Below are 115,343 nucleotides of genomic sequence, written 5' to 3' on the forward strand. Positions count from 1 at the left end.
GTACACCTTCGCGGCACCCTGGTCGAGCAGCGCCTGCGTGAAGGCATAGCCGATACCGCGGTTCGCGCCGGTGACCAACGCTACGGCTCCGTTGATACGCATCCTCATGCTCCATTCCCGTAGACCGGACTCGGTCTTCTTCTGCAACCTAGCTCTTGGTAGGAAAAGTCAAGTCAGGGCTGAGCTATTCCCCTGGCTCGGTGGCGATCCGACGCATGGACATCGGGATGGCGGATCCGCGCCGACACCAGATGCGAGCCGGACGCACCAGCTACTTGCTCGGGCCCTCGTCCGGGCTCATCCAGCCGAAGCTCAGCTCGACCGCGCGCTGCCAGTTGCGGTACTCGGCGGCCCGGTGCGTCGGGTCCATCCTGGGCAGCCACTGCGCGGCCCGGTGCCAGTTGCGCCGCAGCCCCTCCAGGTCCGGCCAGTAGCCGACGGCAAGCCCGGCGGCGTACGCGGCGCCCAGCGACACGGTCTCGAGCATCATGGCCCGCACCACCGGCACGTCGAGCACGTCGGCCACGGTCTGCATGAGCAGGTTGTCCGAGGTCATGCCGCCGTCGACCTTCAGGGTGGACAGGGTCAGCCCGGAGTCGGCGTTCATCGCGTCCACCACCTCGCGGGTCTGCCAGCCGGTGGCCTCCAGCACCGCGCGGGCCAGGTGCCCCTTGGTGATGTACGAGGTCAGCCCGACGATCATGCCGCGCGCCTCGCTGTGCCAGTGCGGCGCGAACAGCCCGGAGAAGGCCGGCACGATGTAGCAACCGCCGTTGTCGGTCACCGTGCGGGCCAACGTCTCGATCTCGGGCGCACTGGAGATCAACCCCAGGTTGTCCCGGAACCACTGCACCAGCGAGCCGGTGACCGCGATCGAGCCCTCCAGCGCATAGACCGCCGGCTCGTCGCCGATCTGGTAGCCGACCGTGGTGAGCAGGCCGTTCTTGGAGCGGACCGGCACCGTGCCGGTGTTCATCAGCAGGAAGCTGCCGGTGCCGTAGGTGCACTTGGCCTCGCCGGGCAGGAAGCACATCTGGCCGAACAGCGCGGCGTGCTGGTCACCGAGCGCCGCGCCGATCCGGATCCCCGGCACGATGCGGCTGGACGTGCCGTACGCCGAGGCCGACGAGGTGATGGTGGGCAGCATCGCGCGCGGGATGTCGAAGAAGGACAGCAGCTTGTCGTCCCAGGCCAGCGAGTGCAGGTTCATCATCAGGGTGCGGCTGGCGTTGGTGGGGTCGGTGACGTGCACCCCGCCGTCCGGACCGCCGGTCAGGTTCCAGATCAGCCAGCTCTCCATGGTGCCGAACAGCACGTCGCCGCGTTCCGCCCGTTCCCGCAGCGCCGGCTTGCGGTCCAGCAGCCAGCGGATCCGGGGCGCGGAGAAGTAGGTGGCCAGCGGCAGCCCGCAGTGCTCGAGCACCTGGTCCGCGCCGGGTTTCCGGGACAGCTCGGTGACCAGCGAATCGGTGCGGGTGTCCTGCCAGACGATGGCCCTGCTGACCGGGACGCCGGTGTGGCGGTCCCACAGCACGGTGGTCTCACGCTGGTTGGCGATGCCCACCGCGACGACGTCCTGGCTGTCCACGCCGGCGTCGCGCAGCGCCTGCGGCATGATCTTGGACAGGTTGCGCCAGATCTCGACCGGATCGTGCTCGACCCAGCCCGGCCGGGGGAAGTGCTGCTGGTGCTCCCGCTGGGTGACCGACAGCAGCTGACCGCGCCGGTCGAACAGCATGCACCGGGTCGAGGTGGTGCCTTGGTCGATCGACATCACGCAGCGTTGCGCCATCGAACCCTTCTTCCGCACCGGCCCCACTCACCACCTGGCGGCCCCCAGGTCCCGGGACACCGCGCGAGCAGCGTCCCGAACATAGTTGACGAGCCGAGGGTCTGGGTGACCCTTTCCATCCAGAATCCGCTCGGTGGCACCGGCGATGCCGATCGCGCCCACCACCAGGCCACCATGACCCCGGATCGGTGCGGCAACACTGGCCTGGCCGGCTATGTACTCCTGGATCTCGTCCGCCCAGCCGGCCTCGCGCACTCCGGTCAGCACGCGGGCGAGCCCGGTGCCCGTCACCACGGTGCGCCTGGTGAACGGCTCCAGCTCGGACCGCCGCAGCGCGGTCGCCAGGTCGGCGTCGTAACTCAGCAGCACCTTGCCCATCGCGGTGGCGTGCAGCGGCAGCAGCGAGCCGACGTCCAGGGTCTGCAGCGTGTCGTCCGGGCGGAAGACGTGGTGCACCACCAGCACCTTGCCGTCCAATGGGGTACCGATCCGGACCGCCTCACCGCTGCGCGCGGCCAGCGCGTCCGCCCAGTTGATCGCCCGCGAGCGCAGCTCGTTGACGTCCAGGTAGCTGGTGCCCAGGTGCAGCAGCGCCGCGCCGAGCTGGTACTTGCCGGTCGCGGTGTCCTGCTCGATGAAGCCGACACCCTGCAATGTGCGCAAAATGCCGTGCGCGGTGCCCTTCGCCAGCTCCAGCGAACTGGCGATCTCGCCGACCCCGAGCCGCCCGGAACCACGGGCGAGCAGCCGCAGGATCGCCGCCGCCCGCTCGATCGACTGCACCGGACCAGGCACGGGGGAACCGTAACCACGGCGGCCAGCGTTCGACAATGCCGAACTACCGCCGCTCACTCTCCCGTGTCACACTCGCCCTCAACGGCCGGAGCACAGTACGGGCCGGAGCTAGATCTGCATAGCGTTCGACATTGTCGACTCAGGTTTGTTGTATGCGTGTGACCCCTCTCATAGCGTTCATGGCATCGCACGGTGTGAGAACAAGTCAAGGAGCTTCCAATGACGGAACGGCTCAGAGCGAAAGGACTGCTCGGAGAGCTACTCGCCGAGTTCGCCGGCACCATGATCCTGATCTTGTTCGGGGTCGGCGTCGTCGCCCAGGTGGTCGCCGGCAAACTCGGGGACCACGACAGCATCGCCTGGGCCTGGGGTCTCGGCGTGGTGCTGGGCGTGTACGTGTCTGCCGCGATCAGCGGTGGGCACATCAATCCGGCGGTGACCTTCGCGCTGGCGGTGTTCGGCGACTTCCCGTGGCGGAAGGTGCTGCCGTACTCGCTGGCACAGACCGCCGGCGCGTTCGTGGCCGCGCTGCTGGTGCGGTGGAACTACTCCGAGGTGCTGGCCGCCGCGGACCCGGGGCACACGGTCAAGACCCAGGGGGTGTTCTCCACGCTGCCGGGCAACGGGACGCTCCCGGTCGGTGACCTCGGCGCGCTGCGCGACCAGATCATCGGCACCGCGATCCTGTTGTTCATGGTCGCCGCGCTCACCGACGCGCGCAACAAGGCAGCGGCGGCGGCCAACATGGTGCCGGTCGTGATCGGTCTGCTCGTCGTCGGCATCGGTATGGCGTGGGGCACCGACGCCGGTTATGCGATCAACCCGGCCCGTGACTTCGGCCCCAGGCTCGCGTCGTTCATCACCGGTTACAGCACGGCCTGGCTCGACCAGAACGGCGATCCGTACTTCTGGGTACCGATCGTCGGACCACTGGTCGGCGGCGTCATCGGCCTGGGACTGTACAAGCTGCTCGTCGGTCGCTTCATGCCGCCGGCGGAGCCGGTCGCGACCACGCCCAAAGCCCACCTCGAGAACGCCTGAGCGAATAGGAAACCCACGGACATGGCTGATTTCATCGGGGCAATCGACCAGGGCACCACGAGCACCCGTTTCATGGTGTTCGACCACAGCGGCAACGAGGTGGTCCGCCACCAGCTGGAGCACGAGCAGATCCTGCCCCAGGCGGGTTGGGTGGAGCACAATCCGACGGAGATCTGGGAGCGCACCAGGGCCGTCGTGGAGACCGCGCTGAGCAAGGGCAAGCTGGGCGCCTCCGACCTGGCCGCGGTGGGCATCACGAACCAGCGCGAGACAACCATGGTCTGGGACCGCAAGACCGGTCGGCCGTACTACAACGCCATCGTCTGGCAGGACACCCGCACCGACCGGATCGCCACCGCGCTGGACCGGGACGGCCGGGGTGACGTGATCCGCCGCAAGGCCGGGCTGCCGCCGGCCACGTACTTCTCCGGCGGCAAGCTGCAGTGGATCCTGGAGAACGTCGACGGCGTGCGCGAGGCGGCCGAGCGCGGCGACGCGGTCTTCGGCAACTCGGACACCTGGCTGCTGTGGCACCTGACCGGCGGGGTCGACGGCGGCGTGCACGTCACCGACCCGACCAACGCCAGCCGGACGATGCTGATGGATCTGGAGACGCTGGACTGGGACGACGAGCTGCTGTCGTTCTTCAACGTGCCCCGGCAGATGTTGCCGGCCATCAAGCCGTCCTCGTGCCCCGAGTGCTACGGCAAGACCACGAAGAACGGCCCGTTCGCCGGCGAGGTCGCGCTGACCGGTGACCTCGGCGACCAGCAGGCGGCCACCGTCGGTCAGGTCTGCTTCAAGCCCGGCGAGGCCAAGAACACCTACGGCACCGGCAACTTCCTGCTGCTGAACACGGGCACCGAGCTGGTCCGCTCGAAGCAGGGCCTGCTCACCACGGTGTGCTACCAGTTCGGCAAGGAGGCTCCGGTCTACGCGCTGGAGGGTTCGATCGCGGTGACCGGGTCGGCCGTGCAGTGGCTGCGCGACCAGCTGGGCATCATCTCCGGCGCCGCGCAGTCCGAGACCCTGGCGCGTCAGGTCGAGGACAACGGCGGGGTGTACTTCGTCCCGGCGTTCTCCGGGCTGTTCGCCCCGTACTGGCGCTCCGACGCGCGCGGGGCGATCGTCGGGCTGTCCCGGTTCAACACCAACGCCCACCTGGCCAGGGCCACCCTGGAGTCCATCTGCTACCAGAGCCGGGACGTGGTGGAGGCCATGGCGGCCGACTCCGGAGTCACCCTGGACGTGCTGCGGGTGGACGGCGGGGTGACCGCCAACGAGCTGTGCATGCAGATCCAGGCGGACATCCTGGGTGTGCCGGTGTCGAAGCCGGTGGTCGCCGAGACCACCGCGCTCGGTGCCGCGTACGCGGCCGGGCTGGCCACCGGGTTCTGGAAGACCACCGAGGACCTGGTGCAGAACTGGAACGAGGACAAGCGCTGGAACCCGACCTGGAGCGAGGACCAGCGCCAGGAGGGCTACGCGAACTGGAAGAAGGCGGTCACCCGCACCCTGGACTGGGTGGACGTCGGCTGATCGGGGGCGGTGGCGCGGGGCCGGCGGGTGTGCCGGCCCCGCGTCGCGAACTCATCCCGCGAAGAATTCCGGTGCTCGGGCCGGACGGCGGACCGTAGCCTCCGCCCATGCGTCTCGGACTCACCGCGGGTAGCCCGCTGGAATGGCTGGCCCTGCGGCTCAACCTGGTGCCCCGGCCGGTGATGGACACCCAGCTGGCGTTCACCCTGGCCCAGGTCGTGATGGTGGCCAGCAAGGTCGGTCTTTTTGATGCGCTGGAGCCGGGCCCGGCCACCGCCGAGGAGATCGCCAGCCGCTGTGACATCAGCCCGTTCGGCACCGCCAAGCTGATGCCCACGCTGGTCAGCTCGGGTTACCTGAAGGCCCGCGGGGAGACGTTCTCGCTGACCAGGATGGCCCGCAAGTGGCTGCCCTCGAGCAGCCCGAACTCGCTCGCGGACAAGCTGGCCTTCCAGTTCCGCGAGTGGACCTACCTGGAGCGGTCCGAGGAGTTCGTCCGTACCGGCAAGCAGCAGGACTTCCACAACTCGATGGACGACCACGACTGGGGGCTCTACCAGCGCGGCATGAAGTCGATCTCCGCCGCGAGCGCCGGCCCGGTCGCGGCCAGGATCCCGATTCCGGACGGCGCCACCGACCTGCTGGACATCGGCGGTTCGCACGGCACGTACTCGGTCGCGCTGTGTCGCCGGCACGCCGGGCTCAACGCCGTCGTGCTGGACCTGCCGGACGCCGTGCGCCACTCCGCCCCGCTGCTGGCCGCCGAGGGCCTCGGCGACCGGGTCCGCCACCAGGTGGGCAACGCGCTGACCGACGACCTGGGCACCGAGGCTTACGACGCGGTGATCATCGTGGGCGTGGTCCACCACTTCACCGAGGACCAGAACCGCGAACTGGCCGCCAAGGTCGCCCGCGCGCTGCGCCCGGGCGGCACCTACACGATCGCCGACTTCTTCCGCCTGCCGCACCCGAGCCAGGCCGAGCAGCCCGCCGCCCTGATGGACTTCTACTTCGCCCTGACCAGCGAGTCGGGCACCTGGTCCCCCGCCCAGATGGCCAGCTGGCAACGCCAAGCCAACCTGACCCCCGCCAAACCGACCCACCTCCCCGGCGGCTACCTGGGCCTGCAGTCAGCCACCAAACCGAGGTAGTTGCGCGCTGAGCAGCGAGCGGGCGGCCACGCGGTTGTGGAAGTTGGCCGGCTCACGTGGCGTCATGAGTTCGAGTCCGTAGCGGGCGTCCTCGGTGGCTCCCACCGCCAACTCCCCGGGGCCGGCACTGACTCGTTCCGCTGGTGAGGTCAGGTGCTCCAACCTATACGACGTACAGGCGCCAGCTTGAAATATGGCTATACACCGTACAGCTGTCAAGCAAGGTCGCGCACCGCACGAGCCAACCGACACCAAGCAGCGAACCAGAGCCGCGGCAGCGAAGCGGCACAAAGCAGCGAACCCGCACAGGGGGGCAAGGGGCGCAGCCCCAATACACGAACCAGAGCCGCGGGAGCGAGAAGGTGGCGCCGCGCGGTCAGGAACCCGCCGCACCGTGGGGGGTATGGGGGGCTCGGCCCCCCAACTGATGGCCGGAGCGAGCCAAGCCCGCGTTGTCCGCGGGCATGGCTCGCCCATCTCGTGGAGGTGCCGGGAATCGAACCCGGGTCCTTCGGCGCTTCACAAGGGCTTCTCCGTGCGCAGTCAGCGTTGCCTCTACTCGGATCCACCGGTCCTGCTGACAAGCCGGTGTGACGATCCCAGTCGCTGTTTGATGTCCCGCCCGACCCCGCGACCGGGTCGGACGGTGAGTCCCCTAACTGGTGCCGGACTCCGGAGCGGGAACGCCCCCGGGCCGACAGACGCTAGTCCTCGCTCAGGCGGCGAGGGCGAAAGCGTCGCGCTTAACCTGTTGGTTGGCGCTTAATTGGTGTGCGACGCGTGTGGTTAACGAGTTCATCGTCGCCTTCCTCGACACGCTTCCCCTTGATCGACGTCCGAAGTCGAAACCGTTCACCCCCTGGGTGCTGCTGTGTGACTGCAACCGCTCCAGGGTAACGCGTCCGGCAACCCAGATCTTCCCGCCGGGCCGCGGCTCGCCCCGACAGGGCCAGATCCGCCCGGCCGGGACCCACTCGGCTGGACGCTCAGTCCGCGCTCAACTGGTCGAGCCGGAGCAGTCGGGCCGGGGTGTTGTGCAGTACCGCGCGCAGGAAGTCGGCGCCGAGTCGGTCGTCGGCCGCCGCCCAACCGTGGATCGCGCGGAGCTGCTCGGCGTACGGGTACGGGATCTGTGGGAAGTCGGTGCCGAGCACCACCCGGTCGGCCACCTGCGCCAACCGCGCCGGCCAGTCGGGCGGCAGCGCCATGGTGGGCTCCATGAACGGGGTGCCGACCATCGTGGTGTCCACGTACACGTGCTCGTAGCGCTTCACCAGCTCCAGCGCGCCCGCGTAGTCCGGCATGCCGGCGTGCGCCAGCACCGTGACCAGCTCGGGGTGCGCGCTGAGTACCTGTTCGAACACGTCGAGCCCGGTGAAGTTGCCGGACAGCGGACCGTGCCCACAGTGCACCACCACCGGCACGCCGGCCTCGGCGAGCAGCCGCCAGGCCGGGTCGAGCAGCGGGTCCCTCGGGTCGAAGCCGCCGACCTGCACGTGCACCTTGACGCACCGCGCCCCGGCGTCCACGGCGGCGCCGAGATAGTCGGTGACCTCAGGTTCGGGGTACAGCGTCGCGGTGCGCACGGCGGCCGGCGTGCGGGCGGCGAAGTCCCGCAGCCACCCGGTGAGCCAGGCCGCCATGCCGGGCTTGTGCGGGTACGCCAGCGGGGCGAACCGCTGCACGCCCAGCTCGCCCAGCACGGCCACCCTGGTCGGCTCGTCGAACCGGTACTCGATCGGCCACGGGTAACCGTAGTGCTCCTGGGCCTGGTCGAAGTACGCCCACACCTTGCGCGTGACCGACTCGGGCAGGAAGTGCACGTGCATGTCGATGAGGCCGGGCAGCCCCAGCTCAGCGGTCCAGCGGGGCACGTCGGCGTCGTCCGCCGGCGGCTCGGGCAGCCTGGCGGCCGTCACTCCGTGCCCCTCACTCCATGCCCTTGGCGCGCCGCCCCACTGCTCGGCTGATCTCGCGCTGGGCGTCCCGCTTGGCCAGGTCGTTGCGCTTGTCGTAGCTCTTCTTGCCCTTGGCCAGCGCGAGCTCGACCTTGACCTTGCCGTCGGAGAAGTACATCCGCAGCGGTACCAGGGTGAGGCCGCCCTCGCGGGTCTTGCCGATCAGTCGCTCGATCTCGGCCTTGTGCAGCAGCAGCTTGCGGGTGCGCCTCGGCTCATGGTTGGTCCAGCTGCCCTGGGTGTACTCCGGGATGTGCAGGTTGCGCAGGAAGATCTCGCCGTCGTCCACCGTGGCGAACGAGTCGACCAGCGAGGCCCGGCCAAGGCGCAAGCTCTTCACCTCGGTGCCCTGCAGCATGATGCCGGCCTCGTAGGTGTCCAAGATCGCGTAGTCGTGCCGTGCCTTGCGATTCGACACGATCACCTTCTGCCCCCGTTCCTGCATAGCTCCACCCTACGACCTACCGCCGCCGAGTTCCGCTCACACAGCCCGTCTACCGCCGACACAGCCGCTCGAGCCGCTGTGTCGAGCCACTGGAGCTGTGTGAGCGCAATGAGCTACGGGGTCAGCGCGGCGTGGAGGCGGGTGGCGATGGGGGCGAAGGTGTCGAGGTCTGGCCAGGTCCAGCGGACTACGTGCAAGCCTGAGGCGCGCAGGTTGTCCTCTCTGACCTTCTCCTCGAACACCGCGTCGCCGGGCTCTTGGCCAGGTCGCAGCAGGCGACCATATTTGATCTTGCCGTCGAACTCGGCGACGGTGCGCCGGTCCGGCCAGGCGAAGTCGACACGGCCGACCAGTTTGCCGCCGTGCCAGACCTCCCACTGAAGCGTCGGTGCTGGCAACCCGGCGTGGAGCAGCGCCACCCGGCTCCGTGACTCACCAACACTCTCCGAGCCCCCATTGGCGAAGGCGACCGCTCGGCGGGCGGCCGGCACACCCCGCCACCCGGTGGCCCGCTGGATCGCGGCGGCCAACGACTCCGCCGTCACCAGCCCGCGCCGGAGCGCGGCGTCGATGGTCACCACGGCGGAGCCGAAGGGCGAGGTGCGGGCCAGGTCTACGGCCGTGCGGGCCGGACTGGTCACCCACGCATCCCCGACGCGGACGATCTCCTCCGGGGCCAGCGGCGCCGAGTGCACGACCACGGAGCGGCCGGCCCGCGCCCCGGTCGGGCGCGCACGCGTCACGTGGACCCGCTCGAGCGGCACCCGCCACACCGGCAGCCCGTACAGGACAGCGGCGGAGACGTGGCTGACCACAGCACCGGGCGCAACTCGCCGAATCTCCGCGGCGACGGACAGTGTGTGGCGCTGCACCGGATCGGCAAGTCGCTGATCGTCGGCGGAGACGTACGCCCCTCGACGCACGACGGCCAACTCGCCCGCACGGCGGCCCCGCTGTAGCTCACTGTCGGCGAACCCGCCCGCAATCAGAGTCGGCCGGAAGAGCAGAAGAGGCAACGAATCGTCCACCCCACAACCCTGCCCACCGCGAGCCGAGCCCACAGCGAGCACACTCTCCCCTGTGCACAACGGGTTAGGGGATAAGGCTTGATCAAATGAGCCCAACCCGGACACCGTCACGTTGCGTAGCACAGGCGCGCGTAGGCACGCTGGGTAGCGGGCGAGACCGGGGCGCGGCGGGCGAGTACAGAGCGTGACAACGACCTCTGCCGCCGGTTGGCTGTCACCGTGTGTAGCGGGATGGGGAGGCCTGCCAGGTGCGCGAATGCGGCTCGGTGTGAGCGCTGGCTACGGTGACGGTGTGTAGCCAGGCAGGGCATTGTTGGCCCGCCGGGTGAGGGCCAGCCTCGGTGACGGTGTGTCAGCACTTGGTTGGTGGCGTCGCGGCGCAGCCTTTTGCCCCGTTGTGGCTCTGGGGGTGCGATGGTCGTGTCGAGCGCTCCGCACTAATCAGCACGACCCCGTCCGCGACCCGCGAGACTTGGCCGCTGTGATCCCACCACTCGCCCACGACCCCGAGCCCGCGTTCCTGGGATGGTCGCTGAGGCTGAGGTGTCCTCGTCCGTGCGCCGGTGTGCGCCCGGTTCGACCGGATGTTCGCTAGGCTCCGGGCGTGGGCTCGGATGCGGAGCAAAGGCTCCAAGCAGCACGCGATGTTGCTTCTGAACGGGAATCCACGCGCAAAAGAGTGCTCGGAAGGCCCTCCCAAGGGTCGCTCGCCGGGCTCCGTCCTGAAATCGCCGCTCAGTGGGATCCGGAGCGCAACGGTAATCTCGCTCCGGACCACGTGACCTCGGGTTCTGATCGCCGAGTCTGGTGGCGTTGCCCTCAAGGCCCCGATCACGTGTGGGAAGCGACTGTTAGCAACCGCACCACACTCGGTACGGGTTGCCCATGCTGCGCCGGCTTCAAGGTCTCGGTCACGAACTCGCTCGCTGCGAACTATATCGACCTGGCGGCGCAGTGGGACATCGAGCGCAACGGGACGTTGAAACCCGAGGGCGTCGCGGCTGGGTCTAATCGCAAGGTGTGGTGGCGCTGCCCCGCAGGACCGGATCATGTCTGGGAAGCAAAGATCGCCCATCGAACCAAGTCCAGGAGCGGCTGTCCATTCTGCGCTGGGCAGCGGCCGTCGGTCACCAACTCACTCGGGGCGGTTCGGCCGGATCTGGCCGTGGAATGGCATCCGACCCGCAACGGCGAAACCAGCCCCAGCGATGTGGTCGCAGGGACAACACGCAAAGTGTGGTGGCAGTGCCGACGAGATCCGGCACATGAATGGGACGCCAAGGTTGTCTCCCGAACCAAGGGCCGTGGCTGTCCTTATTGCTCCAACAAGAAGGTGGGCGAGGGAAATCGACTGACCAAAACCCATCCGAATCTCGCGGCTCAGTGGCATCCAGCTAAGAACGGGGACGTCACGCCGCAGGACGTCGTGGCTGGGTCAAACAAGCAGGTCTGGTGGCGATGTTCGACCGACCCAACACACGAGTGGAACGCCACGGTTGCGTCCCGAACCAAAGGCGGAGGCTGCCCGTACTGCGCGAATAAACGAGTGTCAGGATCCAAATCTAATTCGCTCGCGGTAGTTCGCGCAGACCTTGCCCGGGAGTGGCATCCGACTAAGAACGGGGACGTCACGCCGCAGGACGTCGTGGCTGGGTCAAACAAGCGGGCATGGTGGCAGTGTTCGATCGACCCAACACACGAATGGGCCACAGCAATCTCGAATCGCTCCCACTCCGGTACGGGATGCCCGGACTGCGCCGGACAGCGCGTCACCGACGCGAACTCCCTGGCAAGTCGCTTCCCCGAGTTGATCGTGGAGTGGCACCCAACCAAGAACGGCGACTTGAATCCCACCCAGATCGCTGCGACGTCGCACAAGAAGGTGTGGTGGGTCTGCCCGACTGACCCGACACACGAGTGGCAGGCCGGTTCCGCGAGTCGTACCCGCGAACGCGCCCGCTCTGGCTGTCCCATCTGCGCGAATCGAGTCGTGACGGGCACGAACTCGTTGGCCGCAGTGCGTCCTGACATCGCGGCCGAATGGCATCCGACGAAGAACGGACCGTTGGGACCCGGAGACGTGGTGGTGGGCGCAGGCCGCAAGGTTCGGTGGCGATGCTCGACGGATCCCTCACATCAGTGGGCTTCAACCGTGGTCAGCCGTACCAGCGGTGGCACTGGATGCCCCGCGTGCGGCCCACGATGGTCGGTCCACGCCGTGCGCACTTTGGTCGCATCTTTACGCGAGCACTTGGACAGCTTCACCCCCGCGGAACTGTACGTCCTGTTCCAACAGAGCGGCATGGCACAAACAAGGCGGAAGTCCAGTGCCTTCGTTCGCGCTCTCACCACTGGGCGCTTCCCAGCGGAGGAGCTGGAGAAGTTCATTGAGGGTGACGCGTCCATCGTCGACGAGTTCCTCACGGAACCATCACAGACGCTTGAAGCCATCGAGGACTCAAAGTTCCGTACGCTACCGGACGAGTTCGCCGAACCGGCTGTCATCACCACCGAAGCGTTCTCGGACGACGACAGCGATCTGCCGGTCGTCCACACCGGCCAAGTCCTCGGCGCGCTGGATCTGCCGATAATCTCAACCGCCGATGAGGAGGCGATCGAGTTCCTCCTAACCTCGGCCATTGCAAAAATCTGGAAGCACGCCTTCCTCAATGAGGTTGAGGCAGTCGCCGAGGCGGAGGAATACGAAGGCAGCACCTACGCCGAGACGGTACGAGCACGGTTCTTGGACGAGTATCGGTCAGCTCGTGATCTTCCGACTCCGAGCGGCTACACCTTCATGGTCGACGGCGTAGACCAACCCCCAAACCTCATGCAGCGCCTCGTTGCTGTCCGCATGCGAGATCGTCGCCGAGTCGGCAACTGGTCGGGAACCGGCGCCGGAAAGACCCTGTCCGCCGTACTCGCGAGTCGCGTGATCGATGCCCGCCTCACCGTGGTGTGTTGTCCCAACAGTGTAGTCAAGGGGTGGCAAGAAGCCATCCTCAGCGCCTTTCCCGACAGTGTGGTCACAACGAAAACGTTCGACGCAACCTCGTTCACCGGCGCCGATGAATTGGGGTTTAGTCGAGCCTCCGAATGCGGGGGTCGCCGCTATCTCGTCCTCAACTACGAAGCGTTCCAGCAACGAAACTCCGCAGCCAGGATCCGCGCCTTCGTTGAACGCGAGCAGATCGACTTCGTCATCATTGATGAGATTCACTACGCCAAACAGCGCCAGGTCGAGAACATGTCGCTGCGCCGGAGGCTCGTGGCCGCCCTGGTATCCGCCGCTGGCGAGCGCAACCCAGACCTGCGCGTTCTCGGCATGTCAGCCACGCCGGTCATCAACAACCTCCAAGAAGGCAAAAGCATGGTGGAACTCGTCACCGGCGTTGCCCACGACGAGCTAGAGACAAGGCCGACGCTGCCCAACTGCATGGCGCTTCATCAGCGGTTGTCTACGCTTGGCATCCGGTGGCTTCCCGCCTACGAGATGGCTTTTGATCAGGTCGAGGTCCCCATCGACTGCGGCGACCTACTGGAAGAGATCCGGGCTCTCGGCAACGGGGGTTCACCGCTTGCTCTAGAACAGCTCCTCACCCGCGCTCGGTTGCCTGTCATACGTGAGCACGTGCAGCCGAAGACCCTCATCTACACGCATTACTTGGAGGGAATCGAGAGGCCCCTGCGGCAGGAACTGGAGCAGGACGGCTGGAAGGTCGGCTCGTTCACCGGCGAGGACAAGTCCGGCCTCGACGCCTTCATCAACGGCGACCTTGACGTGCTCGTGGGCTCACCCGCCATCGGCACAGGGGTAGACGGACTCCAGCAGGTTTGTAACCGCCTAATCGTCAACGTCTTGCCCTGGACCCACGCCGAGTTCGACCAGCTCAAGGGCCGGGTCTACCGCCAGGGCCAGCGCAAGGGCCGGGTCACGATGGTACTGCCGCTGACCTTCGCCCAGGTCGGTGGCGAGCGGTGGTCATGGTGCGAGTCGAAGATGTCCCGTTTGCGCTTCAAGAAGTCAATCGCAGACGCAGCCGTCGACGGTGTCGTCCCCGAGGGCCAGATTCGGACTCCGGCGCAGGCCTACCAGGACCTACTTGCCTGGCTTGAGCGCCTCGCCACCGGTGAGGTGCAAGAGGTTGCTCGGACCCCTATGCGCGTCCCGCTGCCCGACACCGACCCCACCGATATCCAGCGGCGACAGCGCCGCTACGGCGACTTCTCGGCCATGAATCAACGGTGGAACCGGACTACCAGTGACACCACTCACCAGCGACTCCAATCCAATCCTGAGGAGTGGGCGCAATACCACACGCTCTACCGACAGGCTCGTCGAGACTGGGTCGTCGTGCCGTATGAAGAGATGATCCAGTGGTGTACCGAGCGAGAGGGCTTGACCATCGGTGACTTCGGTTGCGGCGAGGCCCTGCTTGCCGAGGCGATCTCGGACCGTCACACCGTGTACAACTTCGACCACGTCGCCGCAAACGACCGAGTGACCGCGTGCAACATGGCGCACGTGCCGCTGGAGAGTCAGAGCCTTGACGTGGCGATTTTCTCCCTGTCATTGATGGGCGCCGACGTCACCGAGTACCTAGTCGAAGCCCATCGCACGCTCAAGCTCGACGGACACCTGCACATCTTCGAGGCCACCTCACGGTTCGCCGATCGAGACGGCTTCTTAAGGAACTTGCAGCAGCTCGGCTTCGATGTGCGGAGAGTGGAAGACAGGTGGAAGTTCACCCATTATTGGCTGCTCAAAAACGAACGGATGCCGAAGGTGGGAGTGGAGCTCCACTTCTGATCGGAAAATGCCAAGCCGGCCTGGGCGCGGGAGTGGGCGGACTGAAGGTCCCCATGGCCCGGGCCGGGATTGAGGGTACCGCTGGGGTGGGCGACGAGCACCACGATCTCTCGGTTACTGCCGGTCCGCCGGATGACGTCCCGGACCCGACTTGGCTCACACATTGGTGCGCACCGTCGGGCTCGGCGATGTGCACGAGTGCGTTGCGTAGGTCAGAGTCATGGGGAATCGGGTCTTCGGCGTTCAGCAAGCCTGTCGCCGGCGTGGTCACGGGTCCTGGAGCCCGTCCTGTGGTGAGCCAGCCGAGCGCGTGATCACCGGAGGTGATGCTGTGGCTCGCGGCATCCTGGAAGCCGGCCGAGGTGAGCAACACACGGACGTCGCCCTCGGCCTCGTAAAGCCGATGTTCTCGCGCGGGAAGTCGCGCTGTGCCGGCGGTGGTATGTCCGCTCGACAGCGGTAGCCCAGAGCGAGAACGGCGCCGGAGGGCAAGGTTGCGCGCATGCCGCTTGAGCACGGCTGCATAGTGCACCTACCAGGGGCCGGTGGTGCGCGATCCTTGACGATCGGTACATAGCAGACTTGGAAAGCGTGGTGGCTGTTACAGCCCCCCGCTGGCTGGCAGTACCCGACCGGCCGCTGGTCAACGTCGATAGCAACGTCGAGGATCTACCGGACCATTCGCCCATCTTGGGGGTCCGTGCCATGAGGTTCCGGATCGGCAACAAGCGTGGTGCCGTTACGCGGGCGTGTGTCGGCGATGACTTGGCGGTCACAGCCGAGACTGAAACGCCGCCTGAAGAAGACCGCACGGCCAGTGCTGAGTCGCAGGTCGCGCGGGAGTTGATGGATGCGGTCAGCCAGTGGCGAGATGGCGGCGGTCGGCTGCTCTTGGACGAGATCGATGCTGCCTTTGTCGACGCGGCGGATGCCTTCCGACGGCGGCACCGGCGCGATTTTCACGGTGCCTGCTTGAGGCTCCGCACCGTCGCAGAGGCCGCGCAGCGCTACGACCCTGTCCCCGACAGAGCGGGCCAGCGATACTGGGAGCAATTTTTATACCACCGCGTCCGTGCGGCCAGCGTTGGAGAATTTGGTAGTCGCGCGGTAGCTCCAGATGAGGCCCTTATCCGTCGCGTGGACGAAGAAGCGATACCTTCCGGAACTTTTCGTGCACACTTCATCGACCGGTTGTGCAAGATCGCACCAGATCCACCCACACTGGTTTTGGCATGCGATAGTTGGTGGAATAGGGGAGCTTCTCGCTTCAACGATGAAATAGTGGCAAGCATGCAGGCAATCACTCACGCATCACAGCGAAATGACCTGCCAGCCCTTCGCGCAGCGTACGTTCAGCTTCGCTTAAGCACGCAAGCCGCACAACAGTATGCGTTGCCGCCAGGCGAGGAACATCAGAAACTCTGGATTCAGTTCCTACAGCACAATCTGCGCTCGGCCAATTTCGGAGAGCTGGCTGCGTGCGACAATGACGCAGCACTCATGGACCGTGCGTCTTATGAGATTCAGCAGGCAGGAATAGTAGCTGAGAAAATGGCAGATGAGGTTAATCTAATCACCGAGTCGAATAGAGTCTTCAAAAACAAAGCGAGTCCAATTGACAGTAGACCTACTCCACTATCGGGCCATATCCCATGGGACGCTTCACTCGGGGAGGAGGCTATCGTAGGTAGCGGCTTGCCGGCCGCCAAGTCGCCTCAGCCGTCCGGGCTCGCCGGCGCGGTGGCTGACTGGCGAGATCGCGGCGGCGGAGGATTTATCGAAGAGCTTGGCGCGGGCGCCCATGAAGTGAACGTGGCGCATAATCGACGAGACTTACAGGGCTGCCGCCGCGCCTTTCTAAACCTCCGTTCCACTGCCAAGAGTGCTCAGCGCCACGCGCCGGTCCCGGACGAAGAGGCTCAGCGATACTGGACTGGGGTGCTGCAACTAATCATCCGTACCGCAAACTCCATAGATCTCAGTACCCGTGGGGCGCCGAACCCCGAACTCCTCGCCCTGTTGCCCGGGAAAACGGACGAGATCGCGGTTCACTTCAGGCAATTCGCCGCTCGCCTAAACGCTATAGGGGGCGAAGCGACCGCCGCCCAGGAAACTCAGGCAAAGCTAGTTCCTGCTACCACTTCGGAGAGCGATCCCGCTCTCCAGCCGCTGATGGCGGAGTGGCGGGAACGAGGCGGCTTGCGACTCCACCGTGATCTCGCAACTGCTATCCGAGAGCTGAGCGTTGCACTAGAACAACGGGACGTGCGTGCCGTTGGCGCGTGCGTAAAACTCCGTGGCGCAGTCGGGGAGGCCCACCGACACGCTTCTTTCCCTGACGATGAGGCGCAAGCGTACTGGGCGGCTGCGCTGCGGCTTTGCACCGATGCGTCCAACTCAGGAGAACAAGGCACACGCGAGAGCAAGATAGATCTTCTTGATCATGCATCGATTGAACTGCAAGCCGCTAAATCGTCATTGCGGCAGTTTACTGCACGACTTGATGTGATTAAGAAGGCGATTATCTCGCGGCAAGAGTCCTTGGCAATGGAGACTCCTCAGACTAACAGCGATGTTGCGGCAGTGAAGGGTGATGGAACAGTGCCATGCTCACATTGCCGCCAGCAGATAAACGCCAGCTCAAATTTCTGCAACCATTGCGGCGACAAAGTAGAGCGATGATCTCGACCTACGATCCGACTTGGCTCAAATTAGTGCGCAGTTCGGGGCTCGCGGATGCGCGTGAGCGCTTCGTGTAGGTCTTCGAGCTCGCCCTGCCCCGGCCAACCCGGCGGGAGACCGCCTTGAGCGCTTCGATCGCCTGCTCGTCGTGCGCCGAGCCCAGGTGCCCTCCATATCGCGGGCACCGCGTCGGGAACCGTGCGCGATCTGCACCGCGCGGTCGCCCCCGAGCGGGTCCGCACGGTGCGCACGCACGCCACCAGCGCAGACTACGAGATACATTTTAGTGCGCAGAATCAGCCAATTCCGCACGCCAACCCGCATGTCAACGCCCCGCGACCCGCCTCAAGATCCAGACATGAGCCAAGTCAGGTTACTGGCGGTCCGCCGGATGACGTCCCGGACGGACTGCGGATCCCGCGCGGTGGCCGTGTGGCGGACTCGCCGAGCCCAGGACGGCCATCAACCGGGGGGTTGACGCGATTACCGCGCGGCTGATCGGCATCGACGTGGCAGACTACCCGTCGTGCCATACCGTTCCGGGCTTCGATGCTGACCAACTGCGAATTGGAGCGTCTAGGAGTGTTGGTCGCTCAGATTGACTGGGGGACCGCCCCGGCGTGGGGCTCGGTCGTGGTTGCACTTGTCGCGGTCCTGTTCGCCGGTCTCGGCGCGAGAGCCGCCATTCGTGGAAATCGGAACCAGCAACGGCAAATCGAGATCCAGTCGGTCCAGTTGCGGAACCAGCAGAAGCAGCTAGCAGCTGTCGAGCAACGAGAACATCGCGAACACGCTTCTCGAATATCAGCCTGGCCAAGCGATATCACGCCGGGCGTTCGAGGTTCAAACATCACCATTCGCATTCGGAACACGGCCAGCGAGCCCATTACCAGCGTAGTTCTCTTCTATGTATTTATCCAAGGAGCGGCCCCCCGGACCGGCGAGGACCACGTCAGACTGATAGAGCCCGCGGGCCAGTGGCTGCCGGCGTACGTACCATTCGGCGCGATCCTTCCAGGGCAGTCGGAATTTACCTTTCAAGATGTCGAAACTGGCATCATGCAAGGGCGAGTGGGAGCCGAAATCGCATTCACCGATCGGGCTGGAACCTCGTGGATTAAGCGGGCCAACGGCACAATTCAGGAGATTAGCGACAATCCAGCTAAGCACTACGGGCTAGAGCTGCCCCTCGACTATAAGACGGCAAAGATACTCGACTGAGCTTCGTGCCCTCGCCCTAGCGGAGCCGCCGTACCAGCACGACACCCGCTAACGCCGGATCGTGACGTCCTTGGCGTTGAACGCCACCGAACGGCTCCGGTAATCCCAATCGGAGTCGAACAGCGTGTCCTACTCGAACTTGGACGTTCGCTCGACCTCGTACTCGTAGGCGGGGGAAACTCTCGACTTGGTGATTCGCGTCGGTGTAGTCGAAGTACCGGAGGATCACGATGGGGTCGAGCGTCCAGTGCCGGACTGACTCGTCCTGGCAGGCCTCCTCCCCCAACAGGTACGTATGCGCCGATAGAGGAACCATCACGGGCGTTCGTCATGCCATCGCTCGGGAGGCAGTTCTGGATCATGGTTGGACCGACCACATCGGTAAGCAATCGCGGCTCGCACGTCACTGGAGTACCGCTGCCGGTGTGGAGGATGCTGTGGTGGCCAGCTCTCGAATGTGGTCGCTGGTGTTCAGTACCCGGCGCACGGCCGCCCAAGCACCGTCGGTCCGCCACACGTCCAACCGGGATTTGCAGGTGTAGCGGGAGATGTCCAGGGTGGGTGGGATTTTGGCCCAGGAGCAGCCGAGCAGCTCGACACAGACGATTCCGGCCAGCACGGTTCTGTTGTCGCGGAACGCGCGTCCGCCACGGCGGTGGACACGATTGGGCGGCAGCATCGGGGCGAGGGTGTCCCACAGCTCGTCGGGGATGATCCGCTCGACGGTGACCGGTCCGGGCAGCCGCAGCGGCTTGGCGGTTGTGGTCTTGGCACTTCCGATGATGGTCTTGTTTGTGGTGAGCGGACGGGCTGGACGGATCTCGCCTCGCCCGAGGTTGGCCAGCATCCGGGCGACGTGTTCGACGTGCGGCGCGATCAACCTTGCCCAGGCCAGGGATTGTTCCGCGATCAGGTGTGTGATCGGAGGAACCAGCCGGCAGCCGCCGTCGCGGGATTCTGCGAACAGTTTCGCCGAGACGTAGCGCATCGGGCTGTTATTCGATAACAGCTCCAGCACAAACCGGTCCACGTCCGGACGCAGGATTTCCATCAGGTCCAGCGCGAGGGAATCCCTGTTCTGCGCGTCGGCGTGCAGGAACCCCATGGCGGGGTCAAGCCCTACTGTGAGGCACGCCAGTCGGCATTCGATCTCCGCGAGCCGGTAGGCGTAGTTCAGCAGGGCATTGATCGGATCGGCGGCGTGGCGGGCGTTGCCGGATGCAGTGTCAATAGGTGAGCTTCGCACCACGAACGTCGTCCAGTGCGCGGGCACGTCGGAGGCTTCGCGGGGGATGAATGGGACTATGACCCGCCCGATCCAGGCCTTCCAGTAGAGGGCGGCCGCCGGGCCTTCCTGTCCGCTGGCTGCCTGGACGGTGGCAGAGTCGGCTATCTGGCGGGCGTGGTCGCGGATCGCGGTGGCCGCGGCGTGGTTGCTCAGCAACCGGTCAGCTATGTCTGCCTGTCCGTTGAGCTTGCGGGCCAGCACGTACTTGATGATGTCCAGCCCTGTCCCCGCGTTCGGTCCGCCTTCGGCCGCGAATGCCTGCGCCCGGCGAAGGCGTGCGTCGTCGGGTTCGGGTGCTCCGGTGATGGTGACGAGCCGCCCGGTCTGGTCGACCTGTACCACGGTGATTCCAACGTCGGTGCACCAGCGGGCCGCATCCCAGGACAGGTAGCCGGTGTTGGCCAACACGATGATCCTGCGCACGGTCCGTTCTATGCGCGGGAGGATGCGGGTCCGGCGGTGCTGGCCAATGCCGTCCTCAATGGATAGGTGGCCGCGTTGCACGCGGAGGGTGACACCGTAGCCGTCGGCGACGAGGACGCGTGGGTCGCCGCTGACGCGGTTGTAGACGGTTGCTGTTGCCGAAGTAGTCTTATCTGGCACTAGGAACGCTCCTTAGTCGTTGGGTTCCTGGTGTGGCCCTGACCGGTGTCACAGCACCGGTCAGGGCGCATCTGTGTGATTCAGCCAAGTTCTCCGGTTTATGCGTTTGGTTGGTCTCGAATAAGTTCACCCAGCTTGGTCAGTAAGTCCTGCGCGCATTTATTCAGGTTCCATTCTACTATTTCTAAGCCGGCCAGGTTACGTGTTACCGGTAGCACGAGACCGGATGGTGCGTAGATTCCGAGACTACGGCGGGCCTCTTCCAGTAATCCAATACTAATTCGATCTTGTTTGATTCGTTGAGCGGCGATCAATCGGACGTTGATGGTATCGACCATCCTCTCGACGGTGAGAGAGGCCTCCGGTGGCCCGAGTACTCGTTCTATTCGGCTCAGGTCGGGCTCAAATACAGCCCGGATAGCCATTTCAAGGCCGGGGTCGGTATTGCCGGTGTTGGCGATCCTGGCGACGACATCGACCAACTCACGGCGTGCCGCGGCCGTCGCGTGGGGATGGTTGAGCGGAGGCAGCCAGGTGCGAGCGGTCGCGCGAGACGCGGCCAGGCCGGCACGGATATTGACCTGACCGGTCTTGTGGTCGCGGCCGAACCAGGTGCCCACTGCCCGGCGCGCCTGCCGCGTAGGTACGTAGTCGTCTCCCCAGTACAGCCAGAGATAGATCGGTACTTGCGCGAGCGCTCGCACCGATGCCGCCCGAGTGCGATGGTGTAGCAGCGTCAGGAACAGCCCTCGTTGGTTGGCCGAGTACAGCGCCTTGCGGGAGCCGTGCCGACCGGCCGGGCGTCTCGACGGCCGGTCGAGCAGTCCGAGATGGCCCCAGTCTCGTACTAGCCGCAGGCTCACGCTGTGCCCGGCGCCGCTCGCATCGGCGAGCAGGTCGTCGACGGTGCCCGGTTGGCCTTGGTGGCTGCTCATCGTGCTTCCTGCGGGGTTCGAAGGATCGTTCGGGCTTAGACGATACACCGGTTTGACCATCACCGATAGGTGTCCGCCGCCGGCCTATCCGCGCATACTGGGCACATGGATGAGAAAACGCCATCTGAAGGAACACCGCTGACCCGAAACCAGGTGGCGCGACGCTTGGGCCTCTCACCGGAACGGATCCGCCAGCTCAGCAACGCCGGGCGACTGCAGTGCACCCGCACACCGCTGGGTCGGCTCTACGACGAGGCCGAGGTGGAGCGTTTCGCGGCGTGCCGAGGACACACCACCACCGGCTCATCCACCGGCTAACCAACTGGCCAAGATCCACCAGAGCACACCGTTTACCCGCGCTGTGCGGGTCATTTCGATGTAAAGGAGCAACATCATGTCCGGTGATCCAATGCTGACGTTGATCGGGAATCTGACTGATGACCCCGAGACGCGGTACCTGTCGAGCGGTGCAGCGGTCGCGGTGTTCACCGTCGCGTCTACCCCGCGGCTGTTCGATCGGGAGTCTGGTGAATGGCGAGATGGGGAAACACTGTTCCAGTCCTGCCAGGTGTGGCGGGACCACGCCGAGAACGTCGTTCAATCGCTCACCAAGGGGACGCGGGTGATCGTGCATGGCCGGCTGCGGCAACGCTCGTTCGAGACCGACGAGGGCGAGCGGCGTCGGGTAACCGAGTTGGACGTCGACGAGGTCGGGCCGGCTTTACGGTTCGCCACGGTGAGCGTGCACCGCATCAGCCGCGAACGCACCAGCGCCCAGCCTGAAAGTGCCGGGGCACCGAGTGACCAGGCTATACAGCCGGGCAAGTCCAGTGATCGGAACGGCAAAGCTGGCAACAGGGCGGGCTCGGCCCGTCGGGTGCCGGCTGGGCGGAAGTGACGACCGATGTCCACTCAGCTGACCTTGATGCGGCAGATGAGTAGCGCGCTGGCTGCCGCACTGGCCGACCCCAACGCAGGCACGGATACCGAGCTGCACCATGTCTGGCTGTGGTTGGAGTGGCTGAGCGCGACGCTCACCGAATTAGAGCAATCCCACCAATCACCCGCAAGCGTGCGGTAGGCGTGAGGCGGGGGCACCCGCCACGCTGATGCGGGTGCCCCCGTTAGGAATAGCTGAAACATGTCTAGCATAGCACGTCGGTTTACGTCTGCGGCTCCATTCTCCGGTCCGGTCGCGGTGCTTATCCAGGCGCCGATTCGGGCGTCTTCCGGTCGCCCGTAATGGCTTCCATGCGGGTGATCATCACCAACGATGTGCTCTCAGTGGACGGCTTGCGCTGGAGTGACCGGTCCATGGTTGGTAGCCACTGGAACGCTGTAGGCCGTTACCTCGACACCGGTGATGCTGGTGCGTTGCAGGGCTTCGAAGGCGCCACGGTGGGCGGATACGACGGGATACCCGTGTTAGAGCTGGAAACCCGTCGCGATCCTATCGACGACTATGCACTCATTGGCGTATTCAATGTCGATTCAATTTACGAGAAGGAATGATACTGATGGACCGTATAAGGGCCCTCACATCTGACGGATTGGTCATAGTGCAGGGGTTGCACCCAGAAGAGCGGGTGACCGTGGCGCGGTATTGGAACGCGATCCGGTGCTATCTCAATGCTGGAGATGCTTGGGAGCTGAGCGGCTTCGTCGGCCTAGCGATCGGCGGATACGGCAGTGTGCCGTGCCTGGCGCTGGTCACCGACACCGACACCATTGATCACCTCGCGTTGGTCGGCGAGATCGACGTCGATCAGCTCGTCGACCACAACGGGCCGGACTTGGCAAGTGGGGTGGCGTCGTGAAAGGCACTTGTGTCGCCTGCGCGCGCCAGGACGCGCTGGAGGACCACCACGTGGCTGGGCGGGCCAACGACCCGCTCTCCGTGGACGCGTGTCTGGAGTGTCACCGCGACTACCTCACACCATGGCAGCGTGCGTCTGGCGTCGCGCTGCAGCACGGATCCGTGCGCACCGACGTCGACCGGCTCCGGGCGCTGGCGGTTGGGCTGTTCGACGTACTGGCGCTGTTCGCTCAACGCCACGCGTCGAGCATCCCTCGGGCGGCCGCCGACTCGGCCACACTGGCGGGTCGGGGCTGGTCCCGGTTGCTGGACCTGAGAGCACCGCCCGACCGGCCGGGCCGCTGGACCCCCAACCCTGGTGTGCCCCAATCACGTGCCGACGCGCTTCCAGCGAAGGCCTCGGGCGAGAAGGATCAGCTAGCCGCCGTGGGCGGGTTGACCCGCATGGCCGCGCAGGTCAACCCGCTCGACCAGACCGGGGCGGTCGAGGACGGCCCGCTCCATTCCCTGGTCACCGCCATCTCCGCTGACCCGACAGCATGCTTGGCCGGCATCGAGGCAGTGCTGACCGACCACCACACGTACGAGCGGGCCGACACGCTGCTCACCGCCGCCTTGGCCTCCATCGTCGACGCGGCCGACACGCTGCTCACGCTCGACGATCCAGTCACCGTGTCAGCCGACCCAGAGGGCGCGCTGGCCGAGGCCACGCGGGAACTACTGGGCTGTTCGGTCGCGCTGGCCGAGCTGCTGAGTGGCTGCCTGCCTCTCCTGAGCGAGGGGGCCGGGGCATGAGTACCGGGGATTGGCTGGCCGTGGCGGTGCGCGCCTGGACCGACACTCCACGCAAGAAGAGGAAGGGCGGCGCCGGCCGTCGGGGCACGGCGCACATCTTGGTCATCGATACAGAAACCAAGACCGATCTCAGCCAGGCCATGACGTTCGGCTGTTATCGCTACTGCCGAGTCGATATCGGGCCAGACGGGCAGGTCACGGTCACCACCGCCGCTGAGGGCTTGATCTATGCCGACGACCTGCCCCTGACCGACCCAGTCGGCTACGCGCTGCTGGTGGACTACGTGCGCACGGCGCGCGCCGATGTCGACCTGGGCTACCTGGGGTGCCAGCCGGACTGGCGGTTGGGGTTGTGCTCGCGTTCGGAGTTCGTCGAGGACTGGTTGCACCGGTGGGCCTACCGCGACTACGCCGGTCGGGGGTCGCGGAGAGAACCGGCCACTGTCGTGATGTTCAACACCCCGTTCGACCTGTCGCGGCTGGCCGGGCATGCCGGCCTGGCGCGTGGCACACAGTTCGCGGGCGGGTTCTCCTTCGCCCTGTGGACCGACGCCGAAGGCCAGCCGCTTGACTGGCGGCCAGCGGTGCGGGTGAAGCCGATCGACCCGAAACGCGCCTTCAAGGGTTTCTCGGCCATCGAATCACGCGCGCAGCAGCGTAAGAGAAAGAAGGGAACAGCGTTTCGCGGGCATTTTCTGGACTTACGTCAAATGGTCTTCGGGCTGACCAGCGAGGGACACCGTCTGGCGTCGGCGTGTAAGACCTTCGGCGTCACCGACGGCAAGGTGGCCGCAGAGGGGGGGCACGGCCGCATCACGAGGGAATATATTGATTACTGTCGGCGCGATGTGCAGGCAACTACCGAACTCTACGAAAAAGTTGCTCGCGAGTACCAGCGACATCCGATCGAATTGCAGGACACGAAGGTGTTTTCGCCCGCGTCCATCGCCAAGGCCTACTACCACGCGATGGGCATTACCCCGATCCTGGACCGCATACCGGAGTTTTCACCCGAGGTGCTTGGCCAAGCCATGTCAGCGTTTTATGGCGGCCGCGCCGAAGACCGTATCCGGCAGACCCCTATGCCGGTGGTGTTGTGTGATTGCACCAGCATGTATCCTACCGTCGACGCGCTCATGGGAATGTCGGAGCTGCTCATCGCTGAGACGATCGAGGTCGTCGACGCCACCGACGAGCTCGAAGCGTTGCTCGACCGGATCCGTCTCGACGACTGCTTTGACCCGGACGCGTGGCGCCAGTTCGTCGGCATCGTTCAAATCATGCCCGACGGCGACATTCTGCCGGTGCGCGCCCAATACGGCCCGCAGCCGGGTTGGAACATCGGGATCAACCCGCTGTTTGCGACCCAGCCGCTGTGGTACACGATCCCCGACGCGGTGGCCTCCACACTACTGACCCGACGAGCACCGCAGGTGTTGCGCGCGATTCGGTTCGTCCCATCCGGCGGGAAGCTGTCTTCTCTGAAGCCGACCCGGCTGCGGGGGCAAGTACGGGTCGATCCAAACAGTGACGATTTCTTCTCGGTTGTGGTATCCCAGCGCCAAAGCCTCAAGACCAGCGACTCAACGTTGGCCGCGTTTTTGAAGGTGCTCGCCAATGCCGGAAGCTATGGGGTGTTCGCTGAGATAATCCGGGAAGAACTCGGACGCGGCCGACACCAGGCTGCCACGGTCTACGGCGCACACAGTCACCGATGGACCAAGCGAGTCAATGCACCGGAACGCCCCGGTGAGTACTGCTTTCCCCCAATCGCCGCATGTATCACCGGGGCCGCCCGGCTGATGCTGGCCATGCTCGAACGCTGCGTCACCGACGCCGGTGGCTCGTGGGTGTTCGCCGATACCGACAGCATGGCCATCGTCGCCAACCGAGGGGGCACGCTGGTGCCCTGCCCCGGCGGACCGTACAAGCTGCCGGATGGCCGCGCCGCCGTACGCGCACTGACCTTCGAGCAGGTCGACGCCATCCGTGCGCGGTTTCAGGCGCTCAACCCCTACCAGCCAGGCGCCGTAGCCGACATTCTCAAGGAAGAATTTCGGGGTCACTGTTATGCGATCTCGGCGAAACGCTACGCCCTCTACCAACTGGACAACACCGGAACGCCGGTCATCGTCTCAACCGGCGACGACACCGACATCCCCGACGAACCGTTTATTGAGATCGACCGGGACAAGCACTCCCAGCACGGGCTCGGTCACCTACTCAACCCCACCAACCCGAGGTCGGATGATCAGGAGTGGATTCGCCAATTCTGGCACCTCATCGTCTCCCATGCCCACGGGGTCGAAGTCGACGAGCCAGAATGGCTCGACCGTCCCGCGCTAACCCAAATCAACGTGTCCTCACCCACCCTCTGGGCACCCTTCGCCGAATGGAACCAAGGCAAGACCTTCGCCCAGCAGATCAAACCCGCCAACTTCCTGCTGGTCGGCCACGTCGCCAAGCTCGGTCACCCACCCGGAGTCGACCCCCGCCGATTCCACTTGATCACCGCCTACGAGTCCGATCCCACCAAATGGGCTGACCTGCCCTGGCGCAACCTCTACGACCCCCACGGACCCACCTACCGTGCGACCACAGCCAGATGGAACTACCTAAACGACGATGGTGACGGTCTGGACCAGCCCGCTGATCTGGTCCAACTCAAAACCTATCGACAGGTGCTACACGACTACCTGCGCCACCCAGAGCACAAAGCGAACGGACCTGACGGCAGACCCTGCCGCTCCGACACCGTCGGCCTGCTCCAAAGGCGCGACGTGCATCTTGCCGTGTTGCACCACATCGGCAAAGAAGCCAACCGGCTCGACGACATCACCGCCGGGATCATCGGCAGCCAAGACCAAATCCTGACCGACTACACCAACGCCACCGACACAATCACCAGTCTGATCCTTCCTCCCCTGAGCGCCTACACCATAGGGGAACTGGCTGAACACACTGGCCTCAGTAAATCCCAAATCAAGAAAATTCGCACTGGAAAGACAGCACCGCGACCGCAGCCATTGCGCGCGCTTACGGAGCTAGCCGTTGATACCGTCCTCGCCGACCTCAACCAGCGGGGAGTTGATAATCCATACCAAAACATATGGCGTACCAACCTGTACGATGACTTCGAGTCGGTTCTCGGGTATTGGCGTGACCATCGCAACCACCGCCAACGAACGTGCCTGTGCGGCTGCGGAGTACCCATCGGGCGGCGACGAAAGTACGCCAGCGAAGCGTGCAGAAAACGCCACGCTCGCCGGATGACCACTCGCCGGAGCCGAACGCCAGCGGTATTCTCGTCACGTTAGCTCACTTTCGAAAATTTGACAGGAACAAGAAACACAAATGAATATTCCGAGTGTTCCCCCAATGGATGCACCACCACCGGAAGCACCAAAACCACGCGGTGAGACCTCACCACTAACCCTACTCCACGTGTCATCGATCTGGGGCATTGGACCGAAGCGTGCAAAAGCGTTGGAGGCTGCCGGGTACACACAATGCGAGCAACTCGTCGCCGAGGACGCACGCACGATCCTCGCCAACCTGCGTGGGGCCACACCAGACGCTTCTCACCGACTCAGCGTCTCCCAGGTAAGGCGCTGGCAAGAACACGCACACGCGCAGATTACCGGCAGCCCTGTAAACTTATCAGGGGCGACAGCATTTCCGGTACAAGAAGGCTACATCGCCCTTGACGCTGAATACACGCCGTCCCACATCTGGCTCATCGGCGCCAGAGTAGTCCGCCCTAATGGAGACCTGCGGTGCTTTTGGTGGAGCAACCCCGCCGGAGAAGCTGCGGTGCTCAAGGATTTGGCTAATTTTCTCGCCGCTCACTCCGACTTACCTATTATCACCTGGAACGGCCTGGGCGCAGACCTCCCCGCCCTGAGAAAGGCTGCCAACAGAGCGGGAGATCTACAAATCATCGCACAAGTCGAAGCGCGCCACATCGACCTCTTCCATTGGGCACAACAGAATCTGAGGCTCCCCATCCCAACGCTGAGCCTGAAAGAGGTAAGCCAATACTACGGCATGGTAGGTACCTCCAGCCTGACCGACGGCTTTGCGGCGGAGACTATCCACCTTCGCTACGAGCAAACCGGCGACCAACGATTGAAAGCCCAGCTTATCGTCTACAATAGCGACGACATCAATAAGCTATGCGCAACGGTCAATTATCTACGCGCAGCCGCGAGCGGACACCGCTACGGGCACTCCGAGGCTCCCCACGATGTCATCGAAAGCGTCTTAATCGAATGTGAGCCATCGAATCGCCCATGCATCCCCGATTACTTTGAACGCGCGTACAAGCGGATATTGACCAAGTTTGGGGCGCTACTACATACAGCAAGTAAAGCCCTCTAACGTGGGAGAAGCGGCCCGCTGGCTGCGCGCGCACATCCGAAGGAAGCGCGACCCGGACTGGTTACGGTCGAGGACAAGATCGTTCCCTGTCCGAGGTCGTGCGGGTCGCCTATGACCTACATCGGCGGGGGCATCATGGTGCGCTCGATCAAGGAGAGCATCCCGACCAGCGTCCGGCCGGATGCTGGCGGGCATCTTCGGCTCCCTGACAGCCTACGAGCGCCAACTGGTCCCGCCTACTCCGCCGGGGAGTCCGTGGCCGATCTGGCCCGCTCGTTCAAGCTCAGCCGGGCCACCGCCTACCGAGTGATCGGGTCAGCCGCCTGACCGTCACACCGGCGGGACGAGCCCCGCCAGCCACTCTTGGCCCTCACAGACCGGGCACCATCGGGTCTCCCACCCCCGTGCCTCACGGCCGTCGTGCGCGACAGCGGCCCGTGAGTGGGCGATCGCACCGTCACTGCAGCACAGCGGGCACACCGAGCGACAGCCGGTTGTGGTGGGCGGAAGGGGCACGCCTCGACTCTGCCCGTCGCGGACCGGAAGTGCCAGTGTTCCGCAGGCGTCAGAACTCCCTCAGCACCTCGAACCGCACCGTCCTCGGGAAGGTGCTTTCGGGCTCGACGTCGTCGCCCTGGTGGCGTAGTACCCACACGCCGCCGCTGTAGGACTTGAGGATGCCGCCCTCACCGGTGGTGAGATGGCCGACGATGGCCTGGTACTCGTTGGGGGTGTCGCACAGGATCGTCAGGTGGCCGGTCTCACCGTGCGCGGGTTCGCTGTAGTCGACCACGCTGAGGTGCAGCGGTGGCCTCTCGTCGGACGCGCTCAGCAGGAGCATCAGCTCGCGGGGTGAGCCTGGCGGAATCGGTGTCTCGGTCACCTCGAACGTGACAGTCGCGGGGAATGTTGTCGGTGGCGCCGGGTCCGGGTCGGTGAGCTGAAGCTTGTGGGGCTTGCCGTCCGTCGGGGTGTAGAGCAACGCGTCGGAGTTCAAATACGCGACGACGCCCTTGAAGTCGGACAGCGACGGGATGGTGGCCCGGAAGTGCCCGTGCCCATCGGGTCCGATGTCGAGGTGACCGCCGCTCAGGCTGATGCCGCTGCTCATGGCGACTCATTGTTACCGAGTACGGACCGCATGACTGCGCGGGTCAATGGAACGGCGCCCGGTTACCGACGACGCGCGGCCTGACGGCCACGGACCGCGACCGCGACTGCGGACCGACAACCCACTCGGTTTACCGTGATCGTTCATGACCACGAGTCAACCGGCCCAACCCGCCCCACAGCCCCTCTCCCCGCCTCACGGAGAGTGGCTGAGCCTGATCAGATACCAGGCGCGGCACGCGGAGGAGCAGAGCCGGGCGCCGCTACCGCTGGCGACGCTGGCGCTCAACGGCTTCCAGGACGCGGTGGAGTCGGTGCTCAACCTCACCGCCGAGCACAACAACATCACGCGGAGAAACAAGTCCGACTTCGACAAGCTGTTCGACGACGTGGCGGGCAAATTCCCTGACCTCGCGCAGTACCGGGCTCCCCTGCTCGCGCTGAACTCCGCACGGGTCGGCTTCAAGCATTACGGCAACGAGACGGGCAAGAACACCATCGAGAGGCACCGTGGCACGGCAATGGGCTTCCTGGCCGACGCTTCGCGCATCGGGCTCGATCAGGACTTCGAGTCGATCAGCATGACGGCTTTCGTGCGCGACGGCGAGGCCCGCGAGCACCTGGAGGCGGCGTCCGCGAGGTGGCGCGAGGGCAATGCCGACAAGGCGGCGGAGGAGCTACGCCTCGCCTTCGATCGGCTGATCCGCGACTACGAGCAGCGCAAGGTCAAGTACGAGGGCACGAGCCTGTTCAGGACGGAGCCGCCGTCCCGGCCGAGCGAGCTCGACCCCAGCAGGAGCACGGCCGGCAAGTACCTGGTCGAGTGGCTCACTGCACTCGATGAGCGACAGAAGCTGCTCGCCTTCGGCGTCGACCTTCGCGCATACGCGCTTTTCGACGCACACACCCCCACCCCCTACTACCCAATCACCCTCGACGGGCGGCCACCCCAGGTGAACTTCTCTCGGGGACCGAACACGGACACCCTGACCGAAGAGACGTTCAGGCGCTGCTATCGGTTCGTGCTGGAAACCGCGCTCGTCCTCGGCGCCGAGGACTACGACTTCGATGGGAACGCGCATCGTCGCGGCGGATCACCGTCCGTCTGAGTGCACCAACCACAGTGCTACACACCGTCACCGAGGCTGGCCCTCACCCGGCGGGCCAACAATGCCCTGCCTGGCTACACACCGTCACCGTAGCCAGCGCTCACACCGAGCCGCATTCGCGCACCTGGCAGGCCTCCCCATCCCGCTACACACGGTGACAGCCAACCGGCGGCAGAGGTCGTTGTCACGCTCTGTACTCGCCCGCCGCGCCCCGGTCTCGCCCGCTACCCAGCGTGCCTACGCGCGCCTGTGCTACGCAACGTGACGGTGTCCGGGTTGGGCTCATTTGATCAAGCCTTATCCCCTAACCCCCCCTGTGCACAACCCGCCCCCCTGTGCACAAGTCCTCCTCACACAGCCCGTCTGTCGCTCACACAGCGGCCCAGGCCGCTGTGTCGAGCCGCTGGAGCTGTGTGGGCTGCGGGAACCCGCGGGCTAGAGGCGGACGTAGAGGCGGAGGGTTACGTAGCCGGTGATGGACGCGATGCCGATGCCCAGCAGGAACAGCCACGGGGACACCGACAGGATGTCCCCGTACTGGATCACCGGGATGACACCGTCGCCGAAGCCGTTGCTGATCGCCGAGTCCAGGAACAGCGCCTTGCCGACCAGCAGGCTGCCGACCGCCAGCGCGGTACCGACCACGCCGGTCACCGCCGCCTCCAGCAGGAACGGCAGCTGGGTGTACCACCGGGTCGCGCCGACCAGCCGCATCACGCCGACCTCGGTACGCCGGTTGTACGCCGACAGCTGCACCATGTTCGAGATCAGCAGGGCGGCGGCCAGCACCTCGATCAGGGCCAGCGTGAACACCACGTCCCGGATCGTGCGCAGGAAGCTGAACAGTCGCTCCACCACGTCGCGCTGATCGGTGATCCTGGCGACACCGACCTTGCCCTGCAGCAGGGCGCGCAGCGCGTCGGTCTGGTTCGGGTCCACCAGCTTGACCCGCAGCGACGCGGGCAGCCCCTGCGGGCGGGCCAGGCCGGCCAGCGTCTGTCCCTGGAACAGCCGCTCGAAGCGGGCGTAGGCCTGCTGCTGGTTCTCGAAGTTCACCGACTGCACCAGCGGCGAGCCCTTGAGCTGGTCGCGCAACCCGGCACAGATGGGCTGCGAGCAGTCCTGGTCGCGGGTGGAGACGTCCAGGGTCATCGACACGACCACCTCGAGCCGGTCGCCGTAGAGCTGCTCGGTCTGGTCGATGGTGTGCACCGCCAGCAACCCGGTACCGAGCAGGCCCAGCGAGATCGCGGTCGTCAGGATCATCGCCACGGTCATCGTCACGTTGCGGCGCAGGCCGGTGACGACCTCACGGAACACGAAGTTGAAGCGCATCAGGCCTTCTCGGGGAGCGGGCGGGGAGCGGGCTGGGCGCAGGTCGGGCCGGGTTCAGCGGCCGACGCCGTAGACACCCCTGGTCTCGTCGCGGATCACTCGGCCGAGGTCCAGCTCGACCACCCGGCGGCGCATCGAGTCGACGATCGAGTGGTCGTGGGTAGCCATCAGGACGGTGGTCCCGGTGCGGTTGATCCGTTCCAGCAGCAACATGATGTCCTGGCTGGTGTCCGGGTCCAGGTTGCCGGTGGGCTCATCGGCCAGCAGCACCAGCGGCCGGTTCACGAACGCCCTGGCCACCGCGACGCGCTGCTGCTCGCCACCGGACAGCTCGTTCGGCATCCGGTTGGCCTTGCCCTGCAGCCCCACCAGCTCGAGCACCTCCGGCACCACCTTCTGGATGGTGCGCGGCTGCTTGCCGATCACTTCCAGGGCGAAGGCCACGTTCTCCGCGACCGACTTGTTCTGCAGCAGCCGGAAGTCCTGGAACACGCAGCCCACCCGCTGGCGCAGCCGGGGCACCTTGCGCCGGGGCAGCTTGGCCACATTCCAGTCCGCGACGAAGACATCGCCCTTGGTGGGCACGTCCTCGCGCAGCAGCAGGCGCAGGAACGTCGACTTGCCAGAACCGGACGGCCCGATCAGGAAGACGAACTCGCCCTTGCCGACGTCCACCGTGACCTGATCCAACGCTGGGCGGGTCGACGTCCGGTAGGACTTGGACACTTTCTCCAGCCGAATCACGGGGCCAGAGGTTACTCGCCCCGGGTGGGCCGACCGGCCGCCGACCCGCCGCGCAACGGTGTAGTGCGCTCAGACGCGCTGGGTTTGCTGCTGGCGGCGCCACCGGATGCCGGCCTCGATGAAGCCGTCGATCTCGCCGTCCAGCACCGCGGCCGGGTTGCCCACCTCGAAGTCCGTGCGCAGGTCCTTGACCATCTGGTAGGGATGCAGCACGTAGGAGCGCATCTGGTTGCCCCAGCTGGAGCCGGTGTCCTTGAGCGCGTCCATCTTGGCCTGCTCCTCGTGCCGGCGCCGCTCCAGCAGCTTGGCCTGCAGCACCATCATCGCGCTGGCCTTGTTCTGCAGCTGGGAGCGCTCGTTCTGGCACGACACCACGATGCCGGTCGGCAGGTGGGTCAGCCGGACCGCCGAGTCGGTGGTGTTCACGCCCTGGCCGCCGGGGCCCGAGGAGCGGTAGACGTCGACCCGCAGCTCCTTCTCGTCGATCTCCACGTGGTCGGTGGACTCCACCACGGGCACCACCTCGACCCCGGCGAACGAGGTCTGGCGACGCCCCTGGTTGTCGAACGGGGAGATGCGGACCAGCCGGTGGGTGCCCTGCTCGACGGACAGCGTGCCGTAGCCGAACGGGGCGTGTACCGCGAAGGTGGCCGACTTGATGCCCGCCTCCTCGGCGTAGGAGGTGTCGTAGACGTCGACCGCGTACTCGTGGCGCTCCGCCCAGCGCAGGTACATCCGCATCAGCATCTCGGCGAAGTCGGCCGCGTCCACCCCGCCCGCCTCGGAACGGATGGTGACCAGCGCGTCCCGGGGGTCGTACTCGCCGGAGAGCAGGGTGCGGACCTCCAGCGAGCCGATGTCCTTACGCAGCCGCATGCGCTCGGCGTCGGCGTCGGCCAGTGCCTGCTCGCCCTCGGCGCCATCGGTCTCGGCCGCCAGCTCGTAGAGCACCGGCAGGTCGTCCAGGCGGTGCCGGATGTCGTCGAGCTGGCGCAGCTGGGCCTGTGCGCGGGACAGCTTGCTGGTGACCGCCTGGGCCCGTTCCTGGTCGTTCCACAGGTCGGGCTGGCCGGCCTCCTCGGAGAGCTCCTCGACGACGGCCCGCAGCTTGGGCAGGTCCAGCACCGCCTCGATACTTTCGAGGGTGCCGTCCAAATTCTTGATCTCTGCCGGAATGTCGAGGTTCACAACGACCCAGGGTACGACCCCCGGCGCCCCCACTGTCGACCCCGTCGGCCCATCCCGCTACCCGATCGGCCCATTCGGCCGCTCTCAGCCTGCCGGCACAGCGTCGATCAGCCGGTCGGCACGGTGTCCAGCAGCGCCAGTACGGCCCGGTTGTGCGCGACCGCGAAGTCGGCGACGGCCCGCGCGTACGGCGTCGCGGTCGGCGACGAGTCAGCGGACTTGACGGCCTCCTCGGCGCGCACCAGCCGTTCGGCGTAGACCAGCCGCCCCCGGTCCACCAGCGCGCCCCGCTGCCGCACGGTGAGCGAACCGGCGTGCAGGATCCGCAGGATCAGCGGGCTGCGGAGCTGGTCGGAGCCCTCGCCGGTGGTCAGCCAGGACTTGAACGCGCGCCGCCCGGCCGGCGTGAGCACGTACTGCTGCGACGCCCTCGGACCGCGCACACCCAGGCGCAGCAGCCCGGACTCGGCCAACCCCGGCAGCTCCCGGTACACCTGGCTGCGGGTCACCGAGAAGAACGCTCCGTAGCGCTCCTCGGCAGCCGCAACCAACTGGCCCCCGGTCATCGGTCCGGCGTGCAGCAGGCCCAGCAGTGCGGCGGCCGTGGCGTTCACAGCATTCACCTCGGTCACACCGCCACCGTGCCACGGTGCGTCCGCGGCTGTCCACAGTGCCCCGGACGAGCCGCCACCCGCTCAGATGAGTGGTATGCACCGCGTTTTATACTCCGGCACAGCGCGGGGGCGTGACGCTGGACGGACGCCGGACGGACGAGGAGCGGATCGCCCATGGCCGGATTCCTGGCCCGCAGGTTGGTGAACTACCTCGCGCTCTTGCTGATCGCCACCTTCTTCGCGTTCGCGCTCGCCTCCGCCACCTTCCGGCCACTGGATGCGCTCGCCCAACGCCAGCCGCCGCCGCCGGCCAGCACCATCGAGGCCAAGCGGGTCGAGCTGCACCTGGACAAGCCCATCCCGCAGCGGTTCGCCATCTGGGCCGAGGGGGTGGTGCTGCACGGCGACTTCGGCAAGACCGTGGCCGACGCGCCGATCAACGACGAGCTGTGGCGCCGGGCCGGGATCAGCCTGCGGCTCTTCCTGGCCGGCACGGTGATCGGGGTGATCGCCGGTGTGCTGCTCGGGGTGACCGCGGCGATCAAGCAGTACAAGATCTTCGACCACGTCACCACGCTGTTCTCCTTCCTGATCCTGTCCACCCCGGTCTTCGTCATCGGCACCCTGCTGAAGGTGCTGTGGCTCCCGGTGAACCAGGCCGCCGGCACCCAGATCCTCTACTTCAACGGTGAGTCCACCGCGGGTTTCTCCGGCGGCACCTGGGACCTGCTGGTGGACCGGCTGCAACACCTGGTGCTGCCGACCGTGGCGATCGCCATCGGGCTGGCCGCCGTCTACAGCCGCTACCAGCGCAGCGCGATGCTCGACGTGCTGGGCAGCGACTTCCTGCGTACCGCGCAGGCCAAGGGGTTGACCAGGAGAAAGGCCCTGTTCACCCACGGGCTGCGGACCGCGCTGATCCCGATGGCGACCCTGTTCGCGTTCGGCTTCGGGCTGCTGATCACCGGCGGGGTGTTCACCGAGCGGATCTTCGGCTGGTTCGGCATGGGCGACTGGCTGATCGTCGGTGTGCAGAACCAGGACGCCAACATCATCGCCACCGTGACGCTGTTCATCGCGGTACTGGTGCTGTTCTCCGGATGGCTCTCCGACGTGGTCTACGCCGCGTTGGACCCACGAGTGCGGGTCGGGTGATCGCGTGACACAGCTGCCCGTGGAGCGGGACGACAGCAGCGCGCTGACCGTGCCGGAGCCCGGCGCCGGCCCGGTACCGGTTGCCGAGGTGGCGGCCGGGCGGTCGGCGACCCGGGGGCGGCTGGTGCTGCGCAGGCTGCTGCGCAACCGGCTGGGCCTGATCGGCGCGGTGGTGGTGGCGCTGCTGTTCGTCGGCGCGTTCGTCTCACCGTTCCTCTATCCGTGGGACTACCGCACCCAGGACGACGCCGCGCTGCTGATGGCACCGTCCCCGCAGCACTGGTTCGGTACCACCAAGCTCGGCGAGGACCTGTTCGCCCAGTGCATGCGCGGGCTGCAGAAGTCGCTGCTGATCGGCCTGCTGGTGGGGGTGATCTCGACCGCGGTGGCCTCGGTGGTCGGGGCCACCGCCGGCTACTTCGGCCGGGCCGCCGACAAGGGCCTGATGTGGCTGGTCGACCTGCTGCTGGTGCTGCCGTCGTTCCTGGTGGTGGCGATCCTGAGCCCGTGGTTCCGGGGCAAGTCCTGGCTGCTGCTGGTGCTGCTGCTGTCCGCGTTCAGCTGGATGATCACGTCCCGGATCGTGCGCGGCATGACACTGACCCTGCGCGAGCGGGACTACGTGCTGGCCGCGCGGTTCATGGGCATGCCGGCCTGGCGGATCATTGCCCGGCACATCATCCCGAACATGGCATCGCTGCTGATCATCGATGCGACCATCGGCGTCGGCGGCGCGATCCTCGGCGAGACCGCACTGAGCTACTTCGGGTTCGGCATCCAGCCGCCGGACGTCTCGCTGGGCACCCTGATCGCCTCGGGCACCGACTCCGCGCTCACCTTCACCTGGCTGTTCCTGTTCCCGGCCGGGCTGTTGGTGGCCACCGTGCTCTCGGTGAACTTCTTCGGTGACGGGCTGCGGGACGCGCTGGACCCGACGTCCACCCGGGCCCGCGGTAGACGACCCGGTAAACGACCCGGCACACGCGCGAAGCGGGCGGGAGCCCGATGACCCCGTCCCGCGAGGCCGCCGGCGAACCGATCCTGCGGGTCGACGGCCTTGAGGTGTCCTTCCCCAGCGAGGCCGGCCCGGTGCGGGCGGTGCGCGGGGTGAGCTTCGAGGTGGGTGCCGGCGAGGTGCTGGGTATCGTCGGCGAGTCCGGCTCCGGCAAGTCGGTGTCCGCGCTGGCCACCATGGGCCTGCTGCCGCCGCAGGCACAGGTGTCCGGGTCGATCCGGTTCCGCGGCGAGGAGCTGCTCGGGCGCTCCGACACCGAGCTGGCCCGGATCCGGGGCCGGCGGATCGCGATGGTGTTCCAGGACCCGCTCTCCGCGCTCACCCCGATCTTCACCGTCGGCAACCAGGTGGCCGAGGCGCTGCTGATCCACAACAAGGACCTGACCAAGGACCAGGCCGCGCGGCGCGCGGTCGAGCTGCTGGACGTGGTGGGCATCCCGCGCGCCGCGGAGCGGGCCAGGGCGTTCCCGCACGAGTTCTCCGGCGGCATGCGGCAGCGCGTGGTGATCGCGATGGCCATCGCCAACGACCCGGACCTGATCATCGCCGACGAGCCGACCACCGCGCTGGACGTCACCGTGCAGGCGCAGGTGCTGGACGTGTTGCGGACCGCGCGCGAGCTGACCGGCGCCGGGCTGGTCCTGATCACCCACGACCTGGGGGTGGTCGCCGGCGTGGCGGACCGGGTTCAGGTGATGTACGCCGGGCGGGTCGTGGAGACCGCGCCGGTCGACGAGCTGTTCGCCGGCCCCCGGATGCCGTACACGCTCGGTCTGCTCGGCTCCATCCCCCGCCTCGACGCCGACCGGCGCCAGCCGCTGGTGCCGATCGAGGGGCAGCCGCCGTCCATGGTCGACCTGGATCCCGGCTGCCCGTTCGTGCCGCGCTGCCCGCTGGCCGAGGACCAGTGCCGCGCCGACGAGCCGCCGCTGACGCCCATCGAGGGGACCGGGTCCGACGGCCCCGTCCCCGCCGAGCACGGCACCGCCTGCTGGCGCGCCGGCGAGCTGGTCGCGAAGGCGCCGGACGCGGCGGAGCTGTTCGGGGTCACCGCGATCCCCCAGGCGCCGTCGGCGAACGGCACCGAGCCGGACGTGGTGCTCAAGGTGACCGACCTGGCCAGGCACTACCCGCTCACCCGGGGCGCGGTGTTCCGCCGCCGGGTCGGCACCGTGCGCGCGGTCGACGGGGTGTCCTTCGAGCTGCGGGCCGGCGAGGTACTGGCGCTGGTCGGTGAGTCGGGCTGCGGCAAGACGTCGACCCTGATGGAGATCCTCGGGCTGACCAAGCCGACCGAGGGCACCGTCGAGGTGCTCGGGCAGGACGTGACCCGGCTGGACCGGGCCGGCCGCAAGGCGATCCGGCGCGACCTGCAGGTGGTCTTCCAGGACCCGATCGCCTCGCTGGATCCCCGGCTGCCGGTCGGCGACGTGATCGCCGAGCCGCTGATGGTGCACGGCATGGCGGTGCAGCGGCGCAACGAGCGGGTGCGGGAGCTGCTGCGGCTGGTCGGGCTGCGCCCGGAGCACGCCGAACGCTATCCGGCGGAGTTCTCCGGCGGTCAGCGCCAGCGCATCGGCATCGCCAGGGCACTGGCACTCGAGCCGAAGGTGCTGGTTCTCGACGAGCCGGTGTCCGCGCTGGACGTGTCTATCCAGGCCGGCGTGATCAACCTGCTCGACGAGCTCAAGGTGCGGCTGGGGCTGGCGTACCTGTTCGTGGCGCACGACCTGTCCGTGGTGCGCCACCTCGCCGACCGGGTTGCGGTGATGTACCTGGGCAAACTCGTCGAGGTCGGCGCGGTGGACTCGGTATTCAGTGCCCCGTACCACCCGTACACCCAGGCACTGCTCTCCGCGATCCCGGTGCCGGACCCGACGGTGGAGCGCCGCCGCGAGCGCATCCTGCTGCACGGCGACCTGCCCAACCCGGCGGACCCGCCCTCGGGCTGCCGGTTCCGTACCCGCTGCCCGCTGTTCCCCACACTCGGCCCGCTGGCCCAGCAGCTGTGCCTGGAGCGGGATCCGCCGCTGGAGGCGACGCCGGACGGCACGGCGGGCCCCGCCCACAACGTGGCCTGTCACCACGCTCGCGTTCGGGAGGTCGTGTGAAGGTCCGCTCGCGGAGTGGATCGTGGGTGGCCGCGTTGTTGTGCGTGCTGACAACCGGTCTGACGGTCACGCTGGCAGGTTGCTCGAGCAGCGGCGGCGGCCCCGCACCGACACCGGCCGCGACCGGCGCGAACGACGTCAACCCCAGGCCGGCGGACCAGCTGCGCGACGGCGGCGACCTGCGCTGGCCGATCGACTCGCTGCCGGACAACTTCAACCGCAACCAGTTCTCCGGCAGCCAGGTGCAGACGAAGCAGATCACCGACGCGGTGCTGCCGGTGCTGTACACCGACACCGCGGACGGCGGCACGGCCCGGAATGCCGACTTCCTCACCGCGGCGGACCTCACCTCGGCCGTACCGCAGGTCGTCACCTACGCGCTCAACCCGAAGGCAACCTGGAGTGACGGCAAACCGATCACCTGGCGCGACTTCGAAGCCCAGTGGAAGGCGCTCAACGCCACCAACCCGGCCTACCTGATCTCCAGCCGCACCGGCTACGAGGACATCGCCTCGGTCGCGCCCGGTACCGACGACCACCACGTCGTGGTCACCTTCGCCCGCATGTTCGCGGAGTGGGAGTCCCTGTTCAGCCCGCTGTACCCGGCCTCGACCAACGCCGACCCGACGCTGTTCAACACGGGCTGGATCAACAAGATCCCGGTCACCGCCGGTCCGTTCGCACTCGACGCGATCGACCCGACCGCGAAGACCGTGACGCTGCGCCGGAACCCGAAGTGGTGGGGTCGGCCGGCCAAACTGGACCGGATCATCTTCAAGGTCTTCGAGCGCACCGCGACGGCCGACGCGCTGGCCAACAACGAGATCGACTTCTACCCCATCGGGTCCAGCGTGGACCTGCTCAAGCGCGCCCAGTCGGTGCCCGGGGCGGCGATCCGGCAGTCCGCCGAACGGCAGTACAACCAGATCACCTTCAACGGCGCGCCCGGCGCGGTCCTGTCCGACCTGAAGCTGCGCCAGGCCATCGCCAAGGGCATCGACCGCACCGCGATCGCCCGCCGGATGGTCGGTGCGATCGTGCCCAACGTGACCCAGCTGGGCAACCACATCTACGCCTACGGCTCCAAGGACTACCGGGACAACTCCGGCGAGCTGCCCTACGACCGGGGCGCGGCCAACCGCGAGCTGGACACGCTCGGCTGGGTGCGGGCCTCCCCCGACGCGATGCGCAGCCGCAACGGCCAGCCGCTGCGGCTGCGGCTGTTGGAAGCGACGCCCAACCCGATCGGGCAGCAGATCGACCGGACCGTGCTCGACCAACTGGCCCAGCTCGGGGTCACCGTGATCATCCAGCCGGTGCCGATCCAGCAGGCCAGCAGCCAGTACAAGACCGGCAACTTCGACCTGGTCACGTTCGCCTGGCAGAACACCAGCACCCCGTTCAGCGGCACCCAGGGGCTCTACGCCGAGCCGAGGGGCGACGACGTGCAGCAGAACTACGGGCGGATCTACGACCCGCAGGTCAGCGCGCTGTTCGAGCAGGGGCTACGGGAGCTGAACGACACCAGGCGCGCCGACCTCGGCAACCAGGCCGACCGGCTCATCTGGCAGGAGGTGCACCACCTGCCGCTCTACCCGGCCACCGGCGCGTACGCGGTGCGGTCCACGCTGGCGAACTTCGGCGCACCCGGGTTCGCCGACATCGACTACATCGACGCGGGGTACCTGAAGTGAGCGAGCTCCTCAGCCGCCGGCACCTGCTGCAGGGCAGCGCCCTGCTCGCCGGTGCCGCCCTGCTGGCCGCCTGCGGCGGCGGTTCGGGAGGGCAGCTGCAGAACCCGGGGGCGGGCGCCGGGCACAACGACATCAACCCGAAGCCTCGCGACCAGATCCGCGACGGCGGCAACCTGCGCTGGCCGATCGACTACGTGCCGTCGAACTTCAACAACAACCAGTTCGACGGCGCCGACATCATCGGCCTCAACATGCTGTCGGCAGTGCTGCCTTCCCTGTTCACCGGCACGGCCGACGGCGGCATCGGAGTGAATCCCGACTTCCTCACCTCGGCAGTGCTCACCTCGTCCGCGCCGCAGATCGTCACGTTCGCGATCAACCCGAAGGCGACCTGGAGCGACGGCTCGCCGATCACCTGGCGCGACTTCGAGGCCCAGTGGAAGGCCCTCAACGGAACGAACCCCGCGTTCCAGATCGCCAGCAAGACCGGCTACGAAGACATCGCCTCGGTGGCAAGGGGGACCGACGACAGACAGGTCGTCGTCACCTTCGCGCGGATCTTCGCGGAGTGGCAGGGCCTGTTCAGCCCGCTCTACCCGATCTCCACCAACACCGACCCCGGGATGTTCAACAGCGGCTGGATCAACAAGATCCCGATCACCGCGGGCCCGTTCGCGCTGGGGTCGATCGACCTCACCGGCAAGACGGTGACACTGCGCCGCGACCCGAAGTGGTGGGGCACGCCGGCGAAGCTGGACCAGATCATCTTCCGGGTCTACGAACGCAACGCGCTGGCCGACGGCCTGGCCAACAACGAGATCGACTTCTATCAGATCGGCTCCAGTGTCGACCTGCTGCGCCGCGCCCAGTCGGTGCCCGGCGCGTCGGTTCGGGAGTCGCCGGAGCGGCCGTACAACCACATCACGTTCAACGGTGCACCCGGCGCCGTCCTGGCCGACGTACGGCTGCGCCAGGCCGTCGCCAAGGGCATCGACAGGCTGGCCCTCGCCCGGCGGCTGATCGGGCAGATCGTGCCGAAGGTGACCACGCTGGACAACCACATCTACCCCTACGGCTCCATGTACTACCGGCCGAACGCCGGCGTCGTCGCCTTCGACCAGGCGGCGGCGAACCGCGAGCTCGATGCGCTCGGCTGGGTGCGACCGAGCCCGAACGCGGTACGGGTCAAGGACGGCAAGCCGCTGCAGCTGCGCCAGGTCGGCGACGCCTCCAACCCGATCGGCGACCTGATCGACCGCACCGTGGCGGACCAGCTCGGCCAGATCGGCGTCGGCACGAACCCGTCCCGGCTCGACCTGCGGCAGAAGAACGATGCGATCAAGTCCGGGGACTTCGACCTGATCGGCTTCGTCTGGCAGACCACCGCCAGCCCGTTCAGCGCCAGTCAGAGCCTTTACGCCCAGCCACGGGGCAACGACGTGCAGCAGAACTACGGGCGGATCTACGACCCCCGGATCAGTGCACTGTTCGACCAGGGCATCCGGGAGCTGGACGACGCCAAGCGCGCGGACCTCGGCAACCAGATCGACCAGCTGATCTGGCAGGAGGTGCACCACCTGCCGCTCTACCCCAGCACCGGCGCCTACGCCGTCCGCTCGACGCTGGCCAATTTCGGCGCGCCGGGTTTCGCCGACATCGACTACATCAACGCGGGGTTCGTGAAGTGAGAGTTCGTGCCGTGGCACTGCTGGCCGTCGGAGCGCTCGCGCTCACCGCATGTGGCGGTGGCGGGGGTGCCCCGCCGACCAAGGCGCTGGGCAGTACCGACATCAACCCACAACCCCGCGACAACGTGCGGGACGGCGGCGACCTGCGGATCCCGATGCAGACGCTGCCGAGCAACTTCAACTACAACGAGGTGGACGGACCGGGCGTCGACCTTGGCGCCATCGACGAAGCGGTACTGCCCAGGACGTTCAACGGCACCGCCGACGGTGGTACCGCTCTGAACAGCGACTACCTGACCTCGGCGGACGTCACCTCGACCGCGCCGCAGGTGATCACCTACACGATCAACCCGAAGGCCGTCTGGAGTGACGGCAGCCCCATCACCTGGCGGGACTTCCAGGTGTACTGGCAGGCATTGAACGGGACGAACCCGGCCTACCAGGTCGCCGGCACGAACGGTTACTCCGACATCAGGTCGGTGTCCCGGGGTACCGACGACAAACAGGCCGTGGTGACCTTCGACAAACCCTACGGCGAGTGGAAGACCCTGTTCACGCCGCTCACCCCGGCCTCGTTGAACGCCAGCCCGGCGACGTTCAACACGTCGTGGAGGACCACGATGCCGGTGACCGCCGGTCCGTTCAGCGTGCAGTCCATCGACCAGACCCACAAGACCGTGACGCTGGCCCGCAACCCGAAGTGGTGGGGCACCCCGGCCAAGCTCGACCGCGTCATCTTCCAGTACTACGACACGTCGGCACTGGCCGACGCTCTGGCCAACAACGAGCTGGACATCATCGGGGCGAGCCAGCTCGACCTGCTGCGCCGGGCCCAGCAGACACCGGGCGTGGTGATCCGCAGCGCGCCCGGGCGCACCTCGTTCAACGTCACGCTCAACGGGGGCGCCGGGTCGCCGCTGGCCGACCTCCGGCTGCGCCAGGCCGTCGCCCAAAGCATCAACCGGCAGGAGATCACCCAGCGCCAGCTCGGGCAGGTCGTGCCCAACGCCCAGCCGGACGGCAACCATTTCTACGCCCCCGGAGAGAAGGAGTACGAGGACAACTCTGCCGCCCTGCCCTACGACCCCGCGCACGCCCAGCAGGTGCTCGACTCGCTGGGCTGGACCCGCCCTGGTCCGAACGCACCCCGCGCCAAGGCCGGCAAGCCGCTGAGCCTGCGCCTGATGTACGCGCAGGACCCGTCGAACACCGAGATGGCCAAGACCGTGCAGAACGAACTGGCCCAGATCGGCGTCACCGTCGAGCTCAACCAGGTCGACCCGAGCCAGTTCTTCCCCACCTATGTCAACCGGGGCAACTTCGACCTGGCGCTGCTCGGTTGGGGATCGACACCCAGCCCGCTCAGCGACGGGGCGGGAATCTATGAGCAACCCTTGGGCAACAACGTCCAGCAGAACTACGGCCGCATCGGCAGCCCACAGATCGATGCCCTGATCGCCCAGGGCCTGGGTGAGCTGGACGACACGAAACGTGCGGCCCTCGGCAACGAGATCGACCGGTTGATCTGGCAGGAAGGGCACAGCGCGGTCCTGTTCGCCGTCCCGGGCGTCGTCGCGGTCCGGTCCAATCTGGCCAACTTCGGCGCCCGCGGCTTCGCCGACCGCGACTACATCGACGCGGGGTTCGTGAAGTGAGAGTTCGTCTCATCGCACTGCTGGCCGTCGGAGCGATCGTGCTGACCGGATGTGGCGGCGGCGGCGGGACCGTGAGTTCCCAGAGCCAGGCACTGGGCAGCATCGACATCAACGCGCAGCCTCGGGACAACGTGCGCGACGGCGGAAACCTGCGGCTGCCGATGTCGCTGTTCCCGAGCAACTTCAACATCAACGAGGTGGACGGGTCCAACGTCGACATGGGCAACATCGTCGGGGCGATCCTGCCGTCGATGTTCGTCGGTACCGCGGACGGCGGGTCGCGGGTCAACACCGACTACCTCACCTCGGCGGTCGTCACCTCCACCTCGCCACAGGTGGTCACGTACACCATCAATCCGAAGGCGGCCTGGACCGACGGCACACCGATCACCTGGCGGGACTTCCAGGCGTACTGGCAGGCACAGAACGGCACCAATCCGGCCTACCAGGTGGCCGGTACGACGGGCTACGACTCGATTGGCTCAGTGACAAGGGGAATTGACGACAAGCAGGTCGTCGTGACCTTCGCCAAGCCCTACGGGGAGTGGAAGAACCTGTTCACCCCGCTCGAGCCGACGTCGCTCACCTCGACCCCCACGGCGTTCAACACCGGTTGGAAGACCAGCATCCCCGTCACCGCCGGGCCGTTCACCGTGCAGTCCATCGACCAGACAAGCCAGACGATCACCCTTGCCAGGGACCCGAAATGGTGGGGCACCCCCGCCAAGCTGGACCGCATCATCTTCCGGGTCTACGACTCGGCCGCCGAGGCGGATGCGCTGGCCAACAACGAGCTCGACTACTACGAGATCGGCGGCAACCTCGACCTGTTCCGCCGGGCGCAGCGCACCCCGGGCGGAGTGGTGCGCAACGCCCCGAGCCGGCAGTCGTTCAACGTCACCTTCAACGGGGGTACCGGCTCACCGCTGGCGGACCTGCCGCTGCGGCAGGCGATCGCGCAGGGCATCAACCGGCAGGAGATCGTCCGCCAGATCATCGGGCAGATCGTGCCCAACGCCCAACCGGACGGCAGCCACCTGTATGCGCCAGGATCCAAGGAGTACCGGGACAACTCCGGCGTACTGCCCTACGATCCCGCGCACGCCCAGCAGGTTCTGGACTCACTCGGCTGGGTACGCCAGGGCACCGGCCCAACCGCTACCCGGGTCAAGAACGGCAAGCCGCTGAGCCTGCGCCTGGTGTACGGGCAGGATCCCGCCGTTCAGGACCTCGCCGTCACCGTGCAGAACGAGCTGGCCCAGATCGGCGTCACCGTCGTGCTCAACGGGGTGGACGGCAACCAGTTCTTCCCCACCTACATCACGCCGGGCAACTTCGACATGGCGCTGTTCGGCTGGCAGAGCACGTCCAGCCCGTTCAGCTCGTCATTCGGCATCTACGGACTTCCGCTGGGCTCCAACGTCCGGCAGAACTACGGCCGGATCGGCAGCCCGGAGATCGACAAGCTGTTCGCCCAGGGCACCGCGGAGCTGGACGACACCAAGCGCGCGGCGATCGGCGACCAGGTAGACCGGCTCATCTGGCAGGAGGCCCACAGCGTGATCCTCTACCCCCGCCCCGGCGCGGTCGCGGTGCGGAGCAACCTGGCCAACTTCGGCGCCTTCGGCTTCGCCGACTGGGACTACATCAACGCGGGGTTCGTGAAGTGAGGGGCCGGCGTCTGGCGCTGCTGGCGGTCGCGGTCGCCGTGGTGGTCGCCGGTTGCGGCGGGGGTGGCGGCGCGGCGAATCCCCAGAACAAGGCCATCGGCAATATCGACGTCAACCCGCAGCCCCGGGACCGGGTGCGCGACGGCGGCGACCTGCGGCTGCCCTTGGACATCTTCCCGAACAACTACAACTACAACCAGGTCGACGGCACCAACAGCGACATCGTGACCCTGTCCGGCGCGATGCTGCCCGCCCCGTTCACCGGCACCGCGGACGGCGGGCTCACGCTGAACACGGACTACTTCACCTCCGCCGCGATCACCTCCACGTCGCCGCAGGTCGTCACCTACACGATCAACCCGAAGGCCACCTGGAGCGACGGCACCCCGTTCTCCTGGCGGGACTTCGAGGCCTACTGGCACTCCTCCAACGGCAGCGACCCGGCGTACCAGACCTCCGGCACCACCGGCTACGACGACATCTCCTCGGTCACCCGCGGCGTCGACGACAAGCAGGCCGTGATCACGTACCGCAAGCCGTACGCGGAGTGGCAGAACCTGTTCAACCCGTTCTTCCCCGCCTCGCTGACCTCGACACCGGCGGCGTTCAACTCGGCCTGGAAGACGTCCATGGCGGTCACCGCCGGCCCGTTCACCATCGACTCGATCGACCCGACCGCGAAGACGATCACGCTCAAGCGCGACCCGAAGTGGTGGGGCACGCCGGCGAAGCTGGACCGGGTCATCCTCAAGCAGTACGACCCGGCGGCGCTGCCGGACGCCCTGGCCAACAACGAGATCGACTACTACGAGATCGGCTCGGACGTGAACCTGCTCCGGCGGGCCCAGTCCACGCCGGGCGCCGCGGTCCGCGACGCGCCGTCCCGCTACTACACCCAGATCACCCTGAACGGAGCGACCGGCTCGCCGCTGGCCGAGCTGGCGCTGCGTCAGGCGATCGCTCAGGGCATCGACCGCGCGGCCGTCACCCGGCAGATGCTGGGCCCGATCGAGCCGTCCGCGCGGCCGAACGGCAACCACCTCTACCCGCCCGGCACCAAGGACTACCGGGACAACTCCGGGGCGTTGCCCTACGACCCGGCACATGCGCAGCAGGTCCTCGACTCACTCGGCTGGGCCCGGAACGGCGCCACCCGCCAGAAGAGCGGGCGACCGCTGAGCCTGCGGCTGGTCTACGGCGGCGCCGTGCCCACCAACCAGGACATCGCCAAGTCGGTGCAGAACCAGTTGGCCCAGCTCGGCGTTTCGGTCGTACTGCAACCACTGCCGCCGGCTGAGCTGTTCCCGAACATCACCGCGGGCAACTTCGACCTGGCGCTGTTCTCCTGGGGTGGTACCGCCAGCCCGCTGAGCAGCTCGACGGAGATCTACGGCAGCCCGGTCGGCGACACCGTGCGGGAGAACTACGGGCGGGTCGGCACGCCGGAGATCGACGCGCTCTACCTCCAGGGCAACGCCGAGCTGGACGACGCCAAACGGGCCGAGATCGGCAACCGGATCGATCAGGAGATCTGGCGGGAGGCGCACAGCGTGGTGTTCTACGCCCGACCCGGCGCGGTCGCCGTGCGCTCGAATCTCGCCAACTTCGGGGCCTCCGGTCTCGCCGATGTCGACTACATCAACGCGGGGTTCGTGAAGTGAGGGCACTGTGACGCGGCGGGGCAAGATCGGGCTGGTGACCGTCGCGGCGGCACTGCTGCTGGCCGGTTGCGGCGGCGGGGGTGGCGGCGCCCGGCTGGCGACCCCGCCGCCGGGCAACCAGGACATCAACCCGCACGACCCTGCCACCCTGCGCGACGGCGGTGACCTGCGGATCCCGCTGGACAACCTGCCGGTGAACTACAACTACAGCCACATCGACGGGCACGAGGAACAGACGCACGAGGTGATGTCCGCGCTGATGCCCCGGGCGTTCAAGGACGCACCGGACGGCGGCGTGGTGCTCGACACCGACTTCGTGACGTCGGCCGAACTGGTCTCACCGTCGCCGCAGGTGGTGCACTACCACATCAACGACCGCGCGGTGTGGTCCACCGGGCGGTCGATCACCTGGGACGACTTCGCCGCCCAGGTCACCGCCAACAGCGGCGCGAACCCGGCCTACCTGGTCGGCGACACGACCGGCTACCGCGACATCGCCAAGGTGGAGCGCGGGGCGAGCGAAAAGGACGTGCTGGTCACCTTCGCCAGGCCGTTCTCCGAGTGGCAGGGGCTGTTCTACGGCCTGTACCCGAAGGAGACGGACAGCGACCCGAAGGCCTTCAACACCGGCTGGGTGCAGTCGCCGCAGGTCACCGCCGGGCCGTTCAAGGTGGGCACCCTCGACCAGACCGCGAAGACCCTGACGCTGGTCCGCAACGAGCGCTGGTGGGGCGAGCAGCCCCGACTGGCCCGGGTGATCTTCACCGTCACCGACCGGAACGCCCTCGCCGACCGACTGGCCAACAACGAGATCGACCTCTACGAGATCGGCTCCAGCGTGGACCTGTTCCGCCGCGCCCAGACCATCCCCGGCGTACAGGTGCGCGAAGCCACCCCGAAGCAGTTCACCCAGATCACCCTCAACGGCTCGCCGGGAGCGATCCTGTCCGACCTGAAGCTGCGTCAGGCGGTCGCACGGGGCATTGACCGGGCCGAGATCGCCCAGAAGGTGATCGGGCCGATCGTGCCCAAGGTGGTGCCGATGGGGAACCACATCTACCCGTACGGCGCGAAGGACTACCGGGACAACTCCGACGTGCTGCCCTACGACCAGGCCGAGGCCAACCGGGAGCTGGACGCACTGGGCTGGGCCCGGCCGGCGGCCGGCGGGGTGCGCGCGAAGGGCGGCAAGCAGCTGTCCCTGCGGATCGTCGTCCCGGCCGGCAACCCGATCTCGGACGCCGTCGCCAAGGTGACGTTGAACCAGCTCGCCCAGGTCGGGGTGCAGCTGGTGATCAACGCGGTGCCGGTGAACCAGTTCTTCTCCGGCTTCGTCAACACCGGCAACTTCGACCTGGCCCCCTACCAGTACGTGAGCAGCTCGGCGGCGTTCTCCAACAGCGTGAACGTCTTCCAGGAGCCCAAGGGCACCGACCTCGGCATCAACTTCGGCCGGATCTACGACCCGCGGATCGGCGCCCTGTACGCGCAGGGTCTCGCCGAGCTGGACGACGCCAAGCGCGCCGACATCGGCAACCAGGTCGACCGGGTGATCTGGGAGGAGGTGCACGACATCCCGATCTACCCGGGCACCGGCGCGTGGGCGGTACGTGCCACCGTGGCCAACTTCGGCGCCAAGGGCCTCGGGGACTTCGACTTCGTGCACGCCGGGTTCACCCAGTGACGCGGCCGACCGCCAGGATCGGGTGCTGGCGGTGTCGCTGGTGGTGGTCGCCGCGTTGCTGGTGGTGGCCGCCGCGCTGCTGCTGGCCGGTTGCGGCGGCGGGGATGGCGGCGCCCGGCTGGTCGCCCCGCAGCGCGGCAACCAGGACATCAACCCGCACGACCCTGCCACCCTGCGCGACGGGGGTGACCTGCGGATCCCACTGGACAACCTGCCGACCAACTACAACTACAACACCATCGACGGGCACGAGGGGCAGACCCACGAAGTGCTGTCTCCGCTGATGCCCCGGGCGTTCAAGGACGCCCCGGACGGCGGCGTGGTGCTCGACACCGACTTCGTGACGTCGGCCGAACTGGTCTCACCGTCGCCGCAGGTGGTGCGATACCACATCAACGACCGCGCGGTCTGGTCCACCGGGCGGCCGATCACCTGGGAGGACTTCGCCGCCCAGGTCACCGCGAACAGCGGCGCCAACCCGGCGTACCTGATCGCCGACAAGAGCGGCTACCAGGACATCGCCAAGGTTGAGCGCGGTGCCACCGACAAGGACGTGGTGGTCACGTTCCGGAAGACCTTCGCGGAGTGGCAGGGGCTGTTCTACGGGCTCTACCCGAAGGAGACCGACGCCACCCCGGAGGCGTTCAACACCGGTTGGATCAGCCAGCCACAGATCACCGCGGGCCCGTTCAAGGTCGGGACCGTCGACCAGACCGCGAAGACCATCACCATGGTGCGCAACGAACGCTGGTGGGGCGACCGGCCCCGGCTGGACCGGGTGATCTTCACCGTCACCGACCGGAACGCGCTCGCCGACCGACTGGCCAACAACGAGATCGACCTCTACGAGATCGGCTCGAGCATCGACCTGTTCCGCCGCGCGCAGGGCATCCCCGGCGTGCAGGTCCGCCAGGCGACACCGAAGCAGTTCAGCCACATCACGTTCAACGGCGCACCGGGCGCGATCCTCGCCGACCTGAAGTTGCGCCTGGCCATCGCGAAGGGCATCGACCGGGCGGCCATCGCGCGGCGGCTGATCGGCGGGATCGTGCCGACCGCGGTGCCGATGGGGAACCACATCTACCCGGTCGGCTCGAAGGACTACCGGGACAACTCCGATGTCCTGGCCTACGACCAGGCGGCGGCGAACCGGGAGCTGGACGCACTGGGCTGGACCCGGTCGGCCCCCGGCGGGGTGCGGGCGAAGAACGGCCAACCGCTGCGGCCGCGGTTCGTGGTGCCGGCCGGCAACCCGATCTCCGACGCGGTCTCGAAGACGACCTTGGACCAGCTCGCCCAGATCGGCGTGCAGGTCGAGATCGACGCGGTGCCCACCGGGCAGTTCTTCTCGAACTTCGTGAACGTGGGCAACTTCGACCTGACCAGCTTCCAGTGGATACAGACCTCGGTGCCCTTCTCCAACAGCGTCGGCAACTACCAGGAGACGAAGGGCACCGACATCGGCAACAACTTCGGCCGGATCTACGACCCCCGGATCGGCGCGCTGTTCGCCCAGGGGCTGGCCGAGCTGGACGACGCCAAGCGCGCCGACATCGGCAACCAGGCCGACCGGGTGATCTGGGAGGAGGTGCACGACGTCCCGCTGTACCCGCAGACCGGGGCGTTCGCGGTACGCGCCACGGTGGCCAACTTCGGCGCCAAGGGCCTCGGCGACTGGGACTTCGTGCACGCCGGCTTCACCCAGTCCTGAGTGTCCTGGCGGTGTTGGCGCTCCTACTGTGCGCTGTCCAGCCAGCCGCCGGAACGCCAGTACTCACCACCGTCCCGGTCCAGCAGGCTCTCGTCGACCAGGTAGCGGCGCACCGTGACGTAGTCCACCGGGCTGTCGTCGGTCCAGGCGCGCAGCATCGCGTCGACCTCGCGCTCGGGGTAGCGGACGCCCGGTTCGAACGTGCTGACCAGGTGCTCCAGCACGATCCGGCGGCGGCCGCGCTGCGCCGGCAGTCCGATCAGGCGACCGTTCCGGACGAACGCGCGCACCAGCCACTCGACCTTCGGATCGACGTAGCCGTACGGCTCGTCGGCCGGCGCCGGCGCGGCGGCCCGCGCGGCCTCCTTGAACAGCGCGGTGCGCAGCACATAGCCGCCCGGGGCGTCCTCGATCAGCCCGCCGGTGTGCAGCCGGCGCAGCGCGGCGGCGACCGCCTTCGGGTCCAGCCCGGACCGCTCGGCGATCTGGGCGTGCGTACGGGCACCCAGCACCATCGCGGCGACCACCCGCAGCCGCTCCGGCTCGGCGAGCAGGCCAACCAGCTCAGCGGGTTCCACGCCGACCGAGGCTACCGGCCGGGCCGCACGGGCGCGGACGCCCCTGCCGACGGTTACCGAGCTGCACCGGCCGGGCTACACGGGCGCGGACGCCCCTGCCGGTGGTTACCGAGCTGCACCGGCCGGGCTGCACGGGCGCGGACGCCCCTGCCGGTGGTTACCGAGCTGCACCGGAGGCAGGTTCGGGGCGCCGCGAACCTGCCTGGTGTGCAGCTGGGTAACAAGCCGCCGCGAGCCGCTCACGGGTGCGCGGGGGCGGCCGGTGCGCGCGAGCGGTCAGTGCGCGGGGGCGCTCAGCAGGACCGCCGTACGCCTCCGGTACCACCGCACACATTGCGGTACCGCGGCACACATTGCCCATCCTGTGTGCGGCGGTACCGAGCTGTGTGCGGTGACGCGGCGGGGGGGCGGCCAGGGCGGCGGGTCAGCCGATGGTGAGGGCGGCGATGCGTTCCCGGTGCTCGGCGGCGGTTCCCGCGGTGCCGGCGAGGCGCTTGGCGCGCTTGTAGAAGAAGTGCGCCTCGTGCTCCCAGGTGTAGCCGATGCCGCCGTGGTACTGGATCATCGCGCCGGTCACCAGCTGCGCGGCGTCGCTGGCCTTGGACTTGGCGACCGCGACGGCCAGTGCCGCCGCGTCGTCCAGCGTCGTCCCGCCGCCGGCGCCGGTGTCCAGCGCGTGCGCCGCGTAGAGCACGGCGTGCTCCGCCATGGTCACGCCCACGTGCAGGTCAGCCATCGTGTGCTTGATCGCCTGGAACGAGCCGACCGGCACCCCGAACTGCTTGCGCTCCCGGTCGTAGGCCACAGTGCGGGTCAGCGCCTCGCGGGCACCCCCGACGAGGTCGGCGGCGATGAGCACGGCGGCCCGCGCGGCCAGCTGCGCGTGCACCTCGACGGACCCGCCGGGCAGCGGCTCCCCGACGCCGTCGGCCAGTGTCACGGTGGCCAACCGGGTGGTGCCGTCGAAGCTGTCCAGCCGCCGGGTGCTCACCTCGTCGGCCCGCAGCAGTCGCAGCCCGAACGCGTCGGCCACCACGAGCAGGTCGGCCGACCCGGCGTACTCCACCCCCGGCCAGCCGTCCTCGGTGGAGCCGCGCAGCGCGAGTGCGCCGACCACCTCACCGGCGCCCAGCTTGGGCAGCCACTGCTGCTGTTGGCTCTTCGAACCGGCCAACCGGATCGCCTCGGCGGCAAGCACGGTGCCCCGCCACGGCCCCGGTGCGACGCCGGCGCCCAGCTCGCGGGCGATCACCTGCGCCTCCACCAGACCGAGCCCGAGCCCGTCGTACTCCTCGGGCACCAGCGCGGCGAGCCAACCCTGCTCCCCCATCGCCTGCCACAGAGTGGCGGGGAGCCCGTCCCCGTCGGGGTCCTCGACGACGGCCCGGACCGCTTCGGTGTCGAACTTGCCGGCCAGGAAGTCGCGCACGGCGGCACCGAAGTCCCGCTGGTCATCGGTCAATGCGAAGAACATCGCGAATCCCCTTACCGCGGCAGGCCGAGCACACGCTCGGCCACGATCGTGCGCTGCACCTGCGAGGAGCCACCCCAGATGGTGACCGACCGGGACCACATCGCCTGGGCGTGCATCGCGGCCAGGTCCAGCCCGGGTATCGGTTCGCGCAGGGTGGCGTCCGGACCGAGCACGTCGTCGAACACCTCCCACAGGTCCTGGAAGGTCTCCGACCACTGCAGCTTCGTCATGGACGCCTCGAAGCCGAGGTCGCGGCCCTGCTCGACCTGGGTCAGCACGTACATCGCGTGGTAGCGCAGGCACTCCAGCTCGGCCAGCACCCGGGCGAGCTTGTCCCGCAGCACCGGGTCCTGATCGCGGCCCAGCGCCCGCGCGACGGCCACGATCTCGTCGTACTGCCGGCGGAACTCGGTGTACTGGGACATGCCGGAGGCACCGCGCTCGAAGGACAGCAGCAGCATCGCCGTGCGCCAGCCGTCGCCCAACTCGCCGAGGCAGTCGGCGGCGGAGACCCGCGCGTCGGTGAAGAACACCTCGCCGAACTCGCTGGCCCCACTCATCTGCTTGAGGGGGCGCGCTTCCACACCGGGCTGGTGCATGTCGATGAGCAGCATGGAGATACCGCGGTGCTTCTCCGAGCCCGGCTCGGTGCGCACCATGGCGAAGATCTTGTCCCCGTGCACTGCGTTCGTGGTCCACACCTTCTGGCCGTTGACCACGAAGTCCGCGTCGTCACCGTCGCCGTCCCGGACACCCTTGGTGGACAGCGCGGCCAGGTCGGAGCCGGCGCCGGGCTCGGAGAAGCCCTGGCACCAGATCACCTCGTTGCGCAGCAGCGGCCCGATGATCTCCTTGCGCTGCGCATCGGTGCCGATGGCCATCACGGTGGGCGCCAGGAAGGTCAGCCCGAGTGCGTTGACCGTCTGCGGGGCGCGGGCGAGCACCATCTCCTCGTCGTAGATGGCCTTCATCCCGGGGGTGCCGCCGCGGCCGCCGTACTCGGTCGGCCACTGGATGCCGGCGAACCCGGCGAGCGCCTTGTCCCGCTCCCAGTCGCGGCGCAGCTCGAAGCTCTCGGTCGAGGGCAGCGACCCCCAGAACCCGGGCTTGGTCCACTCCTCCGGGATGTGCGCGCGCAGCCAGCCGCGCAGCTCATCGCGGAACCGCTCTTCGTCGGCCGTGTAGGTCAGGTCCATGCGCCGCGCCTCCCTGCGAGTGCCGGACATCCTCCGGCCAGCTTGGCATACCCGTCGGTAACTTGTGCCTGCGGAGCGCCCAGATCACCCCACCAGGCTCAGGCGGCTCAGTCGATCAAGCGGGCCCGCAGCCGGTCCAGCTCACCGTCGGCCAGCCCGTGCCGGCGCAGCCAGCCGACCGCGGCGCCGTCCGGGTCCAGGTCGGCGAACACCGCCTCCATCAGCTCGGGCGGGCAGCGGTACAGCTCGATGTCTGCCGGGTCGATGTCGTACTCACTGCCGACGCCCCGGCTCAGCACCGCCATCAGCCGCTCGTTGGACATCGCGTAGTCGTGCACCACCGCGTCCCGGGTCACCCCGACGGCGTCCTCCACCAGTGCGCAGAACACCCCGGTGCGATCCTTGCCCGCGGCGCAGTGCACCAGTGTCGGCCCGGCGTCGGCCTCGGTGAGCACCCGGACGGCGGCCGTCATGTTCTCCGGCCGGTGCGCGAGGTAGCCGCGGTAGTTGAACAGCTTCGGGTCCTCGTCCTCCCGGGGGATCGGGCGCTGGCCCGCCGGCAGCACGGTGAGGTGTTCGGTGCGCACCCCGGCCCGTTCCAGCGGCGTCGGACCGTCCTTCTCGACCTCACGCGGCGAGCGCAGGTCGATCACGGTGCGCAGGCCGAAGTCCTCAGTGAGAAAGCGCACATCGGCGTCGGTCAGCTCGTGCAGCCTGGCGCTGCGCAGCACCTGGCCGAACCGGGTGCGGCCGCCGTCGCGCAAGGGCAGTCCGCCCAGGTCACGGACGTTCTCGCAGCCCTCCAGGACCACCCAGCGGGGCGTCTCGGTGCTCGTACCGACCGCCCATGACTCGCTCGCACGCTCACTCATGCGCCCTCGAAGCGGCTCGGGTTGAGGATGCGGCGCCGGATCTGGGCCACGATCGGCCCGTCCTGCTCGCTGTCCGCGCGGGCCCGCTGCCATTCGGGGTCACTCTGGAACGCCGCCCATTTGCGCTCCAGGTCCGCGTAGTCCTCGAAGCGCAGGCCGTAGACCAGCTCGTTGTTGGAGTTCTCGCCCACCTCGGTGAGCGCGATGAAGGTCAGCTCCATGCCGTGCTTCTCGAAGAAGCCGAAGGTGTGCTCGTTGAACCGGCGGACCAGGGCCGGCATCCTGCCGGGGACCGTGACGTACTCACGGATCTCATGAATCACGGCCTCCAGTCTGCCGCGCTAACGGGGCAGCCGCAGGGTGATCGTGGTCCCTACCTCGGGAGCGGTGACCACCTCGAGCGCGGCCGCCGGGCCGGGGGCGGCGCGCAGCCGCTCGCGCACGTCGGTCACCGCGTCGGTCAGCCGTACCGGGTCCATGCCGAGCCCGTCGTCGGACACCGTGAGCACACAGTCCGGGCCGACCTGGGCCGCCGTGATCGTCACCGTGCCGCCGCGCGGGGTGCCCTCGATGCCGTGCCGGACCGCGTTCTCCACCAGCGGCTGCACGGTCAGGAACGGCAGCGCCACATCCTTCAGCTCGACCGCCACGTCCCGCTTGACCCGCAGCCGGTCGCCGAACCGGGCCGCCTCCAGTGCCAGGTACCGGTCCGCGTTCGCCAGCTCGTCGCCCAGCGTGGTGGACTCCGCGCCGCGGCGGAACGAGTAGCGGGTGTACTCGGCGAACTCCAGCAGCAGCTCGCGGGCCCGGGACGGGTCGGTGCGCACGTAGGACGCGATGGTGGTCAGCGCGTTGTAGACGAAGTGCGGTGAGATCTGGGCACGCAGCGCCCGCGTCTCGGCCTGGGCCAGCCGGACAGCCTCGTCCAGCGCGGACAGCTCAGCCGAGGGCGCCGGTGTTCCGGCGGCCGGCAGCGCGGCGTCCGGGGCGGCGGTGAGCACCACCGGCCCGCGCACACTCGCCGGGTGCTCGTCCAGGCGCAGGCCCAGCCAGCTGGCGTTGCGCAGTCGACCGTCCGTCTCCCAGCGCCGGTAGGAGATCTCGCCGACCAGCTTGGGCGACAACCAGCGCGCGCCCCGGATGTCGTCCGGGCGGGGTAGGGCGAACGGGCAGTCCGGCTGGCCGAGGCCATCGATGCGACCGGCCAGCTCGCGGCGGGCGGCGGCGTCCAGCCCGATGCTGATCCGGCCTACGAAGCGCAGCCCCGTCGGGCCGGGCACCCCCACCAGCAACGACCCGACCCGTTCGTCCGCCGGCGCGGTTCCGGTCCGCTCCCCGGCCGCCGACTCGCCGTTGCGCTCGCCGCCGGCCCAGCCGCTGGGCTGCCAGCCGCCGATCACCACGCGTTGGGCGTGCCGGGGCAGGGTCTCCACCCACGCCCGGGAGCGCCGGCCGGGCTGATAGCGGGAGTCCAGCCGCTTGGCCACTACGCCGGCGAGGCCGTGCTGCTCACCGGCGTGCAGCACGGTCTGTCCGTCGGTGTCCAGGAAGTACGGCGGCAGTTCGGCGGGCAGCGCGCTGACATCCAGCTCGGCGAGCAGTTCGCGGCGCCGCTGGTACGGCAGCTCGAGGGTGGACCGGCCGTGCAGGTACAGCACGTCGAGCAGGTAGAACTTGACCGGCGCCCGGTTCAGCAGCACCACGGAGGGGTTCGAGTTGTTCATCCGCTGGCGCAACGGCATCACGTTCGGCCGGCCCAGCTGGTCCAGTGCGACGATCTTGCCGTCCAGCACCAGCGGGCCGTGCGCCTCGGCCAGCGCGGACAGCGCGGCCAGCTCGGGGTAGCTGGAGGTGATCTGGCGGTCCGTGCCGCTGAGCAGCCGGGTGCGTCCCGGGCGCAGGTAGGCCACCGCGCGCAGCCCGTCCCAGACGAACTCGAAAGCCCAAGCCGAGCCGGCCGGCATGGCTCCCTCGGTGGCGAGCATCGGCCGGATCGGGTGCGTCGACGGGTCCGGCAGGCTGCTCCCCTCCACGCGATGAGGGTAACCGCCGACGGTCCGCTCCAACCCCCCGGTTCAGACCCGACTCAGGCAGTGATCCCGCGCGCGAGTGCGCGCGGGATCGAGGTCACCGCGGCGGCCAGCACCCTGGTCACGCCGGTCGCGGTGACGGCGTCAACAGGAGGCGCCGCCACCACCCAGCAGCGCGCCGACCAGGCCCACCACGGAGGCGATCAACCCCGGCGAGCAGGATGCCGCCGAACTACTCGCGGCGGCCTGACCGCCGCTGCTGCCACCGAAGGTCACGAAGTTCGCGGAGCTCTGGGGCGCCGGCGCCGGCGCCGACTGGGGAAACTCGTTGGCGCGGGCCTGGGACGCGGCCAGCTCCGCCGGGCCGGCGGGGGCCTGCTGGTTCACGAGTCTCCCACCGGTCGGCCCGGCGGCCTGCGATCCAGCCGGCGGCCTGTCGGCGTCATGCTTGGAGTGGGCGCTGAAGGCGAGAAACCCGATCATCAGCGCGAGGGCGGCAGCAGCGACAGCCGCAACAGAACCAAAAGAACGAACCACGACCCACTCCACTCGTGTGGTGTTAGTTACCGAGGTTAACGACTGCTACGGCAAGTGGTTCGCAACTTCACACGGATGGCTGGTCGTGATGACGGGGAACAGCCTGAACAAAATGCTCTGCGAGGTCGAAGGCCTGGTCGGCCAACTCGACCAGATGACCGCTTGTCACCCGATAGAGCATTCGCCGCCCGTCCCGCCGGGCCGCCACCAACCCGGCCAGCCGCAGTCGTCCGAGGTGCTGGGAGACCGAGGACCGCGAGGCGCTGACCTGGCCGGTCAGGGTGGTCACGTCCTGCTCCTCGGTGCCGAGGAGCCGGACCAGTTGCAGCCGCGTGGGGTCGGCGAGCTGGGCGAGCAGCTCGGCGGCCGTCAGCAGCACCGCGCCATCCGGATCGTCGGCGGCGTCACCCACGGCAACGTCCCCCCGCGCCTCCCACACCGGCACCGACACCGCCTGGCTGTGGCAAGGCTGTGGCGGATGCCATGTGCTTGTGCGCGCGCATGGTTGCATATTGGCCGGCGAGGCTGCACGATGCAAGCAGGACCGGCGGACGGAGCACGGATGGAACACGAACAGCCGCCGACCGTGCACGATCACGCGGCGCCGAACGATCACGCGGCGCCGAGCCACGGGCACGGGCACGGGCACGGGCACGGGCACGGGCACGATGAGCCAGGCAGCGCCCGTCGTCGACCCGCCCGATGGGCCCGAATCAGCCATGCACTCACCCCGCACAGCCACGACACGGTGGACCGGATAGACACCGCGCTGCGCACCAGCACGCTCGGGTTGCGCACCGTGGCGTGGTCCTTCGCGGTGCTCGCGGTGACGGCGGTCGGGCAGCTCGCCGTGGTGGCCGTGTCCGGCTCGGTCGCACTGCTCGGCGACACCATCCACAACGCGGCCGACGCACTCACCGCCGTACCGCTGGCGGCCGCGTTCTGGCTGGGCCGCCGGCCGGCGAGCCGCCGCTACACCTACGGCCTCGGCCGGGCCGAGGACCTGGCCGGGGTGGTCGTCGTACTGGTGATCGGGACGTCCGCCGTGCTGGCCGGCTACCAGGCGATCCACCGACTGCTGCATCCGCAGCCGATCACCCACCTCTGGGTGGTCGCGGCCGCCGGGCTGCTCGGGTTCGCCGGCAACGAGGCGGTGGCCCGGCTGCGGATCGGGGTGGGCCGCCGGATCGGCTCGGCCGCGCTGGTCGCCGACGGTGTGCACGCCCGCACCGACGGGTTCACCTCGCTCGCGGTGCTGGCCGGCGCGATCGGCGTGGCGCTGGGGTTCCCGGTCGCCGACCCGCTGATCGGGCTGGCCATTGCGGTGATGATCCTGCTAGTGGCCAGGGACGCCGCCAGGGACGTGCTGCGCCGGCTGATGGACGCGGTGGACCCGGCCGCCGTCGCGCTGGCCCAGCGAGCCGCGGCGGCGGTGCCCGGCGTGCGCACCACGGACCAGCTGCGGATGCGCTGGATCGGCCACGAGCTGCACGCCGAGCTGGCCGCCGGGGTGGACCCGGAACTCACCGTCGAACAGGCCCACCGGCTGGCCCACGACGTCGAACACGCCCTGGTGCACGCGGTACCCCGGCTGACCAACGCCGTGGTGCACGTCGAACCGGCCGCCCTGGCCGCCGCCGCCCACAACACGCTCGCCCACCACCGCTGACCCCCGTGACTGGTGAGTGGTCCTATCGGACCACTCGCCACTCACGAGTCGTGCCACGATGATCGGTATGACTGTGGTGCTGGTACATGGGAACCCGGAGAGCGACGCGGTGTGGGGCCCACTGGTCGCCGCGCTCGGCGAGCTGGGGCGCGACGACGTGGTCTGCCTGTCCCCGCCGGGGTTCGGCGCGCCGCTGCCCGAGGGGTTCGGTGCCACCGTCACCGAGTACCGGGACTGGCTGATCGCCGAGCTGGAGAAGTTCGACGCGCCGGTCGACCTGGTCGGGCACGACTGGGGCGGCGGGCACGTGGTGAACGTCGCGATGGCCCGCCCCGACCTGCTGCGCAGCTGGGCCACCGATGTGATCGGGCTCTTCGACCCGGAGTACGTCTGGCACGACCTGGCGCAGGTCTGGGTCCAACCGGGGGCAGGCGAGGAGCTGGTCGACACCATGATGGGTGGTTCGCTCAGCGAGCGTGCCGAGCGGCTCGTCGGGCTGGGTTTCAGCCCGGAGGTGGCCGAGCCGGTGGCCGCGGCGCAGGGTCCGGAGATGGGCCGCGCCATCCTCGCGCTGTACCGCTCGGCGCCGAGGGCGGTGCTCGACCAGTTCGCCGAGGGGCTGCCGGAGGCCGCGAAGACGCCGGGGCTCGCGTTGAGCGCCACCGAGGACCACTTCGTCGGCGCCGACGCGATTCGCCGCCGGGCCGCCGCCAGAGCCGGCGCCCAGTTCGAGGAGCTGGAGGGGCTCGGGCACTGGTGGATGGTGCAGGACCCGGCCAAGGGCGCCGAGGTACTCACCCGGTTCTGGGCGTCGATCAGCTGACGGCCTGGTGACGGCCTGGTGACGGAGCCTGACCCAGCGGGGGTACCGAGGTCACGGCGAGCAGGCCGTAACCTCGCCCGCGCCGACTTCGTTATCAAAGCAAGGCTGCCGGCCGGTGCGCGCTCTTGACACAGCCGCGACGCGTCATCCTTCGCGTCCACGCTCGGCCGGCAGCTCGAAAACATCTTCACCCCGCGTAGGCCGCTGACCTAGCCGCGCCACGCCGAATACCCGATCGAGTCGCTCGGTCAACCCGTTCTGGTTACCCAACGGCGTCGCGAACTCTCCCGTGGTCGCCCGGGCCCACGTTCGGTCGGACGCTCCCTAGGACGGCGGGGCGGGCAGCAGCGCCCGGCCGAGCCGGGCGGCGGCATCCACCACCAGGTGCTCCGGCGGTGCCGGGTCCCGGCCGAGCGCCTCGGCCAACATCGCGTGCAGCGCGCCGATGATCGCCGCACCGGCGAGCCCGGCGTCGATGGCCGGGTCGAGCTGCCCGGTGCGCTGGCCGTGCCGGATGTTGCGGGCGGCCGCGTGCGCCTGCTCGCGCTGCCGGATGGCGCCGGCCCTGGTCGCGGCGGCCTCGTGCAGCAGCCCGGTGGCCACCGACCGGCCCAGTGGGTGGGTGTAGAGGAAGTGGACCTCGCGCCGCAGCCGGAGCACCTCGCGCTCCAGCCACGGCAGCTCCCCGTCGACCGGGGCGTCGAAGACCTCGGCGGAGTACTGGTCCCAGAAGTCGTGCACCACCGCCTCGACCAGCCCGTCCTTGCCCTGGAAGTAGCGGTACAGCACGCTCGGCGCGACGCCCGCGCGCTCGGCGACGGCGGCGATCTCGATCGACCCGTGACCGGCGAGCTCGTCGCGGGCGATGTCCAGCAGCCGCTGGCGGGTGGCCTGCCCCTTGCGGGTCAGCTGCTGTGCTCGGGGCATCTCGCTCCGGTGTCCACTCCGGTGCTGTCCACGGTGTTGTCCACGGTGTTGTCCACGGTGTTGTCCACGGTGTTGTCCACGGCCAGCATCGGCTGCCAGGGCAGCGGGGAGCCGTCCCGCCAACTGTCCGGCAGGATCTCCATCGCGGTGTTGAAACGCTGCCAGCCGATGGCGAACCCGATGGTCATGCCGAGGTCCAGGATCTCGTCGTCGCTGAAGTGTTCGCGCAGCCGCTGGTACTCCGTGTCGTCGAACCCCGTGTGCTCACCGCGGAGCCGGTCGGCGAAGGCCAGCGCCGCCTTGGTCCGCGCGGGCAGGTCCGAGCGCTCGTAGTCGAACAGCTTCTCCAGCACGGCAGCCCCCTCCCCCGCTGTGGCGTCCCCCGCCAGCGCGGCGCGCGAGGTGACCGCGCTGCAGTGCAGGCACCGGTTGTTGTACGCGAGCTTCTTGCGCACCAGCTCGAAGAGCTCCGGCTCGATCAGCGACCCGCCGCCGTAGATGTAGCGGATGAAGCCCCAGGTGGCATCGAGCACGCCGGGGCGCCGGGCCAGCGTGAGGAACAGGTTGTCGTCCTCGTAGGCGTTGGCATACCACCGGTCCAGCCGTTGGCGCAGTCGCTCGTCCAGCTCCTCCCGGCGCGCTTTCGGCAGGAACCCTCGGTCGTTCGTCATGGCAATACCTCCCGCTGAAGCCGCCGGTCTCAGGGCGTGATCACGTGGTCGGGGTTCGGCCGGTGCTCCGGCGGGGCCTGGCTGTAGTCGCCGAACGGGCCGTCCCGCTCGGTGATCACGGCCCGCACGCTGTCGTTCTCGGCGATCTCGATGAAGCGCCGGGCGTCCGGGGTGTTGCGCATCAGCCCGTCCAGGATCGGCCCGAGCGTCTGGGTCGAGGAGATGCCCATGTTCTCGTAGGCGTGGTTGACCACCAGCTTCATCGCCGACAGCTGCGACAGCGGGATCGAGGCCAGCTGCCTGGCCTGCTCGGCCACGGTCACCTCCAGCTCGGCGAAGGGCACCGAACGGTTGATCAGCCCGACCTCGGCGGCCTGCGCGCCGGTGAGCGGCTTACCGGTCAGCGCGAACTCCTTCGCCCTGGTCAGCCCCAGTCGGTAGAGCCACATGCCGGACAGGTAGCAGCCCCACATCCGGCTGTACGGGGTGCCGAACACGGCGTCGTCGCTGGCGATCACGAGGTCGGCGCAGAGCGCGAAGTCGCTGCCGCCGCCGACGCAGTAGCCGTGCACCTGGGCGATGACCGGCTTCGGCGAGCGCCAGACGCTCATGAACTGCTGGGTCGGCGAGATGGCGGCCGCGGTGGCGAACACAAAGTCCTTGCCAGGATCCCACTGCCCGTCGGTGGCGAGCTGGTCGTCCCAGTGGTGGAAACCGCCGCCGAAGTTGTAGCCGGCGCAGAAGCTGCGCCCCGCGCCGCGTAGCACGATGACCGAGACGTCCGGGTCGCGCACCGCGAGGTGAACGGCGGCCTGCACCTCGTCCGGCATCGGCGGAATGATCGTGTTCAGCTGCTCCGGCCGGTTCAGGGTGATCGTGGCGATCTTGTCCGCCACGCCGTAGAGCACCGTCTCGAACTCGGGAGCCGTCATGCCGGAAAGCTAGCCGGGCCCCGCATCTCGGTCAAGAAGTGACTTCACTTTTCTTTTCTTCCGGGCTTCATGCCGGACTTGTTGCCGTGGTCCGGACACGCGTCGGCCCCACCCCCGAGTCGGGAGTGGGGCCGGGCGCAGCTGGGTTGCCGTACAGGCTGTCGGTGCCCGTCAGAGACCGCCGAAGAGGCCTCCGCGATGGCCACCGCCACGGTGTCGGTTCGACGGCGCGTAGTCCGCCGTGGAGTCGTCGACGACCTGCACCTCGTCGCCGATGTTGAGGTTGTTGTAGAAGTACCGCGCGTCCTGGTTGGCAAGTCGCACGCAGCCCGCGGTCCGGTTGGTCGCCACACCCCCACCGTGGAAGGCCACCCCGGACTTGGTGAAGAACACCGAGTACGGCATCGCGGACGGCGCACCCTCGGCGTCGGTGGTCTCGGTGCTGCGGTGGTCCAGGTCCTTGGACAGCACGTGGAAGGTGCCGGTCGGGGTGTCCTCACCCGGGCCGCCGGTGGAGACCGCGAGCGGGCCGCGCACCACCCTGCCGTCCTCGATGAACCAGGCCTTGCCGTCGAACCCCCGGTCGCCGACCGCGACACAGGCGACCACACCACGGTCGCACGGCGTGCCGGGCACCAGGGACGAGTGGCCCGCGGCGGGCGCCTTCAGCGGGCTCGCCTGGGCGGGCGTCGACCCCATGAGCGGGACAGCCACCAACGCGGCCACCGCACCGAGGCTGGCAATCAGCCACATCCGCCGCGATACGCGACGGGTCGCACGATGGCTGGTCATGCGCACCTTCCAGACATGCGAAGTCCTCTCCCGCGTACGTCAACCCGCTAAATGGCGGAACCATATCGAGGCAGTTTGGCGTAACCGTAGGCGACCCCCCGATTACGGAAGGTATCCATTTGGTTGACCGAAACGGGTGCTGAACCGGCGCTGACCTGGAGTCGAGTCATCCATTCGGCCGCGCGGAGTGATCACCGAGAGGCAGCAGCGTAGCGGGCCGGGCGGTCGGGTCGACAAGCGCCGCCCCCGGCCACCCGGCACCGCAGCGCAGCCCGCCGGCAGTCAACCGCATCGTCACACGCTCGCTCACACGGCACTGCCGGATGGTTCACCAGGTCGGCGGCGAGAGGCGCGGCCGACCATCCACAGAGGGAGAAACCGATGCCACTCGTCAACGTGAAGCTGATCGAAGGTGTGTTCACCGATGCCCAGAAGACGGAGATGGTCAAGTCGATCCCTACCGCACCACCGCCCCCGACGCGGTGCTGGGCGCCGTCACCTTCGGCCGGCCCATCGACGACCCGCCGCCGGAGGCCCCCGGCGAGCAGTGAGCCGGCCGAGCAACGGAACCACCAGCAGCAGCAGGACGGCGACCTCGGCGAGCAGGCTGAGAAGAGCCTGCGGCGCGGGGCTGAAGCCGCGTTCGACGAAGCCGAAGATCCCGATGGTGCGGGACAGGACGAACCCGACCAGGGCACCGGCGGCGAGCGCGGCCGCTCCGAGGCGCAGGATCGCCGGACCGCTCACCAGCAGCAGCACGGCGACCGCGAGGGAGCCGCTGGCCTGGAGCAGGAAGGCGGGCCCGATCAGCGGGATGACGCGATAGCCGTGCAGGTAGAGCTGGGCGTGCAGGTAGCCGCTGGTGGCAAGGCACACCGCCGCGGCGATCCGGCTGACCGCGGCGTGGACCGGAGTGACGGTGCCGGTGGTCATGCCAGCTTCCGGTCTCGAACGGCCAGCACGTGCTGGCCGGGCTGATAGGTCACGTCGCGGATGCCCAGTGCGTCGCCGAGCTGTCCCGCCGGCAGGGTCAGCGGGACCGGGGCGGGTCCCTGCCCCGGGTGGGGCAGCGGGTAGGCGGTGGTGGTGGCGCTGTGGAAGGTGACGTTGCCCTCCGTCTTGGAGAACAGCTGGTGCACGTGCCCGTTGAGGCAGGTCACCGAGGAGAAGCGGCGCAGGTAGGACAGCGCCTGCGTGGCGTCGTCGGTGCCCCAGCCCCACGTCGGGTACATCGCGAACAGCGGAATGTGGCTGAACACCACGATCGGCGTGTCGCTGGACAGGCCGGCGACGTCACGCTGGATGAAGTCGAGCTGGTCGACGCCGAGGTGGCCGAGCTTCTCCAGCGCCAGGGTGTTGACCAGCGCGATTACGTGCACGCCCTTGATGTCGAAGCTGTACCAGCCGTCGCCTCGACTGCCGGCGCCGAACGTGGCCCGGTACTTCTGGCCGTGGTCGTCGACCGAGTCGTGCTCACCGGGCACGACGAACACCTTCCCGGTACGCAGGCCGCCGAGCATCTGGTGGACCTGGTCGAACTGGGCCGGCGTGGACAGGTGTGTCAGGTCGCCGGTGTGCATGACGAAGTCGGGGCGGAAATCCAGCGCGTTGACCTGGTCGATCGCGCGCGAGAAGGAGCCGGTGACGTCGAGGTTGGCGGGCCCGTGGAAGCCGATGTGGCTGTCGCTGAGCTGGACGAACCGCAGCTCGTTCGGGTCGGCCGCCGCCGTCGCCCCGGCGCTGCCCCCGACGTGGCTGATCACCTCGCCACCGGCCACGGTGAGTACCACGGCGGCCCCGAACCAGGCGCCGTGGCGCAGCAGCTGCCGGCGGTTCATGCCGCCGGGTTGCCCAGTTCCCGACTCGTCCCGGGGCGCGCTCACGGGGTCACCACGACGGTGGCGGTCATGAACGGGTGGATGGTGCACAGGTAGTCGAAGTGGCCCGCCTTGGTGAAGGTGTAGCGGTAGGTCTGGCCGGTGGTCAGCGGTGCGGAGTGGAACGGCCCGTCGTTCATCGCGGTCACGGTGTGCGGGTCCTGGTCCTGGTTGGTCCAGGTGACGGTGCTGCCGACCTTGACGGTGACGGTGGCCGGGGAGTACGCGAAGTTCTGGATGGCCACGGTGTCGGTGGCCACCGGCGCGTCGGGCGCCGCCGCCGCGCCGGGCGCCTGTCCTGCCATGCCCGCCATCCCGGCCATCCCTGCCATCCCGGCCGTGCCGGTAGTGCCCGTCGCGGCCTGGGCCGGCTGCGCGTTCGCGGTGTCGGCCGCCGGTGCGGTGTTGGAGGTCGTCGCGCAGCCGGCGAGCACGCCCGCACCCGTCGCGATGGAGACCAGTAGGAAAACCATCCTGGGAAGGACCCAGGACCAGGACTGCCGCATGGTGTGCCCCTTGTCCGGCCCGACCTGCTCGGGCCGTCGGCGGACCCGCCCGTTGCGGGTCACGCTCCTAGATAGGGACGGGGGTTACAGCGGCGTCCGGCGGACGTGTCGCTCAGGCGACGGGGCCGGGCGGGGCGAAGACCTGCACCGTCCCGTCCACCTCGCGGACCTGCAGGTGCGGCAACGGGCGGGGCGCAACCGCGAGCTGGTAGTGCAGCAGCTGCCCGCCGAGGGCGAAGGAGGCGTTGTGGCACGGGCAGTCAAGCCGCCGGGCCGCCGCGTTGAGGGCGAGCCGGCAGCCCAGGTGGGTGCACACCCCCGAGACCGCGCCCAGCTGGCCTTCGTTGCGGGCCACGAACCCGATCACGGTGCCCAGGTCGAAGGCCCGCACCCCGCCTTCCGGGAGGTCCGCGCTGGCCACGACGGTGTGCCACTGCCCGGTGTTGGGCCTCAACGTCTCGTCCCCGCCGGCGTCGGAGGGGTGGGAGAGCACGTGGTCGACCCCGGCGCCGATCGCCGCCGCGCCCGCCGCGATCGAGGCACCCTGCACCAGCCGGCGCCGGGTCCGGTCCACCGCTGCGGGCGGTGGGGTCGGCGACGGGGTGTCCCGGTCGGCGTCGTCGCGCGCGAGCTCCTCGGCCAGCCGCCGGTGCAGACCGGTCACGAACTCCTCGCGGGGCGCCCCCGCTCCGGGACGGGCGGCCCGCAGCGCGATCGCCGCCCGCAGCTGGGCCGCGTCGTCGTCGTCGGCGCGGAACGGGCGCGGCCGCCGACCCCGCAGCAGGTCAGCCACGAACCGGCGCACGCCTCGCTCACTCACTCCTGCACCCCATCCACGAGCTGGGCGGCCCGGCGCAGCGCCCGATGCTGCAACACCTTCGCATTGCCCACACTGACCCCCAACGCGGCCGCTGCCTCGCGTACCGAATAGCCCTCCAGGAACCGCAACCGGAGGATGTGGCGGTACTGCTCCGGCAGCGCGGCCAGGATCTGTGCCGCCCGCCCCGCCGCCTCGGCGCCGGCCGGCTCCTCGGAGAGCACCCCGATCTCCGCGACGAACGAGGCCACCGACTCGGAGATGGTGGTGATCTCCCGTCCCAGGGTGCGCCGCCAGTACCCGGCCAGCACGGTCCGCGCCGTCGCCGAGAGGTACGCCCGCACCTCGGGCACGGTCGCCGAGACGCGCAGCGGGCGCAGCGCCGCCAGGAACACCTCCGCGGTCAGGTCCTCCGCGTCGGCCCGGTTGCCCACCTTGGTGAACATCAGCCGGTACACCCGATCCACGTTGTCGCGGTACACCGCCTCCCAGTCCGGGTAGACCTCGCCGCTGACCACCCGCAGGCCCGGCGCACCCTGGGCCGGGCGGGGCCGGGCGCCACCGGCACCGGACTCCCCGTCCGGGGTGTCCCCGGAACCGCGCCGCCGACCCCGGCCACGCTCGGGCCAACTCATCCCGCGAACCATGCCAACCCGCCCTCGCCCTCCGACGTCCGGGCCGGACCACACCGACACCCCGCCAAAAACCAGTACGCGCGGGGGTTACACCTTGGCAGCCCCACCGCGAGGCGGCCCACCGGGCGGGCCGGACGCATAGGCCTGCCCGAAAACGGGCATGGACATGAGGAACCCGACCACAGGAGGACTCATGGGACTCAACTACCGGGGCCGACGCAGGCTCGGTCCCCTCCCGATCTGGCGGAACGGTGACTCCTACACCCAGGACTGAGGCTGTCCGGAGGCCGGCACATCCCGGGAAAGGAAAACGGCCCCTGGGGGCTGGAACCCCAAGGGCCGTTCCTGGTAGCGGGGGTAGGATTTGAACCTACGACCTCTGGGTTATGAGCCCAGCGAGCTACCGAGCTGCTCCACCCCGCGTTGGTAATTCACAGTTTACACACCGGCCGCCGCACGTTTGCCCCGGGCCCCACGGTTGCATCGGACCCGGTCTGAAAAGGGTTCGTCCGCCTCTTTGCCGGCCGCTCGCGGTGGCGCCGCTCACATATCCGCCGACGGAATACCCAGGCCCGCGAAATGAAAAAACGGCCCTTGAGGGGCTGGAACCCCAAGGGCCGTTCGTGGTAGCGGGGGTAGGATTTGAACCTACGACCTCTGGGTTATGAGCCCAGCGAGCTACCGAGCTGCTCCACCCCGCGTTGGTAATTCGTACTTTACACACCGGGAAACGGCCGGCGAAGGGGACCCCCCTCCGCCGGCCGTTCCCAGCTCAGCCGCCGTTCGCGGGCGGTGCTGCCGGTGGCGCGGGTGCGGGTGCGGGCGCGGGCGCAGCCGGTGCCGGCGTCGCGGGTGCCGCCGGGGCCCCCGCCGCCGAGTTGAACCGCTTCACGGCCTTGTCGAGGTCGGCCAGTGCGGCGCCCTGGGCGGCAAAGTCACCGGACTGCTGCGCCGCCTTCAGTCGGGACAGTGCGCCGTTGATGTCCGTCACAGCGGCCTGCAACTGGCCGGCCCCGGCCGCCGCGGGGGACTGCGACGGCCCGCCCGCGGCCTGCGTGGGGGGCGTCCCGGTGGCCACACCGGGACCGAAAACCTCGTTGAGTGCCACGTCCAGCCGCGCGTCATAGCCGATCTTGCCGCCGAAACTCACCAACACCCTGGCCAATTGCGGGAACGACGATTCCTGATTGGCCCGTTCGATATAGATCGGTTCCACATAGAGCAGCCCGCCGGCCACCGGCAAGGTCAGCAGGTTGCCATAATCAATTGTTGTTTGATTTTGTCTGAGCAGGTTCAGCTGTTGGCTCACCTCAGGCAATGAGACGAACTGGTTCTGCACCTGTTGTGGACCCGGTGTCTGGGTATCGGCGGGTAATTGCAACACCGTCATCTGGCCGTAGCTGGTCGGATCCGAACTCACCGATACGTACGCCGACAGGAACGGTCTGCGCAGGCTGACCAGGGCACTCGTGAGCTGGAAGCTCGGGCCCTGCTGGCCGGGCAGCCCGGCCAGTACGTAGTACGGCGGCTGCGGGTCCGGCGCCGGGCCGGTGCCACTCACCGTCGGGTCGGACGGCACGTCCCAGAACGACACTGTGGAGAAGAACTCCGCGGGGTTCTGCACGTGGTAGCGGGTGAGCAGCTCGCGCTGCACCTTGAACTGGTCTTCCGGGTAACGGAAGTGCGCCCGCAGGTCGGGACTGATGTCGGTGGCCGGCTTGACCGTGCCCGGGAAGGCCTTCATCCAGGTCTTCAGCACCGGGTCGTTGCCGTCGAACGCGTAGAGGTTCACGGTACCGTCGTAGGCGTCCACGGTGGCCTTGACCGAGTTACGCAGGTAGCTGACCGTCTTGTTGGGCAGCCGGCGCACCCCGGGCAGGGTGTCCTGGGTGGCGTCGCCCAGCGACGTCTGCTCCGCGTACGGGTAGTTCTCCAGCGTGGTGTAGCCGTCGACGATCCACTGGATCCGGCCGTCGACCACCGCCGGGTACGGGTCGCCGTCCAGGGTCAGCCAGGGCGCGACCTGGCTGACCCGGTCGCTCGGGTCCCGCACGAACAGGATCTTCGAGTCGGCGTTGATCGAGCCGTTGAACAGGATGTTCCGCTCGCCGTAGGACATGGCGAACACCAGGCGGTTGAACAGGTTGCCCAGCGACACCCCGCCCTTGCCGGTGTAGGTGACCGCGTCGGTGTCGCTGTCGTACTCCCTCGGCGCATCGGTGGGCGGCGAGCCGACGATCGAGTAATCGGTGATCAGCTCGCCGTAGTAGATCCGCGGCTGGTTGACGACGATGTCGCCCTTGTTACTGGTGTCACTCACGGTGAAGTTCGGGTAGCCACCGGACCCGGCCGCCTCGTCCAGCGCGGAGTTGACCTGGTTGGCCGGCGCGGCGACGAACCCGTTGCCGTGGGTGTAGACCATGTGCCGGTTGATCCAGTCGGTCTGGTTGCCGGTCAGCGCGCTGCTGTCCAGCTCACGCGCCGCGACCACGTAGTCCTGCACGTTGCCGTTGACCGGGTAACGGTCGATGTCCAGCTTCGGCGGGAACCCGTAGAAGTTCTTGCGCTGCTCGAGCTGGGTGAAGGTCTTGGCCAGCTTGCTCGGGTCGAGCAGTCGCAGGTTGGAGATCGTCGCGGTGTCCCCGCGCACCGCGCTCGGCGTCGCGTTCGAGACCCCGGAGTAGTCCTGGTACTTGATTTTCTGCGGAGTGAGCCCGTAGGCGGCCTGGGTCGCCTCGATGTTGCGCTGGATCGGTATCGCCTCGCGCACGTTCGCGTTCGGCCGGACCACGAACTGCTCCAGGACGGCCGGCCAGGCGGCGCCGATCAGCACGCTGGACAGCACCAGCAGCGCGATCGCGATCGACGGCAGCTGCAGGTTGTGCCGGAACACCGCGGCGAAGAACGCCGCCGCGCAGATCAGCGAGATGAACAACAGGATGATCTTGGCGGGAATCACCGCGTTCAGGTCGGTGTAGCTCGCGCCGCTGAACACCCCACCGTTGTCACTGGAGGAGGACAACAGCGTGGAGTACCGGTCCAACCAGTAGGCCACCGCCTTGAGCAGCACGAAGACCCCGGCCAACACCGCCAGCTGGGCCCGCGCGGCGACCGAGACCTGACCGGCCCGCCCGGCCAGGCGCACCCCGCCGAAGATGTAGTGCGTGATCAGCGACGCCACGAAGCACAACGCCACCGCGACGAACATCAGGTCCAGCACCCAGCGGTAGAACGGCAGCTGGAAGGCGTAGAACCCGACATCCATCCCGAACACCGGGTCGGCGGTGCCGAACGGCGTCGAGTGCAGGAACATCTGCGCGGTCTGCCAGTCGCCCTGCGCGGCCAACCCCGCGATCACCCCGATCACCAACGGCACCCCGATGGCGAACACCCGCAACCGCTGGATGATCACCGTCCGGTACCGGGCAACCGGGTCCTCCGGGCCGCTCACCGGCACGAACACCGGCCGGGACCGGAAAGCCACCGCCAGCGTCGCCGCGAGCAGCACCGCGAACACCACCGCCACCAGCACGAACTGCACGATCCGGGTCAACACGATCGTGCTGAACACCTGCCGGTAGCCGACCTCGCCGAACCACAACCAGTTGACGTAGTAGTCCAGCAACCGGGAGCCGGCCAGTAAGGCGACCAGCGCGACACCGCCGACGACGAGCAGGATCCGGGTCCGCCGGGACAGCGCGGGAGCCCCAGTGGGGGGCGTCATCGCCACGAGGCACGCTCCAGTGTTGTTCGAGGCAGCTGCCGCGCTTCCGGGTGCCCTGCTCAACCCGACGGAGCGCGGATGACAACCTGTGTTTGTCCGTCCAACTCTACGGAGGGCGTATGGGGTTCCCGTTTCGGATGGGAGAATGTCGGCGATGAACGCCACCGAGCATTCCGCGGCCGACTGGTCCTCGGCGTTGCCGACCGCCGCACGGGAAGTGGAGGACTTCCTGTCCGAGTCCGGTTGGGACCAGCCGCCACAGCTGTTTGCGCTGGTCCCGACCGCGCAACTGCTTCAGGCCGAGCCCGGTTTGGCGACCCGGCTGGCGGTCGCCGAGGGGCTCACACCGGTCGCTCAGGACCCACTCACCGACGCGGACGTCGCCGAGAAACTCGCCGAAATTTGTTGGCCCGATGGGGTGACCGGCTGCGCCCTGGCCCAGGAGATCGTGGTCCTGCCGCCCGCGGCGGAGGCCGAACTGGATCAGGCGGTGGCCGGCGCCTCGGGCTCCCCGGACGATCTTGACCGGGTGGCGGTGCGGGTCGCGCAGCGCCACCCCGACCGCAGGGACGCCCGGCTGGTGGTCGCGGTGCTGCGCGCCGGCGGGCACTGCTGCCTGCTCCGGGTGCGGGGTACCGGCGACCAGCCGGACGAACTGGTGGAGCACCCGGACCTGGCGCCGAACATGGTGAACGCACTGCTGCGGACCCTCGATGTCGGTGAGCCCGTCTGAGGCCTAGGAGGGTCCTGAATGATGCCGCTCGTCGCGAGCGGTGATCCAGTCGGATGGATCGCAAGGCGGAGGAGTGGCCGATACCGGGTTTGTATCGGCCACGACGACAACGCCGCGAGGCGCCGACTGGGCGCCGCGCAGCAGAGCATGCATTGTTCAGGGCGCTCCTAGCTGGCCTGGCTCGGCCCGCTGAGCTCGTCGGGCGCGGTGCGCACGGCCCGGCCGAACCGGCTGACCGGCGCCAACGGCGTGGACCGGCGGCCGTGCACGATGGGCGCGACAGCGGCCGCCCGGTTGCCAACCCCGAGCTTGCGATAGGTCTTCTCCAGGTGTTTGGCCACCGTGCGCGGGCTGACCTGCAGGGCGTGCGCGATGGCGACGTTGGTACGGCCCGCCGCGACCAGGTCGAGCACCTGCCGCTCGCGGTCGGTCAGCGGGGCAAGCCGCTCCTGGGACGGGACCGCCAGCCGTTGTTCAACGCGGTGCAGGGTGCGGGCCCGCAGCAGCGCTTCGGCCAGCGGGCCGCGCAGCAGGTCGAGCACGTCGCGGTCGGATTCGGTGAAGTCGCCCCGTTCGCGGTTGAAGGCGAACGCCCGGCTGCTCGTCGGCGAACTGGGCAGGTGCACCCCGAGCACGTGCTCGGTGGGGCGGGGCCGGTAGCACTCCTGGTAAATGTCGAGGCGGTGCCAGTCGGTGCGGCTGACCACGTCGCTCATCCGCACCGCGCGGCCGTCCCCGGAGCGGCGGTAGTGGTTGAGCAGCGGGTGCTGGTCGACGTTCTCGCTGAACGCCTGGTAGTTCGAGACGGCGAGAGTGCCGTCCGGGTAGTCGGAGTACCTGATCCGACCGGACGGCAGGTCGACCTCGGTGAATGTGAGGATGTCGCAGCCGATCAGGCGGGCCAGGCTGGTCAGTGCGACCTCGGTGAAGGCCGCCGGGTGATCCAAGTCGGCCAGGTCCGCGACGACGGCGATCACCCGTTCGACCGTGCGCATAGACAGGTACATGGTGGCCTTCCCGACGATGGACACCCGCGCCATCCGCAATACAGCGCAACGCACGGTGCTCCCGGGAGCGGGTGAGGTCAAGGGGAACAATCCATTTGCCGGCACAAGGAACGCGCGGCCGCCGAGGCCGGGTACCCTCCACGCCACCCGCTCGACACTGGGAAGCAGCGTGAGTCCCACCGTCGTCGTCGCGCTCGTGTTGCTGCCGGCCGCCATGTACGGCCTGGCCCTCGCGCTCGCCGCGACCCGGACCTGGTTGGGCATCACCGGCATCCCGAGGGCGCGCAACGTCGTCCGCGCGGCGCGGCTCGGGCGGGCCAACCGGCACAGCGAACGGGAACACCGGAGTGATCCCGAGGGCCCCGGTCGCGGGGCGGTCTAGCCGTCCAGGCCGTCGAAGGCGCTCAGGTAGCGCCGGGTGATCCACCGCTGCACCAGCCGGCCGGCCGGGCCGCCGAGCCGGGCGTACCAGGTGGCCGGGCGCGAGAAGGCCAGAATCGTGCACCACACGTCGCCGGCCGCGTCCCTGGTCACCACGAACGCCTCCTCGCCCCGCTCGGGGTGCCCGGGCAGCGTGCCGTAACCGAAGCCGGCCCGGTCCGCCTCGTCGACGGTCCACACCACCCGGCACGGCGCGGTGATCGGCACCGGACCGATCCGCGTGGTCACCAGGACGGTCTGCCCCACCTCCGGTACCGCGTCCAGTGGGTACACCGTGGCCCCGGCGCTGAACTGCATGCCCCAGCCCAGCACGACCGTCCGGGCGGCGCGCCAGGTCCGCTCGCCGTGGCCGATCCGCACCCGGCGGCGCAGTACGTGGAAGCCGGTGGGCAGACCGGCGCCGTCCAGGCCTGGTTCCGCCTCGGCCCCGCCGAACACCGCCGCCCGGGTGGCGCCCACCTCGGGGTAGCTCGGGGCCGCGGCGTCGGCGCGCCGGTACCGCTCGGTCAGCATGTCTGCTCGCTTAACACTCTCGGTCGACACTCTCGGTCGACACTCTCGGTCAACAGGGCCGCTCAACTGGGTCGGACCAACCGGGCGGACCAACGGGGCCGCTCAGCTGCAGGACGGCGCCGGGCGGTTCTGCTTGAGCGCGGTCAGCGAGTCCACCGCATCGCTCAGGTTCGTCACCTTGATCAGCTGCAGCCCGGCGGGGGTGTGCGCGGCCGCCTCGGCGCAGTTCGCCGCCGGGACCAGGAACACCGTCGCGCCGGCATGCCGGGCGGCGATCATCTTGAGCGGGATGCCCCCGATCGGGCTGACTACGCCGGTCGGCCCGATCTGGCCGGTGCCGGCGATGAACTTGCCGCCGGCCAGGTCGTCCGGGGTCAGCTTGTCGATCACCGCGAGGGCGAACGCCAGCCCGGCGGACGGCCCGCCGATGTCACCCAGGCTGATCACGATCTGGTTCGGGTCCGCCGGGCGCCCCTCCGGGGTGATGCCGAGGAAACCCTGCGGGCCGTCCGGCCGGCCCGCGATGGCCGGCCGTGCCCCGACGGTCACGGTGCCCTGGGTCGCCGGGGCGTCACCGCGCTGGAAGCTGACCGGGATCTGGTCACCGGGGCGGGTGGTCGTCAGGATCTGGCTGACCTGCCCCGGCGAGGTGACCGGCTGGCCCTTGACGCTGAGGAGCTGGTCGCCCTCCTTGAGCACGTTGGCCGCCGGGGCGCCCGCGCTGAGCGGCCCGACCACCACCTTGACCGGTTCGTGCAGGTAGCTCAGCGCGGCGACCTCGGCGTCGTTCTCCGAGTCGGTGAACTGGGTGGTGTTCTCCTGCTCCACCTGCTGGTCGGACTTGCCCGGCGGGTAGATGGCCGCGCGGGGCACCAGCTCGCGCTCCGGGTCCGCCCAGAACTCCAGTGCGGTGACCGCGGTGAGCCCGTCGGTGACCGCGACCGTGGTCATGTTGAGGTGGCCGGTGGTCGGGTAGGTCTGCCGACCGGTGATGCTCACTACTGGCTTGCCGTCGACCGCACCCAGGGTGTCAAAGGTCGGGCCGGGCCCCAGCGCCACCAGCGGCACCCGCACGACGCCCGCGAGCACACCGACGGCCAACACCACCAGCAGACCGATCACAAGGGTTCTGGTACGTCGCACCGGTTCAGCCTACGGCCGATCTCGCGGACCGCTCGCGGCACCGCCGCGTACCGTGGTGCTATGAGCGAAACCCCGTTCGGATTCGGGCGTCCCGACCGCGATCGGGACGACGACCGAGATAAGAACAAGGATCAGAACCGCGACAGCAACGCCGAGCAGGGCTCCGGTGGCGCCGCTGACGGTCCTCAGGACCCGTTCGGCTTCGGCACGCCCGGCGGCCTCCCCGGTGGTCTCCCCGGCGGATTCGGGCTGCCCGGCATGCCCGGTATGCCCGGCGCGGGCCCTGGCGGCGGGTTCGACATGGGCCAGCTCGGCCAGATGCTGAGCCAGCTCGGGCAGATGCTCAGCCAGGCCGGCACGTCGTCCGGCCCGGTCAACTACGACCTCGCCAAGCAGCTCGCGGTTCAGCAGCTGGCGCACTCGCGCACGCCGACCAGTGAGCAGCGCACCGCCGTGGCGGATGCGTTCGCGCTGGCCGAGCTCTGGCTCGACCCGGCCACCTCGTACCCGACGGGTACCAAGAAGGTCGTGGCCTGGTCGCCCAAGGACTGGGTGGACGCGAGCATGCCGACCTGGCAGCGCATGTGCGACCCGGTCGCCCAGCGGGTGTCCGGCGCCTGGCTGGAAGGTCTGCCCGAGGAAGCCCGGCAGGCCGCCGGCCCGATGCTCGCGATGTTGGGCCAGATGGGCGGGCTCGCCTTCGGCAGCCAGCTCGGCACCGGGCTGTCCCAGCTGGCGACCGAGGTACTCACCTCCACCGAGGTCGGGTTGCCGCTGGGCCCGGTCGGTACCGCCGCGCTACTGCCGGCCGCGATCGAGTCGTTCACCGCCGGGCTGGACCGCCCGGCCAGCGAGGTCATGGTCTACCTGGCCGCCAGGGAGGCCGCGCACCACCGCCTGTTCACCCATGTCCCGTGGCTCGTGCAGCGCCTGGTCGGCGCCATCGAGGAGTACGCCAGGGGCATCAAGGTCGACACCTCCCGGATCGAGGAGATCGCCGGCCAGATCGACCCGTCGGACCCGCAGTCGCTGGAGTCCGCGATGCAGTCCGGCCTGTTCGAGCCGCCGACGACCGAGGAGCAGCTCACCGCGCTGACCCGGCTGGAGACACTGCTGGCGCTGGTCGAGGGCTGGGTCGACGTGGTGGTCACCGACGCGGTGTCCGGTCGGCTGCCGGGCGCGGACGCCCTGCGCGAGACGCTGCGCCGGCGCCGGGCCTCCGGTGGGCCCGCCGAGCAGACCTTCGCCACCCTGGTCGGCCTCGAGCTGCGGCCCCGGCGGCTGCGCGCCGCCTCCGAGCTGTGGCGGTTGCTCACCACCGAGTGCGGCACGGTCGGGCGCGACGAGGTCTGGGCGCACCCGGACCTGATCCCCGACGTCGAGGACCTGGACAACCCGGCTCAGTTCGTGGAGCGGCGCAAGTCCGACGTGTCCGACCCGATCGCCGAGCTGGAGCGCACCGAGGAGGCCGAGCACTCCCGGGGGCAGCAGGCCGCGGCGGAGTCCGCCGGCGAGGCGTCGCCCGGCGCGTCGCCGGGTGCCGAGTCGGCTGGCGAGCGCGAGTCGGGTCCGGACAAGGGCAAGCCCGGTTCGGGCAAGGGCGAGCCCGACGGCGGTGAGCCCGGTTCGGGCAAGGCCGACGGGGGCGAGCCCACCAGCTGACCTCGGCAGCTCGCCCGGTCGGCGGCGCGCCAGCGTTCCCTGGCTTGTGCACCGAGCGCAGCCTGTGGATAACTTCCTCGGACCATCCGCGCCGCGCGCCATGCTCGATGTCATGACCCCGCACCCGCCGGCCGCCGCCCCACCGACAGCCGCCCCACCGACACCCGCCGCCCCACCGACACCCGCCACTCCAGCGACGCCCGCGGCCGCGCCCGAGCCGGGCGATAGCACGGCACCGGCCCAGCACTCGGCAGCCGTCCTACCAGCTCCAGCGGCGCCGGCCGCGCCGGCGTTTCTCCGGCTCCGGCCGCACCATCCGGTGGTCCGCCGGGGGCCGGGTGCCGTCCAGTTCGGGTTGGTGCCCGGCCGAGCGATCGAGGCGGCGGGTCTGCCACCGCCGTTGCGGACGATGCTGCTGGAGCTGCACGGCACCTGGCGTCGTGGAGACCTGCTGGCGCGGGCCGTCGAGCTGGGCGCCGACGAGGACGCCGCCGATGCCCTGCTGACCGAGCTGCACTCCGTCGGCGCGGTGCTGGACGCGGCCGAGCAGAAGCGTGCGCTGGCTGCCCGGCGGTCGGCGTGCGTCCTGGTCAGCGGCACCGGGTCGCTCGTCGCCGGGGTTGCCTGCGGGCTCGCGGCGGCGGGGGTCGGCAGCCTGTACGTCGTCACCGAGGGTGAGGTGCGCGCCGAGGACGTCGGCGCCGTGGCGGCGGCCGACCTGGGGCGCCCGCGCGCGCAGGCAGTGATCGCCGCCGTGCGGCGGATCGCGCCGAGCGCGCGGGTCCGGGTCGGGTCGCCGCGCAGGCGGCCGGATCTCGCGGTGCTCACGGATGCCCTGCACCCGGATCCTCAGCACCACCAGGATCTGGCCTCCCGGGGAGTGCCCCAGCTGGTCGTCCGGGTGACCGACGAGATCGGCCTGGTCGGGCCACTGGTGCTGCCCGGCCGCTCGGCGTGCCTGCGCTGCCTCGATCTGCACCGCGCGGCCGCTGACCCGTGCTGGCCGACCGTCGCGGCCAGGCTCGCCGGCTGGGTGGGCTCGGCGGGACCGGCCACCGTGGTGGCTACCGCCGCGCTGGCCGTCGAACAGGCGCTGCTCGCGGTCGACGCGGTGTTCGGTGCCGATCCGCCACCCACCCTGGACGGCGTGCTGGAGCTTGATCTGCGCCGCGGTGGGCTGCGCCGCCGTCGGTGCGCGCCCCATCCGGACTGTCGGTGCGGCGCAGCTCACACCCACCCGGACGACGTCGTGTACAGGACCACGACCAGCGCCTTGATCCCCCGGCCCGGCGAACCCGAAGCCGCCACGGGCCAGCCGACGTGCACGGCAAGGAATGGACAGTAGACAATTACCAGGTGTCCGATATCCCCAGGAGCGGAGTGCAACGCACCGCGAAGCTGGCCAGCCTGCCACTAGGGGTCGCTGGCCGCGCGGCGGCCGGCTGGGGTCGTCGACTGGTCGGCGGCGACGGCGAGCAGATCTCCGCCCAACTGTCCGCCCGCAGCGCCGAGCAACTGTTCGCCGTACTCGGCGAGCTCAAGGGCGGCGCGATGAAGTTCGGCCAGGCGCTGAGCATCTACGAGGCGGCCGTCCCGGACGAGTTGGCCGAGCCCTACCGGGAGGCGCTGACCAAGCTGCAGAGCGCCGCGCCGCCGATGCCGGCCAGCGAGGTACACCGGGTGCTCGCCGAACAGCTCGGCCGGAACTGGCGAGAGCGGTTCGCCGACTTCGACGACGAACCGACGGCGGCGGCCAGCATCGGTCAGGTACACCGGGCGACCTGGCACGACGGCCGGGACGTCGCGGTCAAGGTGCAGTACCCCGGTGCGGACGAGGCGCTGCTCGCCGACCTGCGCCAACTCGGCCGGTTCAGTCGGCTGATCCAGCCGCTGGTGCCGGGCATGGACGTCAAGCCGCTGATCGCCGAGCTGCGCGACCGGATGACCGAAGAGCTGGACTACCGGGACGAGGCGAACAACCAGCGGGCGTTCGCCGCCGCCTACGCCGACGACCCGGAGATCAAGGTTCCGAAGGTGGTGGCGTCGGCCCCGAAGACCGTGGTCAGCGAGTGGGTGACCGGCACCCCGCTATCCAAGATCATCCGAGACGGCGACCAGGCGACCAAGGACGAGGCCGGTCGGTTGCTCTCCGAGTTCCACTACTCGTCGCCGCCCAGGACCGGGTTGCTGCATGCGGACCCGCACCCCGGCAACTTCCAGCTCATGGCCGACGGCCGCATCGTGGTGATGGACTTCGGCGCGGTGGCCCGGCTGCCGGACGGCTCACCGCGCGTGCTGCAGCACATGACGCGGATGGCGCTGCAGGGTGACTCCGCGCAGCTGATGGAACTGCTGAGCAAGGAAGGCTTCGTCCGCCCCGGCATGCGCGTCAACCCGGACGATGTGCTGTCCTACCTCGCTCCGTTCGCCGAGCCGCTTCGCTACGAGCGGTTCCGCTTCAGCCGGCGGTGGCTGCAGCGCCAGGCCGAGCGGGTCGGCGACCTGCACAGCCCGGACTTCCGCACCGGCCGGGCGCTGAACCTGCCACCGCAGCACCTACTGATCCATCGGGTCACCTTCGGCACCCTCGGCGTGATGTGCCAACTCGGCGCCGAGGTGGCACTGCGCGGCATCGTGTCCCGGTGGCAGCCGGCGATCACCGAGGGCTCGGAAGCGGAGCCCGCACCCGAGGCCTAGCCCGCGTCCGAGGTCCAGCCCTCGTCCGAAGCGGGAGCCCGCATCCGAGGTCCAGCCCTCGTCCGAAGCGGGAGCCCGCGTCCGAGGTCCAGCCCTCGTCCGAAGCGGGAGCCCGCGTCCGAGCGGTGGCCCATCGAACAGAAGGGCGGATCCTCGGCAGCGGACGTTCCCGCGCGCCGAGGACCCGCCCCGGGATGGGGACCCGACACAGGTCCCGCTGACTGGCTAAGGCCGAGGTCACACCACCCGGCGGGCGCGCTCGGCACGCTCATTGGCGTACCGGGCGAGCCACGCCCACCGGCGACCGGCAACCAACCGCCGGACAACCCGGTCGTGGCGGGCGGCTTCCTCGGCCTCGCGCATTCGCGCTCTGGCCAGTGCTTCGTAGAGCAACATCTGGTGTACCCCCGGTTCGATACCGCTCGGCCGGCCTTCGTTCGCTCGAACATTCACGTCAGTGACCACTGGTTCTCCCTCTCCGTGCCGCCACCGCGGCCCATCCGCACCGCCACCGCCCGCACCGCCACCGCCCGCACCGCCACCGCCACCGTCGCCGCGGCTAGAGCGGTGCGCCCGCCTCGGCCAGCGCACGGTCGCGTGCCAGAGCCGCCTTGCTCGGCCGGCCGCGGGGACGCTTGCGGGCGACCACGCTGCCGCGTTGGAAGATCTCGCCGCCCCAGACGCCCCACGGCTCGGCCCGCCGGACCGCGCCGGCAAGGCACTCGGCCCGTACCGGACACGCCGCACAGAGCGACTTCGCACGCTCCAGCTCGGCCGGTGTGTCGGCGAACCACAGATCGGCGTCCTCGGCTCCCCGACAGGGCAGAGTCGACTCGTCACGGGGTTCCGCGACGAGCAACTCACCGAGACCAACGACGGGGTCACCGTCGAATCCCGATGTCAGCGCCCCACCATCTAGCGGGACGTTTCGTACTAACACTGTGTTTCCTCCTTCTCGACGTACGAGCTGGGAGTTGATCTGGAAAAACAGAAAGGCCGCGGTCCCGATTACGGGTCCGCGGCCTTTGAAAGAGCCGAGTGAGCGTCCTTGACAGGTCAAGGGCATCGCTCCGAGGCGGACACGTATGGGGGCTTGTTGGCCGGGATATCGGTCATGCGCGGGGCGCCGAAGGCAGACGTCTGCCCGTGGCGCTGCCACGCGGAGACAGTCCGCGGCCCGACGGGAGCCGCGACCGGGAGCCCGAAGCGGGCGTAGACGGGAGTCAGCTTCATCCTGTCCACCCCCCCTCCGGGTAGCACAGCGGCGCGGAATCAACATCGCGCCGGAGTGAGCGCAGGGCCACCTGACCCGGCTATGAAGAAGACCTTAGAAGTACCTGCGTCCGGCAGGCAACCGAGTTTTTACAAAAGAATCTCGGCGGCCGGAAAATACGCCGCTCGAGCGACCTGCCGGGACAGCGCCCGGCCCCCGGCGGCGCCTCCCGGGGCTCAGGTCAGCTCGAGTCCTCGGCGGTCACCAGCGCGAGCACATCGGGGCCGTAGCGGTCCAGCTTGCGGGCGCCGATGCCGGGAATTCCCACCAGCCCGGCGTTGTCCACGGGGCGGTGCTCGGCGATCGCGGCCAGCGTCGCGTCGGTGAACACCACGTACGTCGGCACCTGCTGTTGCTTCGCGGTGGTGCTGCGCCAGGCCTTGAGCCGGTCCAGCAGCTCGACGTCGACGTCGGACGGGCAGTCCGAGCAGCGGCGCATCTTCAAGGCGTCGACACCGATGAGCGGTGAGCCGCAGATCCGACATTTCGGCTTCGACCCGCCCCGCCCGGTCGCCACCCGCGCCTCCGGATCGTGATCCGGGATGAGCCCGTAGAGGAACCGGCTGCGCCGCCGGTGCCGCCGCCCGCCGGCCGCCCGGGACAGCGCCCAGGACATCGCCAGGTGGCGGCGCGCCCTGGTCACGCCGACGTAGAGCAGCCGGCGTTCCTCCTCGATCTTGGCGTCGTCCCCCTCCGCGTGCTGGATCGGCAGCGTGCCGTCGACCAGGCCGACCAGGAAGACCGCGTCCCACTCCAGCCCCTTGGCCGCGTGCAGGGAAGCGAGCGTGACGCCCTGCACGGTCGGCGGGTGCGACGCGTCTGCCCGGGTGGCCAGCTCGACAGCGAACCGGGCGAGGTCGGCATCCGGCTCGTCCCGCGCGAGCTCCCTGGCCAGCCCGACCAGGGCGTCCAGCGACTCCCACCGCTGCCGGCCGGCCGAGCCCGCCGCCGGCTCGTCGGTCAGCCCGAGTGGCACGAGCACCGCGCGGACCGCCTGGGCCAGCGCGCTCGGACTGTCGGCGTCCCCCGCACCGTCGCCTGCCACCGCCACGGCGCCGCCGACCACCCCGTCACCGCCAACCGCCCCGTCACCGCCAACCGCCCCGTCACCGCCGGTCACTCCGTCACCGCCGGCCGCGCGGCGGTCACCGGCTCCGCGCACAGCCGCACCGTCAGCGCCGGGCCGGGGCGCGTTCGCGCCGGCGGAGCGCAGCGTCACCATGGCCTGCCGCACCTCGGGCCGGGCGAAGAACCGCTCCCCGCCGCGGACCTGGAAGGGCACACCGGCGTCGTCCAGCGCGCGCTCGTACACCTCGGACTGCGCGTTCACCCGGAACAGCACGGCGATCTCACTGGCCGGGATGCCATCGCTGATCATGCGGCGGATCGAGGCGGCCACCGCACTGGCCTCGGCCGGCTCGTCGTCGTACTCCTTGAAGGTCGGCTCCGGCCCCGGCGGCTGCTGGCCCTCCAGCCGCAGCCGGGTGCCCGCCGTCTGGCCGCGCGCGGCGGAGATCACCGTGTTCGCGGCGGCCACCACCTGCGGGGTGGACCGGTAGTCGCGCTGCAGCCGCACCACCACCGCGTCCGGGAAGCGGCGGGAGAAGTCGAGCAGATACCTCGGCGTGGCGCCGGCGAACGTGTAGATCGTCTGGTTCGCGTCGCCCACCACGGTGAGGTCGTCGCGCTCGCCCAGCCACGCGTCGAGCACCCGCTGCTGAAGGGGCGTGACGTCCTGGTACTCGTCCACCACGAAGCAGCGGTACCGCTCCCGGAACTCGCCGGCGACCTCCGGGTGCGTCTCCAGCGCGGCGGCGGTGTGCAGCAGCAGGTCGTCGAAGTCGAGCAGCCCGGAGGAGTTCTTCAGCGCCTCGTAGCCGGCGTAGACCTTGGCCACCAGCTCGGCCGCGGCCGGCACGTCCCGGCGGACCCGCGCCACCTCGGCCGGGTAGCGCTCCGGCGTGATCAGGCTGGCCTTGGCCCACTCGATCTCGCTGGCCAGGTCGCGCAGTGACTCGGTGTTCGTGTCGGCCCCGGCCCGGTGCGCCGCCTGGCCCACGGCACGCAGTTTGCCCTCGATCAGCTGCCACTGCTCGTCGCCGACCACCCGGGGCCAGAAGTAGCGCAGCTGACGCAGCGCGGCGGCGTGGAACGTGCGGGCCTGCACCCCGCCGACGCCGTAGCTGCGCAGCCTGGTGCGCAGCTCCCCGGCCGCCCGCGCGGTGAAGGTGACCGCGAGCACCTGACCGGGCGCGACGTGGCCGGCGCTGACCAGGTGGGCGATCCGCCGGGTGATCGTGCGGGTCTTCCCGGTGCCGGCGCCGGCCAGCACGCAGACCGGGCCGCGCCGCGCGGTGACCGCCGCCTGCTGCTCAGGGTCGAGGGCAGAATCCAGTTCGGCGGGCATGACCGCATCTTCTCAAGTGGGTCCGACGGCCCGCCGACGGCTATCCACAGTTCGGCCGAAGCGCGCCGGGCTCGTTCCGAGCATCCGGGCGAAGTGCCTGGTCAGGTGGGACTGGTCGTAGAACCCGGCCTCGGTGGCCACCTCGGCGGGGCGCCGGCCGTCGAGCAGCAGCCGCCGCGCCAGCTCGACGCGACGCCCGGTCAGGTAGCGGTGCGGCGGCATGCCGTGGCGATGGGTGAACGCCCGGACGAGGTGCGTCGGGTGCGCGTGCAACCGGCGGGAGGCCTCGTCCAGCGTCACACCGTCGACCACGTGCGCGTCCAGCAGATCCCGGAGCAGGTCGGCCAGCCCCGGGTCGCGGGCCACCGGCGGCACCGCGACCCGCCCGAGCAACTGTTGGCGCAGCCGCTCCTGGATCAGCGCCAACCTGCTCTGCGCGGCGAGCAGCTCCCCCGGCTGCGCCAGTGCGTCGTGCAGCTGGTGGATCCGCAGCCGCAGCGCCGGGTCCGCCCAGCCCGGGCGGTCCACCGCGGCACCGATCAGCTCCGCGCCGAGCAGGTCGGTGTCCAGGTAGAGCACCCGCTTGCGGAACCCGTGCGGAGTGGCCGCCCGGCCGTCGTGCGCCACGTGCGGTGGTAGCAGCGTGACCTGCGAGCGCAGCGCGCCGTGGTGGTGCCGGTCCAGGTCGAACCGCACCGCGCCGTCGTCCACGATCAGCAGCGTCCAGGCGTCATGGGTGTGCGCCGGGTAGGCGTGGTCGACGAAATGCGCGTGGAACACCTCGGTGACCCCCGGCACGTCCGGGCGCCACGCGGTGACCTCGGCACGGGTGGCTGGGCCGATGGCGGACCGGGTGGCTGGGTGGGTGGCCACGCAAAGAACGTACAAGACCGGGGCCACCGCGGCGCGGCACAGTGCTCGGTGTGGATACAGCCGACCAACCCATCCGGTTCGACACCAAGATCGCGGTGCTGCTGCGCGACGACCTGCAGACCTGGCAGCGGCTCAACGTGACCGCGTTCCTCGTCAGCGGGCTCGCCGCGACCTTTCCCGAGCTGATCGGCGAGCCCTACCAGGACGCCGACGACACGCTGTACCTGCCGATGTTCCGCCAGCCGGTGCTGGTCTTCGCCGGTTCGAAGGAGATCCTCGGCGCCGCGTACTCCCGGGCGTTGGGTCGGGGGGTGCCGATGGCGGTGTTCACCTCGGACCTGTTCAGCACCGGCAACGACCGGGACAACCGGGCCGCCGTCCGCGCGTTGCGCTCGGCCTCGCTCGACCTGGTCGGACTGGTGGTACACGGCCCGCGCAACGCGGTCGACAAGATCGTCAAGGGTGCGCGGTTGCACGAGTGATCATCTCGGGGAAGTTGGGCGGCCCGTCCTGCGTTCTACGGGGTATGAGTGAACTGACGATGTACTCGACCACCTGGTGCGGCTACTGCCGTCGGCTGAAGCTGCAGCTGGACGAGGCGGGTATCGCGTACCGCGAGGTCAACATCGAGCGCGACCCGGAGGCGGCCAGCTTCGTCGAGAAGGTCAACGGCGGTAACCAGACCGTGCCCACCCTGCTGTACCCGGACGGCAGCACCGCGACCAACCCCAGCTTCGCCGAGGTCAAGGCCGCGCTCACGGCCGCTTAGTCTCGCCCGCACAGACCCCGTCTCGCTCGCACAGACCGTGCAGCCTCTGTGCGGCCGGCACCTAGTCTGTGCGAGCCCAAGCACGTGTCAGTCGGCGGCGGCCCAGGCATCCAGCATGGAGCGGGCGATGGATACCGGCGGTGGCAGCAGCACGGGGTTGCCGTCCTCGTTCGCCCAGTCGCCCTCGTGCAGTGCGCGGCGCAGTTCGGCGCGGGTCAGCCAGAACGCCTCGGCGATCTCACCGTCGGCCAGGACCAGCTGCTGCGCCGGGTCGGCCAGCGCCGCGAAGCCGATCATCAGCGAGCGCGGGAACGGCCAGGCCTGGCTACCCAGGTACCGGATGTCGGAGACGGTCACCCCGACCTCCTCGGCGATCTCCCTGGCGACGCAGGCCTCCAGTGACTCACCGGCCTCCACGAACCCGGCCAGCACCGAGTACCGCCCGGGCGGCCACACCGGCTGCCGGGCCAGCAGCACCTGGGCCGAGTCACCGGTGCCGCCGTCGTGCACCAGGCAGATGATCGCCGGGTCGGTGCGCGGGTACTCCTCGTGCCGGCACTTGACGCACACCCGCATCCAGCCGGCGTGCGTCGGCTCGGTCGCCGACCCGCAGCGCGCGCAGAACTGGGCGTTGTCGTGCCAGCCCAGCACCGCCACCGCGCTGACCATCAGGCCGGCGCTGGTGGCGTCCAGGTCGGCGCCGCGGGCGCGCAGGTCCTGCCACTCGGACGGGTCGTCCCCGTCGATCAGCGACGGAGCGCCGCGCACCGCCCAGTAGGCCACCCCGTCCTGCTCGCCGAGCAGCGAGGCGTTCGCCGGCGGCTCGGCGCCGAGCTCGGGACCCGGCTTCGTGACCACGGAGTACACGTCGTTCGCGTCGAGCCGGATCGGCGCCCGACCCTTGTCGTCGACTACCAGCACCCTGGCCTTGGGCCAGCCGGCGACCAGCCGCTCGGGGTCCAGGCGCAGCGGCTCCTCGCGGTCCACAGTGGCCCTGGACAACCGCGGTGGGGTGGTCAGCTCGAACCTCACGGCAGCTCGATCCCGCCGAGGGCGCGGAGTCCGGCGCCCACGGTCGCCGCGTCGCCGACGATGACGCCGGTGAACGCGGTCGGCGTGAAGAACTCCTCGGCGGCGGCCGCCACCTGCTCGGGCGTCACCGCCTCCAACCGGGCCGGGTGCGCCCGCAGCCAGCTGGCGTCCAGCCCGACGGCGGCCATCGCCCCCAGCGTGGAGGCGAGCCCGCCCTGGCTGTCCAGCGAGATCAACAGCGACCCGATCGCGTACCGGCGGGCCGACTCGATCTCCGCCTCGGTCGGTGGCACGGCGGACAGTCTGGCCAGCTCGTACCGGGTCTCCAGGACTGCGGCGGCGGTGACGTCGGTGGTCACGTCGGTGTCCACCGTCAGCGTCGCCGCGGTCGGTGAGAACTCCAGGTAGGACGACGCGGAGTAGGTGTATCCCTTGTCCTCGCGCAGGTTCTCCACCAGCCGCGAGGAGAAGTAACCCCCGAGCACCAGGTTGGCCAGCTGCAGCGCCGGGTAGCGCGGGTCGGTGCGCGGCACGGCGGGCGCGGAGAACCGCAGCTGCGACTGCACCGAGCCGGGCCGGTCCACCAGCAGCAGGTCGCGCGCGGTCAGCACCGGCAGCGGAGGCATCTCGGCGGCGGTACCGGGCGTCGCCCAGCCGGCCAGCGCCTCGGCGACCGTGTTGATCGCCGCTACCGGGTCGATGTCGCCGACCAGCACGAGCGTGGAGCCGGTGGGTAGCACCGCGGCCCGGTGCAACTCCCGTGCCTCGGCCGGCGCCACGGCGGCGACGTCGGAGGCCTGCGGCATCTCCCGGGATATCGGGTGGTCGCCGTAGCGGCGCTGCTGCAGGGCCTCGCGGGCGATGGTGCGGGGCTGCGAGCGGGCCACCGTGATCCGCTCCACCAGCCGCTCGCGCTCGCGGGTGAAGTCGCCGTCCGGGTAGGCCGCCGAGGTGACCAGGTCGGCCAGCACGTCCAGCAGCGTGGGCAGCCCGCTGGCCAGTGCACTCCCGGAGATCAGCAGCCGCTCCGGGTCGACTCCGGCGCTCAGCTCACCGCCGATGGTGGCCAGCTCGTCGTCGATCTCCACCCGGCCGCGTCGCTCGGTGCCGCAGAGCAGCGCGGACGCCACCAGCTCGGCGCGGGCCGGGTGCTTGGGGTCGGCGTCGGCGAACGGGACGCGCAGCCGCAGCTCGACGGTCGGCACGGTCCGCCGGGCCACCGCGATCACCCGCAGCCCGGAGTCCAGCGTGCGGTCGGCCAGGTCCAGATCGGCGACCGAGCGCTGGGTGCCCAGCGGCGGCAGCGGCCGCGGCCCGGCGTCGGTACGCCCGATCCGCTCCGCCGAGCGGTGCCCGTTCGGTTGGGTCGCGGCGCTCGCCGCGGTACCCGCTGTCACCGTCACTGCTGGTCCCCCGCGTCCACTCCGTCAGCACCCTCATCAGCACCGGTCGGCTCGATCACCAGCACCGCCCGGCCCTGTCCGCGCAGCTTGCCGGCCGCCTCGGCGACCTGGGCCGGCGTGATCGCGGCCAACCGGGCGGGCAGCTCGGCGGCCAGCTCGGCGCGCCCGTACAGCAGCTCGCGGGCACCCAGCGCCAGCATCCTGCTCATCACCCGGTCCTGTTCGTGGAACAGCGACGCCGACCAGCGCGCCGAGATGCGGGACAGCTCACCGGCGTCCGGGCCGCCGGTGGCGAGCCGGTCCAGCTCCTCGTCGACCGCGCGCACCACCCGGTCCGCGTCCACCGTCGGCGGGTGCACGGCGGTCACCGTGAAGGTGTCCGGGTCGCGCGCGTCCAGCGGCGAGCCGAAAAGCCCGGAGCCGGCCGAGATGTCGGTCACGATGCCTTCGCCGTAGACCAGCCGCTCCTGCAGCCGAGCCGCCTCGCCGTCGGTGAGCACCGAGCCGAGCAGCGTGTGCGCGAGGTAGCCGTCCAGGTCGGTCGTCGGGTCGGGCAGCCGGTAACCGAGCGCGAGGGCCGGCAGCGGGGCGTGCGCGTCCGGCACCGCCTGGCGTCGCTCCGTGCTGGGCGCGGGCTCCGCGAACGACGGCCGGGTCGGCACCGCGCGCTCGGGGATGTCGCCGAAGTGCTTCTCTATCAGCTTGATCGCCTCAGTCGCGGAGACATCTCCGGCGACCGTCAGCACCGCGTTGCCCGGCGCGTAGTAGCTGTCGAAGAACCCGGCCGCATCGTCCAGGGTGGCCTGCTCCAGCTCGGAGAAGTCGCCGTATCCGTTGTGCGCGTTGGGGAACGTGTCGTAGAGCACCGGCGGCAGCAGGATCCACGGGAAGCCGCCGTACGGCCGGCTCAGCACGTTGAGCCGGATCTCCTCCTTGACCACGTCGACCTGGTTGCGCAGGTTCTCCTCGGTCAGCAGGGGCGCGCGCAGCCGGTCGGCCTCGAGGAACAGCGCCCGCTCCAGCGCGGCCGCCGGCAGCACCTCGAAGTAGTCGGTGTAGTCCTGGTGGGTGGAGCCGTTGAACACGCCGCCGGAGCCCTGCACGTGCCGGAAGTGCGCGAGCTTCTCCAAGCTCTCGCTGCCCTGGAACATCAGGTGCTCGAACAGGTGCGCGAAGCCGGTGCGGCCCTCCGGCTCGGAGCGGAAGCCGACGTCGACGTGCACCGCGACCGCCACCACCGGGGTGCTCGGGTCTGGCGCAAGCAACACCCTCAGCCCGTTGGGCAAGGTGAATCGGTGCAACTCGGCGGTTCTGGCCTGGGCCGGCCCGGTCGGGGAGGACGCGATGGACACTCCAGTGACACTAGCTCCCTTCGGCGACGGCCGCGGCAGTGCCGCCGGTCAGCGTGACCAGCTCGGCGTAGGTCGTCGGGAACACCGCGTGCGGGATGCCGCCGGCGGCCCACACCTCGTCGTAGCTGGCCAGCGCGGTATCGACCACGGTGCGCAGCGGGGTGGGGTGGCCGAGCGGGGCGACCCCGCCGATGACCTGGCCGGTGGCCGCCCGGACGAACTTCGGGTCGGCGCGGCGAACGGCCTGGATGCCGAGCTGGGCGGCGAGCTTTCCGGTGTCCACCCGGTGGGCGCCGGAGGCCAGTACGAGCAGCGGTTGCCCGTCCGCCTCGAAGATCAGTGAGTTCGCGATCTGGCCGACCTGTACGCCGAGCGCTTCGGCGGCTGCACGCGCGGTGCTGACCGCGTCCGGAAGTACCCGCATCCGCGCGCCACTCGCCTCGGCGCCGCCGGCCCGCAGCGCGGCGACCACCGCCCGGATATTCGGATGATCTGGTGGAGGGGGTTTCACCTGTCCATCCGAACACACCGGGCGGCCCCGGCGCACCGGGGTTTGGTCGCCGCGCCCGCCGTCCGGGGGGTGCGGGCCGGACGATCGGTGCCGGCCTGATCGGGGTCAGCCGGCGGCTCGTGCGGTGGCCGGGCCCGGCTATCAGCCGGTCCCGGCCCGCCGGTCCCGGCGCGTCAGCCGGTCTTCGGAAGCTCGCGCAGCTGGGTCGCCTTCAGGGTGCCGCCGTTGTTGGTCACGGTCCCCACCACGGCCACCTTGTCGCCGATCACCGGCTTGGGGTTCACCGCGGACACGTCGACCGGCTCGGTGAGGCCGTCGATCCTGGTCAGGGTGGCCTGGTCACCGTTGATCGCGGTGACCGTGCCGAACGCCCTGGCCGGGATCACCAGCACCCCGACGGCCTGGTGGTTCGCGTCCTCACGCACCGCCACCCGGTCGCCGGCCTTGAGGTCGGTGACCGAGGCGCGCTGCTCGCCGACCACCCGAGTCTGCGGTGTGAGGGTCACCGTGGCCTGCGCGCCACCGTCCGGGGTGAGCACCAGGTTGGTGCCGTTGATGGTGACCAGCGTGCCGACCACCGCGGGCTCGGCACCCATCCGGCCACCGGGGCCGAACCCGCCGCCCATGCCGCCACCCGGGCCCATGCCGCCACCCGGGCCCATGCCGCCATCGGGGCCCATGCCACCGGGGCCGAACCCGTGGCCCATGCCGCCGCGCTCACCCATCCCTCCGGGGCCGCCGCCCCCGGGACCACCGCGCCCGCCGGGGCCGTTCTCCCCGAACCCGGGCATACCCTGCATCCGGCTGTGCCCCATCTCGTGCCCACGGTCGAACCGGCCGTGCCGCCCGCCGTGATGCGAGCCGACCAGCAGGCCGATCCCGAACACCACGAGCAGGGCCAGCAGCCCGACGACCACCCCACCGGTGATCCACGGCCAGCTGCGCCGGGGGCGGTACCACCTGCGTCCGCCGGTCGCGGCCGGCGCGGCGGTGGTCGCCGCTGCCGGGGGCCCGGCCGGGTACTCCTCGGCAGCTGGCTGCCCGTGCGCGGCCGGTTGGTCGGACGGTGCCGGCTGCTCGTGGGCGGCCGGCTGCTGCACGGTGGGTTGTTCGGACGCCGGCCGGGCCGGCTCGGCGGAGCCGGCCTCGGGCCGCTCCGGCTGCTCCCCGTGGGGAGGTTGTGGCGTACTCATCGCTGTCTCCTTGACGCTTCGGGGCCGGGCCTTCGACTCAGCCCCTCGCCGTCGACGGTGCCTTCGGTTCCTATGTCCCAGCTGAGGATCGCCAATCCCTTCAGCCGATCTTCAGGTTGCTCCACCCGGCCGAACGTCACCGATCAGCGGCGGGCGGCGCAGAATGGCCGGGTGGAGCAGGCGCGGGTGCTGGTGGTCGAGGACGCCGAGGCGATCCGGGCCGCCGTGCTGACCGGGCTGACCGACGCCGGCTTCGGGGTGGCCGGCCGCACGGACGGCGGCGATCTGGAGCGTGACCTGGCCACTTTCCGCCCCGACCTGGTCGTGCTCGACATCATGCTGCCCGGCCGGGACGGGTTCGCGCTGCTGGAGGTGGTGCGCCGGCACAGCGCCGCCGGCGTGCTGCTGCTGACCGCCAGGGACGGCATCGACGACCGGTTGCGCGGGCTGCACGGCGGCGCGGACGACTACCTGGTCAAGCCGTTCGTCCTGGCCGAGCTGGTCGCGAGGGTGACGGCCGTGCTGCGCCGGATGGGGCGCACGCCGACGGTCGTGGAGGTCGGCGACCTGATGCTGGACAGCGCGGCCGGCACCGTCCTGCGCGGCGGCCGGCCGATCGAGCTGACCGCCACCGAGCGCCGGCTGCTGGAGCACCTCGCCGCGCACCGGGACCAGGTCCTCAGCAAGGCACAGCTGCTCACCTCGGTGTGGGGTTACGAGGACTTCGACCCGAACCTGGTCGAGGTGCACATTTCGGCACTGCGCCGCAAGCTGGGCGAGCCCAAGCTGCTGCACACCGTGCGCGGCCTCGGCTACGTGCTGCGGGCCGAGGCGTGAGCGGCATAGGCGGCACGGCATGAGCTGCCGGCGGACCGGCTCTGCTGTCGGGCGGCTGCGTACGGTGTCGCTGCGCCGGCGGGTGGTGCTGTTCAGCCTGGCCGTGCTCGGGGTGGTGCTGGTGCTGGTCAGTACGCTGGTGCTGCTGTTCACCGGCATCGAGTCGCGGTCCGACCTGGTCGTACAGCTCAACAGCCGGGCCGCCTTGGCCGACCAGTTGGCGCGGCAGCGGCTGCCGCCGGCGACCATCGTGGAGCGGGTCCGGGGACCCGCCGTGCGGGTCGAGCTGATCGGCCGTAACGGGACCAGCTATGACAGTGGCGGCTTCCGGCCGGACCCCTCCGGACCGGTCCGGGTCTACCCCGACTCACCTGATCCCGGCGGTCCGCCGGGTCCGCCGGGGCGCCGCGGCCAGGGTGGGCCGGTGCTGCACCGGACCCTGGCGGACGGCTCGCAGCTGACCCTGTACGGCGACGCCGGCGAGCTGACCGCGATCCAGCGCCGGCTGAGCCGGTTATTGGTGGTGCTCGGGCTCGCCGGCCTCGCGGTGGCCGGGCTGGCGCTGCTGGCCACCACCCGTCTCGCACTCGGCCCGCTGGACACGATGACCGCGCTGGCCCGCTCCATCGCGGCCGGTGACCGGGGCCGCCGGCTGGCCCCCACCCGCACCGACACCGAGCTGGGCCGGACCGCCTCGGCCTTCGACGCCATGCTGGACTCGCTGGAGGGTGCCGAGCGGCAGGCCAAGCAGTCCGAGGCCGTCGCGCGCAGCTCGGAGCGGAAGACCCGGCAGTTCGTCGCGGACGCCGCGCACGAACTGCGCACCCCGATCGCCGGTGTCCGCGCCGCCGCCGAGGCCGCGCTGAGCAGCCGGGCCACCGGCGAGGAGCGCGACCGGCTGCACCTGCTGCTGCTCCGCGAGGCCGGGCGCGCCGGGCGGTTGGTCGAGGACCTGCTGGCGATGGCCCAGATCGACGCCGGGTTGCGGCTGATCCGGGACGCGGTCGAGCTGCGCGGGCTCGCCGAGGCGGAGGTGGAACGGATCCGGCTGCTGGCGCCGACGGTCAGCGTCCGGGTGGTCGGCGAGCAGCTGACCGTGCCGGGCGACGCACAGCGGCTGGCCCAGGTTCTGGCGAACCTGTTGGACAACGCTCGGCGGTACACGCCGGACGGCGGTGAGATCACCGTGACGGTCGACCACGCGCCGGCCGATGCCGTGGCGGAGGCGGCCGAGCTGACGACGGCCGAGCTGACGGCGGGCGAGCTGACGGCGGGCGAGCCGACCGACACCGAGCCAACTGGTACCGAGCCGACCGACACCGGGCCGGCGGAGACCGGGCGGGCCGGCACCGAGCGGGCGGCGGCCAACCAGCCAGGGAAGCGTGGCGCGCCGGGTGGTGGCGGTGGCGAGTCGATGGCCAGGGTGCGGGTCGCGGACAGCGGGCCCGGGGTGCCTGCCGAGGACCGCGAGCGGATCTTCGACCGGTTGGTGCGGCTGGACGACGCCCGGAGCCACGACTCCGGCGTACCCGGTCGCAGCGGTGTCGGCCTCGGGCTGGCGATCGCGCGGGGCATCGCCCGGGCACACGGCGGCGAGCTGCGCTGCGACCGGGACTCGGTGTTCGAGCTGATCCTGCCGACCAGCGGCACGGCGACCAGCGGCACGGCGGTCGGTGACACGGCGGTCGGTGACACGGCTGCCGGACTGCCGTTACCTTCGACGAACCACAGTGCCGACCCTGGTCAGCTCCCGGTGAGCAGCGGGTAGTTGCTCCGGTAGCCCAGCTCGACGAGCTCGCTGCGCGGAGCACGAGCGGCCAGTGCCTGGCGGATCGGGGTAATGTCGGTCGGCCGGGAGAATCCCGGCAGCCAGTCGTCGTGGTGGCAGAGCACCAACCGCTCCGGCTGGTGCAGGAGTACGGCCTGCTCGGCGACGAAGTCGGCGGTGCTGCCCTGCGCCGGCTCACCGTCGCGGTGCCCCCGGCCCGCGCCGGCCAGGATCGCCACCGTCGGGCTCTCCCGTTCGAACAGCGCGGTCCAGCAGCCGGCGGTGTCCTGGAACAGCACCGAGCCGTCCGGCGTCTCGATCACGTAGACCAGCGCGCCGCCGTCGCCGCGGTCGCCCTGCGCGGACTCGACCAGGTGCGCACGCACCTCGTCGCCGCTCGCGAGCAGCTGTTGGCCCAGCTCGCGCAGCCGTCCCACCCGCTGCTGCCAGCTCAGGCCCAGGTCGCCGAGGCACACCTCGTCGGCCGAGGGCATCGGGTTGCTGGCCCAGGTGCACGAGTGGAGCCCGGGCAACACCCGGACCGAGACCGTCGGGTCGAGCTGGATCCGCTCCCCGCCGGATACCGGGACGAGCTGGTCCTTGGGTACCCCGCACTCGGCCATGATCCGGATCGACTCGTAGGAGCCGACCACCTTCGCCCCGGTCCGACGCGCGATCCGCTCCGCGCCGTAGAGGTGGTCGAAGTGGGAGTGCCCGACCAGGATCCAGTCGGCCTCGGTCACGTCGGCCACCCCGAACCCGCTCTGCGCGGCGGACGGGGCCCGGTCCAGGTAGGCGTCCAGCCAGACCGTCAGGCCGGCCGCGGTGCGCAACCGGAACGTCGCGCAGCCGAACCAGTCCAGCCACGCCACCTCGTCGCCGACCTCACCCATGCACCCAGTCCACCACGGGCCCGGGTGAGCCGCGCGGCGGCCAGCCGGCCGGCCGCGCTCAGCCGGCTCGCACCACGTACGTGCTCGCGGCGATGTCACCCAGCCGCTGGTGCCGGGCGGTGGCCGACATGATGACGAGGCCGACCAGGCCGAAGAAGCTCCCGTCGACGACCAGCAACAGCCACCGCACGGTCAGCGCGCCCAGGCTCGGCGGCCCGCCCTCAGCGGTGACGATGCGCAGCTTCAGCCAGCCCATCGCCGGGGTCTGGCCACCGTGCGTGGACGGCCACCAGGCGTGCACCAGCCAGCCGAGCACGGCCGGGACCAGGAAGAACAGCAGGGCCGCCGCGCCCTCCAGCTGGAAGCTCCCGCCGGCCGCCACCGCTAGGCCGAACACCAGCACGAGCAGCGGCACGATCACCAGCAGCGCGTCCAGGATGTACTGGCCCACCCGCGCGCCGACCACGGCGGTCGGATCCGCCGCGCCCTGTGGCGGGTAGCCGTAACCGGGCTGTGAATAGTCCTGCTGGGTCGGATAACCCTGCTGGGTCGGATAGCCCTGACCCGGGTATGGCTGCCCGCCGTACTCCTGCCCCGGGTACGGCTGCTGTTGACCCGGATACGGCTGCTGTTGACCCGGATACGGCTGTTGCGGCGGATAGCCCTGCCCCGGGTACGGCTGCCCCGCGTAGGGAGACTGGCCGGGGTACGGCTGCTGACCCCGATTCGGCCCCGGTTGGGACTGCTCGGGCGACTCCTGGGGGTTCGTCATGCAACCGAGGATCCCACCTGAGATCCGCTCAGCATGGCGAATTCACAGAACTGCGACCTATCGGATCGGTGCCGCGGCCCCGCGCAGTGCGAGCGCGTCGCGGCTCGGCGGTACGCCGAACATGCGCCGGTACTCGCGGCTGAACTGGGAGGGGCTGTCGTAGCCGACCGCGAAGCCGGCGCCGGCGACGTCCCCCGGCTCGGCGAGGAGCCGCCCCCTCGCCTCGTGCAGCCGGATCTGCTTCTGGAACTGGATCGGCGTCATCGAGGTCACCGCGCGGAAGTGGCGGTGGAACGACGAGACGCTCATCGTGGCCAGCGCCGCGAGCTCCTCGATGCGCAGCGTCTCGTCGTAGTGGCCGCGGATCCAGTGGATTGTGCGGGCCAGGAGCGCGAGCCGGCTGTCGGCGAGCCCGATCTGCCGCACGGTCGCCCCCTGCGGGCCGGTGACCAGCCGCCACAGGACCTCGCGCTCGACGCCGGCCGCCAGCGCCGAGGCGTCCTCGGGCGTCTCGAGGAGGGCGAGCAGCCGGCCGACCGCGTCGAGCAGCGCCGGCGACGCGTCGCTGACGGCGATCCCGGCGGGCGTGGCGTCAACGGCGCCCTGCCTGGCGGTTGCCGTCGGCGCCGTCTCGAGCAGCAGCGTGGCGATCCTCTCCGGCCGCAACGTGAGCACGACCCCGAGGAACGGCTCGTCGGCGCTGGCCCCCGTGACCTGCCCCAGTACCGGCAACTCGACCGACACGACGAGGAACTGCCCCGCGCCGTAGGTGAAGGTGCGGCCGTTCAGCGCGGTCGTCTTGACGCCCTGCGCAACAACCGCGAGCGTCGGCTCGACCATGACGCCCACCGGCCCGGTGGGTGTCGGCGAGCGGACGACCGAGACGCCGGGCAGCGCCGTGCGCGTCACGCCCTCGCCCGCCCGGCGGGTGATCGCCTCCTTCAGGCGGTCCAGCGCGTCCATGCGCCCAGTGAATCACGCCGACGCCCGCCCGATGTCACGGTTGGCAGGATCGTGCAAGAGCCGTGCAGCATCGATCTAGCCCGTGGCGAGCCCGCCCTGGTGTCCTGGAGCGATGACCTCCCTCGACTCGTACCGCACGCTCGGCCGCTCCGGCCTGCGCGTGAGCCCACTCTCGCTGGGCACCATGACGTTCGGCGAAGACGGCGGCTGGGGCGCGAGCCCCGAGGCATCCTCGGCGATCCTCGCCGAGTACCTCGACCGCGGCGGCAACGTCGTCGACACCGCCAACACCTACACCAACGGCCACTCCGAGAAGATCGTCGGCGACTTCTTCGCCACCCGCCCCGGCCTGCGCGAACGTGTCGTGCTCAGCACGAAGTTCTTCGCCAACCTCCACCCCGGCGACCCCAACGGCGGCGGCGCCGGCCGCAAGGCAACCATCAGTCAGCTCGAGGAGTCGCTGCGGCGATTGCGGACCGACTACGTCGACCTCTACTGGCTGCACGGCTGGGATCGCCGCGCCCCGGTCGAGGAGACCCTGCGAGCGCTCGACGACCTGGTCACCGCCGGCAAGATCCGCTACGTCGGCGTCTGCAACGTGCCGGCATGGGTTGCCGCGCAGAGCCAGACGATCGCCCACTTCCGCGGCTGGGCGCCGGTCACCGCGCTCCAGGTCGAGTACTCGCTCCTGCAGCGCACACCCGAGGGCGAGCTGCTCCCGATGGCCGAAGCGCTCGGCGTGGGCGTCCTGCCCTGGAGCCCCTTGCGCGGCGGCCTGCTGTCCGGCAAGTACGTCCGCGACGGTGGGGCGCCCGCCGACAGCCCACGGGCCGGCCGCATGTCCGGGCCGACCGAGCGGGACTGGGTCGTCATCGACGCGGTGGCGCGGGTCGCGGCCGAGATCGGTGTCGGTTCGGCGGAGATCGCGCTCGCCTGGGTGCGCAGCCGGCCCTCCGTCACCTCGACGCTCATCGGTGCCCGGACTCCGGCGCAGCTGCGCGCCAACCTGGCCTCGCTGGAGATCACCCTCACGCCCGAGCAGCTCACCGCGCTCGGCGAGCCGTCGACGCCCTCGCTCGACTTCCCCGCCGACATCACCGCCGGGCCCGGACCCATGCTCGGCTTCGGCGGGGCGAGCGTGGACGGCGTCGAGCTCCCGGTGTGGCCGATGCTGCTCGACAGCTCAGCCCGCTACTGAGTTCGCGGTCGCATTTCGGGCGCCGCCCGGGCGTGCCTGGTGGATCTCCAGCCGGCGGGGGTGATTGCAGCTAGCAGGTACCGGGCATACCGGTCAGCCGCGGGCCAGGAGGGGCGCTGCCTGCGTAGCAACCGCGTGGCCCCGACGCGAAGCTGGCGTGGGCGGGATTTGTCGACGGGCACACCGGCCGCTCCCTTGGAGCGATACGGACGGTCGGACCGGGTCAGACACAGAGAGCAGGGATCGTGGGACGCTGGCCGTCGCGGCTGACGCCCAGGTTGCTGACGGGGACCGGGCAGCAGCGCTAACGGCACCCACCTGAGGGGAGGGGCAGGTGCATACCGTCCCCCGCGAGTCCGCCGCGACCCGACTACGGCGGTCTGTGCTGCGCGTTGCCCTGCGCGCGGGGCTGTCCCTCCGGCGCCGGCTCGCCGGGGCACTGACCGGGCTGGTCGCTCTCCCTCTGCTGACCCTGGGCCTGACCCGGCTGGACGTCCTGAACCTGTCCAGCCAGACGCTGCTCTACCTGCTCGTGGTCGTGGTCGTGGCACTGGTCGGTGGCCTGCTTCCGGCACTGGCCACCGCGGTGGCGGCCGCGGTGCTGATGGATCACTACTTCGTCCCGCCGCTCGGCGACTTTGCCGTCGCCGACTCCCACAACGTGGTGACCCTGGTCGCGTTCGTCCTCGTCGCCGCGGCGGCCAGCTCGGTTGTCGGCCTTGGCGCGCGCCGCCGGGAGGCCCAGGCGACCGCGACGGCGAACGCCGAGAGCCGTGAGGAGCTCCGCGTGCTCGCCGAGGAACAGGCCGCCCTGCGCCGGGTCGCCACCCTGGTCGCCCGCGGGGTCACCGCGACCGAGGCGTTCGCGGTCGTCGCGCACGAGGTGGGCACTGTGCTCGGCGCCGACGCCACGACCATCGTCCGCCTCGATCCCGACGGCGAGGTGACCGTTCTCATCCGCGTCGGCGACCACCCCGACGCGATCCCGGTGGGCAGCCGCTGGACGCTCGATCCCCCGTTGCCTCTGGCGGTCGCGCTGCGCACGGCCAGTCCGGCACGCCTCGACGACTACAGCCAGGCCCCCGGCGCCTACGGCGCGCGCGTCCGTGAGCTGGGAATCCAGGCGGCGGTCGCGGCGCCGATCGTTGTCGAGGGGCGGTTGTGGGGGGCGATCGCTGTCGGGACCCGGCACGGGCATTTCGGGGCCGAGGCCGAGGAGCGGATGGTCGGCTTCACCGAGCTCATCGCAACCGCGATCGCCAACGCCGAGGGCCGCGCCCAGCTCGAGGAAAGTCGCGGCGAACTGGGCAGGCTCGCCGAGGAACAGGCCGCGTTGCGCCGGGTCGCCACACTCGTGGCACGCGGGCTCCCACCGGCCGATGTCGTCGCCGCGGTGACCGAGGAGGTCGGGCGGCTGCTGCGCGTCTCGCACGCGACGATGAGCCACTACGAGCCCGACGGCACGAGAGTGGTGACGGCCGCGTGGAGCAGCGGCGGCCGATCCCAGATTGTCGGTGACCGGGCGAGTCACGGGGGGCGGAACGTGGCCACACTGGTGTTCCAGACCGGCCTGCCCGCCCGGATCGACAACTACGACGACGCCTGTGGCCCGGCAGCCGACGCCGCGCGAGAGGCCGGCATGCGCGCGGCGGTCGGCGTGCCGATCAGCGTCGACGGGCGGCTGTGGGGCGTCATGTTCGTGGGATCCACGCGGCGGGAGCCACTACCGGCCGACACCGAGGCGCGGCTGGCCGGCTTCACCGAGCTCATCGCAACCGCGATCGCCAATGCACATTCCCGGATGGAGCTGCGCGGGTTCGCGGACGAGCAGGCGGCGCTGCGCCGGGTTGCGACGCTGGTGGCGCGCGCGGCGCCGCCGGAGGAGGTCCTCGCCGCGGTGACCGAGGAGGCCGCACGGCTGCTGAACGCCCACCACGCGTCGATGAGCCGCTTCGAGCCCGACGGCGCGACCAGGGTGGCCGCGGCGTGGGGCAGCACCCTCCCCATCGGCACCAGGGTCGACTTCGGGGGGCGGAACGTGAACACGCTGGTGTTCCAGACCGGCCGGCCCGCCCGGGTCGACGACTACGACGTCGCCTCGGGTGCAGCCGCCGAGGGGGCCCGGAAGTTGGGCATCCGCGCGTCGGTCGGCGTACCGGTCAGCGTCGACGGCCGGCTGTGGGGCGTCATGTTCGTGGCATCCACGCGGCGGGAGCCACTGCCGGCCGACACCGAGGCGCGGCTGGCCGGCTTCACCGCGCTCATCGGCACCGCTATCGCCAACGCCGAGGCCCAAGCCGCACTCACAGCCTCCCGGGCCAGGATCGTTGTTGCCGCGGACGACACCCGGCGCCGCATCGAACGCGACCTGCACGACGGCACCCAGCAGCGCCTGGTCACGCTCGGCTTGGAGATGCGCCTGGCCCAGTCCACCGTGCCCCCGGAGCTGCCCGAGCTGCACACCCAGATCGGCAAGATGGCCGACGGGCTCACCGGGGCGGTCGACGAGCTGCGCGAGATCGCCCGCGGCATCCACCCGTCGATCCTGTCCGAGGGCGGGCTCGGGCCCGCCCTGCGCACCCTGGCCCGCCGCGCCGCGATCCCGGTGACGGTCGACATCCGCACCGACACCCGCCCGGCGCACCGGATCGAGGTGGCTGCCTACTACGTCGCCTCCGAAGCAGTGACCAACACCACCAAACACGCCCATGCCTCCGCGGCACACGTCACCGTCGAACAACGCGACACCCTGCTGCACCTCTCGATCCGCGACGACGGCGTCGGCGGCGCCGACCCCACCCGAGGTACCGGACTGATCGGGCTCCGCGACCGGGTGCAGGCCCTGGGCGGCTCCATCGAGGTCAGCAGTCCCTCGGGAGCCGGAACGGCCATTCTCGTCGAGCTCCCGCTGCAACCCGACTGACCACTCCACACCCGGTCGCGCTGCCCGCGCACCGGTCGCCCAGTTGCAGCTAGCGGGTACCCGGGGTACCGGTCAGCTATGAACCAGCGCTGCCCACGTGGCCGCCGCGCGCGCTCGGCGCGAAGCTGGTAGGCGGGGCTTCGGGCCGCGCGGGGTCGGGCCGCGCGGGCGAGCTCCGGCGAGGACAGCGATGCAGGCGGTGGGACCATCAGGCACAGGCGGAGACAATCATGGGGCGCTGCCCGCTGCTGACGACTGGTCTGCTGACGGTGCCGCCCGGCAGCACCACCGGAACCCATCCGACGGGAAGGCCTGACTTGCCCACCGTCCCTCGCGGGCCCGTCGCGACCCGACTGCGGCTGACTACCCTGCGCGCGGCGATTTCCTGGCGGCGCCGCTTCGCCGGGGCCCTGACCGGGCTCGTCGTGCTCCCCCTGCTGACAGCGGGTCTGCGCCAGCTGGGTGACGCCCTGAGTCTGCCCAGCCAGATGCTGCTCTACCTGCTCGCCGTTGTGGTCGTGGCACTGGTCGGTGGGCTGCTCCCGGCGCTGACCGCCGCGGTCGCGGCCGCTGCGCTGCTGGCCTACTACTTCATCCCGCCGGACAACTTCGCCGTCGCCGACCTCAACGACGTGGTCGCCCTGGTGGCGTTCGTCCTCGTCGCCGGCGCGGTCAGCTCGCTCGTCGGCCAGGCCGCGCGCCGTGCCCAGGAGGCCGAAACCCTGGCGACCGTGATCGCCGCGAGCCGTGAGGAGCTCCGCTGGCTCGCCGACGAGCAGGCCGCGTTGCGCCGCGTCGCCACGCTGGTCGCCCGAGGGGTGCCGGCGGCCGAGGTGTTCGCGGCCGTCGCGCAGGAGGTCGGCAGCGTCCTCGGTGCCGATGCCACAACCATCCTCCGCCTCGAACCCGACGGCGCGTCGACGGTCCTCACCCGCGTCGGCGATCCCCCGGAGGAGTTCCCGGTGGGCAGCCGCTGGACGCTCGAGCCGCCGCTGCCGGTGGCCGTCACCCTGCGCACCGGCCAACCGGCGCGCCTCGACGACTTCAGCCAGACCACCGGCGACTACAGCGCCCGCCTCCTCCGGAACGGCATCCGGTCGGGCATCTCGGCGCCGATCGTCGTCGAGGGCCGCCTGTGGGGGGCGATCGCCGTCGGGGCGCGGCACGGGCGGCTGCCGGCCGACACCGAACAGCGCATGGCCGGCTTCACCGAGCTCGTCGCAACCGCGATGGCCAACGCCGACAGCCGCGCCCAGCTCACCGCCTCCCGGGCCCGGATCGTCGCGGCCGCCGACGCCACCCGGCGCCGCATCGGGCGCGACCTGCACGACGGCACCCAACAGCGCCTGGTCTCCCTCGGCCTCGAGCTCCGCGTGGCCCATGCCACCGTGCCCTCGGAGCTGCCCGAGCTGCGGGCCCAGATCAGCGAGATCGCCAACGAGCTCACCGGGGCCATCGAGGAGCTGCGCGAGATCGCCCGCGGCATCCACCCCGCGATCCTGTCCGAGGGCGGCCTCGGCGCGGCCCTGCGCACCCTGGCCCGCCGCACCGCGATCCCCGTCGAGGTGGACATCCGCACCGACACCCGGCCGGCGGACCGGATCGAGGTGGCCGCCTACTACGTCGCCTCCGAAGCCCTGACCAACACCACCAAACACGCCAACGCCGCCACCGCACACGTCACCGTCGAACAACGCGACACCCTGCTGCGCCTGTCGATCCGCGACGACGGCGTCGGCGGCGCCGACCCCACCCGAGGTTCGGGCCTGGTCGGGCTCCGCGACCGGGTGCAGGCCCTGGGTGGAACGATCGAGGTCAGCAGCCCCCCGGGAGCCGGCACCACGATCCTCGTCGAGCTCCCGCTGCAACCCGACTGACCACTCGACCCGCGTCAGTCGTGATCCACTAAATCCAGGGGACGCTAGCCGGGGAGAATTTCTCCGAGGGCGGGAACGGCCCCATTTTCCTCATCTGCGCGCCCTCATAAGTCGCCCATATGCCAACCATGTCCTCGTCCACGAGGACATGGTTGAACGTCTGCTTGTTATCAGGGAACACCGAGGCATCGGCCCGCAGGAAATCCTTGAGCTGATCGAGGTCGGTGACCTCGATCCCCGGCGTCGCCTCGCAGTGGCGCACGACGTCCGGCGAGATGATCTCGCTGTCACAGACGTTGAGGCAAGTGCGGCCTGGTACGAGCGCATTCTCGGGCTTCAGCGCGTTCCGCCCAAGTTTCCTCACTATGGAAACGAGGAGTCAGGATACGCGGTACTACTCATGGACGTAGAGGCCAAGATTGCAATCGGACTTCATCACCACGTCTCCAATGACGGGAAGCCTTGCAATGAGACTCGCACAGGTTTCGACCACATAGGGATCGCGGTCCCCAACGGGTCATAGGTCGAACATCCAGGGTCTCGCGCCGGAGACGCCGCCAGGCGTCATCTGGGCGCCGGACTTATTGTGCAAGCCGACTGGGCTAGCTCTCCCCGGCGGGGGTCACTTTCTTCACGTACAGCAACCGGTCCCCCGCCTCGAGTGCGTCGACGCTCGGCGCGTCCACCCGGTGCAGGTCGCCGCCGCGCACCACGCCCAGCACGATGTCGGACAGGTGCCGGGGCGAGCCGCCGAGCTCGGACTGCTCCACCGGCCGCTCGGCGATGGAGAACCCGACGTCCGGGGTGATCAGATCCTCGATCACGTTCACCACGTTCGGCGTGGAGGTGGCCATGCCGAGCAGCCGGCCAGCCGTCTCCGAGGAGACCACCACCGAGTCCGCCCCGGACTGGCGGACCAGGTGCACGTTCTCGGTCTCCCGCACCGACGCGACGATGGTGGCAGTCGGTGCCAGCTCCCGCGCGGTCAGCGTGACCAGCACCGCCGTGTCGTCGCGGGACGGCGCCACCACGATCGACGCGGCCCGGGGCACGCCGGCGGTACGCAGCACCTCGGCACGCGTGGCGTTGCCACTCACCGTCACCAGGCCGCGGCTGCTGGCCAGCTTGAGCCGCTCCGGGTCGAGGTCCACCACCACGATCGACGCCGGGTCCGCGCCGTCGCCGAGCATGGTGTCCGCCGCGGCACTGCCCTTCGTGCCGTAACCAACCACAACCACGTGGTTACGCACCCTTGACCTCCAGCGTTGGACCTTGAATGCATGCCGGGAGCGCTCGGTGAGCAACTCCATCGTGGTACCCACGAGGACGATCAGGAACAGCAGCCGCAGCGGTGTCACCACCACGATGTTGATCAGTCGCGCGGATTCGGACGCCGGCGTGATGTCGCCGTAGCCGGTGGTCGACAGCGACACCGTCGCGTAGTAGACCGAGTCGAGCAGGGACACCCCGTCGCCGTTGACGTCGCGGTAGCCGTCCCGGCCGAGGTAGACCACCAGCACGGTGACCCCGAGGGCGAGGACCGCCACCGTCAACCGGCGCACGATGGCCCCGGCGGGGCTGAGCGTCCGGTCCGGCATGCGGATGACGCCGAACCCGGCCATCTCACTCAGCGGGAGTCGCGGCGTGATCACCCGAACAGCCTAGAGCCTCTACCTGGGGCGCCCTCAAGCCACCACGATGCCGGCCTCGGCGGCGCCGGCGCGCAGCGTGTCCAGCCCGAACGCGCTCACCGGGTCGAGCGCGCCGGAGCCGGAGACCCCGTGCTCCAGGGCGTACCCGGCGCCCCAGGCCAGCAGCTCAGCGGTGATCGCGTAACCGTCCGGCGCGGTGAGCGTCACCGAGGCAAGCCGCTGCCCGGACGCGCCGAACGCCTCGCCGACGAAGTAGGAGGTGCTGGCCGCCAGCGTCGCGGCGTTCGGCTCCTCGGTGGCCTTGCGTACCGCCAGCCGACCCACCGCGGTCAGCCCCTTGGCCACCGGCTCGAACTTCGCGAACAGTGGCGCGACCCGCGAGCCCAGGTGTACCGCGCGGCTGATCGGGCCGAACCAGCCGAGGTAGACGTCCACCTCGCGCAGCCGGGGCGCCACCCCGGTCGCGGCCAGGCGGGGCAGCGCGAACTGCTCGGTCGCCCCGATGCTCACCCCGGGGCGGTCCCGACCGGCCACCTGGAAGGTGCGGTAGCGGGCGCCGGCCGGTTCGTCGTGCAGCGCGCCGTCCCGCCACCGGTACATCGGCTCCAGCAGCACGCCGACCAGGGAGTTCAGCGTGCCCTTGGAGAAACCCTGGCCACGCTGGGCGGCGCCGTTGGCGGTGATGAAGTAGCCGACGTGCACGCCGGCGGTGCCCACCCCCGCCTCGGTCAGCGCCAGCGCACCGGCCAGCGTGCCAGGCACGTAGTCGTTGCCGAACGCGGTGAGCAGCGCCGCCCCGGTGCGCGCGGCCGCCGGGCCGTACTGCTCGAACACCCGGCGGATGAACGGCGGCTCGCCGGTGGAGTCGAAGTAGATCGCGCCGGCGTCGACGGCCGCCGACACGGCGGCCGCACCGAACTTCTCGAACGGCCCGACCGTGCTGACCAGCACGTCGCCGGTGTCGATCAGCGCCCGCACCGAGGCCGGGTCGGTGACGTCCGCGCGCGCGGTGGGCAGCCCGCCGAACCGCTCCGCCAGGGTGGCCAGCCGCGCCGGGTCGCGCCCGGCCAGCACGGGGCGCAGACCGCGCCGGGTCATCGCCTCGGCGGTCCGCGCACCGGTGTAGCCGGTGGCGCCGAGCAGTACGATCTTCGCCGTCATGGCGGTGAGGGTATCCCGGCCGCGGTGACCGCGCCGGTACCCGCCGAGGCGCCGGCGCCGGGCCTCGCCGAGGGGCCGACACCGGCGAGCGGCACGCCGCGCAGCAGCTCACGCAGGCCGGTCGCGTCGAGCAGGTCGGCCGGGCGCAGCGTGACGTCGGCCCGCACGTAGTGGAACGCGGCCCGGACCCGGTCCACCGGGCAGTCGGCCAGCGCGGCCCAGGCCAGCCGGTATGCCGCCAGCTGCACGGACAGCGCCGGCAGCCTGGCCTGGTCGGGCACCGCGCCGGTCTTCCAGTCGACCACGGTCCAGCCGCCGTCCGGGTCGGCGAACACCGCGTCCATCCGGCCGCGCACCCCGATACCGTCCACCTCGTCGTCGAAAAGCACGGTCTCGAACGGCACCTCGACCTCCGCCGGGCGCCGGTCGGCCCAGTCAGAGGCCAGGTACGCGGTGCGCAGCGCGGTCAGCTCGGAGTCGGCGGCCGCGCCGTCGTCCGCCGCGCCGGGCAGCTCGTCCAGGTCCAGCAGCCGGGTCGCCCCGAAGCGCTGCTCCAGCCAGGCGTGGAACGCGGTGCCCCGGCGGGCGTGCGGGTTGGGCGGGAACGGCATCGGCCGGCGCAACCGGGCGGCCAGCGCCTCCGGGTCGGCGGCCAGCTCGACCAGCTGGCTGACCGACATGGCGGCGGGCAGTGCCACCTCCGGGCGCGCCGACTGCGCCCTGGCCCGCTCGGCCAGCAGCACCGTGACGTCGGCCGCCCAGCCCTCCGGGTCGGCCTCGTCCCCGCCGGGCTCGGTCAGCGGGGATTCGGGTGTCTCGCCGGTGTCGAACAGCGCCGGCGGCGGTTCCGGGGGCAGTGCGGCGAGCGCGGCGCGCACCAGCTCCGCGCCGGCGTGCACCCCGTCGTGCCGGACCCCCAGCGGGTCGATCGGCCAGCGCTCGGTGTGCGGCCGCGCGGTCACCGGGTTCGGTTCGCCCTCGGCCGGTTCCGCCGCCCACCGCTCGACGACCAGCTCGGGGTGCCCGGCGGCGATCTCGGCCAGCTCGGTGAGGAATTCGGACGGGCCGCGCGGGGTATCGCCGCTGGCGGCCCACCAGTGCCCGGAGAGCATCAGCTCGCGCTCGGACCGGGTGATCGCCACGTACAGCAGCCGCCGCTCCTCGGAGAGCCTGCGCTCCTCCAGTGCCTCCTTGTGCGCCTTGAGAGCGTCGGTGACCTCCTTGCGGTCGCCGGCCGAGGGCAGGGCGGGGTCCGGCAGGTCGGGGGCGTCACCGCGCAGCAGGACCGGCAGCTCGCTGGGGTTGGTCAGCCAGGAGCCGCTCCTCGGTGCGCCCGGGAACACCTTCTTCACCAGGTGCGGGACGGCGACCAGCTCCCACTCCAGGCCCTTGGCGGCGTGCACGGTGAGGATCTGCACCCGGTCCGCCGCGACCTCCACCTCGCCGGGGCTCAGCCCGTCCTCGGCCTGCTCGGCGGTGGCCAGGTAGTCCAGCAGCGCGGGCAGCGTCGGGACCTCGGCGCCGGCTGAGAAGTCGGCCACCACGTCGGCGAACGCATCCAGGTGCGCCCGGCCGACCGGGCCGGGGCGGGCGGCGGTCTCGGCGTCCAGCAGCAGCGCCCGCTCGGTGTCCGCGACCAGGTCGGGCAGCCCCGCCCAGCCGGATGTGCTCGCCCCACCGGCCCGCCCACGCAGGTAGGTCAGCTCGCCGGCGAGCCGGCGGATCCGGCGCCAACCCGCCTCGGAGTAGCGCTCCGGCGACCCCGGCTCGTCCAGCGCGTCGACCAGGCCGGCCTGCTCCGCGTGCTCGCCGGGCAGTGCGCCGGTGACCAGCCCCAGCGCGTTGGCGGTGTCGCTCCTGTCGTTCGGCACGGCGTCCAGCGGGCGGGCCAGCTCCTTCGCCCTGGACCACAGCGCCGCCAGGTCGGCCGCGCCGAGCCGCCAGCGCGCGCCGGTGAGCAGCCGCACGGCGGCGGTGCCGGCCAGTGGGTCGGCGACCAGGCGCAGCGCGCTGACCAGGTCGCGCACCTCCGGCTCGGCCAGCAGCCCACCCAGGCCGACCACCTCGACCGGTACGTCCCTGGCCCGCAGCGCGGCGGCCATCGCTGGCATGTCGGCCCGGCGGCGCACCAGGACCGCGGCGGTGGGCGCCGGCTGTTCGGCATCGGCCGCGGCGTGCCAGCGGGCGGCCAGCGCGTCGGCCACCCAGGACACCTCCGCGGTGACGTCGGGCAGCAGTGCGAGCCGCACCGAACCGGGTGGCGCGCCGTCCCTGGGGCGCAGTTCGTCGACCTCGACGTGCTCGGCGGCGGTCGCCTTGCTCCGCGTAGGGATACGCAACGGCTCGGACACCGCGTTGGCCAGCGTGAGGACCTCCGGCGGGTTGCGGAAGCTGGTCAGCAGGCCGTAGCGGCGCGCCGGGCCGAGCTGCCCGGTCGGCGCGGTGCGCGGGAAGTCGGTGCTGAACCGGGGCAGGTTGGCCGCGCTCGCGCCCCGCCAGCCGTAGATCGACTGGCAGGGGTCGCCGACCGCGGTGACCGCCATCGGCTCCTCGCCCGGCTCGACCCGGAACAGCGAGCGCAGCAGCACCCGCTGCGCGTGCCCGGTGTCCTGGTACTCGTCCAGCAGCACCGCGCGGTAGCGGGACCGCTCGCCGGCGCCGACCTCCGGGTGCCCGGCGGCGATCCGGGCGGCGATCGCCATCTGGTCGGCGAAGTCCACGGTCCGCTCGGCCCGCTTGCGCGCGGCGAACGCCTCCACCAGCGGCAGCAGCGCCACCCGCAGCCGCTGGGCGTCGGCCATCTTCTGGAACTCCTGCGACAGAGCGGCCCGCTGCCTGGCCGCCCTGGGCGCGTTCTCCACCAGCTGGACGAACTGCTCGGCGTGCGCGCGCAGCTGGTCCGGCTCGACCAGGTGCTCGCCGAGCTCACCGGACAGCGCGAGCAGGTAGTTGGTCACCGTGGCCGGCACCCTGTCGATGTCCAGGTCGGCCGCCCAGGTGGACACCACCCGGTGCGCGAGCTGCCACGCCGCCGTCTCCGACAGCAGCCGCGCGCCCGGTTCGGCGGGCAGCCGCAGCGCGTGCTCGGCGACCAGCCGCCCGGCGTAGGCGTGGTAGGTGGCTACTGTCACATCACCCGCCTCGCCGACCAGTGCGGCCTTGCGCGCGCCGGTCGGGTCGAGGTCGTCCAGCAGCCGGGAGCCGGCCAGGCGGCGCAGCCGGGAGCGGACCCGGTCGGCCAGCTGCTGGGCGGCCTTGCGGGTGAACGTCAGGCCCAGCACCTGCTCGGGCAGCACCGCACCGGTGGCCACCAGCCACACCACCCTGGCGGCCATCGTCTCGGTCTTGCCGGCGCCGGCACCGGCCACCACCAGCGCGGGCTCGGCCGGCGCGGCGATCACGGCGGCCTGCTCCTCGGTGGGCGGCGGCACCCCGAGGGCGTGCGCCAGCCGGGCCGGGGTGAGCCACTCGGTCCTGGTGTCGGCGAGGGTCACGGCGTCACCTCCGGAGCTCGCGGCAGGTCGTTCTCGAACAGCGCAGCGTCGCTCATCCGCCGGGCACCCCCCGGCCGTCGGCGGCCACCGGGCAGCTGGTGCGCACCCCGCACCGCTCGCAGTCGGCGTTCTCCCGCGCGGTGAACTCGGCCGCGCCGGTCTCGCCGGCCGCCGCGTGCAGCTCCCGGCGCCAGGTGCGCACGTCCTGCTCGGTCAGCGCGGGCTGGGTGCGCTCCTTGGCCCGGCCGTCGGCGCCCCGGTCGGCCAGGAACAGCAGCCGGGCCCCGCCCGGTTCGGCGCCGCCGGCCTCCCCGGGTGCGGTCGGGCCACCTTCCCCGGGTGCGGTCGGGCCGCCCAGGACGTCCCGGAACGCGCCCAGCGCGGCGGCCAGCTGGTAGACCGCGAGCTGCGGGTGCGCCTGCGCGTCCTCCCGGCTGACCGCCGTCTTGCCGGTCTTGACGTCGACGATCACCGGGCGGCCCTCGGCGTCGCGCTCCAGCCGGTCCACCCGCCCGCGCAACAGCACATCCGGGCCGTCCGGCTCACCCTCCCGGCCACTACCGGCGCCCGGCAGGGCCAACTCGAGGCCACGTTCCACGTCGACCTCGGTCAACCCGCCGCGGCGGCTCTCCGCCAGCCAGGTCCGGAACGCGGTGAGCATGCCCCGCACCCGGTCCAGCTCGCGCCGGCCGAACCAGGGCGCGCCGGCATCCACCGCCGACCAGGCCCGGCGCAGCGCGAGGTCCACCTCGGGCTCGGTGGCGCCGGCGGCGGTGGCCTGCACCAGCGCGTGCACCAGCGTGCCGGTCACCGACGGCAGCACCGCGCCGTCGTCACCCCCGTGCTTCTCCAGCACCCACTTCAGCGGGCATTTCATGATCTTCTCAACGTCCGAGGGCGACACCGGCACCGGCTTGGCCGGGTCGCGCAGGGGTGCGACGGTGGACATCGGAGCGAGCCCGTACCAGTCGTTCGGGTCGGCCCCGCGCACTCCGGCGGCGGCGAGGCGGGCCAACTGCAGGGCGGCCCGCTCCCGGTGCTCCGGCGAGCTCTCCTCGGCGGGCGCGCACACCGCCCGGCGCAGCTCGCCGACCAGCTCGGCCAACACCAACGCCCGGGGTGGGCGGGTCACCGGGCGGGCCGCGTCCGGCTGGGCATCCGTCGGCTCCGGGTCCAGCTCGTCGAGGAAGCGGGACGGCTGCTCGTCCTCACCGCGCACGCCGGAGACCAGCAGCCGCTCGCTGGCCCGGGTGCAGGCCAGGTAGAACAACCGCCGCTCCTCGGCCAGCAGCGGCGCGATCCGGGACAGCGTCGCCGCGCTGTCCAGCCCCTCGAGGGCGTCGACCAGCCGCTCGACGCCCAGCAGCGTGCCGCGCAGCCGCAGGTCCGGCCAGCTGCCCTCCTGGACCGCCGGCACCGCGACCACCCGCCACTCCCGGCCGCGTGCCGCGTGCGCGGTCAGCACCGTGACCGCCTCACCCTTCGGTGCCCGGGGCGCCAGGCTGTCACCGGGGATGCGCTGGTCGGCGACGTACTGGGCGAAGCCCTCGACGCTGCCACCGCCGGGCAGCCGGTCGGTGTAGCGGGCGGCGGCGTCGAAGAGCGCGACCACCGCGTCCAGGTCCCGGTCCGCCTGTGCGCCGGCCGGACCGGGGTGCCCGCTCGCGGCGGCCCACCTCGCGGCCAACCCACTGGCCTGCCAGAGCCGCCACAGCACCTCCTCGGCGCTGGCGCCCTCCCGGTCCGCAGCGCGCACCAGGCCGAGCAGCTCCGCCACCCGGCGCAGCGGCGCGGTGTCCCGGGTCGGCAGCGTGGGCAGCGGGTCGACCTCGCCGTCCGCCCCGGCACGCAGCGCGGCGACCAGCAGCTCATCGCTGCCGCCGTCCCGAGCACCGTCAGCCTCAGCCACCTCGGCTTCACCTGCCTGAGCGCCGCCCGGCTCAGCACGGCCCGCCTCAACAGCGCCCGCCCGAGCACCGCCCTCGACAGTGCCTCGAGCCGCCGCAAGAGCGGGATCGGGCGTGGCGCCGGCGGCGTGCAGCCGCAGCAACCCCCGCCGCAGCCGCCGCAGCCGCAGCGGATCCGCCGCCCCGAGCGGCGAGCTGAGCAGCGCGACCGCCGCATCCGCGTCGATCTGCTCCGGGCGGGCCGCGGACCGCAGCAACAGCAGCAGCGGCAGCACCGCGGGCTGCCGGGACAGCGGCAGGTCGTCGCCGGGTACCACCATCGGCACCCCGGCGGCCAACAGTGCGCGCCGCAGCACCGGCAGCGACCGGGTGGTGGACCGGACCAGCACCGCCATCTCCGACCACGGCACGCCGTCGGTGAGATGCGCCCGACGCAGCCGGTCGGCGACCCAGCCGGCCTCCTGGGCGGCCGAGGCGAACACCTGGACCGCCAAGGCCCCGGCACCCTGATCAGCGTCACCGGGGGCTCGATCAGCCTCGCCGGGGGCCTGGCCGTCGTCCGGCGGCACGGCTCCGGCACCCGTCTCGACAGCGGGCGGACCGGTGCGCCGCCGCGCCGGGCCCGCCCCGGGCAGTCGGTTCGCCAGCCGCGTGGTGGCCTCGCGCAACCGGGGCGCGGCGCGGTGGTCGACGGTGAGCACCGCGGTGCGGGCACCACCCGGATCGGCGTCGCGCAGCGCGCTCGGGTCGGCGCCGCGGAACCCGAGCACGGCCTGATCCGGGTCTCCGGCCAGCACGAACGTCTCGGCGGTCTCCCCGAGCAGCCGCACCAGCTGCATCTGCTGCGGGTCCAGGTCCTGCGCGTCGTCGGCCAGCAGGTGCCGGATCCGCAGCCGCTCGGCGGCCAGCAGCTCCGGGTCGGCGGCCAGCACGTCCAGCGCGGCCGCGACCAGCTCGGCGGCGTCCAGCGCGGCCGAGGTGGCCTGCGGCGCCTCGCTGCCCGCCGCGCCACGCAGCAGGGTCACCTGCTCGTAGCCGAGGAAGAACCGCCCGGCCGCGACCCACTCCGGCATGTCGTGGCGGGCGCCCATCTCGGCGAGCTCGTACGGGCCGAGTCCACGCTCGGCCGCCCGCAGCAACAGCTCCCGCAGCTCGGTGGCGAAGCCGGGCACCCCCAGCGCCGGGCGCAGCCGCTCCGGCCAGCCGGATCCCGGCACGTCCCCGGCCAGCTCGCCGGCCAGCAGCTCGCGGACCACCGCGTCCTGCTCGGGACCGGCCAGCAGCCGGGGCGGTGGGTCGCCGACCCGGCTGGCGTGCAGCCGTAGCAATCCGAACGCGTAGGAGTGGACGGTGCGCACCAGTGGCTCGCGGACCGTGCCGAACCCGGACTCGACGCCGCCATGGCCGGACGGCTCGGTCAGCCGCGCGGTGATGCGTTCGCGCAGGTCACCGGCGGCGCGGCGACTGCCGACTAGCACCAGCAACCGCTCCGGGTCGGCGCCGACCCTGATCCGGCGCTGCACGGACTCCACCAGCACGGTGGTCTTGCCGGTGCCCGGGCCACCGAGCACCCGCAGCAGCCCCTCACGGTGCTCGAGCACCCGGCGCGCGGCCTCGTCCCAGCGCGGTTCGGGGCTCACCGGTCGGGGACGGCGAACCAACAGCGGACGCGTCACGTCGGGCATGGAACCACGCCACCCCGACCACTCCGCGCGCCGCCCGGTCATCGGCGCCCGGCGGCGGCCCCGGTGTCGGCCGGCGGCCTACTCTTGTCGGGTGGACGAAGCGACGGCGGACCGGGTGCGCGAGGTGATCCTGGCGATCCCGGTGGGCAGTGTGCTCAGCTACGGCGAGGTCGCCGCCATTGCCGGTCTGCCGTCCGCGCGGCTGGTCGGCCGACTGCTCTCCGAGGACGGCCAGGACCTGCCGTGGCACCGGGTGCTGCGGGCGGACGGCAGCTGCGCGCCGCACCTCGCCGACGAGCAGCTGGCCAGGTTGCGCGCCGAGGGTGTCACCGTGGTCAACCGCCGGGTACGCCGTCCCCGGGCGGACGGCAGGTCGCCCCGCCGTTAGCGCACCGTCGAGGTCGACGAAGATCACCCGCCCACCGCCGCGCGCCCTGACCGTGCGCGCAGGCCACCGCCGTGCGCTCAGGCCACCGCAGTGCGCTCAGGCCACCGCCGAGCGGGCCGCCAGTACGTCCCAGTACCGGGCCGCCACCGCGTCCAGCACACCGCGGTGCACCCCGAGCGGCGCCGCGGCCACCGCCGCCCCGGCCGAAGCGAGCCGGCGTTGGAAGACGCCGGGCGCGAGCAGCCAGCTGGCCACCGCCACCCGCCGCCCGTCCCCGCGCAGCTCCGCCACCACGTCGGCCAGCTTCGGCGCACCGCTGGCCAGGTAGCCGACCCGTACCGGGCAGCCCAGCCGCCGACCCAGCGCACGGGCCGCGACCGCCACCTCGGCGCGCGCACCAGGGTCACTGGAACCGGCGGCGGCCAGCACCGTGGCGTCCCCCGGGCGCCAGCCGGCGGCGCGCAGCCGGGCCTCGGCGGCGTCGACCAGCAGGGGGTCCGCGCCGAGTGCCGGGCTGACCTGCACCCGGTCGGCCACGCCGGCGGCCACCAGCTGCCCCGGGATGTCGTGCCGGACGTGGTAGCCGGCGGCCAGGAACGCGGGCACCACGATGATCTCGGGCGCGCCCAGCAGCGCCGGGACGACCTGGGCGAGGGTCGGCGGCCGGACGTCGGCGAAGGCCAGCCGGACCGGCACCCCGGGCAGTCTCAGCCGGATCGAGGCGGCCAGCCGGCGCACCACCTCGGTGCCCGCCGCCTCCCGGGTGCCGTGCGCGACCAGCAGCAACGCCGGCCACGACTCCACCCGGGACTCCAGCCGCGGCCCCGACAGTGGCCCCGACAGTGGCCCCGACAGTGGCCCCGACAACGGACCCGACAGCGGGGTGGACCGCCTCACCGGCCGTCCCCGGACAGGCAGTTCCCACCCAGCGGGGCCGGGCCGGAGCCGGGGTCCAGGGCCAGGCGGTAACCGCGCTTGACCACGGTCTGCACCAGCCGCGCCTCGCCCAGCGCGGACCGCAGCCGGGTCATCGCGGTCTCCACCGCGTGCTCGTCGTCGCCACCGCCGGGCAGGGCGCGCAGCAGTTCGGCCCTGGTCACCACCCGACCGGGCCGCCGGGCCAGCGAGCGCAGCAGCGCCATCCCGGCCGGCGGTACGGCCCGCAGCTCGCCGTTCACCAGTGCGGCGTGCCCGCGCAGCTCCAGCCAGTGCCCGGCCACCGGGTACGTCCGTGCCAACCGGGGTGCCTCGGCCTCCAGGGTGCGCACCATCGCACCGAGGCGGGACCGTCTCGGCTGCGCCGTCGGAATGTCCTCCGACTCCAGCGGCGCCGCGGTCACCGGGCCGACACACACCACCAGCAGCGGTCCGCGCAGCGCCCGGATCAGGTCGTCCCGCAGCCCGCGCTCGGCGGCCCTGGCGAGCATGCTGGCCGCCGCCGGTGCACTGGTGAAGGTCACCGCGTCCACCGTGCCGGCCAGTATCGCGTCGGTCAGCCGGTCCAGCGGCGCCAGGTCGGCGGGCGGCAGCCAGCGGTACACCGGCACCTCGATCACCTCGGCACCGGCGCAGGTGAGTGCCTCCACCATGTCCGGCAGCGGCTCACCGTGCAGCTGGACCGCGATCCGCTTGCCCTCCACCCCGCCGGTGAGCAGGTAGTCGAGCACCTCCGCGGACGACTCGGAGGCCGGCGACCAGGCGTCGATCAGCCCGGCCGCGCGCACCGCGCCCCGCGCCTTCGGTCCCCGGCAGAGCAGCGTCCCGGCGCGCAGCGCGTCGAGCAGCGCCTCGCCGAGGCCCCAGCCGTCGGCTGCCTCGATCCAGCCGCGGAACCCGATCCCGGTGGTCGCCACCGCGATGTCCGGTGGCGTCTCGATCAGTGACCGGGTCGCGGCGGCCAGCTCGGCGTCGTCGGGCAGCGGCAGGATGCGCAGCGCCGGCGCCTGCAGCACCAGGGCACCCCGGCGCTCCAGCAGCGCGCCCAGCTCGTCGGCCCGGCGCGCGGCGGTCACCCCGACGGTGAACCCGGCCAGGCACGGCACCTGGCCCGGTTCGGCGGGCCGGCGCACGTCCGGCGTCCCGGGATACGTTCCTTGCGGCGTCATCATCGTTGTCCCAGCACGAGTCATGCGAGCTCGACCTGCACCCAGCCGTCGTCGACGCGCACCTGATGGACGGCTACGCCTTGGTCCGGTTCGTCCAGGCACCGGCCGGTGACCAGGCTGAACGCTTGCTTGTAGATCGGCGACGCGACCACCGGCTCGCCCTTGCGGTCCCCCACGATGCCGCGGGAGAGCACGGCGGCGCCACTGCAGGGGTCCACATTGTCGATAGCGTGAACCGTGTCACCCTCCGGGGTGTCGGCCAACCGGAACAGGGCAATCTGGCGGTCGCCGAGCAGCGCGGCCACCCCCCGGCCGGGCTGCAGCTGGTCCAGCCGGCACACCGCCTGCCACGTGGTCAACTCCGTCACCACCGCCTGACTCACCGCGCCACCTCCAGGTTGGGTCCGGCGATGAGCACCGGCTGGCTGCCCCGGTCGTAACCGACCGGCACTTTCTGACCGCGCCGGTCCACGAACTCGATGCTCGGGTCCGGGGTGTCCGGCGCGTTCACGAACGAGGTGAACCTGGCCAGCTTCGCCGGGTCCTCCAGCACGCCGCGCCACTCGTCGGCGTAGCCGGCCACGTGCGCCGCCATCGCCGTGTCCAGCTCGGCACAGATGCCCAGCGAGTCGTCCATGATCACCTCGCGTAGGTGGTCGAGGCCGCCCTCCAGGGCCTCCACCCACGGCGCGGTGCGCTGCAGCCGGTCCGCGGTGCGGATGTAGAACATCAGGAACCGGTCGATCGTGCGGATCAGTGCCTCGGTGTCGAGGTCGGTGGCCAGCAGCTCGGCGTGCCGGGGGGTGAAGCCGCCGTTGCCCCCGACGTAGAGGTTCCAGCCGGTCTCGGTGGCGATCACGCCGAAGTCCTTGCTCCGGGCCTCCGCGCACTCCCGGGCACAGCCGGACACCCCGGACTTGAGCTTGTGCGGACTGCGCAGCCCCCGGTAGCGCAGCTCGAGCGCGATGGCAAGGCCGACCGAGTCCTGCACGCCGTAACGGCACCAGTCGGTGCCCACGCAGGATTTCACCGTGCGCAGCGCCTTGCCGTAGGCGTGTCCGGACTCGAAGCCGGCGTCCACCAGCCGCCGCCAGATGGCCGGCAGCTGCTCCACGCGCGCGCCGAACATGTCGATCCGCTGGCCACCGGTGATCTTCGTGTAGAGCTCGAAGTCGCGGGCCACCTCGCCGATCGCGATCAGGCCCTCCGGGGTCACCTCGCCGCCCGGGATGCGGGGCACCACCGAGTAGGTGCCGTTGCGCTGCAGGTTGGCCAGGAAGTGGTCGTTGGTGTCCTGCAGCGTGGCCTGCTCGCCGTCAAGAACGTGACCGCTGCGCCCGAGGGAAGCCAGGATGGACGCCACCGCGGGCTTGCAGAGGTCGCAGCCGCGGCCGGTGCCGTGCCGCTCGATCAGCTCGGAGAAGGTCCGCACCCCGGTGCTGGCGACGATCTCGAACAGCTCGGCGCGGCTGTGTGTGAAGTGCTCGCACAGTGCCTTCGACACCGCCACGCCCTCGGCCGCGAGCAGCTTCTTGAGCAGTGGGACGCAGGAACCGCAGCTGGTGCCGGCCCTGGTGCAGCCCTTCAGCGCGGGCACGTCGTGCGCACCGCCGGCGATGGCCTCCCGGAGCGTGCCCTTGGTGACCGCGTTGCAGGAGCAGACCTGCGCGGTGTCCGGCAGCGCAGCTGAGATATCTACGCCCCCCTCCACCCCACCCGGCGCGATCATCGCCACCGGGTCGGCGGGCAGCGTGGACCCGACCAGCGGGCGCAGCGTGGCGTACTTCGACGCGTCACCCACCAGGACCCCGCCGAGCAGGGTGTGGGCGTCGTCGGAGACCACCAGCTTGGAGTAGGTGCCGGCCACCGGGTCGTTGACCACGACCTCCAGCGCGCCGTCGGTGCTGGCGTGCGCGTCGCCGAAGCTGGCCACGTCCACGCCGAGCAGCTTGAGCTTCGTGGAGGTGTCCAGGTCGGCGTCGGTGATCGTGGCCGACCCGCCCAGCAGCCGGTCGGCCACGACCTCGGCCATCGCGTAACCGGGGGCGACCAGCCCATAGGTGCGGCCGGCGCCTCCCATGGACGGCACCGCGATCGCGGCGCACTCGCCGATCGCGTAGATCCGGTCGTCGACGGTGCGGCAGTGCTCGTTGACCAGCACCCCGCCGCGCTCGCCGACCGGCAGTCCGAGGCCGCGCGCCAACGAGTCCTCCGGGCGGATGCCGGCG

96 protein-coding genes, 2 tRNA genes, 1 other RNA gene and 1 pseudogene (2 of these 100 running past the window's edge) are annotated in these 115,343 nt (G+C 70.2%); 42 read left to right on the top strand and 58 right to left on the bottom strand.

The window, feature by feature from the left end; all coding sequences use genetic code 11:
* The 3 genes from ACTXG6_RS45695 to ACTXG6_RS45705 all read right to left on the bottom strand — a co-directional run.
* Nucleotides 1–102, bottom strand: partial view of an SDR family oxidoreductase gene (locus tag ACTXG6_RS45695; protein WP_445185536.1) — the 5' end (the start) only. 600 nt of this gene lie to the left of the window's left edge; the window shows 102 of its 702 coding nt (coding positions 1–102); its start codon is at nucleotides 100–102; its stop codon lies beyond the left edge, outside the window.
* 169 nt (nucleotides 103–271) lie between these two features.
* Complete coding sequence (gene glpK, locus ACTXG6_RS45700; protein WP_445185537.1) at nucleotides 272–1,792, bottom strand: glycerol kinase GlpK; 1,521 nt, start codon at nucleotides 1,790–1,792, stop codon at nucleotides 272–274.
* A 27-nt stretch (nucleotides 1,793–1,819) separates the two neighbouring features.
* Nucleotides 1,820–2,587 carry an IclR family transcriptional regulator gene (locus ACTXG6_RS45705; protein WP_445185538.1) on the bottom strand — a complete coding sequence of 256 codons (768 nt, stop codon included), beginning with the start codon at nucleotides 2,585–2,587 and terminating at the stop codon, nucleotides 1,820–1,822.
* Nucleotides 2,588–2,806: 219 nt separating this feature from the next.
* Here ACTXG6_RS45705 and ACTXG6_RS45710 point away from each other — a divergent pair, with 219 nt between their 5' ends.
* From ACTXG6_RS45710 to ACTXG6_RS45720, 3 genes are all read left to right on the top strand, one after another.
* Entirely contained in the window at nucleotides 2,807–3,628 is an 822-nt protein-coding gene (locus tag ACTXG6_RS45710; protein ID WP_445185539.1) for an MIP/aquaporin family protein, read from the top strand.
* A gap of 21 nt (nucleotides 3,629–3,649) precedes the next feature.
* On the top strand, nucleotides 3,650–5,167 hold the full coding sequence (gene glpK, locus ACTXG6_RS45715) for a glycerol kinase GlpK (protein ID WP_445185540.1): 1,518 nt from the start codon (nucleotides 3,650–3,652) through the stop codon (nucleotides 5,165–5,167).
* A 107-nt stretch (nucleotides 5,168–5,274) separates the two neighbouring features.
* Nucleotides 5,275–6,318 (top strand): methyltransferase, encoded by a 1,044-nt coding sequence (locus ACTXG6_RS45720; protein WP_445185541.1) that lies wholly within the window; start codon nucleotides 5,275–5,277, stop codon nucleotides 6,316–6,318.
* Nucleotides 6,319–6,796: 478 nt separating this feature from the next.
* Here the strand turns inward: ACTXG6_RS45720 and ssrA are convergent.
* The 4 genes from ssrA to ACTXG6_RS45740 form a co-directional block, all read right to left on the bottom strand.
* Nucleotides 6,797–7,178: a transfer-messenger RNA gene (ssrA, locus tag ACTXG6_RS45725) on the bottom strand.
* 126 nt (nucleotides 7,179–7,304) lie between these two features.
* Complete coding sequence (locus tag ACTXG6_RS45730; RefSeq protein WP_445185542.1) at nucleotides 7,305–8,237, bottom strand: amidohydrolase family protein; 933 nt, start codon at nucleotides 8,235–8,237, stop codon at nucleotides 7,305–7,307.
* A 10-nt stretch (nucleotides 8,238–8,247) separates the two neighbouring features.
* Nucleotides 8,248–8,721, bottom strand: coding sequence for an SsrA-binding protein SmpB (smpB, locus tag ACTXG6_RS45735; protein WP_445185543.1), 474 nt, complete (start codon nucleotides 8,719–8,721; stop codon nucleotides 8,248–8,250).
* Nucleotides 8,722–8,834: 113 nt separating this feature from the next.
* Complete coding sequence (locus tag ACTXG6_RS45740; RefSeq protein ID WP_445185544.1) at nucleotides 8,835–9,644, bottom strand: hypothetical protein; 810 nt, start codon at nucleotides 9,642–9,644, stop codon at nucleotides 8,835–8,837.
* Nucleotides 9,645–10,428: 784 nt separating this feature from the next.
* Between ACTXG6_RS45740 and ACTXG6_RS45745 the strand changes: the two are divergent.
* The 4 genes and pseudogenes from ACTXG6_RS45745 to ACTXG6_RS45760 all read left to right on the top strand — a co-directional run.
* Nucleotides 10,429–11,937 (top strand): annotated as a pseudogene (locus ACTXG6_RS45745) (zinc-ribbon domain-containing protein); the annotation flags it as partial.
* 30 nt (nucleotides 11,938–11,967) lie between these two features.
* On the top strand, nucleotides 11,968–14,559 hold the full coding sequence (locus tag ACTXG6_RS45750) for a DEAD/DEAH box helicase family protein (protein ID WP_445190297.1): 2,592 nt from the start codon (nucleotides 11,968–11,970) through the stop codon (nucleotides 14,557–14,559).
* A 582-nt stretch (nucleotides 14,560–15,141) separates the two neighbouring features.
* On the top strand, nucleotides 15,142–17,241 hold the full coding sequence (locus ACTXG6_RS45755) for a hypothetical protein (protein ID WP_445185545.1): 2,100 nt from the start codon (nucleotides 15,142–15,144) through the stop codon (nucleotides 17,239–17,241).
* Nucleotides 17,242–17,790: 549 nt separating this feature from the next.
* The gene (locus ACTXG6_RS45760) at nucleotides 17,791–18,462 is read left to right on the top strand and encodes a hypothetical protein (RefSeq protein WP_445185546.1); all 672 of its coding nucleotides are present in this window, start codon (nucleotides 17,791–17,793) and stop codon (nucleotides 18,460–18,462) included.
* Nucleotides 18,463–18,865: 403 nt separating this feature from the next.
* Here the strand turns inward: ACTXG6_RS45760 and cas1 are convergent, their stop codons facing one another.
* Both cas1 and ACTXG6_RS45770 read right to left on the bottom strand, forming a co-directional pair.
* Nucleotides 18,866–20,353, bottom strand: coding sequence for a CRISPR-associated endonuclease Cas1 (gene cas1 / locus ACTXG6_RS45765; RefSeq protein WP_445185547.1), 1,488 nt, complete (start codon nucleotides 20,351–20,353; stop codon nucleotides 18,866–18,868).
* Nucleotides 20,354–20,451: 98 nt separating this feature from the next.
* Nucleotides 20,452–21,288: a hypothetical protein gene (locus ACTXG6_RS45770; protein WP_445185548.1), complete on the bottom strand. Its 837-nt coding sequence runs from the start codon at nucleotides 21,286–21,288 to the stop codon at nucleotides 20,452–20,454.
* A 105-nt stretch (nucleotides 21,289–21,393) separates the two neighbouring features.
* Here ACTXG6_RS45770 and ACTXG6_RS45775 point away from each other — a divergent pair, with 105 nt between their 5' ends.
* The 9 genes from ACTXG6_RS45775 to ACTXG6_RS45815 all read left to right on the top strand — a co-directional run bounded on the left by ACTXG6_RS45775 (nucleotide 21,394) and on the right by ACTXG6_RS45815 (nucleotide 28,606).
* Nucleotides 21,394–21,606 carry a MerR family transcriptional regulator gene (locus tag ACTXG6_RS45775; RefSeq protein WP_445185549.1) on the top strand — a complete coding sequence of 71 codons (213 nt, stop codon included), beginning with the start codon at nucleotides 21,394–21,396 and terminating at the stop codon, nucleotides 21,604–21,606.
* A 76-nt stretch (nucleotides 21,607–21,682) separates the two neighbouring features.
* On the top strand, nucleotides 21,683–22,186 hold the full coding sequence (gene ssb / locus ACTXG6_RS45780; RefSeq protein WP_445185550.1) for a single-stranded DNA-binding protein: 504 nt from the start codon (nucleotides 21,683–21,685) through the stop codon (nucleotides 22,184–22,186).
* 6 nt (nucleotides 22,187–22,192) lie between these two features.
* Nucleotides 22,193–22,369: a hypothetical protein gene (locus ACTXG6_RS45785; RefSeq protein WP_445185551.1), complete on the top strand. Its 177-nt coding sequence runs from the start codon at nucleotides 22,193–22,195 to the stop codon at nucleotides 22,367–22,369.
* A 170-nt stretch (nucleotides 22,370–22,539) separates the two neighbouring features.
* Nucleotides 22,540–22,800 carry a hypothetical protein gene (locus ACTXG6_RS45790; RefSeq protein WP_445185552.1) on the top strand — a complete coding sequence of 87 codons (261 nt, stop codon included), beginning with the start codon at nucleotides 22,540–22,542 and terminating at the stop codon, nucleotides 22,798–22,800.
* A gap of 74 nt (nucleotides 22,801–22,874) precedes the next feature.
* Nucleotides 22,875–23,105: a hypothetical protein gene (locus ACTXG6_RS45795; protein WP_445185553.1), complete on the top strand. Its 231-nt coding sequence runs from the start codon at nucleotides 22,875–22,877 to the stop codon at nucleotides 23,103–23,105.
* The gene (locus tag ACTXG6_RS45800) at nucleotides 23,102–23,899 is read left to right on the top strand and encodes a hypothetical protein (RefSeq protein ID WP_445185554.1); all 798 of its coding nucleotides are present in this window, start codon (nucleotides 23,102–23,104) and stop codon (nucleotides 23,897–23,899) included. The genes ACTXG6_RS45795 and ACTXG6_RS45800 overlap by 4 nt, the downstream gene beginning before the upstream one ends.
* Complete coding sequence (locus ACTXG6_RS45805) at nucleotides 23,896–27,216, top strand: helix-turn-helix domain-containing protein (protein ID WP_445185555.1); 3,321 nt, start codon at nucleotides 23,896–23,898, stop codon at nucleotides 27,214–27,216. Before ACTXG6_RS45800 ends, ACTXG6_RS45805 begins: the two co-directional genes overlap by 4 nt.
* A gap of 37 nt (nucleotides 27,217–27,253) precedes the next feature.
* Nucleotides 27,254–28,279, top strand: a complete 1,026-nt coding sequence (locus ACTXG6_RS45810; RefSeq protein ID WP_445185556.1) for a ribonuclease H-like domain-containing protein — start codon at nucleotides 27,254–27,256, stop codon at nucleotides 28,277–28,279.
* Nucleotides 28,280–28,390: 111 nt separating this feature from the next.
* Nucleotides 28,391–28,606, top strand: a complete 216-nt coding sequence (locus ACTXG6_RS45815) for a hypothetical protein (protein ID WP_445185557.1) — start codon at nucleotides 28,391–28,393, stop codon at nucleotides 28,604–28,606.
* A gap of 238 nt (nucleotides 28,607–28,844) precedes the next feature.
* On the opposite strand, the gene ACTXG6_RS45820 is transcribed toward ACTXG6_RS45815, so the two are convergent.
* Entirely contained in the window at nucleotides 28,845–29,390 is a 546-nt protein-coding gene (locus tag ACTXG6_RS45820; protein WP_445185558.1) for a hypothetical protein, read from the bottom strand.
* Nucleotides 29,391–29,703: 313 nt separating this feature from the next.
* On the opposite strand from ACTXG6_RS45820, the gene ACTXG6_RS45825 reads away from it, so the two are divergent.
* Nucleotides 29,704–30,498: a hypothetical protein gene (locus tag ACTXG6_RS45825; RefSeq protein WP_445185559.1), complete on the top strand. Its 795-nt coding sequence runs from the start codon at nucleotides 29,704–29,706 to the stop codon at nucleotides 30,496–30,498.
* 435 nt (nucleotides 30,499–30,933) lie between these two features.
* Here the strand turns inward: ACTXG6_RS45825 and ftsX are convergent, their stop codons facing one another.
* From ftsX to ACTXG6_RS45845, 4 genes are all read right to left on the bottom strand, one after another.
* Nucleotides 30,934–31,833: a permease-like cell division protein FtsX gene (gene ftsX / locus ACTXG6_RS45830; RefSeq protein WP_445185560.1), complete on the bottom strand. Its 900-nt coding sequence runs from the start codon at nucleotides 31,831–31,833 to the stop codon at nucleotides 30,934–30,936.
* 54 nt (nucleotides 31,834–31,887) lie between these two features.
* Entirely contained in the window at nucleotides 31,888–32,577 is a 690-nt protein-coding gene (gene ftsE, locus ACTXG6_RS45835; protein ID WP_445185561.1) for a cell division ATP-binding protein FtsE, read from the bottom strand.
* Nucleotides 32,578–32,646: 69 nt separating this feature from the next.
* The gene (gene prfB, locus ACTXG6_RS45840) at nucleotides 32,647–33,765 is read right to left on the bottom strand and encodes a peptide chain release factor 2 (RefSeq protein ID WP_445185562.1); all 1,119 of its coding nucleotides are present in this window, start codon (nucleotides 33,763–33,765) and stop codon (nucleotides 32,647–32,649) included.
* 107 nt (nucleotides 33,766–33,872) lie between these two features.
* Nucleotides 33,873–34,388, bottom strand: coding sequence for a PadR family transcriptional regulator (locus ACTXG6_RS45845; protein ID WP_445190298.1), 516 nt, complete (start codon nucleotides 34,386–34,388; stop codon nucleotides 33,873–33,875).
* A 165-nt stretch (nucleotides 34,389–34,553) separates the two neighbouring features.
* On the opposite strand from ACTXG6_RS45845, the gene ACTXG6_RS45850 reads away from it, so the two are divergent.
* The 10 genes from ACTXG6_RS45850 to ACTXG6_RS45895 are packed head-to-tail and all read left to right on the top strand — an operon-like array spanning nucleotide 34,554 to nucleotide 50,423.
* Nucleotides 34,554–35,534 (top strand): ABC transporter permease, encoded by a 981-nt coding sequence (locus ACTXG6_RS45850; protein ID WP_445185563.1) that lies wholly within the window; start codon nucleotides 34,554–34,556, stop codon nucleotides 35,532–35,534.
* A 4-nt stretch (nucleotides 35,535–35,538) separates the two neighbouring features.
* Nucleotides 35,539–36,543 carry an ABC transporter permease gene (locus ACTXG6_RS45855; RefSeq protein WP_445185564.1) on the top strand — a complete coding sequence of 335 codons (1,005 nt, stop codon included), beginning with the start codon at nucleotides 35,539–35,541 and terminating at the stop codon, nucleotides 36,541–36,543.
* Nucleotides 36,540–38,660, top strand: a complete 2,121-nt coding sequence (locus tag ACTXG6_RS45860; protein WP_445185565.1) for an ABC transporter ATP-binding protein — start codon at nucleotides 36,540–36,542, stop codon at nucleotides 38,658–38,660. Before ACTXG6_RS45855 ends, ACTXG6_RS45860 begins: the two co-directional genes overlap by 4 nt.
* Before the next feature lie 26 nt (nucleotides 38,661–38,686).
* Nucleotides 38,687–40,354: an ABC transporter family substrate-binding protein gene (locus ACTXG6_RS45865; RefSeq protein WP_445185566.1), complete on the top strand. Its 1,668-nt coding sequence runs from the start codon at nucleotides 38,687–38,689 to the stop codon at nucleotides 40,352–40,354.
* Entirely contained in the window at nucleotides 40,351–42,042 is a 1,692-nt protein-coding gene (locus tag ACTXG6_RS45870) for an ABC transporter family substrate-binding protein (protein ID WP_445185567.1), read from the top strand. Before ACTXG6_RS45865 ends, ACTXG6_RS45870 begins: the two co-directional genes overlap by 4 nt.
* On the top strand, nucleotides 42,039–43,697 hold the full coding sequence (locus ACTXG6_RS45875; protein WP_445185568.1) for an ABC transporter family substrate-binding protein: 1,659 nt from the start codon (nucleotides 42,039–42,041) through the stop codon (nucleotides 43,695–43,697). Before ACTXG6_RS45870 ends, ACTXG6_RS45875 begins: the two co-directional genes overlap by 4 nt.
* Nucleotides 43,694–45,367 (top strand): ABC transporter family substrate-binding protein, encoded by a 1,674-nt coding sequence (locus ACTXG6_RS45880; RefSeq protein ID WP_445185569.1) that lies wholly within the window; start codon nucleotides 43,694–43,696, stop codon nucleotides 45,365–45,367. Before ACTXG6_RS45875 ends, ACTXG6_RS45880 begins: the two co-directional genes overlap by 4 nt.
* Nucleotides 45,364–47,028, top strand: coding sequence for an ABC transporter family substrate-binding protein (locus tag ACTXG6_RS45885; RefSeq protein WP_445185570.1), 1,665 nt, complete (start codon nucleotides 45,364–45,366; stop codon nucleotides 47,026–47,028). The genes ACTXG6_RS45880 and ACTXG6_RS45885 overlap by 4 nt, the downstream gene beginning before the upstream one ends.
* Nucleotides 47,029–47,035: 7 nt before the next feature.
* Nucleotides 47,036–48,712, top strand: a complete 1,677-nt coding sequence (locus ACTXG6_RS45890; protein WP_445185571.1) for an ABC transporter family substrate-binding protein — start codon at nucleotides 47,036–47,038, stop codon at nucleotides 48,710–48,712.
* A gap of 31 nt (nucleotides 48,713–48,743) precedes the next feature.
* The gene (locus tag ACTXG6_RS45895; RefSeq protein WP_445185572.1) at nucleotides 48,744–50,423 is read left to right on the top strand and encodes an ABC transporter family substrate-binding protein; all 1,680 of its coding nucleotides are present in this window, start codon (nucleotides 48,744–48,746) and stop codon (nucleotides 50,421–50,423) included.
* Nucleotides 50,424–50,446: 23 nt separating this feature from the next.
* Here the strand turns inward: ACTXG6_RS45895 and ACTXG6_RS45900 are convergent, their stop codons facing one another.
* The 8 genes from ACTXG6_RS45900 to ACTXG6_RS45935 all read right to left on the bottom strand — a co-directional run bounded on the left by ACTXG6_RS45900 (nucleotide 50,447) and on the right by ACTXG6_RS45935 (nucleotide 57,522).
* Nucleotides 50,447–51,001, bottom strand: a complete 555-nt coding sequence (locus tag ACTXG6_RS45900; protein ID WP_445185573.1) for a DUF2087 domain-containing protein — start codon at nucleotides 50,999–51,001, stop codon at nucleotides 50,447–50,449.
* 424 nt (nucleotides 51,002–51,425) lie between these two features.
* Nucleotides 51,426–52,475, bottom strand: coding sequence for an acyl-CoA dehydrogenase family protein (locus tag ACTXG6_RS45905; RefSeq protein WP_445185574.1), 1,050 nt, complete (start codon nucleotides 52,473–52,475; stop codon nucleotides 51,426–51,428).
* Between the two features lie 11 nt (nucleotides 52,476–52,486).
* Nucleotides 52,487–53,701 (bottom strand): acyl-CoA dehydrogenase family protein, encoded by a 1,215-nt coding sequence (locus ACTXG6_RS45910; RefSeq protein ID WP_445185575.1) that lies wholly within the window; start codon nucleotides 53,699–53,701, stop codon nucleotides 52,487–52,489.
* Nucleotides 53,702–53,778: 77 nt separating this feature from the next.
* Nucleotides 53,779–54,543: a tyrosine-protein phosphatase gene (locus tag ACTXG6_RS45915; protein WP_445185576.1), complete on the bottom strand. Its 765-nt coding sequence runs from the start codon at nucleotides 54,541–54,543 to the stop codon at nucleotides 53,779–53,781.
* Entirely contained in the window at nucleotides 54,540–54,866 is a 327-nt protein-coding gene (locus ACTXG6_RS45920) for an NIPSNAP family protein (RefSeq protein ID WP_445185577.1), read from the bottom strand. The genes ACTXG6_RS45915 and ACTXG6_RS45920 overlap by 4 nt, the downstream gene beginning before the upstream one ends.
* 18 nt (nucleotides 54,867–54,884) lie before the next feature.
* Nucleotides 54,885–56,576 (bottom strand): histidine kinase, encoded by a 1,692-nt coding sequence (locus ACTXG6_RS45925; protein ID WP_445185578.1) that lies wholly within the window; start codon nucleotides 56,574–56,576, stop codon nucleotides 54,885–54,887.
* 141 nt (nucleotides 56,577–56,717) lie between these two features.
* On the bottom strand, nucleotides 56,718–56,960 hold the full coding sequence (locus tag ACTXG6_RS45930) for a hypothetical protein (protein WP_445185579.1): 243 nt from the start codon (nucleotides 56,958–56,960) through the stop codon (nucleotides 56,718–56,720).
* A gap of 217 nt (nucleotides 56,961–57,177) precedes the next feature.
* Nucleotides 57,178–57,522: an ArsR/SmtB family transcription factor gene (locus ACTXG6_RS45935; protein WP_445185580.1), complete on the bottom strand. Its 345-nt coding sequence runs from the start codon at nucleotides 57,520–57,522 to the stop codon at nucleotides 57,178–57,180.
* Between the two features lie 150 nt (nucleotides 57,523–57,672).
* Here ACTXG6_RS45935 and ACTXG6_RS45940 point away from each other — a divergent pair, with 150 nt between their 5' ends.
* The gene (locus tag ACTXG6_RS45940) at nucleotides 57,673–58,779 is read left to right on the top strand and encodes a cation diffusion facilitator family transporter (RefSeq protein ID WP_445185581.1); all 1,107 of its coding nucleotides are present in this window, start codon (nucleotides 57,673–57,675) and stop codon (nucleotides 58,777–58,779) included.
* 67 nt (nucleotides 58,780–58,846) lie between these two features.
* Nucleotides 58,847–59,602 carry an alpha/beta fold hydrolase gene (locus tag ACTXG6_RS45945; RefSeq protein ID WP_445185582.1) on the top strand — a complete coding sequence of 252 codons (756 nt, stop codon included), beginning with the start codon at nucleotides 58,847–58,849 and terminating at the stop codon, nucleotides 59,600–59,602.
* A gap of 324 nt (nucleotides 59,603–59,926) precedes the next feature.
* On the opposite strand, the gene ACTXG6_RS45950 is transcribed toward ACTXG6_RS45945, so the two are convergent.
* The 12 genes from ACTXG6_RS45950 to ACTXG6_RS46005 form a co-directional block, all read right to left on the bottom strand.
* The gene (locus tag ACTXG6_RS45950) at nucleotides 59,927–60,529 is read right to left on the bottom strand and encodes a TetR/AcrR family transcriptional regulator (protein WP_445185583.1); all 603 of its coding nucleotides are present in this window, start codon (nucleotides 60,527–60,529) and stop codon (nucleotides 59,927–59,929) included.
* Nucleotides 60,508–61,200 carry a carboxymuconolactone decarboxylase family protein gene (locus tag ACTXG6_RS45955; protein WP_445185584.1) on the bottom strand — a complete coding sequence of 231 codons (693 nt, stop codon included), beginning with the start codon at nucleotides 61,198–61,200 and terminating at the stop codon, nucleotides 60,508–60,510. Before ACTXG6_RS45955 ends, ACTXG6_RS45950 begins: the two co-directional genes overlap by 22 nt.
* A 29-nt stretch (nucleotides 61,201–61,229) precedes the next feature.
* Nucleotides 61,230–62,132 carry a crotonase/enoyl-CoA hydratase family protein gene (locus tag ACTXG6_RS45960; protein ID WP_445185585.1) on the bottom strand — a complete coding sequence of 301 codons (903 nt, stop codon included), beginning with the start codon at nucleotides 62,130–62,132 and terminating at the stop codon, nucleotides 61,230–61,232.
* A 171-nt stretch (nucleotides 62,133–62,303) separates the two neighbouring features.
* Entirely contained in the window at nucleotides 62,304–62,924 is a 621-nt protein-coding gene (locus ACTXG6_RS45965; protein WP_445185586.1) for a L,D-transpeptidase, read from the bottom strand.
* A gap of 495 nt (nucleotides 62,925–63,419) precedes the next feature.
* Nucleotides 63,420–63,857 (bottom strand): hypothetical protein, encoded by a 438-nt coding sequence (locus ACTXG6_RS45970; RefSeq protein ID WP_445185587.1) that lies wholly within the window; start codon nucleotides 63,855–63,857, stop codon nucleotides 63,420–63,422.
* Nucleotides 63,854–64,807, bottom strand: coding sequence for a metallophosphoesterase family protein (locus ACTXG6_RS45975; protein WP_445185588.1), 954 nt, complete (start codon nucleotides 64,805–64,807; stop codon nucleotides 63,854–63,856). Before ACTXG6_RS45975 ends, ACTXG6_RS45970 begins: the two co-directional genes overlap by 4 nt.
* Nucleotides 64,804–65,370, bottom strand: coding sequence for a cupredoxin domain-containing protein (locus ACTXG6_RS45980; RefSeq protein WP_445185589.1), 567 nt, complete (start codon nucleotides 65,368–65,370; stop codon nucleotides 64,804–64,806). Before ACTXG6_RS45980 ends, ACTXG6_RS45975 begins: the two co-directional genes overlap by 4 nt.
* A 49-nt stretch (nucleotides 65,371–65,419) precedes the next feature.
* A complete protein-coding gene (locus tag ACTXG6_RS45985; RefSeq protein ID WP_445185590.1) occupies nucleotides 65,420–66,127 on the bottom strand; it encodes a QcrA and Rieske domain-containing protein in 708 nt (235 codons plus the stop codon).
* Nucleotides 66,124–66,759 (bottom strand): RNA polymerase sigma factor, encoded by a 636-nt coding sequence (locus ACTXG6_RS45990; protein ID WP_445185591.1) that lies wholly within the window; start codon nucleotides 66,757–66,759, stop codon nucleotides 66,124–66,126. The genes ACTXG6_RS45985 and ACTXG6_RS45990 overlap by 4 nt, the downstream gene beginning before the upstream one ends.
* A gap of 346 nt (nucleotides 66,760–67,105) precedes the next feature.
* Nucleotides 67,106–67,182: transfer RNA gene (locus ACTXG6_RS45995), tRNA-Met, on the bottom strand.
* A 201-nt stretch (nucleotides 67,183–67,383) separates the two neighbouring features.
* Nucleotides 67,384–67,460 (bottom strand) — tRNA-Met (locus ACTXG6_RS46000).
* Between the two features lie 71 nt (nucleotides 67,461–67,531).
* Nucleotides 67,532–70,483, bottom strand: coding sequence for a UPF0182 family protein (locus tag ACTXG6_RS46005; RefSeq protein ID WP_445185592.1), 2,952 nt, complete (start codon nucleotides 70,481–70,483; stop codon nucleotides 67,532–67,534).
* A 154-nt stretch (nucleotides 70,484–70,637) separates the two neighbouring features.
* Between ACTXG6_RS46005 and ACTXG6_RS46010 the strand changes: the two genes are divergently transcribed.
* Entirely contained in the window at nucleotides 70,638–71,216 is a 579-nt protein-coding gene (locus ACTXG6_RS46010) for a PPA1309 family protein (protein WP_445185593.1), read from the top strand.
* 167 nt (nucleotides 71,217–71,383) lie between these two features.
* Here the strand turns inward: ACTXG6_RS46010 and ACTXG6_RS46015 are convergent, their stop codons facing one another.
* Nucleotides 71,384–72,247 carry a LuxR C-terminal-related transcriptional regulator gene (locus tag ACTXG6_RS46015; protein ID WP_445185594.1) on the bottom strand — a complete coding sequence of 288 codons (864 nt, stop codon included), beginning with the start codon at nucleotides 72,245–72,247 and terminating at the stop codon, nucleotides 71,384–71,386.
* 145 nt (nucleotides 72,248–72,392) lie between these two features.
* On the opposite strand from ACTXG6_RS46015, the gene ACTXG6_RS46020 reads away from it, so the two are divergent.
* On the top strand, nucleotides 72,393–72,605 hold the full coding sequence (locus ACTXG6_RS46020; RefSeq protein ID WP_445185595.1) for a hypothetical protein: 213 nt from the start codon (nucleotides 72,393–72,395) through the stop codon (nucleotides 72,603–72,605).
* Here the strand turns inward: ACTXG6_RS46020 and ACTXG6_RS46025 are convergent.
* Together ACTXG6_RS46025 and ACTXG6_RS46030 are read right to left on the bottom strand one after the other, a co-directional pair.
* Nucleotides 72,602–73,177, bottom strand: coding sequence for a DUF1990 family protein (locus tag ACTXG6_RS46025; RefSeq protein ID WP_445185596.1), 576 nt, complete (start codon nucleotides 73,175–73,177; stop codon nucleotides 72,602–72,604). The two genes, ACTXG6_RS46020 and ACTXG6_RS46025, sit on opposite strands and share 4 nt — an antisense overlap.
* A 102-nt stretch (nucleotides 73,178–73,279) precedes the next feature.
* On the bottom strand, nucleotides 73,280–74,320 hold the full coding sequence (locus tag ACTXG6_RS46030) for a YlbL family protein (RefSeq protein ID WP_445185597.1): 1,041 nt from the start codon (nucleotides 74,318–74,320) through the stop codon (nucleotides 73,280–73,282).
* A gap of 60 nt (nucleotides 74,321–74,380) precedes the next feature.
* On the opposite strand from ACTXG6_RS46030, the gene ACTXG6_RS46035 reads away from it, so the two are divergent.
* The 3 genes from ACTXG6_RS46035 to ACTXG6_RS46045 all read left to right on the top strand — a co-directional run bounded on the left by ACTXG6_RS46035 (nucleotide 74,381) and on the right by ACTXG6_RS46045 (nucleotide 78,679).
* Entirely contained in the window at nucleotides 74,381–75,982 is a 1,602-nt protein-coding gene (locus ACTXG6_RS46035) for a zinc-dependent metalloprotease (protein ID WP_445185598.1), read from the top strand.
* 358 nt (nucleotides 75,983–76,340) lie between these two features.
* Nucleotides 76,341–77,327, top strand: a complete 987-nt coding sequence (locus ACTXG6_RS46040; protein ID WP_445185599.1) for a TOMM precursor leader peptide-binding protein — start codon at nucleotides 76,341–76,343, stop codon at nucleotides 77,325–77,327.
* An 11-nt stretch (nucleotides 77,328–77,338) separates the two neighbouring features.
* A complete protein-coding gene (locus ACTXG6_RS46045) occupies nucleotides 77,339–78,679 on the top strand; it encodes an ABC1 kinase family protein (protein ID WP_445185600.1) in 1,341 nt (446 codons plus the stop codon).
* Nucleotides 78,680–78,916: 237 nt separating this feature from the next.
* Here the strand turns inward: ACTXG6_RS46045 and ACTXG6_RS46050 are convergent, their stop codons facing one another.
* The 4 genes from ACTXG6_RS46050 to ACTXG6_RS46065 all read right to left on the bottom strand — a co-directional run bounded on the left by ACTXG6_RS46050 (nucleotide 78,917) and on the right by ACTXG6_RS46065 (nucleotide 83,232).
* Complete coding sequence (locus tag ACTXG6_RS46050; protein ID WP_445185601.1) at nucleotides 78,917–79,075, bottom strand: hypothetical protein; 159 nt, start codon at nucleotides 79,073–79,075, stop codon at nucleotides 78,917–78,919.
* Nucleotides 79,076–79,238: 163 nt separating this feature from the next.
* Complete coding sequence (locus ACTXG6_RS46055) at nucleotides 79,239–79,619, bottom strand: WhiB family transcriptional regulator (RefSeq protein ID WP_445185602.1); 381 nt, start codon at nucleotides 79,617–79,619, stop codon at nucleotides 79,239–79,241.
* 514 nt (nucleotides 79,620–80,133) lie between these two features.
* Nucleotides 80,134–82,359, bottom strand: a complete 2,226-nt coding sequence (locus ACTXG6_RS46060; RefSeq protein WP_445185603.1) for an ATP-dependent DNA helicase UvrD2 — start codon at nucleotides 82,357–82,359, stop codon at nucleotides 80,134–80,136.
* 12 nt (nucleotides 82,360–82,371) lie between these two features.
* Nucleotides 82,372–83,232: an AraC family transcriptional regulator gene (locus ACTXG6_RS46065; RefSeq protein WP_445185604.1), complete on the bottom strand. Its 861-nt coding sequence runs from the start codon at nucleotides 83,230–83,232 to the stop codon at nucleotides 82,372–82,374.
* 50 nt (nucleotides 83,233–83,282) lie between these two features.
* Here ACTXG6_RS46065 and ACTXG6_RS46070 point away from each other — a divergent pair, with 50 nt between their 5' ends.
* Both ACTXG6_RS46070 and ACTXG6_RS46075 read left to right on the top strand, forming a co-directional pair.
* Nucleotides 83,283–83,714 carry a DUF2000 family protein gene (locus ACTXG6_RS46070; protein WP_445185605.1) on the top strand — a complete coding sequence of 144 codons (432 nt, stop codon included), beginning with the start codon at nucleotides 83,283–83,285 and terminating at the stop codon, nucleotides 83,712–83,714.
* 44 nt (nucleotides 83,715–83,758) lie between these two features.
* A complete protein-coding gene (locus ACTXG6_RS46075; RefSeq protein WP_445185606.1) occupies nucleotides 83,759–84,001 on the top strand; it encodes a mycoredoxin in 243 nt (80 codons plus the stop codon).
* A gap of 87 nt (nucleotides 84,002–84,088) precedes the next feature.
* On the opposite strand, the gene nudC is transcribed toward ACTXG6_RS46075, so the two are convergent.
* The 5 genes from nudC to ACTXG6_RS46100 form a co-directional block, all read right to left on the bottom strand.
* A complete protein-coding gene (nudC, locus tag ACTXG6_RS46080) occupies nucleotides 84,089–85,033 on the bottom strand; it encodes an NAD(+) diphosphatase (protein WP_445185607.1) in 945 nt (314 codons plus the stop codon).
* Nucleotides 85,030–86,430 carry a M16 family metallopeptidase gene (locus tag ACTXG6_RS46085; RefSeq protein ID WP_445185608.1) on the bottom strand — a complete coding sequence of 467 codons (1,401 nt, stop codon included), beginning with the start codon at nucleotides 86,428–86,430 and terminating at the stop codon, nucleotides 85,030–85,032. The genes nudC and ACTXG6_RS46085 overlap by 4 nt, the downstream gene beginning before the upstream one ends.
* Before the next feature lie 2 nt (nucleotides 86,431–86,432).
* On the bottom strand, nucleotides 86,433–87,704 hold the full coding sequence (locus ACTXG6_RS46090; RefSeq protein WP_445185609.1) for a M16 family metallopeptidase: 1,272 nt from the start codon (nucleotides 87,702–87,704) through the stop codon (nucleotides 86,433–86,435).
* A gap of 94 nt (nucleotides 87,705–87,798) precedes the next feature.
* A complete protein-coding gene (locus ACTXG6_RS46095; protein WP_445185610.1) occupies nucleotides 87,799–88,299 on the bottom strand; it encodes a YbaK/EbsC family protein in 501 nt (166 codons plus the stop codon).
* Between the two features lie 173 nt (nucleotides 88,300–88,472).
* Entirely contained in the window at nucleotides 88,473–89,492 is a 1,020-nt protein-coding gene (locus ACTXG6_RS46100) for a hypothetical protein (protein ID WP_445185611.1), read from the bottom strand.
* A 72-nt stretch (nucleotides 89,493–89,564) separates the two neighbouring features.
* Here ACTXG6_RS46100 and ACTXG6_RS46105 point away from each other — a divergent pair, with 72 nt between their 5' ends.
* Both ACTXG6_RS46105 and ACTXG6_RS46110 read left to right on the top strand, forming a co-directional pair.
* Entirely contained in the window at nucleotides 89,565–90,329 is a 765-nt protein-coding gene (locus tag ACTXG6_RS46105; protein ID WP_445185612.1) for a response regulator transcription factor, read from the top strand.
* 19 nt (nucleotides 90,330–90,348) lie between these two features.
* A complete protein-coding gene (locus ACTXG6_RS46110) occupies nucleotides 90,349–92,097 on the top strand; it encodes a sensor histidine kinase (protein ID WP_445185613.1) in 1,749 nt (582 codons plus the stop codon).
* Here the strand turns inward: ACTXG6_RS46110 and ACTXG6_RS46115 are convergent.
* From ACTXG6_RS46115 to ACTXG6_RS46125, 3 genes are read right to left on the bottom strand one after another with little or no spacing between them, the layout of a single operon-like run.
* Nucleotides 92,073–92,990, bottom strand: coding sequence for an MBL fold metallo-hydrolase (locus ACTXG6_RS46115; RefSeq protein ID WP_445185614.1), 918 nt, complete (start codon nucleotides 92,988–92,990; stop codon nucleotides 92,073–92,075). The two genes, ACTXG6_RS46110 and ACTXG6_RS46115, sit on opposite strands and share 25 nt — an antisense overlap.
* 58 nt (nucleotides 92,991–93,048) lie before the next feature.
* Nucleotides 93,049–93,762: an RDD family protein gene (locus tag ACTXG6_RS46120; RefSeq protein WP_445185615.1), complete on the bottom strand. Its 714-nt coding sequence runs from the start codon at nucleotides 93,760–93,762 to the stop codon at nucleotides 93,049–93,051.
* A gap of 57 nt (nucleotides 93,763–93,819) precedes the next feature.
* Nucleotides 93,820–94,725 (bottom strand): AraC family transcriptional regulator, encoded by a 906-nt coding sequence (locus ACTXG6_RS46125; RefSeq protein ID WP_445185616.1) that lies wholly within the window; start codon nucleotides 94,723–94,725, stop codon nucleotides 93,820–93,822.
* A 112-nt stretch (nucleotides 94,726–94,837) separates the two neighbouring features.
* Between ACTXG6_RS46125 and ACTXG6_RS46130 the strand changes: the two genes are divergently transcribed.
* The 3 genes from ACTXG6_RS46130 to ACTXG6_RS46140 all read left to right on the top strand — a co-directional run bounded on the left by ACTXG6_RS46130 (nucleotide 94,838) and on the right by ACTXG6_RS46140 (nucleotide 100,723).
* Entirely contained in the window at nucleotides 94,838–95,923 is a 1,086-nt protein-coding gene (locus tag ACTXG6_RS46130) for an aldo/keto reductase (RefSeq protein WP_445185617.1), read from the top strand.
* 334 nt (nucleotides 95,924–96,257) lie between these two features.
* A complete protein-coding gene (locus ACTXG6_RS46135) occupies nucleotides 96,258–98,846 on the top strand; it encodes a GAF domain-containing protein (protein WP_445185618.1) in 2,589 nt (862 codons plus the stop codon).
* Between the two features lie 317 nt (nucleotides 98,847–99,163).
* On the top strand, nucleotides 99,164–100,723 hold the full coding sequence (locus ACTXG6_RS46140) for a GAF domain-containing sensor histidine kinase (protein ID WP_445185619.1): 1,560 nt from the start codon (nucleotides 99,164–99,166) through the stop codon (nucleotides 100,721–100,723).
* A gap of 28 nt (nucleotides 100,724–100,751) precedes the next feature.
* Here the strand turns inward: ACTXG6_RS46140 and ACTXG6_RS46145 are convergent, their stop codons facing one another.
* From ACTXG6_RS46145 to ACTXG6_RS46165, 5 genes are all read right to left on the bottom strand, one after another.
* Nucleotides 100,752–101,087 carry a hypothetical protein gene (locus tag ACTXG6_RS46145; RefSeq protein ID WP_445185620.1) on the bottom strand — a complete coding sequence of 112 codons (336 nt, stop codon included), beginning with the start codon at nucleotides 101,085–101,087 and terminating at the stop codon, nucleotides 100,752–100,754.
* Between the two features lie 238 nt (nucleotides 101,088–101,325).
* A complete protein-coding gene (locus tag ACTXG6_RS46150) occupies nucleotides 101,326–102,345 on the bottom strand; it encodes a potassium channel family protein (protein ID WP_445190299.1) in 1,020 nt (339 codons plus the stop codon).
* A gap of 63 nt (nucleotides 102,346–102,408) precedes the next feature.
* Nucleotides 102,409–103,536, bottom strand: coding sequence for a saccharopine dehydrogenase family protein (locus ACTXG6_RS46155; RefSeq protein WP_445185621.1), 1,128 nt, complete (start codon nucleotides 103,534–103,536; stop codon nucleotides 102,409–102,411).
* Nucleotides 103,533–107,030: an ATP-dependent helicase gene (locus tag ACTXG6_RS46160; protein ID WP_445185622.1), complete on the bottom strand. Its 3,498-nt coding sequence runs from the start codon at nucleotides 107,028–107,030 to the stop codon at nucleotides 103,533–103,535. The genes ACTXG6_RS46155 and ACTXG6_RS46160 overlap by 4 nt, the downstream gene beginning before the upstream one ends.
* A gap of 52 nt (nucleotides 107,031–107,082) precedes the next feature.
* The gene (locus ACTXG6_RS46165; protein ID WP_445185623.1) at nucleotides 107,083–110,622 is read right to left on the bottom strand and encodes an ATP-dependent helicase; all 3,540 of its coding nucleotides are present in this window, start codon (nucleotides 110,620–110,622) and stop codon (nucleotides 107,083–107,085) included.
* Nucleotides 110,623–110,713: 91 nt separating this feature from the next.
* Between ACTXG6_RS46165 and ACTXG6_RS46170 the strand changes: the two genes are divergently transcribed.
* Nucleotides 110,714–111,010, top strand: coding sequence for an MGMT family protein (locus tag ACTXG6_RS46170; protein WP_445185624.1), 297 nt, complete (start codon nucleotides 110,714–110,716; stop codon nucleotides 111,008–111,010).
* A gap of 96 nt (nucleotides 111,011–111,106) precedes the next feature.
* On the opposite strand, the gene ACTXG6_RS46175 is transcribed toward ACTXG6_RS46170, so the two are convergent.
* The 4 genes from ACTXG6_RS46175 to nirB form a co-directional block, all read right to left on the bottom strand.
* Complete coding sequence (locus ACTXG6_RS46175; RefSeq protein WP_445185625.1) at nucleotides 111,107–111,814, bottom strand: sirohydrochlorin chelatase; 708 nt, start codon at nucleotides 111,812–111,814, stop codon at nucleotides 111,107–111,109.
* A gap of 89 nt (nucleotides 111,815–111,903) precedes the next feature.
* The gene (locus tag ACTXG6_RS46180) at nucleotides 111,904–113,115 is read right to left on the bottom strand and encodes a uroporphyrinogen-III synthase (RefSeq protein ID WP_445185626.1); all 1,212 of its coding nucleotides are present in this window, start codon (nucleotides 113,113–113,115) and stop codon (nucleotides 111,904–111,906) included.
* 20 nt (nucleotides 113,116–113,135) lie between these two features.
* On the bottom strand, nucleotides 113,136–113,498 hold the full coding sequence (nirD, locus tag ACTXG6_RS46185; RefSeq protein ID WP_445185627.1) for a nitrite reductase small subunit NirD: 363 nt from the start codon (nucleotides 113,496–113,498) through the stop codon (nucleotides 113,136–113,138).
* On the bottom strand, nucleotides 113,495–115,343 hold the 3' portion of the coding sequence (gene nirB, locus ACTXG6_RS46190) for a nitrite reductase large subunit NirB (protein WP_445185628.1). It continues 737 nt past the right edge of the window; the window shows 1,849 of its 2,586 coding nt (coding positions 738–2,586); its start codon lies beyond the right edge, outside the window; it ends in the stop codon at nucleotides 113,495–113,497. The genes nirD and nirB overlap by 4 nt, the downstream gene beginning before the upstream one ends.

The organism is Pseudonocardia sp. Cha107L01, assembly GCF_052566575.1.

Coding starts and splice junctions, on each gene's coding strand:
- ACTXG6_RS45770 (WP_445185548.1), bottom strand. CDS start 21,288: ATGAGCAGCCACCAAGGCCAACCGGGCACCGTCGACGACCTGCTCGCC.
- ACTXG6_RS45970 (WP_445185587.1), bottom strand. CDS start 63,857: ATGACCACCGGCACCGTCACTCCGGTCCACGCCGCGGTCAGCCGGATC.
- ACTXG6_RS46155 (WP_445185621.1), bottom strand. CDS start 103,536: ATGACGGCGAAGATCGTACTGCTCGGCGCCACCGGCTACACCGGTGCG.
- ftsX (WP_445185560.1), bottom strand. CDS start 31,833: ATGCGCTTCAACTTCGTGTTCCGTGAGGTCGTCACCGGCCTGCGCCGC.
- ACTXG6_RS45950 (WP_445185583.1), bottom strand. CDS start 60,529: ATGCCCCGAGCACAGCAGCTGACCCGCAAGGGGCAGGCCACCCGCCAG.
- ACTXG6_RS46115 (WP_445185614.1), bottom strand. CDS start 92,990: ATGGGTGAGGTCGGCGACGAGGTGGCGTGGCTGGACTGGTTCGGCTGC.
- ACTXG6_RS45810 (WP_445185556.1), top strand. CDS start 27,254: ATGAATATTCCGAGTGTTCCCCCAATGGATGCACCACCACCGGAAGCA.
- ACTXG6_RS45915 (WP_445185576.1), bottom strand. CDS start 54,543: ATGAGTGAGCGTGCGAGCGAGTCATGGGCGGTCGGTACGAGCACCGAG.
- ACTXG6_RS45785 (WP_445185551.1), top strand. CDS start 22,193: ATGTCCACTCAGCTGACCTTGATGCGGCAGATGAGTAGCGCGCTGGCT.
- ACTXG6_RS46110 (WP_445185613.1), top strand. CDS start 90,349: ATGAGCTGCCGGCGGACCGGCTCTGCTGTCGGGCGGCTGCGTACGGTG.
- ssb (WP_445185550.1), top strand. CDS start 21,683: ATGTCCGGTGATCCAATGCTGACGTTGATCGGGAATCTGACTGATGAC.
- smpB (WP_445185543.1), bottom strand. CDS start 8,721: ATGCAGGAACGGGGGCAGAAGGTGATCGTGTCGAATCGCAAGGCACGG.
- ACTXG6_RS46050 (WP_445185601.1), bottom strand. CDS start 79,075: ATGTTGCTCTACGAAGCACTGGCCAGAGCGCGAATGCGCGAGGCCGAG.
- ACTXG6_RS45910 (WP_445185575.1), bottom strand. CDS start 53,701: ATGTCCGGCACTCGCAGGGAGGCGCGGCGCATGGACCTGACCTACACG.
- ACTXG6_RS45955 (WP_445185584.1), bottom strand. CDS start 61,200: ATGACGAACGACCGAGGGTTCCTGCCGAAAGCGCGCCGGGAGGAGCTG.
- ACTXG6_RS46125 (WP_445185616.1), bottom strand. CDS start 94,725: ATGGACGCGCTGGACCGCCTGAAGGAGGCGATCACCCGCCGGGCGGGC.
- ACTXG6_RS45805 (WP_445185555.1), top strand. CDS start 23,896: ATGAGTACCGGGGATTGGCTGGCCGTGGCGGTGCGCGCCTGGACCGAC.
- ACTXG6_RS46100 (WP_445185611.1), bottom strand. CDS start 89,492: ATGAGTACGCCACAACCTCCCCACGGGGAGCAGCCGGAGCGGCCCGAG.
- ACTXG6_RS45965 (WP_445185586.1), bottom strand. CDS start 62,924: ATGACCAGCCATCGTGCGACCCGTCGCGTATCGCGGCGGATGTGGCTG.
- ACTXG6_RS46025 (WP_445185596.1), bottom strand. CDS start 73,177: ATGCTGACCGAGCGGTACCGGCGCGCCGACGCCGCGGCCCCGAGCTAC.
- ACTXG6_RS45820 (WP_445185558.1), bottom strand. CDS start 29,390: ATGAGCAGCGGCATCAGCCTGAGCGGCGGTCACCTCGACATCGGACCC.
- ACTXG6_RS45815 (WP_445185557.1), top strand. CDS start 28,391: ATGACCTACATCGGCGGGGGCATCATGGTGCGCTCGATCAAGGAGAGC.
- ACTXG6_RS46120 (WP_445185615.1), bottom strand. CDS start 93,762: ATGACGAACCCCCAGGAGTCGCCCGAGCAGTCCCAACCGGGGCCGAAT.
- glpK (WP_445185537.1), bottom strand. CDS start 1,792: ATGGCGCAACGCTGCGTGATGTCGATCGACCAAGGCACCACCTCGACC.
- ACTXG6_RS46150 (WP_445190299.1), bottom strand. CDS start 102,345: ATGGCCGGGTTCGGCGTCATCCGCATGCCGGACCGGACGCTCAGCCCC.
- ACTXG6_RS45850 (WP_445185563.1), top strand. CDS start 34,554: ATGGCCGGATTCCTGGCCCGCAGGTTGGTGAACTACCTCGCGCTCTTG.
- ACTXG6_RS45710 (WP_445185539.1), top strand. CDS start 2,807: ATGACGGAACGGCTCAGAGCGAAAGGACTGCTCGGAGAGCTACTCGCC.
- ACTXG6_RS46035 (WP_445185598.1), top strand. CDS start 74,381: ATGAGCGAAACCCCGTTCGGATTCGGGCGTCCCGACCGCGATCGGGAC.
- ACTXG6_RS46075 (WP_445185606.1), top strand. CDS start 83,759: ATGAGTGAACTGACGATGTACTCGACCACCTGGTGCGGCTACTGCCGT.
- ACTXG6_RS45945 (WP_445185582.1), top strand. CDS start 58,847: ATGACTGTGGTGCTGGTACATGGGAACCCGGAGAGCGACGCGGTGTGG.
- ACTXG6_RS46105 (WP_445185612.1), top strand. CDS start 89,565: ATGTCCCAGCTGAGGATCGCCAATCCCTTCAGCCGATCTTCAGGTTGC.
- ACTXG6_RS45905 (WP_445185574.1), bottom strand. CDS start 52,475: ATGTTCTTCGCATTGACCGATGACCAGCGGGACTTCGGTGCCGCCGTG.
- ACTXG6_RS46010 (WP_445185593.1), top strand. CDS start 70,638: ATGAACGCCACCGAGCATTCCGCGGCCGACTGGTCCTCGGCGTTGCCG.
- glpK (WP_445185540.1), top strand. CDS start 3,650: ATGGCTGATTTCATCGGGGCAATCGACCAGGGCACCACGAGCACCCGT.
- ACTXG6_RS45860 (WP_445185565.1), top strand. CDS start 36,540: ATGACCCCGTCCCGCGAGGCCGCCGGCGAACCGATCCTGCGGGTCGAC.
- ACTXG6_RS46165 (WP_445185623.1), bottom strand. CDS start 110,622: ATGCCCGACGTGACGCGTCCGCTGTTGGTTCGCCGTCCCCGACCGGTG.
- ACTXG6_RS45790 (WP_445185552.1), top strand. CDS start 22,540: ATGCGGGTGATCATCACCAACGATGTGCTCTCAGTGGACGGCTTGCGC.
- ACTXG6_RS45990 (WP_445185591.1), bottom strand. CDS start 66,759: ATGAGTTGGCCCGAGCGTGGCCGGGGTCGGCGGCGCGGTTCCGGGGAC.
- ACTXG6_RS46180 (WP_445185626.1), bottom strand. CDS start 113,115: ATGACGCCGCAAGGAACGTATCCCGGGACGCCGGACGTGCGCCGGCCC.
- ACTXG6_RS45720 (WP_445185541.1), top strand. CDS start 5,275: ATGCGTCTCGGACTCACCGCGGGTAGCCCGCTGGAATGGCTGGCCCTG.
- ACTXG6_RS45775 (WP_445185549.1), top strand. CDS start 21,394: ATGGATGAGAAAACGCCATCTGAAGGAACACCGCTGACCCGAAACCAG.
- ACTXG6_RS45760 (WP_445185546.1), top strand. CDS start 17,791: ATGCTGACCAACTGCGAATTGGAGCGTCTAGGAGTGTTGGTCGCTCAG.
- ACTXG6_RS46130 (WP_445185617.1), top strand. CDS start 94,838: ATGACCTCCCTCGACTCGTACCGCACGCTCGGCCGCTCCGGCCTGCGC.
- ACTXG6_RS46005 (WP_445185592.1), bottom strand. CDS start 70,483: ATGACGCCCCCCACTGGGGCTCCCGCGCTGTCCCGGCGGACCCGGATC.
- ACTXG6_RS45960 (WP_445185585.1), bottom strand. CDS start 62,132: ATGACGGCTCCCGAGTTCGAGACGGTGCTCTACGGCGTGGCGGACAAG.
- ACTXG6_RS45940 (WP_445185581.1), top strand. CDS start 57,673: ATGGAACACGAACAGCCGCCGACCGTGCACGATCACGCGGCGCCGAAC.
- ACTXG6_RS46060 (WP_445185603.1), bottom strand. CDS start 82,359: ATGCCCGCCGAACTGGATTCTGCCCTCGACCCTGAGCAGCAGGCGGCG.